Origin of the sequence: Massilia sp. IC2-278 (assembly GCF_020708045.1) — a bacterium.
Taxonomy (GTDB): Bacteria; Pseudomonadota; Gammaproteobacteria; order Burkholderiales; family Burkholderiaceae_D; genus Telluria.
Window position 1 is genome coordinate 57,672 of sequence record NZ_JAJFES010000011.1, and the last position, 110,052, is coordinate 167,723.

Genomic DNA, 110,052 nt, shown 5'->3' on the forward strand with positions numbered 1-110,052 from the left:
TGGTGCGGCGCTGGATGATGCGCAGCGGGCCGTGGAGCGACGGGCGCTAAAGGTTTGGTCCCCCCGACTGGAATCGAACCAGTATCCCACGCTTAGGAGGCATGTGCACTATCCATTGTGCTACGGGGAGGACGCGCGTGCTGCCAGGGCGGCACGAAAGCAGGACAGGCCTGCAGTTCGGCGAGCGGACCCTGCAAGGCAGGCCGGTATCGTGAACCGAGTGCAATTATAGCCGAGGAAAGCGGATTCTTTGGAAGTGTACGTGCCGCAATCGGTACAATGTCGGCTTCTTTCAATTGATTCCGCCGCGCCGCTGCTCGACCACGAGCGTCGAGCGGCCCGCACACAGATTATGGCTGTCATTTCCCTTACGTCCGCGCAATTGGCATTTGGCCACGTCGCACTGCTCGACCACGCGGATTTTTCCCTTGAAACCGGCGAGCGCGTCGGCCTGATCGGCCGCAACGGCACCGGCAAGTCCTCGCTCCTGAAAACCATCGCCGGCCGCTTCAAGCTCGACGACGGTCTGCTGGTCATGCAGCAAGGCCTGAAGATCGCGTATGTCGAGCAGGAGCCGACCTTCGATCCCGAATCGACCGTGTTCGATGCCGTGGCCGCCGGCATGGGCGAGCTGCAAGGCATGCTCGCCGAATACGAAGCGCTGACCGGCCAGTTCGGCCAGGGCGACGACGAGGCGCTGATGGAGCGCATGCATGTGATCCAGGTGAAACTCGACGCCACCGATGGCTGGAACCTGGGCAACAAGGTCGACACCACCCTCGACCGCCTGGGCCTGGCGCGCGATGCGAAAATGGGCACGCTCTCGGGCGGCATGCAAAAGCGCGTGGCGCTGGCCGTGGCCCTGGTCTCGGCGCCCGACGTGCTGCTGCTCGACGAACCGACCAACCACCTCGACTTCAAGTCCATCATGTGGCTGGAAGGCCTGCTGCGCGAATTCCGCGGCTCCGTCCTGTTCATTACCCACGACCGCAGCTTCCTCGACAACGTGGCGACCCGCATCATCGAACTCGACCGTGGCCGGCTGCTTTCGTTCCCCGGCAATTTCTCGACCTACCAGGAACGCAAGCGCGAACTGCTGGCCAACGAAGAAGTCGAGAATGCCAAGTTCGACAAGTTCCTGGCCCAGGAAGAAGTGTGGATCCGCAAGGGCGTGCAGGCGCGCCGTACCCGCGACGAAGGCCGCGTGCGCCGCCTGGAAGCCCTGCGCCTGCAGCGCGCCGCGCGGCGCGAGACGCAAGGCCAGATCAAGCTCGACGTCGGCACCGGCGAGCGTTCGGGCAAGATCGTGGCGGAACTGGAAAACGTGTCCAAGGCGTATGGCGAAAAGGTGATCGTTACCAACTTCACGGGCACCATCCTGCGCGGCGACAAGGTCGGCCTGATCGGCCCGAACGGTGCCGGCAAGACCACGCTGCTGAAGATGATCCTGGGCGAGGAAAGCGCCGACAGCGGCACCACCCGCCTCGGCACCAAGCTGAACGTGGCGTACTTCGACCAGATGCGCACCCAGCTGAACGAGGAGGCCAGCCTGGCCGACACGATTTCGCCGGGCAGCGACTGGGTCGAAGTCAATGGCCAGCGCAAGCACGTCATGACTTACCTGAACGATTTCCTGTTTGCACCGGAACGCTCGCGTTCGCCGGTGAAGTCGCTGTCCGGCGGCGAGCGCAACCGCCTGCTGCTGGCGCGTCTGTTCGCCAAGCCGGCCAACTGCCTGGTGCTGGACGAACCGACCAACGACCTCGACATCGACACCCTGGAACTGCTGGAAGAGCTGCTGGAAGAGTACACCGGCACCGTGTTCCTGGTCAGCCACGACCGCACCTTCCTCGACAATGTCGTGACCCAGGTGATCGTGGCCGAAGGGCAGGGCCAGTGGCGCGAATACGTCGGTGGCTACAGCGACTGGGAGCGGGTCAAGGCCATCGAGCCGAAGACGGCCGCCCCGGCCCCGGCTGCGCCCAAGGCCGCGCCAGCGGCCGAGGTTCCGGCGGCTTCGTCCAGCGCCAAGAAAGTGAAGCTGAGCTACAAGGAGCAGCGCGAGCTGGAAGAGCTGCCCAAGCTGATCGCCTCGCTCGAGGACGAGCAGGCCCTGATCACGGCCCAGCTGAACGCGCCGGACTTCTATAAAACCAATCCAGCCGATGCGCGCCGCATCAACGCGCGCTTCAGCGAGATCGACGAGCAGTTGATGGAAGCGCTGGAGCGCTGGGAACAGATCGAGGCGCGCGCCCGCGGCGACGCCTGACCCGGCTGCGATCCGGGGGCGCCGGCGCGCAACCCCGGTCGCGTTGATCCAGCACAGATCGCATTTCAGGGGTTTCGTCAGTATCGGCCTTGGCGTGTCGGACCGCCGCTGCTCCGGTCCGCGCCGGAACCGCTGCGCTCGTCTCCCTGCCGTCGCCGCCTGCATGCGCGGCGCTGGAAAGCGGCGCCGGTTTCCCGTCCGACGCAGCGCTTTCCGAGACGAACACCATGTCGCGATTTTGCCTGCGCCCGCCTGCGCTCCTGGCTGGGGTACTGGTTTGCGGTCCCGCACTTGCCGTGCCCGGCACCGGGCTGGACCTGTACGGCCGCATCGGCTGGGCCTACGACGACAATCTGCTGCGCATTCCCGACGACGCGCCGGCCTTCGATAACCAGCGCTCCGATTCCTGGCGCACCCTGGAAGCCGGCGCCGTCTACGACCGCACGATCAGCCGCCAGCGCCTGGTGGCCCACGTCAAGCTGTCGAAGGTCAAGTTCGACCATTTCCGCCAGCTCGACTACGACGGCCGCGACATCCAGGGCACCTGGTACTGGCAGCTCGGCAACCGTTTCGAGGGCCAGCTCGGCGTCGTGCATGCGCAGACGCTGGCGCCGTACACCGACTTTCGCAGCGACCAGCGCAACCTGCGCAAGCAGCGCCGCGGCTTTTTCGAGGGCGGCTGGAAATTGCATCCGCGCTGGGAAGCGCACGCCGCTTTTTCGCGCGACAAGTACGACTACGAACTGGCGGCCCAGGCCTTCAACGACCGTACCGAAGACGTGGCCGAGCTCGAAGGGCGCTACCTGGCCCGCAGCGGCAGCGCGGTCGGGCTGGTGCTGCGCCGCATCGAGGGCAGCTATCCGAACCGGCGCCCGTTTTCCCTCAGTCCGCTCACCGACGACTTCACCCAGGACGAACTAAAGGCGCGCGTGGACTGGAAGGCGAGCGGCGCCACCACGGTCCAGGCGCTGGCCGGCTATGCGCGGCGCAAGCAGCCCTCGTTCGGCAGCGGGCGCACGAGCGGCGCAAACGGCCGGGTGACGCTGCTGCACGACCCAAGCGGCAAGCTGCATTACCGCGCCTCGCTCTGGCGCGACTTCGCGCCGATCGAAAGCACGATCGTCAGCTATACCCTGAACAAGGGGGCGAGCGCCGGCGCCACCTGGGATGCGCGCGCCAAGCTGCGCGTGGAGGCGGACGCGGCCTACGAGAAGCGCGACTACAACGCGCGCGCGGCGCTGCCCGCCGCCGGCGGCCTGGACGATGCGCTGCGCACCGCCAGCCTGAAGGCGACCTGGGCGCCGCGGCAAGCCGTCTCGCTGTCGGCCGGCTGGTTCTACCAGGCGCGCAGCGGCTCGCGCCTGCTCGGCATCGGCAAGTTCGAGTCGCATTCGTTTGCCGTCAACGCCAGCGGACAGTTCTGAAGACCAGGCAATGACGGTCAACGACATTCCGATCATCTCGTTTTTCCAGCGCGTGCTTGATCCCCTGATCATCATGGGGTCCCTGTACGTGTCGTCGATGGCCTTCAACGAACCGTTTTCCGGCTATTTACTGGTGCTGATGATCCTGGCCTTCTTCATTTCCTCGGCCGTCTACCAGCACATCGACCCTTACCGCACCTGGCGCAGCGGGCGCATGCTGGCGTATGCGCGGGATACCCTGTTCGGCTGGTGCCTCACGGTGGGCGTGCTCTACTTCCTCGGCTCGGCCAGCGGCCTGAAATATTATTACGACGTGCGGGTCCTGCTGGCCTGGGCGATCGCCGCACCCAGCACCTTGCTGGTGTGCCATATCGCGGTGCGGCTGGCAGCCGGCCGGCCCGGCCGCAGCCGCGAAGTGCGGTCGACCGTGGTGATCGGCGCCAACGACGTCGGCCTGAAGTTCGCCGCCATCTGCGACCGCCACCCGAACCTGTTCATGCAGGTGCACGGCTTCTTCGACGACCGCGCCGGCGAGCGCCATCCCACCGGCTTGCGGCACCCGATGCTGGGCAGGATGTCGGACCTGAGCCAGTATGTGCGCGCGCACAACATCAAGCTGATCTTCATTAGCCAGCCGGTATCGGCGCAGCCGCGCATCCGCCGCCTGATCGACGAGCTCCAGGACACCACCGCCTCGGTGTATTTCCTACCCGACGTGTACGTGTTCGACCTGATGCAGGCACGCTTCGACAACGTCGGCGGCATGCCGGTGATCGCAATCCGCGAGACGCCCTTCATGGGCCTGAACGGGCTGGTGAAACGCGTCAGCGACATCGTGCTTGCCAGCGTCATCCTGGTAGGCCTGGCGCCCCTGATGCTGGCGGTGGCGGCCGCGGTGAAGTGGACCTCGCCGGGGCCGGTGATCTTCAAGCAGCGCCGCTACGGCCTGTACGGCGAGGAAATCTGGGTCTACAAGTTCCGCTCGATGACGGTCATGGACGACGGCAAGGACATCGTCCAGGCGCGCCGCAACGACGGGCGGATGACGCCGATCGGCCGCTTCCTGCGCCGCACCTCGCTCGACGAGCTGCCGCAGTTCGTCAATGTATTGCAGGGGAGGATGAGCATTGTCGGGCCGCGCCCGCATGCCGTCGCCCACAACGAGCAGTACAGGAAACTGATCAAGGGCTACATGTTGCGCCACAAGGTCAAGCCGGGCATCACCGGCTGGGCCCAGGTGAACGGCTTGCGCGGCGAAACGGCCACGCTCGACAAGATGGAAGCGCGCATCCAGCACGACCTCGACTACCTGCGCAACTGGTCGCTGTGGCTGGACCTGTGGATCATTTTAAAGACAGTCAAGGTTGTTTTGACGCGTGAGAACGCGTTTTAAAACGAAGCGCAGGCGCGTGACAGCTGAGGGAACCCGGAGTTCACTTCTCGGCCTTTGCGCGCTTCGATCCTTGTCAAAGGTTGCGCTGCGTTCGACGGGTAGGCTTGCAACGGTATTGTGCCCAACCGTACGCGTGTGCGGACGGGCTTGCTGCTTCGCATTTTTGCCGCAAACGAGACCTCGTATCCATCAGGAGGGCAGCTTGAATCATCCGGATCCCCGCATTTATGTCGCCGGTCACCGCGGCCTGGTCGGCTCGGCCATCGTACGTGCGCTGCAGGCGCGCGGCCACGCCAACCTCGTCATGCGCAGCCATGACGAACTCGAACTGACCGACCAGGCCCAGGTGCGTGCATTCTTCCGCAGCGAGCGTATCGACCAGGTCTACCTGGCGGCGGCCAGGGTGGGCGGCATCCACGCCAACAACACCTATCCCGCCGAATTCATCTACGACAACCTGCTGGTGGAGACGAACGTCGTCCACGAAGCCTGGCGTGCCGGTGTGAAGAAGCTCCTGTTCCTCGGCTCGTCCTGCATCTATCCGCGTATGGCGCAGCAGCCGATCCAGGAAGACTACCTGATGGCCGGCGAGCTGGAACCGACCAATGAACCGTACGCGATCGCCAAGATCGCCGGCATTAAATTGTGCGAGAGCTACAACCGCCAGTACGGCACCGATTACCGCAGCGTCATGCCCACCAACCTGTATGGACCGGGCGACAACTACCACCCCGAGAACAGCCACGTGATCCCGGCCATGATCCGGCGCTTCCACGAGGCCAGGATGGGCGCCGTGCCCGAGGTCGCGATCTGGGGCAGCGGCAAGCCGATGCGCGAGTTCCTGTATGTGGACGACATGGCCGCCGCCAGCGTGCACGTGATGAACCTTCCGCTTGACGTCTATCGCGGCAGCACCGATCCCATGCATTCGCACCTGAACGTGGGCACCGGCGTGGATGTCAGCATCGCCGAACTGGCCGGGCTGGTGAGCGACGTGGTCGGCTACACGGGGCGCATCGTGTTCGACACCTCGCGCCCGGACGGCACGCCGCGCAAGCTGCTCGACGTATCGAAGCTGCATACGCTGGGCTGGCGCGCCAGCACGCCCCTGCGCGAAGGCTTGCGGCGCGCCTACGCGGCATTTCTCGAAACGCAGGCCGTGGAGACACCGGCCTGAACCGGCACCAGGGCCGGCACGGGCATCGGCAGCAAATGTATCGGCAGTAATGCGGCGGCAGTAATGCAGCGGCAGCAACGCATCATTCACGAGGAGTCATCTTGAAGAACCTTCATCAGGCCCGCAAGGCATCGCTTTCGGCCGTCATCCTGCTGGCGGCGGCACTAGCCGGCTGTGGCGACCGGGAAAAGGAATCGAAACCGGGCCAGGCGCTTGCCAGCGTCAACGGCGAGGAAATCACCGTGCTGCAGCTGAACGAGGAAATCCAGCGCGCCGGCGTGCCGGCGGCGCGCCAGCAGGAAGCCAGCAAACAGTTGTTGCAGGCGCTGATCGACCGCCAGCTGCTCGAGGGTGCAGCCGAGCAGGAAAAGCTCGACCGGGACCCGAAGGTGGTGCAGGCCATCGAAAGGGCGCGTTCGCTGATCGTGGCCCAGGCCTACATGCAAAAGCGCCTGGCGAACGTCGCGCGGCCTACGCCGGCCGAAGTCGAGGATTACTTCAAGCAGCATCCCGAGTTCTTCTCGAACCGCAAGCAGTTCCAGATGGACCAGCTGGTGCTTGCCGCCAAGGACCTGACACCCGAAGCGCGCGCCGCGGCCGACGCCGCCCGTTCGCTGGAAGAAGTGGCGGTCTGGCTCGACGCACACCAGGTCAAGTACGGCCGCGCCCAGGTCACACGCAGCACTTCCGAGCTGAATCCGCAATTGTCCAAGAAGTTGCTGGGCATGTCGAAGAACCAGCTGTTCAGCGTGCGCGAGGGCGAGCACGCCATGCTGCTGGCGGTGGCCGATGTCCGCGACGCACCGGTGCCGCTGGAAGTGGCCGCGCCCCAGATCGAAAAATACCTGATGAGCAACAAGAACAAGGAACTCGCCGCGGCCGAGGTCGAGCGCCTGCGCCAGCACGCGAAGATCGAGTACCTGAACAAGGAGCTGGCCGCAGGGCCGAAGGCGGCGCCGGCCAGCATGACGGCGCCTGCGGCGCCATCCGCGGCGGCCGGCACGGCGCCTGCGCAGGACGGCATGGCAGCGGGCATCGTGGAAGGGCATTCGGAGAGCAGTGCGTCTGGCGCGGCGGCCGATGGCGTAGCCCCGGATACGCCGGCGCCCGATGCGCCGATGTCGCCCGCACCTGACCATGCCGCCGTCGACCGCGGCGTGGCCGGCCTGAAGTGAATCCGACCAGACGCATACAGGAGGAAGGACCATGAAACCACTTGCACACTGGATGGCCGCGGCCGTGCTGGCACTGGGCGCAGGGGTAGCCAGCGCCGCCGAAGTCCTGCTCGGTCCGGGCGACGTGGTGCGCCTGTCGGTCTACGGCAGCCCCGATTTGTCGATCGAGACGCGGGTCAGCGAAAGCGGGGCGATTACCTTTCCGCTGCTGGGCCAGGTCGGCATCGGCGGCCTGTCGGTGGCCGCCGCCGAACGCAAGATCGGCAACCTGCTGGAAAAGGGCGGCTACCTGAAAAAGGCCGAGGTCAACATGATCATCACCACCCTGGCCAGCCAGCAGGTGTCGGTGCTGGGCCAGGTCAACCGGCCCGGGCGCTATCCGGTCGAGGGCCGGCGCAAGGTGCTCGACCTGCTGGCCATGGCGGGCGGCGCCAGCGCCGACGGCGGCGACCTGATCAGCCTGGTGCGCACGCGCGACGGCAAGACCACGCGCGAAACCATCGACGTGGTCGACATGGTGCGCAAGGGCGAACTCGACAAGGACTACGAGGTGGCCGGCGGCGACATCATCTTCGTCGAACGGGCGCCGCGCGCCTACGTCACCGGCGAAGTGCAGCGGCCCGGCGCCTTCCGCATCGAGCGCGGCATGACGGTCCAGCAGGCGATTTCCGCAGGCGGCGGCCTGACCCCGCGCGGCAGCGACAGCCGCCTGCGCATCACGCGCCGCGACGCGGCCGGCAACCCGGTCACCATCGAAGCCCGCGCCAGCGACCCGGTGCAGGTCGACGACGTGATCACGGTGCGCGAAAGCTGGTTCTGAGCGGGAGCACGCCATGCACCTCTACCAATTCCTCCTGCTGCTGCGCGCGCGCAGGAAGCTGATCCTGGCCACGCTGTGCACCACCATCCTGCTGGCGCTGGGCTGGAGCCTGGTTCAGGGCAAGACCTATACCGCCACCACCTCGGTGCTGCTGAACTACAAGGGTGTCGACCCGCTGACCGGCCTGACCATGCCCGGCCAGCTGCTGCCCGGCTATATGGCGACCCAGATCGACATCATCAGCAGCAAGAACGTGGCGCTGCGCGTGGTCGAGCGCCTGCGCATGGCCAGCAACCCGGCCGTGATCGCCCAGTTCCAGGAGGCGACCGAGGGCCGCGGCACGGTGCGCGACTGGCTGGCCGATCTGCTGCTGCGCAAGCTCGACATCAAGCCCTCGCGCGAATCGAGCGTGGTCGAGATCAGCTTCAAGGGCGCCGACCCCGGCTTCGCGGCGGCGGTGGCGAATGCCTTTGCCGAGGAATACCAGAACGTCAGCGTGCGCCTGAAAACCGAACCGATGAAAAAGGCATCCAGCTATTTCAACGAGCAGACGAAACAATTGCGCGACAACGTGGAAACCGCGCAGGCGCGCCTGTCCAAGTACCAGCAGGACAAGGGCATCGTCAGCCTCGACAATAACCGCGTCGATATCGAACTCTCGCGCCTGAGCGATTTGTCCGCGCAACTGGTGGCGGCGCAGACGCTGGCGCTGGAAGCCACCTCGCGCGAGCGCATGGCCGGCGGCGGCAATGCCCAGTCGCCGGACGTTGCTAACAACCCGCTGATCCAGAACCTGCGCGTGTCGCTCTCGGCGGCCGAGGCCAAGCTGGCTGAAAGCGCCTCGCGCTATGGCCGCAACCATCCCGCCTACCAGGCCGCCAGCGCCGAAGTGGCCAAGATGCGTTCCGACCTGAACGCGGCGCTGGCGACCGTCTCGCGTAGCGTCGGCGGCAATGCCCAGGTGCTGCGCCAGCGCGAGGAAGACTTGCGCAACGCACTGGCCGCGCAAAAGGCGAAGGTGCTGGAACTGAACCGTACGCGCGACGAGCTCGGCGTGCTGCTGAAAGACCTCGACAGCGCCCAGCGCGCCTTCGACGCCGCCGCTGGGCGCTTCTCGCAGACCCGCATCGAGGCCCAGTCCGAGCAGTCCGACATCGCCGTGCTCAATCCGGCCGTGGCCCCGGCCGAGCCTTCCGGCCCGCGCATCCTGCTCAACACCCTGGTGGCGGTGCTGCTCGGCACCGTGCTCGGCGTCGGGCTGGCGCTGCTGCTCGAATTGCTGAACCGTCCGGTGCGTTCCAGCGGCGACGTCCAGGAACTGCTCGGCATCCCGGTGCTGGGCACGGTGGCCTGGCAGCCGGCGCGCCCGCGCAGCGGCCTGCGCGCCCTGATGGCGCCGCGCCGCCTGCTGCGCCTGAACTAGGAGACATCGATGAATTCCCCTATCCTGTCGCCGTTGCCGGTCGATCCCCTCGATTCCAGCATGGGCGCCCTGCTGGTGGACGCCGGCAAGCTCACGCTCGAGGGCGCCGAGCGCGCCCTGCGCATGCAGAAGGACCTCGGCATCCGCTTCGGCGAGGCCGCCGTGCGCCTGGGCCTGGTGAGCGAGGACGACGTCCAGGAAGCGCTGGCGCGCCAGTTCGCCTACCCATATTTGCCGAAAGGGCAGGCGAATCTGTCGCCGCGCCTGGTGGCCGCCTACGAGCCGTTTTCGCCCCAGGTCGAGTCGCTGCGCGCGATCCGCAGCCAGTTGATGCTGCGCTGGTTTGCGCGTGGGCACCGCGCGCTGGCCGTGCTCGGGGCGGATCCCGACGACGGCGCGGCGCTGTTCGCAGCCAACCTGGCCGTGGTGTTTTCCCAGCTCGGCGAGCAGACCCTGCTGGTCGACGCCAACCTGCGTGCGCCGCGCCAGCACGATGTGTTCGGATTGCGTGCACGCCAGGGCCTGTCCGACCTGCTGGCCGGACGTGCCGACCTCGATGTGGTGCTGCGCGTGGGCGGCTTCGTCGACCTCTCGGTACTGCCGGCCGGCACGTTGCCGCCGAATCCGCAGGAACTGCTCAGCCGCGACACCTTCCGCACGCTCGATGCCTCGCTCGCCAGCCGCTACGACGTGGTGCTGTACGACCTCGCACCCTTCGGCGCCGGAGCCGATGCGCTGGCGGTGGCGGCGCGCGCCGGCGGCGTGCTGCTGGCGGTACGCAAGGACCATACCCGCGTGGTCCAACTGGCGCGCATGAGCGAGCAACTGGCCGAGGCCGGGGCCGAGGTGGTCGGCGCGGTGGTGATGGAGTTTTGAATGACGACCCAGGTGCGTCCCGGACCGGCAGCGCCGCCGCTGGCACCAGCAGCGTCAGGGCCCGCCGATCCGCCACTGCAGGCACGCCTGCGCGCCGCGCTCCCCGAATGGTGGCCGGTGCTGGCCGGGCTGGCAGCGCTGTTCCTGCCGACCATGTATTCGCTGTTCACCGGCGCCTGGATCGGTGAAGAACAGGCGCATGGGCCGATGATCTTCGCGCTGGCATTGTGGCTGGGCTGGCGCAAGTGGCCCGATGCCCTGGCCAGGCCGGCCGCACCGTCCTGGCTGGCCTGGCCGCTGCTGATGCTCGGCCTGGCGCTGTACCTGCTGGGCCGCTCGCAGCAGATATTGATGTTCGAGATCGGCTCCATCATCGTGGTGCTGGCGGCGGTCATGCTGGCCAAGCTGGGCGCGCGCGCCTTGCGCGTGCTGTGGTTTCCCTTCTTCTTCATGCTGTTCATGGTGCCGCTGCCGAGCGAAGTCGTGGCCGCCGTTACCATGCCCATGAAAATGGCGGTGTCCTGGGCCACCGAGCATTTGTTGTTTGCCGCCGGCTACCCGATCGCGCGCTCCGGTGTGATCCTGCAGATCGGCCAATACCAGCTGCTGGTGGCCGACGCCTGCGCCGGCCTGCAGACCCTGCTCACGCTCGAGGCGCTCGGCCTGTTCTACCTGAACCTGATGCGCCATCCTTCGGCCTTCCGCAACATCGGCCTGGCGATCCTGATCATTCCGATCTCGTTTTCCGCGAACGTGATCCGCGTGATCACCCTGACCCTGGTCACCTATTACCTGGGTGACGCCGCCGGCCAGGGTTTCCTGCACGGCTTTGCAGGCATGGTGCTGTTCCTCACCGCGCTGGTGCTGATCCTTGCGGTCGATTCAGGCTTGCAATGGTATGTCGCACGGCGCAGGGGAGGGGCCCGATGAACCGCCGCTTCCTGGCCAGCCTGGTGCTCGGCCTGGGCATGGCCGGCACCTCGGCGCTGACCGGCGCGCTGACGCCCGGCGTCAGGCTGGCCCAGGGTCAGGCGCCGTTCCAGCTCGAGACCATGATCCCGCAGCGCTTCGGCGCCTGGCAGCTCGACCCCAGCGTAGTGCCGCTCACGCCCGATCCCGAGCAGCAGGGCATGCTCAAGAAACTCTACGACCAGACCCTGTCGCGCACCTACATCGATGCGGCGGGACGGCGCGTGATGCTGTCGATTGCCTATGGCGGCGACCAGAGCAAGGCGCTGCAACTGCACCTGCCCGAAGTCTGTTATGTGGCCCAGGGCTTCCAGCTGGTGCGCGACGGCGCCGGCAGCCTGGCCACGCAATACGGCGCGCTGCCGGTCAAGCGCCTGGTGGCGCGCCAGGGGCAGCGCAACGAGCCGATCACCTACTGGATCACGATCGGCGACAAGGCCACGCGTTCGGGCATCGAGCAAAAACTGCGGCGCCTCGCCTACGGCCTGTCGGGCGAGATTCCCGACGGGATGCTGGTGCGGGTGTCCAGCATAGGCGTGGATGACACCCGTGCCTACGCGTTGCAGGACCAGTTCGTGGCCGAGATGCTGGCCGGCCTCGATGCGCCCAGCCGTGCACGCCTGATTGGCGCCTCGGTGGCGGGGCAGGCCGGGCAGGGCGAAGGACCCGCCACGCAGCAGCCGCTGCAGCGGGCGCCTCGGCAACAGGCGCGGCAGGAAGCGCGGCAAGAAGCTCGACAACAAGCGCAACAAGAAGCTCGACAACCAGCGCGGCATGAAGCACATCAAGAGGCGCGGCAAATTGCGCAGCAAGCCGTGGCGCCGGCGGCACAACACCAGGCGCAGCAAGCCGTGGAGCAGACCATGGAGCACAAAACGCGATGAGCGAGACCCTGCTCCAGTACCTGTTCACCTCGCTCCCCTTCATTGTCGTGGTGCTGCTGGCGCTGCTCGCCGTGCTCGGCATCGGCGTCGGCCTGGTGTGGCCGCGCCTGCTCGTCTATCCCTATTTGTGCATCTTCTTCTGGATGAATTCGACCAGCTACGGCAACCTGTCCGTGTTCGCCACCCCCGGCGTCTACAGCCGCGGCTCGGGCATGCTGCTGTTCCCGGTGGTGCTCTGGTACGTGCTCGGCGCCTGGTGCTGCGCGCGCATCGCGGCAGGCTTCAGCGGGGGACTGGCGCCCGGCGCGGCGCAGGGGGGCATGCCGGGCCGGGCGCAGGCGCAGCTAGCCGGTAGCGCAGCGCCCTGCAACCTGCTGCCCTGGTTCTGGGGCTGGACCGTGCTGCTGGCCTGCCACACCGGCGCCGCTTTCATCGCCGGCGTACCGGTCAAGGACGCGCTGGCCCCGTCCGGCTTCTCGAACATCGTCTGGATGGGCCCGCTGGTCGCCCTGATGCTACTCTCGTTCCGCACCCGCGAGCAGGCCCTGGAACTGGCGCGCTTCGTGATGCTGGCGGGCCTGGGCCGCGCCCTGTTCGGCCTGGGACGCTGGGCTGCCTTCGGAGGCGACCCGAACAATGTATACGCGAACATGAACGCGATCCGCATTCGCCTGACATTCTTCGACATCAACGACAGCCTGCTGTGCATGCTGGCCTTTTCGATTGCCGCGGTGCAGTTGTTCCAGGCGGCGCAGGGGCGGCGCGCCACGCTCTGGCGCTTCCTCGAATGGCTGACCCTGGGCGCCACCGCCGCCTGCATCGTGCTGTCCTACCGGCGCAGCGCCTGGTTCGGCTTCATGCTCGGGTTTGCCATCGTGATGCTGCGCTTCCCGCCGCGGCGCCGGGTGCAGCTAGCGCTGGCGGCGCTGCCCCTGGCCGGCGCCGCGCTCGGCTATGCGGCCCTGCGCCGCCTCGGCCAGACGCGCGGCGGCAGCGGCCTGTTCTACGACATGCAGTCGCGCCGCTTCGGCCCCGAGAGCGAACGCGTGCTCGAACTCAAGCTGGTGCTGGGCGACATCCTCGCGAAACCCTTTACCGGCATCGGTTCCTGGGGCCGCTATTCCGGCTACGAACAGATTTCCTGGCAAGCCAATCCGGACGGCGGTCTGTTCCTGCACAGCGGAATCCTGCACGTGGCCCTGAAATGCGGCCTGCCCGGCATCGCGCTGCTGGCCGGGACGGTGGCGGCCTTCGTGCTGGCCGCGCGCCACGCCCTGCGCAGCCTGCCGCCCGAGCTGCTGCCGCTGGGTACGGCGGGCGTGGCGGCGCTGGCCTTTATGATTCCCGACGTGCTGGTCGGCACGCCGTTCCCGCAGGTACGCACCACGCAAATGCTGGCCATCGCGCTGGCGCTGCCCTATGTGGCGCTGGCCGCCGCGGCCCGCCCGGCGCTGCCGGCGCCGCCGTCACGTGCCGGGGCGCCGCGCCTCCGTATCCAGCCGGTGCCGGCCTGAGTGCCGCGTAGACCGCCATGCAACTGCGCCTGTTCCGCAATGCCTGGTCGAACCTGCTCGGAGCGGCGGTGCCGGCATTGGCGGCCCTGGCCACCGTGCCCCTGGTCGTGGCCGGCCTGGGCGAGGCCAACTACGGCCTGTATGCGCTGGTCACGGCCATCGTCGGCTATTTCGCCGTCCTCGACATCAACGTCACCGCCGGCTCGGTGAAATACATCGCCGCCCAGCATGCGCGTGCCGAGGACGAGCAGATCGCCCGCACGCTGAGCTTCGGCGCCGCCATCTACGCGCTGATCGGTGCGCTGGGCGGCTGCGGCCTGTTGTTCGGCGCCCGCTTCCTGGTCGCCAAGGTGTTCGCGGTTCCGCCGCACCTGGCCGCGGACGCCGTCGCCAGCCTGCAGCTGGCCGCGCTCGGCTTTTTCCTGGGCCAACTGCAAAGCTACCTGCACAGCGTGCCGCAGGCGCTGATGCGCTTCGATGTATCCGGACGGCTGGAGATGGTGTTCGGCACCCTGGTGCCGCTGCTGACGGTCGGCGTGCTGATGCTTGGATATGGCCTGTTCGAGATCATCGCGCTGCGCGTGGCGGCGAGCGCCATGCATTGCCTGCTGCTGTGGCGCGGCATCGCACGCCTGCTGCCGGGCCTGCACTGGCGCTGGCCCGGGCGCGCGCTACGGCGCGGCATCCTCGGCTTTTCCGCCTACTCCTTCCTGTCGCGCTTTGCCGCGTTGTCGTATGCCCATGCCGACAAGCTCATCATCGGTGCCTTGGTCGGGGTCACCGGGCTGGCCTATTTCACGGTTGCGGCCACGCTGGCGAACCGGGTGCTGGGCTTGAGCTTCCGCCTGTCCGGCGTGTTCTTCCCGGCGGCGAGCATGCTGGCCGCGGGCGGCGAGCTGGCGCGCCTGGACCACGCCTACCTGAAGGCGACCCGCTACGTGGTCTATCTGAACGCGGCCATGCTGGTGCTGCTGGCGGTGTTTGCGGAACCCCTGCTGCGCTACTGGATGAACCCGGACTTCGCCGCGCATGGCGCCGCCGTGCTGGCGCTGATGGCGCTGGCCCAATTCGTCGATTCCCTTACCAGCCTGCCGTCGCTGGTGAACGACGGCATGGGCCACCCGCGCGTCTCCGGCCTGTTCGCGGTGGCGCGCGCCCTGGCCGGGCTGCTCATCGTCTACCTGGGCGTGGCCGGGTGGGGCATCGCCGGAGCGGCCTGGGGCCACTTGTTTGCTTCCGTGCTGTTCACGGGCGCCTTCCTGGTCTTCGTGCACGGGCGCACGGTGCCGACCCCGCTGGCCCGCCTGTGTGCGCACGGCCTGTTGCCCGGCATGGCGGGCGCCGCCGGCGTGGCGCTGGCGGCGGCGCTGGCCGAAGCCTGGCTGCACCGCGGCGCGCTCGACTTCGTGCTGGTCCTGGCGCTGACCCTGGTGCTGCTGGCGCTGGCCGGCGTGCTGGTCGCCGAGCGCGAGGACCGGCGCTGGGCCTGGGCGCAGCTGCGGCTCCGGCTGCGAGCGCGTATGCGGGCGCGGGCGCGGGCGGGAGGCTAGGGTGCGCATCCTGCTGGTGTCCGAAGACTTGCCCGGCGAGCAGATCGGCGGCCTCGGCAAGCACGTGGTCACGCTCGGTAATGCCTTGCTGGCGCGCGGGCACGAGGTGCGCATCCTCGGCCGCAACGACCGCGGTAATCGACATGACAATCGCCAGGGCAATCACAGCGGTGGAAATACCAGGGGCGTCGGCACCAGAGACGGCAGCACGGGCGGCGCCGGCCATGGTTCCGCCGGCGCCGCGCAAGCCGCGCGCGCCGCGCACGACGCCGCCCGCCAGATCGGCTTCCACGGCACCTTCGTGCCCGGTTTCGACTATGCCCATCCGGGCTGGAAGGAAAGCCAGCTCGGCGTCTTCAATCCGCTGAAGCGCCCCTATTTTGCGCGCAAGATCGGCACCGCCATCAATCGCCACGCCGCCGATGCCGACGTCGTGCACTACCACGGCCATCTGCCGATGGTCGGCCTGCACGTGGCGCCCGGCATGAACTACGTGCAGACCCGGCACGACCAGGGCAGCGAATGCCTGACACACCTGCGTTTTCGCGACGACACACCCTGCACCACGCTGGCGCCGCGCGACTGCTCGGCCTGCATCTGCGCACATGCCGGTCCGCTGCGCAAGAGCGTCACGGCAGTGGCGGTGCGGCGCTACCGCGAACAGACCGCGCGTGCCTTTGCCATGCACAAGACCGTGTTCGTCTCGCACTTCCTGCAGCGCCAGTTCCTGCGCGCCGTGCCGCATGCCGACCTGGCGCGCTGCCGCGTGATTCCGAATTTCGTCGATTATCCGCGCCTGGCCGCCACCGTCGATGGGGCGCTGGCGCCGGTGGCCGGGCGCGTGGTGCTGGTCGGCCGGGTCGATGCCGGCAAGGGCTTCGGCGAATTCCTGGCCGCCGCTGCAGGGCGCCTGCCCGAGCTGGCGCAGGTGCTGGTGGCCGGCGACGGTCCGCAGCGCCCGCTGCTCGAAGGCCGCCATGCGGGGCCGGGCGTGCGCTTTCTCGGCTGGCAAGATTATCCGGGCGCGCTGGCCCTGGCCGCCAGCGCCCATGTGTGCGTGGTGCCCTCGGTATGCGAGGAAGCCTGCAGCACCACGGTGCTGGAAGCGCTGGCCCTGGGCCGGCCCTGCATTGCGCTGGCGCGCGGCGGCACGCCGGAACTGGCCGCCTACCAGCAGTATCCAGGCCAGTTGCAATTGGCCTGGAGCATGCCCGACCTGGTCGCGCGTGTGCGCCGCCAACTGGCCACGCCGCCGGCCCGGCGCGCCCGTGCCGCCGCGTTCGGCACCGACGCCGCCCACATCCTTCCCCGCCTGCTGGAGCTGTATGCCGAATGAATTGCTGAATGAACTCCCCAAGCCACCGCGCTTCTCGATCGTCACCTGCACCTGGAACAGCGGTGCGACCCTGGCCGACACCCTGGCCTCGGTACGCACGCAAACCTGCCAGGACCTCGAGCACATCTTCGTCGACGCCGGGTCGAGCGACGCCACCCTCGGCCTGATCGACGCCCACCCGGTCCCCAGGCGCATACTGCACGGCGTGGACGGCGGCATCAGCCGCGCCATGAATGCCGGCATCCTGGCCGCGCGCGGCGACTACATCGCCCACCTGCATTCCGACGATTACTATTTCGCTTCCGACGTGCTGGACAGGGTGGCGCGCTGCATCGACGAGACTGGCGCGGCCTGGGTGGTGGGCCAGGTGCGCGTGCTGAAGAATGGCCGGCTGGCCGAACCCTACCCGATGCGGCCTTTCAGCTACCGCGCCTATGCCTCCGGCCACGCGGCGATCGCCCATCCGGCGGTGTTCGTGCGGCGCGACCTGTTCGCGCAGGTGGGCCTGTTCGACGAGGGCCTGCGCTATGCCATGGACATTGACCTCTGGCTGCGCCTGGCCGCGCATGCGGCGCCGGTCCAGCTCGCCCAGCCGCTGACGGTGTTCCGCGAGCATGCCGGCAGCGTGTCGAGCGCCAACAAGCTGCGTGCGCGCCAGGAAGAATTCGCGGTGCGGCGCCGCTACCTGCACAAGGCGCCGCTCGCGTTCGCCATTTACTGCCTGCGCTACCTGAAACGCCTGCGCGCCTGCGCAGCCTGAACATGCTGGCGTAACAATCAATTGCCCGTACAAAAACGAAAGTTGGCAGAGCGTCTTTGCGAACACAACACAGCTATTACCACTGTGAAAATGATGCTGAAACAAGCTTAATATTCTGGCGTTGGATTTCTGCGATGCACACAAAAAAAGGATGATTTCGGGAAAAAAGTTGCCGCTGTTCAATTTCTTACTGCGGTAACATCAGTTTGTAGCGATCGACATTTGTTCAGTAAAAGTCTCGATCGTCGGCAATATCGGGCCATCCACCGTGTTTGGTCCCCTCGACAAGTCATCCCATCGTCCGGAGCATCATTCAATGAAATTCAACCGACAGGGCCTGTTGCAGGCCCTCGCCCTGGCGTCCCTGTGCGCACTGTCGCTGAACGCGCGTGCCGACTGGGCGCAGTCGACCGACCCGCTGATCGTCCAGCCCGGTCCCACCGACAATGCCGTGCAGGCCCAGAATCCGCCCGGCTTCACCTGGGCGCGCCACCCGACGGGGCCGGCCGCCTACGAAATCGAGATCACCCCGGTTGGCAGCGCGCCGGTCAAGGCTATCGTCGAACGCAACTGGTACCTGCCGGCCAAGGCGCTTCCGCTGGGCAGCTACAGCTGGCGCGTGCGTCCGAACGGCAGCAACGACTGGTCCAGCCCGCGCAGCTTCCAGCTCACCAGCCGATCCACCGTGTTCGAAGTGCCCGACAACGCCACGCTGCGCAACCGCATCGCCGCCAAGGCGCGCCCGCGCGCGCTGCCACCCTCGTTCACCCTGTATACAAGCTGGAATGCTGCCAAGAAGGCCGAGCTCGACCCTTACGTGAGCCGCATGACCAACGAGATCAAGCTCCAGATCAATGCGTTGCCGCTGCTGAACGACGCGCGCTGGCCGATCGCCATTACCACGCCGCTGACGGCTGCGATGGCCTCGCAGCAGACCGACATCCGCCAGCGCATCAACGAAGCCAGCCGCCAGCTGGAAGCGGCCGCCATCATGTGGCGCATGAAGCGCGATCCGATGTTCCTGAACGAAGCCCTGCGCAAGGGCGACCAGCTGGCCAGCCTGAATCCGACCGGCCCGACCAGCTATGCCAACCAGGACCAGGCCACGCGCCAGATCTCGGTGTCCCTGATCAAGGCCGTCGACAGCCTGGCCGGCGACCTGGACGCGCCGCGCAAGGCGCGCTGGCTGGAAACCGTGCGCGTGCGCACCGAGGAAATCTACCGCAACCTGGCGGGCGACAACGGCCGTCTCGACCAGTACCCCTTCGATTCGCACGGCAACACCAGCCTGGTGTTCCTGGTGCTGATTTCCTCGCTGTCGCTGGGCGACATCCCGGAAGCGCAGAAGTGGTTCGACTTCTCGTTCCGCGCCTATGCGAATGCGCCGTCGCCCTGGGCCGGCCCGGAAGGCGGCTTCGCCAACGGCACCGCCTATGCTGAGTACGCGGCCGGCTACCTGGTGCAATTGTGGGACCCGCTGACCCAGGCCACCGGCGTGAATTTCTATGCTAAACCCTGGGCCCTGGGTTTCCTGGACTTCGCCACTCAGTTCACGCCGCCGGGATCGAAGATCCACGCCTTTGGCGACGGCTCCGAGACCAAGCCCGACACCCGCGTGTTCCACGCCTTCGGTTCGCGCATGGTGTCGCCGCGCGCGGCCTGGTACGTGGACAAGCTGGGCGGCACCGAAGACACGCTGTCGCTGCTGCAGGCGCCGTATCCGATGCCGGTGGCCGACACCAAAACCCAGGCGCCGCCGTCGAGCAGCGCCTATTACCCGAGCATCGGCTGGGTTTCGATGCACAGCGACATCGGCTCGACCGCGCGCAGTTCGCTCTACTTCAAGTCCAGCCCGTATGGCTCCTTCAACCATAGCCATGGCGACCAGAACGGCATCCTGCTGTCGGTGGCCGGCCAGCCGCTGCTGGTGAAAGCCGGCTGGTACGACTGGTACGGCTCGCCCTACTGGACCGACTGGTACCACCAGAGCCGCTCGCAGAACGCCATCACCTTCGACGGCGGCAAGGGGCAACTGGTGAACGGCTACCGCGAGCAGCTGCAGCGCAACGGCAAGATCACGGCGTTCTCGGCCCAGCCGGGCTACGACTATGCCGAAGGCGATGCCACCGCGGCCTATGGCGGCCAGTTGACCATGGCCAAGCGCCAGGTCTGGCACCTGCGCAATGCCGGGAATGCGATCCTGGTGCGCGACCGCCTGTCCGCGAGCGTGCCGCACACCTATGAATTCAACCTGCATGCCCCGGTGGCGATGACGGTGGAAAACACGGGCGCGGTGAAGATCGCCGCCAACGGCCAGTCGGTCTGCGTGCGCAGCCTGAACGGCAACGCCAGCTTCGCCAAATGGGCCGGCCCGGCGCCGAAACCCGGCGTCACCGAGGACCACGGCGCCTTCTACCTGCCGAACGACGGCAAGTCGACCGCCGAATTCCTGGTGCTGCTCGACGTCGGCTGCAAGCGCCCGCCGGTGCAGGTGGCGGCCTCGGGTTCGGTACGCACGGTCACGGTGGCGGGGCAGGCGGTCACGCTGAACTAAGCCGAGCGGTTCTGCCCCTGTGCTTGCCGCAGCGGGTTGTATCGGTAGCAAAATCCCCACAGCCTGCATGCTGTGGGGATTTTTTTTATCCCCACAGCCCGTGGCTTTCCAGCGCCGAATAGTTCGCGCGCTTGAGCGGCCGCAAAGGCGCCGTGCGCTCGCTTGCCGCGGCCGCGTTTCGGGCAGCGCGCTGCGCTAGTATCGATCGGTCATCACCAGCCGACACCGACATGCGCTCCAGTCCGCTATCGATTGCCTACATCGTCCGCGACCCCTTGCCGCCGCGCCGGGCCGACGTGCTGACCCTGTTCGGCGACGAATTGCCGCGCCACGGCGTGCATGCCGAACTCGTCGGGCAGGCCGGCCCCGATGCCGCCGACGGCCCCGATGGCTCGGATGGCACCGGCAGCACGGGGCAGCCGGACCGGGGCGGCATGCAGGTGGTCGGCCGCCTGGGCAGCCGTTTCGCCGCCGTATGCTCTCCGTTCTGGGACGTGCTGGGCCTGCTGCGCGCCTGGCGCCGCGTGCGTCCGGGCTGCGTCCAGGTGCGCGACAAGATCGCCAGCGCCTTCATGGCCTGGCTGGCCGCGCGCCTGCTGGGCGTGCCTTTTGTCTACTGGATGTCGTTCCCGATCGTCGAAGGCTTCGAGGTGCGGCGCGACGCCATCGGCAAGCGGGGCAGGGGAGCGCTGTGGCTGGCGCACGCGCTGCGGGCGCAGGCCTCGCGCCTGCTGCTGTACCGCCTGGTGCTGCCGCGCGCCGACCACGTGTTCGTACAGAGCGAGGCGATGCGCGCCTGGCTGGCCGGGAGCGGCATTGCCCCTGGCCGCATGACGGCGGTGCCGATGGGCGTGGACAGCGCCGTGTTCGCGCGCAGCGCCATCGTCCCCAGCACCGACCCGCGCCTGGACGGGCGGCGCGTGGTCGTCTACCTCGGCAGCGTGGCGCAATCGCGCCAGTCCGGCTTCCTGCTCGACGTCGCGCTGCTGCTGCGCGCGCGCCTGCCCGAGGTCTTGCTGGTGATCGCCGGCGACGCCCCCTCGCTCGACGAAATGGCCTGGATGCGGCGCGAGATCGCCAGCCTGAAGCTCGGCGAACACGTACTGCTCACCGGCTGGCTGCCCCAGCGCGAGGCACTCGGCTATGCCGTGCGCGCCGAGGTCGGGCTGTCGCCGATTCCGCGCGGGGTGCTGTTCGACGTGTCTTCTCCCACCAAGCTGGTCGAGTACCTGGCGCTGGGCATCCCGAGTGTGGCCAACGACATTCCCGACCAGGCCCTGGTCCTGGAGGAAAGCGGGGCCGGGCTGTGCGTGCCGATGCAGGCCGGGGCCTTTGCCGAGGCCACGCTGCGACTGCTGGACGACCGTGCGCTGGCGGCCGCGCTGGCTGCGCGCGGGCCGCCCTGGGTAGACGCGCACCGCAGCTACGCGATCCTCGGCCGCAAGGTCGCGCAGGCCTACAGCGCCATCTGCCCGCCATGTGGACCTACTCGCTGAAATTCACGCTGCGCTCGCTGGTGCGCGAGCTGCTGCGCGGTTTCTGGGGCCGCTACCTCGTGTACCCGCGCCTGGCCGCCGTGGAGCGCTCGGCGGCGCTGCTGAACGCCTCGATCGCGCGCCGCGCGCGCCGCATCGGCGTGCCCGTGGAGCCGGACGGCACCCGCCTGCGCCGCCTCGGTCCCGGCGCGGCGCTGCTGGACAAGAGCGAGCTGCGGCGCCACCCGGAGCGCTTCCTGCGTGCGCGCAGCCTGGGTACGCTGCTGCGCAACACGATCCGCACCAGCGGCACCTCGGGCAGCCCGCTGGCGCTGGTGCAGACCCTGGGCGCCGTGATCCGCGAAGAAGGCTTCATCCAGCGCCAGCTGGCCTGGATCGGCTGGCGCCACGGCCAGCGGCGCGCCTGGATCCGCGGCGAGATCGTCTGCCCGCCGCAGCCGCCCGACGGGCGCTACTGGTGCCACGACCGCTTCGGCAAGATACTCATGATGTCGTCCTACCATTTGTCGAACGCCACCATCGGCGCCTATGTCGGCGCGCTCGAGCGGCACGACCCGGTGGTCATCCACGCCTACCCGTCCTCGGTCGGCACTCTCGCTGCCTGGCTGAACGCGGCCGGGCAGCGCTACCGGGGCCGGGCCCTGCGCGGCGTGCTGACGTCGTCGGAAACCCTGGAGCCGGAAGTGCGCGCGTCCGTCGAAACCGCCTTCGGCGTGCCGGTCTACGACTGGTACGGCCAGGCCGAACGGGTGGCGGCGATCGGCAGCTGCGAGCGCGGCAACTACCACGTGCTGACCGATTACGGCGCCGTCGAATTGCTGGAAGGCGAGGACGGCAGCTGCGAACTGATCGGCACCACGCTGAACAATGCGGCCATGCCCCTGGTGCGCTACCGCACCGGCGACCGCGTCGTGCCCGGGAATGGCCGGCCCTGCGCCTGCGGCCGGGTCTTTCCCACCGTGAAAGCCGTCATCGGGCGCCAGGAACGCACCGTGACCCTGCCCGACGGCCGGGTCATTGCCCGCCTCGACCGCGTGTTCCAGGGCCATGAACGCGGCCTGCTTGAGGGCCAGGTGTTGTATCGCGGCGACGCCCGCTTCGTGCTGCGCGTGGTCGCCACCGAGGCCTTCGGCGCGGCCGACGAAGCGGCCCTGCTGGACAAATTCTTCCTGCGTGTACCCGGCGTGGAGGCAGGCGTGGAGCGGGTTGCGGCGATCCCGCGCGGGCCGAACGGCAAGTACGAATTTATTGCTTTTGAAATGTGAATTCTGTGGCGAACCGTGCGCGGGAGGGGAAATTCTTGATGTATGATCGAAATATTGTACCTTTATTAAGAAACGTGAACCACTTCCCTCGCACCAGATTGTTGCCAACGCCTGCCGGAGCCTGCGCATGAAAGCGCGCGCGCCGCGCATCCTGATGGTCGGCACGGCCCTCGACGGGCGGGGTGGGGTGGCAGCGGTATTGTCGGTACTGCGTGCCGGCGGCCTGTTCGAACGCGAGGCGGTGCGCTACGTCAGCACCCACCGCGAGGGCGGCACCCTGGCCAAGCTGTGCCACGCCAGCGCCGGCCTCGGGGCCACGCTGGCGGCCTGCCTGCTGCGGCGTCCGGCCATCGTCCACGCCCATGCTTCCTCGGGAGCCAGTTTCGTGCGTAAGTCGCTGGTGCTGCTGCTGGCGCGCGCCAGCGGCTGCAAGACCATTTTCCACCTGCATGGCGGCACCTTCCGCGAATACGCACTGGAGCGCTCCGGCGCCCTGATGCGGCGCTGGATCCGCCATACCCTCGAACGCAGCTCGCTCGTCATCGCCCTGTCCGACAGCTGGGCCGCCTTTCTCGAAGGCTTCGCGCCCAAGGCGCGCGTGGCCGTGGTGCCGAACGCGGTGCCCCTGCCTCCGGCAAGCGCCACCGCCCCGGCAAGCTTGGCAGACCCGGCAGATTCGCACGCCGCCGTCCCCGGCCGTATCCTGTTCCTCGGCCGGCTCGAAGCCGCCAAGGGCACGGCCGAGCTGCTGGACGCCGTTGCGCAACTGGCGCCGCGTTTTCCGCAGCTGCGCCTGGTGATGGGCGGCAGCGGCGACCTGGAAGGATTCCGGCGCGACGCCGAACGGCGCGGTATCGCGGCGCGCATCGACCTGCCCGGCTGGCTGGACGCCGCCGCGCGCGACGCCGAACTGGCGCGCGCCAGCGTGTTCTGCCTGCCTTCGCATGCCGAGGGCTTGCCGATGGCGGTGCTGGAAGCGATGGCGGCCGGCAAGGCGGTGGTGGCCAGCAGCGTGGGCGGCATTCCGGAACTGGTGCGCGACGGCGAGAATGGCCTGCTGGTGCCGCCGCGCGACGGCGCCGCCCTGGCTTGCGCCCTCGCGCGCCTGCTCGAGGACGAGGGCCTGCGCAGCCGGCTCGGCGCCAGCGCACGCAAGACAGTGGAAGCGCAGTATTCGACACAGGCAGTCTGCGGCCGCCTGGCCGCGATCTACAACGATTTGGCGGGGACGCGATGAACGCAACAGTACGCATGGTTTGGCTGGTCAACCGTTTGCGCTGCATGTCGGTGGCCGAGATCGGCTACCGGGTGCGCCAGGCAGCGCGCACAAGGATGAGCCGGGGCGCCGCCCACCGGGCCGCGCCCGCGCCCATGCCGCGCGCCCGCACCTTCGACGTCCACGGCGCCCCGGCGCTCGATCCAGTCCAGATCGAGGCCCTGCTGGCCGAAGCCGACCGCGTCTGCGCCGGCCACGTGGTGCTGTTTGCCGACCGCAGCTTCGACGTCGGCGTGCCCACCGTCTGGAACCGCGACCCCGACAGCGGCATCACCGGCCCTGCGGTATTCTCGGGCGACATCGCCATCGACAAGCAGGAACTGGTCGGCGACATCAAGCACGTCTGGGAACTGAACCGCCACCTGCACCTGGTGCGCCTGGCCCAGGCCTGGAGCGTGTCGGGCGAGGTGCGCTGGCTGCACGCGCTCGAGCAGCAGCTGCGCAGCTGGCTCGACCAGTGCCCGCCGCTCACCGGCCCCAACTGGACCAGCCCGCTCGAAATGGGCATCCGCCTGGTCAACTGGGCCTTGCTGTGGCAACTGGTGGGCGGCGAGTCCAGCAGCCTGTTCGCCGGCGAATCCGGCGGACGCCTGCGCGCCGACTGGCTCGACAGCATCCACGCCCACTGCCGCACGATCGCGCGCAATTTGTCGCGCCATTCCTCGGCCAACAACCACCTGATCGGCGAACTCACCGGCCTGTTCGTCGGCGCCTCGGTCTGGCCTTGCTGGAAGGAATCCGGCGCCTGGATGGAGCAGGCGCGGCGCGAGCTCGAGCAGCAATCGCGCCTGCAATACTCGCTCGACGGCGTCAACAAGGAACAGGCCTTTGCCTACCACGTGTTCTCGGCCGAATTCCTGTTCGTGGCCGGCCTGGTGGGGCAGGCAACCGGCGTGCCGTTCTCGCGCAACTACTGGGGCGTGCTGCAGCGCGCGCTGCGCTTCCTGCGCTCGGTGCGCGACGTCGGCGGCCACGTGCCGATGGTGGGCGACGCCGACGACGGCATCGTGTTCCGCCTCGACGCCGCCGGCAGCGACCGCGCCGCGCAACTGCTGGCGCTGGGCGATACCGTGTTCGGCGCCGCCCCCGACAACCACCCCGGCGTGCGCTGGCTGCTGCACGCGCTGCCCGGGCGCCGTCCCGACGCCGACGCCCACGAGCCGGACACCGGCTGGGCCTTCCCCGACGGCGGCTACTTCCTGTTCGGTTCGCACTTCGGCGCGCCCGACGAAATCAAGGGCATGCTCGACTGCGGCCCGCTCGGCTACCTCGGCATCGCCGCCCACGGCCACGCCGACGCCCTGTCGATGACGCTGTCGGTGGCAGGGGAAGAGGTGCTGGTCGATCCCGGCACCTATTCTTACTGGCAAGACCAGAAGTGGCGCGACTACTTCCGTGGGACCTCGGCCCACAACACGGTGCGCATCGACGGCCGCGATCAGTCGGTCTCGGGCGGGCGCTTCCTGTGGCTGAGAAAAGCGCGCGCCAGCATCGAGCGCATGCCGACCTCGCCCCACGAATTCGATTTCCGCGGCTCGCACGACGGTTACGCGCGCCTGGCGGACCCGGTGCGCCACGTGCGCAGCGTGCGTTTCGATGCCGCCAGCTCCACGCTCACCGTGCGCGACGAAGTGGCCGGCAAGCGGCCGCATCCAATGGAGCTGTTCTGGCACTTCGCACCGGAACTGAACGTACGCCTGACCAGCACCGGCCTGCACGTGCGCGGCAAGCGCTTTGCCCTGCAGATGCAGGCCAGCGGCGCCGATTTGAAGCTGGAACTGGTGCGCGGCGCCGAAAACCCGCCGCTGGGCTGGTATTCGCGCTGCTACGAATCGAAAGAGCCGTGCGACGTGCTGCGCATCAGCACCGTATCGTCCGCCGTTCCTGTCGAGTGCAGGTTTACAATAACGTTTTTCTAATTAGTTTCAAACCTGTTAAGTTTTATACGTTTAAGTTCTCATCAATACCGTTTCTATAATTACTACAGTGCAGGATCGTCCAAACATGCTCATTTACCTGGTCGCGGGCGCACGCCCGAACTTCATGAAAATCGCGCCGATCGTGCGCGCATTGCAGGCGCAGGACAAGCTGACGTTCAAGATCATCCACACCGGCCAGCACTACGACCGCGAGATGAACGACGTCTTCTTCGAGGAACTCGGCATTCCCCAGCCGGACGTGTTCATGGCCGCCGGCGGCGGCAGCCATGCCCAGCAGACGGCGAAAATCATGGTCGGCTTCGAGGAACTCTGCGTGGCCGAGCGCCCGGCCGCCGTGCTGGTGGTGGGCGACGTGAATTCCACGCTGGCCTGTTCGATCGTCGCCAAGAAACTGAACATCCCGGTGGCCCACGTCGAGGCCGGCCTGCGCAGCGGCGACATGTCGATGCCGGAAGAAATCAACCGCCTCGTCACCGACAGCATCTCGGACTGGTTCTTCGCCACCGAGCCGGCCGCCGTCGAGCACCTGCGCCGCGAAGGCAAGCCCGACTCTGCCGTGCACTACGTCGGCCACGTGATGGTCGACAACGTGCTGTACCAGGCCGACAAGCTCACCCGCGCCGACACCTCGGGCTTCGAGACCGCCGCCTTCAAGGCAGCAAGCCAGGAAAATGGCGGCCGCTACGGCGTGGTCACCATGCACCGCCCGAGCAACGTCGACGAGCCGGACACCTTTGCCCGCATCGCCGGCGCCCTGAAGGAAATCGCGCAGGAACTGCCGCTGATCTTCCCGGTGCACCCGCGCACCCGCGCGAACATCGAGAAGTTCGGCATCGACCTCGGCCCGAACGTCACCCTGGCCGGCCCGCAAGCCTACATGGCCTTCCTGAACCTCTGGAAAGACGCGGCCGTGGTGCTCACCGACTCCGGCGGCCTGCAGGAAGAAACCACGGCCCTGGGCGTGCCCTGCGTGACCATCCGCGAAAACACGGAACGCCCGGTGACGGTGGACGAAGGCTCGAATGTGCTGGCCGGCACCGACCCGGACAAGATCCTGCTGGAAGCGCGCAAGGTCTTGCGCGGCGAAGGCAAGCAGGGCCGCCGCCCGCAACTGTGGGACGGCAAGGCCGCCGAACGCATCGTCGCCATTCTCGCCAAAGAGTTGGGATGAGGCTGGGATGACACCTTCCATCACGATGATGGGCTGCAGGATCGACAATTTGTCGATGGAGGAAACCCTCGTGCGCATCGAGGAATTCATCCGCTCCGGCCAGCCCCATCAGCACGTGGTGGTGAATGTCGACAAGCTGGTCAAGGCCAGCCGCGATCCCGGGTTGCGCCGCATCGTCAACGACTGCGCGCTGGTGAATGCCGACGGCATGCCGGTGGTCTGGGCGGCGCGCCTGCTGGGTAAGCCGCTGAAGGAGCGGGTGGCCGGCATCGATTTGTTCGAGGCCCTGATGCGGCGTGCCGGCGAAAAGGGCTGGCGCGTATTCCTGCTCGGTGCGCGCGAGGAAGTGGTGTCGGCCGTGGCCGATACCTACCGCCGCCGTTATCCCGACCTGGCGATCGCCGGCTGGCGCAACGGTTACTGGCGCGTCGACGAGGAAGACCAGGTAGCCGAACAGGTGCGCGCCAGCGGCGCCGACCTGCTGTTCGTGGCGATCAGCTCGCCCAAGAAAGAACAATTTCTCGGCCGCTGGCAGGCCGAGATGCGGATTCCGTTCGCCATGGGCGTGGGCGGGACCTTCGACGTGGCGATCGGACGGGTAAGGCGCGCGCCGCGCTGGATGCAGCGGGCCGGCCTGGAGTGGTTCTTCCGCTTCCTGCAGGAGCCGCGCCGCATGTTCCGCCGTTACTTTATCGACGACATGGCGTTCATCTGGCTGTTCATCAAGGAAGCGGCCGGACGCAAGATGTGATGCAAGGTGCGACGCAAGCTGTGGTAAGTGCGCGCAAGGGAAAGTGAACGATAGGGGAAGGCGGCCACAGAAAGCCGCTGCCGAAAGAACAAGGGGGGACGGCATGGCGCCGTCCTGGAGCGCCGAAACAGGCGCGTATTGATAGTGCATCAAAGTACACACAGAGAGTGACGACAATGAAGATTCTGGTTACGGGCGGCGTGGGCTACATCGGTTCCCACACCGTCGTCGAGTTGCAACATGCCGGGTACGACGTGGTCGTGGTCGACAATCTCTCGAATGCCCAGCGCTCGGTGCAAGAGCGTGTGCAAAAGATCACCGGCAAGCCTTTCGATCTGGTCGAAGCCGACATCCGCGACCGCGCGGCCATGGAAGCGGTGTTTGCCGCCCACAAGGTCGACGCCGTGGTCCACTTCGCCGGCCTGAAAGCCGTCGGCGAATCGGTGGCGCAGCCGCTGCGCTACTACGACAACAACGTCTCGGGCAGCGTGGTGCTGTTCGAAACCATGGCCAAGTTCGGCGTCAAGACCCTGGTGTTTTCCAGCTCGGCGACCGTTTACGGCGACCCGGCCTCGGTGCCGATCCTGGAAGACTTCCCGCTCTCGGCCACCAATCCCTACGGCCGCAGCAAGCTGATGATCGAAGACATCCTGCGCGACCTGATCAAGGCCGAGCCGGACTGGCATATCGCGCTGCTGCGCTACTTCAACCCGGTCGGCGCCCACGAAAGCGGCCTGATCGGCGAGGAGCCTTCCGGCATCCCGAACAACCTGGTGCCCTACATCGCCCAGGTGGCGACCGGCCAGCGCGAAAAGCTGTCGGTCTACGGCGGCGACTACCCGACCCCGGACGGCACCGGCATGCGCGACTACATCCACGTGGTGGATTTGTCGATCGGCCACGTGAAGACCCTGGAAAAGCTGGCCAAGGCGCCGGGCCTGCTGACCTATAACCTCGGCACCGGCCGCGGCAACAGTGTGCTGGAAATGGTGGCCGCGTTCGAGAAAGCCTGCGGCCGTCCGATTCCCTACCAGATCGTCGACCGCCGTCCGGGCGACATCGCCAAGTGCTATGCCGACCCGGCGCGCGCACGCGACGAGCTTGGCTGGGAAGCCACGCGCGACGTGGCCCAGATGTGCGCCGACACCTGGCACTACCAGACCGTCAACGGCAAGGCATGACGCCTTCCAGATAGTCTTCAACCACGTTGCAAACCACGGAAAACCCATGCGGTCGGGCGACAAACGGTAAAAGAATCCAGACAAAGTTTGACAGTCCGACCGCTCAACACCCCATACAATGAGGAAGCTTCAATGAAAGCAATGATTCTCGCGGCAGGCAAGGGCACCCGCGTACGCCCGCTCACCTACGATCTTCCGAAACCGATGATTCCGCTGCTCGGCAAGCCGGTCATGGCTTACCTGGTCGAGCACCTGAAGAAGCACGGCATCACCGAGATCATGGTCAACGTCAGCTGGCTGCACGAAAAGATCGAAGAGTATTTCGGCGAAGGCGAGCAGTTCGGCGTGCAGATCGGCTATTCCTTCGAAGGCTACATGACCGACGACGGCACGGTCGTGCCGGAGCCGATCGGCTCGGCCGGCGGCATGAAGAAGATCCAGGAATTCGGCGGCTTCTTCGACGACACCACCATCGTGCTGTGCGGCGACGCCCTGATCGACCTCGACCTGAAGGCGGCCCTGCTGGAACACCGCCGCAAGGGCGCGATGGCCTCTGTCATCACCAAGGAAGTCCCGTGGGACAAGGTCTCGTCGTACGGCGTGGTCGTCACCGACGAAGAAGGGCGCATCAAGCAGTTCCAGGAAAAGCCGAGCCAGGAAGAAGCGTTGTCGAACTACATCAGCACCGGCATCTACATCTTCGAGCCGGAAGTGATCGACCTGATCCCGGCCGGCGTGCCGTTCGACATCGGCTCCGAGCTGTTCCCGCTGCTGGCCGAACGCGGCCTGCCGTTCTATGCCCAGACGCGCCCGTTCAACTGGCTCGACATCGGCACCATGAGCGACTACTGGGAAGTGCTGCAGACCGTGCTGACCGGCGAAGTGAACCACATGGACGTGCCGGGTATCCAGATCGAGCCGGGCATCTGGACCGGCCTGAACACCAGCATCGACTGGAGCGGCGGCACGAAAATCGAAGGGCCGGTGTACATCGGCTCGGGTGTGCGCATCGAAGCCGGCGCCCATATTGTCGGTCCGACCTGGATCGGACATGGCAGCCACATCTGCGAAGGGGCGGAGATTGTGCGAAGTGTATTATTTGAATATACTCGCGTGTTGCATGATGTAACGTTGCATGAAATGATAGTCTTTAAGGAATATAGTGTCGACCGCGCCGGAGAAATGAAGCACGCGTCGGAGTACGGTTCCGAAGAATGGCTGAATGCGCGTGACCGCCGGCGCAGCAGCCGCAAGGAAATCGCAAGTCAGAAAAGTAATAATCTAGAGAAAGCGAACGCATGAAGATTTACCCAGTGATCCTCTCCGGCGGCGCCGGTACCCGTCTGTGGCCCTTGTCGCGCGCCGTGCTGCCGAAGCAGCTGCTGCCGCTGGTTGCGGACAAGACCATGCTGCAGGAAACCGCGTTGCGCGTTTCCGGCTTGCCTGGTCTGATGGCGCCGCTCGTCGTGTGTGGCAACGACCACCGCTTCATGGTGGCCGAACAGCTGCGCGCGGCAGGCATCAAGCCGCTGGGGATCCTGCTCGAGCCGGTCGGCCGCAACACCGCGCCGGCCGTCGCCGCCGCGGCGCATTTCCTGAAATCGGTCGATCCGGAAGCGGTCATGCTGGTGCTGCCGGCCGACCACGTGATCGAGAACCGCGAAGCCTTCAAGGAGGCCGTGCTGCGCGCGGCCAGCATGGTGCAGGGCGGCGGCCTGGCCACCTTCGGCATCGTGCCGAAGTCGCCTGAAACCGGCTACGGCTACATCCGCCGCGGCGCCGCGCTGGCCAACTGCGCCGATTGCTACGCGGTCGAACGCTTCGTCGAGAAGCCGGACCTGGCCACGGCCCAGGCTTTCCTGGCCGACGGCGGCTACTACTGGAACAGCGGCATGTTCATGTTCGCCGCCGAGCGCTATCTGTCCGAGCTGGCCAAGTTCGCGCCGGAAATCGCCGACGCCGCCGACAAGGCGGTGCACAACGGTTACCGCGACCTCGACTTCTGCCGTCTCGACGACGCCGCCTTCACGGCTTGCCCATCGGATTCGATCGACTACGCGGTGATGGAACACACCCATGACGCCGTCGTGGTGCCGGCCGACATCGGCTGGAGCGACGTCGGTTCCTGGTCGGCCCTGTGGGAAGTGCAGCCGCACGACGAGAACGGCAACGCCCAGCGCGGCGACGTCTACCTCGACGGCGTGAAGAACTCCCTGGTGCGCGCCGAAAGCCGCATCGTGGCCGTGGTCGGCGTCGAGGACATCGTGGTCGTCGAGACCGAAGACGCGGTGCTGGTCGCGCACAAGGACCAGGTCCAGCGCGTCAAGCAGGTGGTCGACCACCTGAAGTCGAAAGAGCGCACCGAGCACCTGCACCACACCCGCGTGTACCGCCCTTGGGGCCACTACGAGGGCATCGATGCCGGCGACCGTTTCCAGGTCAAGCGCATCACCGTCAAGCCGGGCGAGAAGCTGTCGCTGCAGATGCACCACCACCGCGCCGAGCACTGGGTGGTCGTGTCGGGCACCGCGCGCGTCACCTGCGGAGACAAGGTCAGCCTGCTGTCGGAAAACGAATCGACCTATATCCCGATCGGCATGAACCACCGCCTGGAAAACCCGGGCAAGCTGCCGCTGCACATCATCGAGGTGCAGTCGGGCAGTTATCTCGGCGAGGACGACATCGTCCGCTTCGAGGATATCTACCAGCGTTCGTAAGGGCGTTTTTTGTAGAGCAGAAACGGGCCGCGAGGCCCGTTTTTCATTTTTGGCGAAGAGCGCAACATCCTTAAGTCAACAGTGTGAGAGCCTCCCACGGTCAGGCATACAATGCCCCGGTCAGTGCATCCTCTCGGGAGTGATCATGAAGACGCTATTTGCCGCCGGCGCGCTCGCGCTGGCCTTGTCCTCGGCAGCGCCGCAGGCAGCCGCGCAAACCGGGGCGCCGCCGCTCGATCCCCTGCTCGAAGGCCAGCTCGAACGCTGGCTCGGCGCCGGCGACCAGGTCTTTGCCAACCTCTACACGCGCCAGCCGGGCGACGATTCGCTCGACTTCCACGCCGCCGCCGACGGCCGCGGCGACACCTTCACGCTGCTGCGCGTGAGCGACCCTGCCAACAACAGCTGGCTGGTCGGCGGCTACAACCCGCAGAGCTGGGAATTCGACGGCGGCTGGAACGTCACCCCGCGCGACTTCCAGCGCACCGCCTTCATCTTCAACCTCACCGAGCCGGCCGTCTACCGCCAGGTGCCGACGAGCTTCGAGCTGCCCAGCCAGGGTTCCTTCCAGACCTTCAATGCGCCCGACCAGGGGCCGACCTTCGGCGCCGGCGCCGATTTGTTCGTCAACGACCGGCTCGACACCGCCTTTTCCTGGCGCCTGAGCTACGGTGATCCGGACGGGGAAGGGCAGAGCATTGTCGACGGCAGCGTCGGCGGCCGCTTCCTGCGCATCGACGCGCTCGAGATCTACGCCGTGTCGCCGATCCCCGAACCGGCGCAGGCGGCGATGCTGGCGGCAGGCTTGGGCCTGCTCGGCCTGGGGCTGGGTGCGCGCCGAGGGCAGCCGGCGGGCCGGCGCTGCCCGATACGCCCCGCCTGACGGCCGGCCCATGGCCCGGCTCCTGCGCGCGGCGCGGCTCCTGCCTTTCCTGGCCCTGCATGGCGCCGCGTTGGCGCAGATACCTGCGCAGGCGCCTGCGCAGGTATCTGCGCATGGTTCTGTGATGGACAGCGGTGCGCTCGGACCGGCGCAGCTGGCCATCGTGGTGAATGATGCCGACCCCGCCAGCATTGCCGTGGCCGCCTACTACCGCGAGCGGCGCGGCATTCCGGCCGAGAACGTGGTGCACGTCCACATCCCAGGCAAGCCGCACAGCCTGGAGCCGGCGCGCTTCCGCTTGCTGAAGGAGGACATCGACCGCCAGCTCGGCCCCGGCATCCAGGCCGTGCTGATGGTCTGGACCGCGCCGTATGCCGTGGCCTGCAACAGCATCACCGGCGCCTACACCCTCGGCTTCGACGCCGCCCTGTGTCGCGACACCTGCGCCGCCGGCCAGCCCAGCGCCTGGTTCAATGCGCCCGGCGGGCAGCGTCCATTCACCGGCCACGGCATGCGCCTGTCCATGCTGCTTCCGACGGAATCGGTGACGGCGGCCAGGGCGCTGATCGACCGCGGCGTGACCAGCGGCTTTCGCCCGGTGCCGGCGAGCGCCTATTACCTCACCACGGGCGAGGCCGCGCGCAACAGCCGCGCCGCCTTCTTCCCGCCGGCCGGCCGCATCGGCGCGAAACAGCTCGACATCCGGCGCCTCCAGGCCGAGGCGCTGGAAAACGCGCAGGACGTGATGGTCTACCAGCTCGGCAAGGCCAGCGTCGACAAGCTCGATACCCTGCATTTCCTGCCCGGCGCCCTGGCCGACCACCTGACGTCCTACGGCGGTGATTTGCTGGGAAACAGGCAGATGAGCAGCCTGCGCTGGCTGGAGGCCGGCGCCACCGCCAGCTACGGCACCGTCAGCGAGCCCTGCAGCCACTGGCAGAAGTTCCCGAACCCGGCCGTGCTGCTGCGCCATTACCTGCACGGCGACAGCGTCATCGAGGCCTACTGGAAAAGCGTGGCCTGGCCGGCCCAGGGCCTGTTCATCGGCGAGCCGCTGGCCGCGCCCTACCGGCGGCGCTGATGCGCCGCCATTGCGCGCGCAGGCTCGGCGGCTGCGCAAAATCCGTGCATCTGTTGTCGGGATACCTCATCCGCGCACCGGGGTGGAGATTGCTTGTCATTATCTTGTCAAATTGTGGTTTTATTATCGTTTCTGATAATAAAATGATTAGAAGTAAAGACAAGAACACTTTGCTTTTCCACCACACCCCAGGATGCCCATGAAAATGCACGTTGCAAGGAATAACCCAGCCGGCCGCTTGACTGTCCTGGCCGCCTCGTTGGCCGGATTATTAAGCGGCCTGTCGGCGCCGGCCCTGGCCGCTCCGGCCGATGTGGTCATCAGCCAGTACTACGGCGGCGCCGGCAGCAACGGCGCGCTCTGGAACAAGGACTTCGTCGAACTGTTCAACCGCAGCAGCGCCCCGGTCAGCCTGAAAGGCTGGAGCGTGCAATACCAGTCGGCGACGGGCAGCACCTGGCAGGCGATTGCCTTGACCGACACCGTCCTGCAGCCGGGCCAGTACTACCTCGTCACGGCACAAGCGGCCAGCACCGGCACCGACGTCGGCCAGGGCGACGCCACGAGCGGCCTGGCGCTGTCGGCCACCACCGGCAAGGTGGCGCTGGCCAGCGTGGCCAAGGCCATGACCACCGCCGAAGGCGAAGCCGTGATCGACCTGGTCGGCTTCGGTACCGCGAATCGCTTCGAGGGCAACGTGGCCCCGGCGCCGTCGACCGCGAATTCCATCCAGCGCGGCGAACTCGGCTGCATCGACACCGACGACAACGGCAGCGACTTCAGCGCCGCGCCGGTTACGGGCCCGCGCCGTACCAGCTCGCCGCTCAATGCCTGCGCCGGTGGCGGCGGTCCGGTGGCCTACCCGATCGTGCTGAGCTGCCCGGCCGGCGTGCAGGTCGAATTCGGCCGCGGCACGAGCGCCGCGCTGTCGGCCAGCGACCGCGACAGCATCGTCAACAGCGCCGTCATCGCCTCGGGCGCCGTGCCCGGCATCAGCATCACCGGCTTCACCCCGGCCGGCGCGGCCGGCGGTACGGCGAATGCCACCCTCAGCATCGATCCATCCCTCGCCGCCGGCAACTACCCGCTGACGATCACCTTCGCCAACAACGATGGCCAGGATGCCAGCTGCAGCGTGGCCGTGAGCGTGGCCGGCCAATTGACCATCCCGCAAATCCAGGGGCCGAACCCGAAGAGCGCCTACAACAACACCGTCCAGACCACGCAAGGCGTCGTGACCCATAAAGTGGGCAGCGGCTACTTCATCCAGGACCAGAACGGCGACGGCGACCCGGCCACCTCGGACGGCATCTTCGTCTTCAGCAGCAACACCGGCGTGAACGTCGGCGACCTGGTGCGCATCACCGGCACCGTCACCGAATACACGCCGAGCGGCGCAACGCGTTCCTACACCGAATTCAAAGACCTGACCGCCACCACCAGGCTGGGCGCCGGCTACAGCATCGCCCCGACCAACATCGAACTGCCGACCGACCTGGCACGCGTGGAGGGCATGCTGGTGCGCTTCACGAATGCGCTGACGGTGAACGGCAACGCCTACCTGGGCGACCGTGGCGAACTGGTGCTGTCGAACGGCCGCCGCGAAATCCCGACCAACCGCTATCCGGCAGGTTCGCCGGAAGCGCGTGCGCTGGCCCAGTACAACGCGGCAAACGTGATCGTCCTCGACGACAACATCTTCACGACGCCAGCCACGATTCCTTATCTTGCCGCTGACGGTACCGTGCGCAGCGGCGACACCGTCACCGACCTGACGGGCGTGATCGACTTCGGCGCCCAGGGCGGCGGCGGTGCGGCCTTCAAGCTGCAGCCGACCGTGGCCCCGACCTTCTCGCGCACCAACGAGCGCACCCCGGCGCCGGTCGTCGCCGCGGGTAACGTGAAAGTGGCCAGCGCCAACGTGCTGAACTTCTTCACTACCTTTACCAATGGCGGCGATGCCTGGGGCCGCAGCGGCCAGGGCTGCACGGTCGGCGGCACCACGCGCGCCTCGAACTGCCGCGGCGCCGACAACCTGGCTGAATTCGTGCGCCAGCGCGACAAGATCGTCGAATCGCTGGGCGCCATCAATGCCGACGTCGTCGGCCTGATGGAAATCCAGAACAACGGCGACACCGCCGCCTCCTACCTGGTCGAGCAGCTGAATGCGAAACTCGGCGCCGGCACCTACGCCGTCGTGCCGAAGCCGGCCACGACCGGCACCGATGCGATCCGCGTGGCCATGATCTACAAGCCGGGCGCGGTCAGCCTGGTGGGCAATGCGCTGTCGGATGGCGACGCCGTCAACAACCGTCCGCCGATGGCGCAAACCTTCAAGGCCACGAACGGCGGCAAGTTCTCGCTGGTCGTGAACCACCTGAAGTCGAAGGGCAGCTGTGGCGGCGGCGCCGGCAACACCGACAGCGGCGACGGCCAGGGCTGCTGGAACGCCACCCGCGTCGAACAGGCCGCGCGCCTGCGCGACTACTTCCTGCCGCAGGTGGCAGGCGCCGCCAACGACGCCGACATCCTGGTAGTGGGCGACATGAACGCCTATGGCCACGAAGACCCGATCCGCCTGCTGAACGCGGCCGGCTACGTCAACGAGATCGAGCGCTTCGTGCGTCCGGTCGGCATTCCTTACTCGTACGTGTTCGGCGCCGAAAGCGGCTACCTGGACCACGCGCTGGCCAGCGCGAGTCTCTCGGGGCAAGTGGCAGGCGTGACCGAATGGCACAACAACGCCGACGAGCCGGAAGCGATCGACTACAACCTGAACGACACCGCCGAGGACCCGTACGTGAAGAACGCCTACCGCGCCTCGGACCACGACCCGGTGGTGGTCAGCCTGAACCTGGCGCCGACCTACGCCGACGTCACGGCAGCGGTGGCGATCACCAAGTCGGGCATCACCCTGGGCCGTGTCGGGGGCAAGTACAGCGGCACCGTGACGGTCAAGAACACGTCCGGCGCGGCGATCACCGGCCCGCTGCACCTGGTACTGCAGGGCTTGCCAAGCGGCGTCACGCTCGACAACAAGAGCGGCATGGTCGACGGCGCGCCTTACCTGACGCTGGCGAACACCACGCTGGCGCCGGGCGCCTCGGTCACCGTGACTACCACCTTCACCAATCCGTCGAAAGCCGGCATCGGCTACAACGCCAAGCTGCTCTCGGGCTCTTTCTAAGACTAAGGAACTGAACCATGTTTAACCTAAAAAACCTGTTCGCCCGCGCCATGCTGGCCCTGATGCTGGTCACCGGCGCCGGCGCCGCCTCGGCCGGCCCGACCTACCAGGTCACGATCGACACCGAAGGCCTGAGCGGCATCGGCCAGCTCGACTTCTTCTTCGGCGGCCTGGAAACCGCCGGGGCCGCGACCGCCTACCTGAGCAACTTCAGCGGCAACTACGGCGACTTCGTGCTCGAAGGCGACGCCAGCGGCGACCGCGAGACCGGCATCCTGCTCGGTAACTCGGTCTTCTTCAACGACTACCTGCAGACCGTGACCCTGGGCGGCATCTTCCGCTTCAACGTGATGTTCGACTTCGCCGCCGAAGGCGACGGCATGACCCTGGGCGTGGCGCTGTACGACGAGTTCTTCGACACCTACCTGGGCGCGGAAGGCAACCTGGTGCAGTTCGACCTGCTGCCGGGCAGCGGCGTGACGGTAACGGCTGCGGACGGCGTGGCGCGCGTGGCCGAAGTGCCGGAGCCGGCCTCGATGGCCATGCTGCTGGCTGGCCTGATGCTGCTGGGCTGGACGATGCGCCAGCGCCGCATGCGCTAAGTCCTGATGCTCGCTGCCGGCATGGGGCCGGCATGAAAAAGGCCCGCCCGGCTCAGCCTGGGCGGGCCTTTTTCTTGTCTCTCTCGCTTAGCCCTGGTCCTGGGCCGCGCGGCGCATGGCGTCGATGCGGAAGGCTTCGGCGTTGCCGTCGATGATGCGCAGGCCCGCGCAGCCGTCGGCTGCGCAGTCGGGGGCAGGGGTCTGGCCGACGGCGGCCGGATCGACAGAAAGGTCGGCGGCAGGGGCAGCGCTGGCGGATACCGTGACAGCGGCGGTCTGGATCGGTGCGCCGGCGTTGTCGGTCGCCGCGCCGCCGCAGGCGCTGAGGAAGACGGCAAACAGGGAAGCGGCGAAAAGGGTGCGGATGTGTTGGGTAGTCATGGTGGAAGAGGCAGGCTCGTCAGTGAATGAAACGATTGTAGCCGCTAATTTTTCCGTGAATCAATTTATTTTCGTAAAAATGAGCGAAGATAAAAGATAATGAACGCGAAAAGAGATCAAGATAGGCGCAGATGAATGGTGATTGTGGGAAATATCCTATAAGAAATAATAGATGCACCAGAGTATCTCCCATGACGCTGCGTCGCTTTCATGCCACATCCGCTGTGGGGCAGAATGAGAAGGGCAGGCACGCCGTAGTGCTTCGCGCCCGGCACACCGACAGGCTTGACCACGCATGCGACAAGCGTATGATGAGCTGATGCGAAAACTTGTTCTTCTTTTATTGCTGGCCTGCGCGGCCTGCACGACCCGGGCCGACGCGCCAGCCGTGTCTCCGGCCGCGTCTCCGGTCACGCCGCAGACTGCCCAGCCGGCCGCTTCCGCACCGGCGTCCACCAACACGCTGGCGCAGATCACCGGACTCATCGGCAAGGCCGCCTGCACCTCCGACCAACAATGCCAGGTCCTGCCCGTGGGCGCACGTCCCTGCGGCGGCCCGGCCAGCTACCTGGCCTGGTCGAGCGCCGCCACCTCCGGCGCGGACCTGCAGGCCCTGGCCGACCGCTACCGCAGCGAGCAGCAGGCGGGCAATTCGCGTTCAGGCATGGTGTCCGACTGCCGCGCCATCGCGCCGCCGGCGGCGGCCTGCCGCGCAGGCGCCTGCCAGCTGATCGACGCCGTGTCCGCGCAGTAAGCGCTTGGCCGCCTTCCCCATGCCCGGACCTGCCGTGGCGCCGTGCCAGGCCGCATGCTGACTCTCATCCGCAAGCTGTTCGGGGCGAGCGCCGGCCCCGCTGCGGCACGGGAACAGGCGCCGGCCGTGCACGCCGTGGCCGCGCCCTCCGAGGTGGCGAGCGGCGCCGCACCCGCGTTTCGCATCGCCGCGCACTGGCGGCTGCAGCAGGGCTACCCCATCATGGATTGGGCGGCGGCCGGCCGCTGGGCCGATGCGCTCGCGCAGGAGGAACAGGCCCCGGCCTGGCGTGCGCTCGAGCGCGCCTGGCTGCTGCATCTGCGCGACGCGCTCGGCGCCGGCTTCCGGCTGCTGGAGTCCGACAACTGCCTGTTGCTGGCCGCCGTGGAAGAGCATGTAGCCCATGCCACACTGGCCTTCATGGAACGCACGCGCAAGCGCGTCGTCCGCACGCTCGACGGCATCGCCCGGGTGACGCCCGAGGGCAAGGACATCCTGGTCGTGTTCGACGACGAGGACAGTTATTACCGCTATGTCTCGCACGCCTATCCGGACGGCGGCGAATTCGCAAGCAGCGGCGGCATGTACATCGATGGCGGTTGCGGCCACTTCGTCACGGTGCGGCGCGACCTGGGTGCGATCGAGCCCGTCATCGCCCACGAAATGACGCACGGCTGCCTTGCCCACCTGCCGATTCCGCTCTGGCTGAACGAGGGCCTGGCCGTGAACACCGAGCAGCGCCTGACCGGGGTGCAGCCAGCGCTCTTCAGTGCCCGTGACATGCACGACAAGCATTGCGCATTCTGGGGCGCGGCCGAGATCCAGGAATTCTGGTCGGGGTGGTCGTTCCAGCGCATCGACGACGGCAACCTGCTCTCGTACGACCTGGCGCGCATCCTGGTCGCTTACCTGGGCAAGGACTGGGCATCTTTCCGCCGTTTCGTGCTGGCGGCGAACGCGGCCGACGGTGGCGCCGCGGCAGCGTCCGAACACCTGGGCGCGGACCTGGGCGAACTGGTATGCGCGCTGCTCGGGCAGGCGCATTCGCCCGGCTGGAGTCCGGCAGCGGCCGCCTGAGTTTTTCTCTCCGGCTTGCCTGCCTGAGGCAAGTGTCAGGCGTGTGACAGGAACGCAAAAAAAGTCGCACGCGTGGCGCCTGCCGGGTGCGCTTTTTAATTGCTTGGCAGATAGCGCCATGGTAGTCTGGACAGGTACGGCCGCCGGGCCAAATCAGGAGTGTTCTGGATGTCGGAAGCAAGCTTCGCTGGAACCCGCCGCAAGCGCGTAGCGGGCTTTACCCTGCTCGAATTGCTGGTGGTGATCGTGATCATCGGCCTGCTCGCGGCCTACGTCGGCCCGAAATACTTTTCCCAGCTCGGCAAGTCGGAAGTGACCATCGCCAAGGCCCAGATCGACGCCTTCGAAAAGTCGCTCGACACCTACCGCCTCGACGTCGGCCGCTACCCGAGCGGCGAGGAAGGCCTGGCCGCGCTGATGACCGCCCCGGCCAGCGCCGGCGCCAAATGGAACGGTCCCTACCTGAAGAAGGGCGTGCCGCAAGACCCGTGGGGCCATCCATATCAATACCGTTCGCCCGGCGCCAAGGGAGAATACGAGATTGTCTCGTTCGGCAAGGACGGCCAGCCAGGCGGCAGCGGCGACAACGCCGACATCTCCTCGCTCTGAGCGTTCGCCGCCCCGCGTTTTCCTACCTCACTCACCCGGGCAGGTCTTCATGCAGTTTGCAGTACGCACCCTCGCGCCCGACCTGTCGATCGCCAGCGTCGTCGTCGACGCGCTCGACGAAGCCGACGCGCGCCGCCAGGTTGAAATGCGCGGCCTGCACGTCAGCGCGGTCGAGCCGGCTGGCGGCGGCGGCCTGCGGCGCGCGCGTGGCGGCAAGCTGTCCATCGTCCTGTTCAGCCAGGAGCTGCTGGCGCTGCTGAATGCAGGCCTGGGCATTGTCGAAGGCCTGGAAGCGCTGCTGGAAAAGGAAGCCAATCCGGCCGCGCGCGTGGTGCTCGAACGCCTGCTCGCCGGCCTGCGCGAAGGCAAGCGCTTTTCCAGCGTGCTCGCCGCCCAGCCGGCGCTGTTCCCGCCGCTGTACGTCGGCATCGTGCGCGCCGCCGAAGGCACCAGCGACTTGCCGCGCGCGCTGGCGCGCTACATCGACTACCAGCAGCGCATCGACACCGTGCGCGCGAAGATCGTCAGCGCCTCGATCTACCCGGTGATCCTGCTGTGCGTGGGCGGCGGCGTCAGCGCCTTTTTGATCGGCTACGTGGTGCCGCGCTTCGCCGAGGTGTACCAGGGCGCCGGGCGCAACCTGCCATGGATGTCGCAGCTGCTGCTCGAATGGGGCCAGTTCGCATCCAGCCACGGCGTGCCGATCCTGCTGTGCGCGCTGGCGCTGCTGGCGCTGGCCATCGCGGGTGCGCGCCGCCTGCTCAGGAGCGGCGGCATTACGCGCCTGCTGGCGCGCCTGCCCGGCATCGGCGAGCGCGCCCGCATCTACGAACTCTCGCGCCTGTATCTCACGCTCGGCATGCTGAGCGAGGGCGGCATCACCATCGTCAACGCCATCGAGACCGTGCAGTCGATGGTCTCGCCGACGCTGCGCCAGCAGCTGGCGCAGGCGCGCGCGGCCATCGAATCGGGCCGCCCGCTGTCGGACGCCTTCGAGGCCCATGGTCTGACCACGCCGATCTCGCTGCGCATGCTGCGCGTGGGCGAACGCACCGGCGACATGGGTCCGATGCTCACCCAATCCGCGGCTTTCTACGACGGCGAGATCAGCCGCTGGATCGACCGTTTTACCCGCACCTTCGAGCCGCTCCTGATGGCCGCCATCGGCCTGGTGGTGGGCGCCATCGTGGTGCTGCTCTACATGCCGATCTTCGATCTCGCAGGGGATATGTCGTGAGTGCGTCCGGTACGGCGGTCTCCCTCGATGCAGCCATGCTGGCGCGTGCGCGCTCGCAAAGCCGCCTATCCCACCGTACGCCCGTGGCCGAGCTCGAAGTCATCAGCGGCCTCGAACCGCGCCAGCTGGTGGTGGCGCTGGCCGAACCCTTCGGCTTGACGGTGATGGAAACGGCCGAGATGCTGATCCAGGAGCCGGCCTTCGATTTGCTGCCGCTGGCCCAGGCCATGGCGCGCCACTGCGTGCTGCTGCGCGGCGCGGGCGGCCAGGTCACCGGCGTGATCGCCGATCCCTTCGACCTCGACCAGCAGACCTGGCTGTCAAGCATGGCCGGCGCCACGCCGCGCGCCCCGCTGCACCTGCGCCTGGCGCTGCAGTCCGACATCCAGGCCTATTTGTCGCGCCAGGAGGCCTCGGCGCGCGCGGTCGATACCCTCGTGCCCAGCGGCGGCGATGCCCGGCGCGACGGCAAGACCGCCGCCGTGCTGTCGTTCGCCTCGGTATCGGAAGCCGGCAGCCCGGCCGTCAAGCTGGTCAATTCCACGCTCTACGACGCCCTGAAGGCCGGCGCCTCCGACATTCACCTGGAAAGCACGGCCAGCGGCATCGCGGTGAAGTACCGCGTGGACGGCGTGCTCGATCATGCGGCCTCGGTCGGCGGCATCGAGCTGGCCGAGCACATCATCTCGCGTTTGAAAGTGCTGGCCGAACTCGACATCGCCGAGCGCCGCATCCCGCAGGACGGGAGCTTTCGCGTCGAATCCGGCGGGCGCGAGATCGATTTGCGCGTCTCGATCATGCCCAGCATCCACGGCGAAGACGCGGTCATCCGTATCCTGGACAAGCGCGCCATGATCGAGGCCTATGGCGCGCTGACGCTGGAAGCCCTGGGCTTCGACGCGCCCTCGCTGGCCACGCTGCGCATGCTGGCCCAGGAAGCCTACGGCATGCTGCTGGTGACCGGGCCCACCGGCTCGGGCAAGACCACGACCCTGTACGCGGCGCTCACCGAAATCCACAATGGCCGCGAAAAGATCATCACCATCGAAGACCCGGTCGAGTACCAGCTGCCCGGCATCCTGCAGATTCCGGTGAACGAGAAGAAGGGGCTCACGTTCGCGAAGGGCCTGCGCTCGATCCTGCGCCACGACCCCGACAAGATCATGGTCGGCGAGATCCGCGACCGCGAGACCGCCGAGATCGCAGTGCAGTCGGCGCTCACCGGCCACCTGGTGCTGACGACGGTCCACGCCAACAACGTGTTCGACGTGTTCGGGCGCTTCACCCACATGGGCATCGACCCCTACGCTTTTGTCTCGGCCCTGAACGGCATCTGGGCCCAGCGCCTGGTGCGCATGAATTGCCCCCACTGCGCGGTGCGCTACACGCCCACCGACCACGAGCTGGTAGCGGCGCGCCTGGAGCGCGAGGCCGCCGAAGACTACCTGTTCATGCGCGGCAAGGGCTGCGGCGACTGCCGCGGCACCGGCTACAAGGGCCGCCGCTCGATCGCCGAGATCCTGACCCTGAACGACGAGATCCGCGAGCTGATCGTCGACAAGCAGCCGATCCGGCGCATCAAGGCCGCCGCCCACGCCAACGGCACGCGCAGCCTGCGCATGGCCGCGCTCGACCTGGTGCGGCGCGGCGCCACCACGCTCGACGAAATCAAGCGGGTGACCCAGCATGCCTAGACTGCCCGGACAATCGCTGCGCCTGGGGCTGGGCCACGACAGCCTGGCCCTGGTCCGCGTCGGCCGCGTGTTCGGGCGCGGCGCGACGGTGCTGGCCGAGGCGCGCCTGGCCGATGCGCACGATTCGGCATCGCTGCGGCAAGGGCTGCGCGCGCTGCTGGCCGGGGCGCAGGTCGCCGGCTGGCCGCTGAGCGTGGTGCTGGCCGACGAGTTGGTACGCATGTGGCAGGTCGCGCCGCCGCCGAACGCGGCCCGGCCGGCCGACCTGGAGGCGGCTGCAAGCATGCGCTACCAGGCCCTGTTCGGCGCGCCGCCGGGCGGCTGGAAGATCGCCGCCGACTGGCAGGCCACGCGGCCCTTCCTGGCCGCCGCGCTGCCGCTGGCGCTGGTCGAGGGGCTCGAGGAAGCGGCGCGCGAGGCGCGCTGCCACCTGGTCGAGATCGTGCCGCAGTTCGTCGCCGCCATGAACGCCTGGCGCCGCCAGCACCGCCCCGGCGCCTGGTTCGGCCTGGTGCATGGGCAGGTCCTGACCCTGGCCGCCTACGACGGCCGCGCCCTGGCCGCGCTGCGCACGGCCGTGGTGCCGCCCGGCGCCGACCGCGAGTGGCTGGAAAGCCATGTGGCGCGCGAGGCGCTGCGGGTGGGCGTGGGGCGGCCCGAGCGGGTACAGGTGTGCGGGCCGGCACCGCGCAGCTGGGCTAGCCACGAGGGCCGCCTCAAGTTCGGCTGTACCCTGCTCGACGACGAGGGCAGCAGCGGCCAGCCGGCCGCCGTGCGCCTGGCCCGTACCGGGAGCCCGGCATGAAGCGCGTGCGTCTCGATTTCGCCCGGCCGGGCCTGCGCCGCGCCTTGTTCCTGGCGCCGCCCGGCGTGTGGGGGCCGCTGCTGGCCGCACTGGTCGTGTGCGGCGTGGCGCTGGTGCATGTGCTCGATTACCGCGAGGCGCGCGAGGAAGTCGACGCGCTGCAGGCGGCCCTGCGCGCACGTGCCGGCGCGCCGCCGGTGCAGCCGGTGGTCCAGCGCACCGGGAAAACGAATACGCCCGTCAGCGAGCAGCAGGCCACGGCCGTGAATGCCGCCGTGATGCAGTTGAACCTGCCCTGGCGCGCGCTGCACGACGCCGTGCGCGAGGCCACGCCGGCCACGGTGGCGCTGCTGGCGCTGGAACCCGATGCGCGCAAGCGCGTGCTGCGCATCACGGCCGAAGCGCGCGGCAGCGACGACATGATCGCTTACGTGGAAAAACTGCAAACGCAGAAATGGTTCGGCGCCGTCACCCTGGTGCGCCACGAGATCGGCGAGCAGGACCCGAACCGGCCGATCCGCTTCCAGATCGATGCCCAGTGGGGTACGCCATGAAGCGGCTGGAGGTATCTTCGCTGGCGCTGCGCCTGCGCCTGGCCCTGCGCGCCACCAGCCCGGTGCTGCTGGCGGCGCTGCTGCTGGGTGCGAGCGGCATCGCGGCGCTGGCCTGGCTGGTGCCGGCGCGCGAAGCGCTCGAAGCGGAACGCGAACTGGCGCGCCGCGCCGCCGCCGCCCCGCCGCCCGCGCCGCGCGCCGAGCCGGTCGCCAGTGCCGACGCCAACCTGGCCCTGTTCTACGCCTCGCTGGGCGAGAAACGCGTCGCCGAGCGGCAGGTCAGGACCCTGTTCGACATCGCCGCCAAAACCGGCCTGACCCTGCGCCAGGGCGAGTACAAGAGCGGCTACGACCGCAACGGCAAGCTGCACACCTACCAGATCAACCTGCCGGTGCAGGGCAGCTATGGCCAGGTGTGGCGCTTCGCGCTGCTGGCCTTGCGCGCGATTCCGTTTGCCTCGCTGGACGACATCAGCTTCAAGCGCGACAGCATCGGCCAGGCCCAGGTGGATGCGCGCCTGCGCCTGACGCTCTACATGGCGGATGCGCCGGAGGTGCAGCGATGAAGCCGCGTCACATCCTGATGGGCGTGGCGCTGGCGATTGCCGCGGGCCTGGCCGCGTTTGGCGACACGACGCCGCAGGAAGACGTGGCCGAGGCGGTCGAGCGCCCGGCGCAGCCGGCACGCGCCCCAGCCGCGCAGCGCACATCGGCGGCATTGGCCGCATCGGCCACCATCCTGCGCCTGCAGCCGCGCGCGGACCTGATCGGCGATTTGTCCGCCAGCGGCGACGACCTGTTCGGCAGCCAGGACTGGACGCCGCCGCCGCCGCCGCCGCCCCCGGCACAAGCCGGTCCGCCACCGCCGCCGATGGCGCCGCCGCTGCCCTTCACCTTCATCGGCAAGTCGCTGGAAGAGGGCCGGTGGGAGGTCTACCTGGCGAGCGGCGAGCGCACCCACATCGCATTCGAAGGCGGCACGCTCGATGGCGCCTGGCGCGTCGAGCGTATCGCGCCGCCGCTGATGACCCTGACTTACCTGCCGCTGAACCAGGTTCAGCAGCTCAATATTGGAGCATTCGACTAATGGTTCGTTCCCGCATCCGTTCCGTCGCCGCCGTGGGCCTGGCGTGCACGCTGCTCGCGGGCTGCGCGGCCCAGCGCGCCTACCAGGAGGGCAATGCGCTGGTCGCCCGGGAAGAGGTGGGCGCCGGCTTGGCGAAATACCGCGAGGCGGTGGCCGCCGACCCCGGCAACCCGCTGTACCGCGCCGCTTACCTGCGCGCGCGCGACGGCGCCACCGTGCGCCTGATCGACGGCGCCGAGCGCGATTTGGCCGCCGGCCGCGCCGAGGAAGCGCGCAGCGCCTTTGCACGCGTGCTCGAGATCGACCCGGCCAACGAGCGTGGCCGCGCCGGCATGCGCCAGCTGGAAGCCGATGCGCGCCACAGCGCGCTGATCGAGGCCGCCACGCTTGACGTGGAGAAGAAGGACTATGAGGCCGCGCGCCAGAAGCTGTCGGCCATTCTCACCGAACGCCCGCTGCACGAGCGCGCGCGCGTGATGCTCAACGACGTGAACGAGGCAGCGGCGGTGCCGACCTCCGAGGCCACGCTATCCGCCGCCTTCAGGAAGCCCATCAGCCTGGAGTTCCGCGACGCGCCGCTGCGCCAGGTCTTCGAGATCATCGCGCGCCACTCGGGCCTGAACTTCGTGTTCGACAAGGACGTGCGTTCCGACCAGCGCACCTCGATCTTCCTGAAGAACAGCACGGTGGAGGCGGCCGTGCACTTCCTGCTGGTGACCAACCAGCTCGAGCGTCAGGTCATGGACGGCAATACCATCCTGGTCTACCCGAACGTGGCCGTGAAGCTCAAGGAATACCAGGAGATGACGGTGAAAACCTTCTACCTGGCGAACGCCGAAGCCAAGACCATCGCCAACACCTTCAAGACCATCCTGAAGTCGCGCGACGTGGTGATCGACGAAAAGCTGAACCTGGTGATCCTGCGCGACAGCCCGGAAGCGATCAAGCTGGCCACCCAGCTGGTGGCCCTGCAGGATGTGCCCGAGCCGGAAGTCATGCTCGACGTCGAGGTCCTGGAAATCAAGCGCAGCCGCCTGATGGACCTGGGCCTGGCCTGGCCGCAGAGCCTGGGCTTCACGCCGCTGATCGCGGCGCAAGGCGCACCGATCACGATCAACGAATTGCGTGGCCTGAACAGCGACAGCATCGGCGTTACCGGCATCGGCGCCACCCTGAACGCCAACAAGACCGACACCGATTCGAACACCCTGGCCAACCCGCGCATCCGCGTACGCAACAAGGAAAAGGCCAAGGTCGTGATCGGCGACCGGGTGCCGAACATCACCACCACGGTCTCGACCGGCGTGGGCGGCTTCGCTTCCCAGTCGATCACCTATGTCGACGTCGGCCTGACCCTGAACGTCGAGCCGACCATCTACCTGAACAACGAAGTCGGCATCCGCATCTCGCTCGAAGTGAGCAACCTGATCGACTCGATGACGACCAACGACGGCTCGGTGGCCTACCGCATCGGCACCCGTTCGGCCCAGACCATGCTGCAGTTGAAGGATGGCGAGAACCAAGTGCTGGCGGGGCTGATCAGCAGCGAAGACCGCACCAGCGGCAGCAAGGTGCCGGGCGTCGGCAGTTTGCCGGTGCTGGGGCGCCTGTTCGGCAGCACGCGCGACTCGAACGACAAGACCGAGATCGTGCTATCGATCACGCCGCACCTGGTGCGCACCATCCAGCGCCCGCCGGCCGGGGCGTCCGAATTCGGCGCCGGCACCGAGGCCAGCTTCCGCCGCCGTCCGGATACGGCGCTGCGCCTGCCGGCCGTGGCGCCTGTTCCCGGCACGCGCGCGCTGCCGCCGCCCGCGCAGCCGGCGAACAGCCAGCCGACCGCGCCGCCGCTCGGCCAGCCCGCCACCGCGCCAGGCGTGCCGCCGCCGGTCACCGGCATCCCGCTGTCGCAACCGATCGGCACCACGCCGCCTGCCGCGACGCCGCAGGTAACGCCGATCCCCGCGCCGGTCGCGACCCCGATCCCGAACCAATGATGCAGACCCGTAGGGTGGACGGCTTTTGTAATCCAGTCCCCCGGACTGGATTACTCCACGCGTCCAACCCACGCCCATATCGATGCGACCGACGCGTCATGCGCGGCTTCACCCTGATCGAACTCCTGGTCACCCTCACCATCCTGGCCCTGCTCGCCACGCTGGTGATCCCGGTCGGCCAGACCGTCATCCAGCGCCGTAACGAAGCCCAGCTGCGCCAGTCCCTGCGCGAGGTCCGCTCCGCCATCGACGCGTATAAACGCGCCAGCGACGAAGGCCGCGTCAAGAAGAACGCCGGCGCCACGGGTTACCCGGCGAAACTGGAGCTGCTGGTCGAAGGCGTGACCGATCTGCGCAGCCCGAAGCAGGCCAAGATCTACTTCCTGCGCCGCCTGCCGCGCGACCCTTTCAACCCCGACCCGGAACTGGCCGATGCCGACACCTGGGGCAAGCGCAGCTACGCCAGCGAAGCCGAGGAGCCGAAGGAGGGCGACGACGTCTACGACGTGTATTCGACTTCGGGCAAGACCGGCCTGAACGGCATTCCCTACAGGCGCTGGTGAGACCATGAGCATCCCGAATCGCAAGCGCGGCTTCACCCTGATCGAACTGCTGGTCGTGCTCGGCATCATTGCCTTGCTGCTGACGCTGGCCGTGCCGCGCTTCTTCCCGAGCGTCGACAAGACGAAAGAAACCATCCTGCTCGACAACCTGCGCAACACGCGCGCCGTGATCGACCAGTATCACGCCGACACCGGCCGCTATCCGGATTCGCTGGAACAACTGGTCGAGAAAAAATACCTGGCGCGGGTGCCGGTCGATCCGGTCACCGAGAGCGAGAGTACCTGGGTGATCGTGGCGCCCGAGGCCGACGGCGAGCAGGGCGCCGTGTATGACATCCGCAGCGGCGCGCCCGGCAATGGCCGCGACGGCCGCCCCTACGCCGAATGGTAGCGCGGCCCTCATCGAACGAGGCCGGCTTTACCTACGTCGGCATGGTGTTTTTTGTCGCCATGCTGGGCCTGGTCGGCGCCGCGACCCTGAAGGTCGATACGCTGCTGCGCCGCGCCGCCGCCGAACAGGATTTGCTCGAGATCGGCGCCGAATTTAGCGAGGCCCTGCGCAGCTACGCCGCCGCCACGCCGCGCGGTTACCCGACCGCGCCGCCGACCCTGCAGGATTTACTGAAGGACCCGCGCTTTCCCGGCACGCGGCGGCACTTGCGGAAAATCTTCGTCGACCCGGTCACGGGCAAGGACGAGTGGGGCATCGTGTACCAGGGCGACAAGGTGGGCGTGCTGGCGGTGTACAGCCTGTCGCAGGCGCAGCCGCTGAAGCTGGCGAATTTCGACGCGCGCTTCCTGAACTTCGAAAACAAGGAACACCTGTCGGAATGGAAGTTCACGGCGACCGGGCAGGGCGTGAGCGTGACGGCGCCGAACAACATCGCGCCACCGGGCACGCCAAGCACGCCCGGTGCGCCGGCGTCACTGTTCCCGGCCCCGGGCGCCCAGCCTGCGCCGCCTGCGCCATCCGCCCCGCCATCCGGGCCGCCGGCCCAGCCACAGCCCGAGCCCGAGGCTGAGCCGCCGGCGCCTGAAGAACCGGAGGCGCCGCCGGAAGCATCCGAAACGTCGCCGGAGCCGGCTGAAACGCCGGAGCCGCCGCCGCCCGAGCCGCCGCCGAGCGACGGCCGCCAGACAGGCTAGCTGTGCTTACTTGGCGCGGCGCTTGAAGTCGCGCGGACGAAAGCCCAGCACACCCAGCACGCCGAAGTAGGTGATCCCACACAGGGCGATGATGCCGAGCAGGGCGCCTGCGCGCAGCAGCGGATGGGCGCGCAGCGCGATCCAGTCGAACTGGACCTGGCTGAACCAGGCCACGGCCCCCATCACCGACACCGCCACCACCAGTTTGACGAAGAAAGCACCCCAGCCCGGCAGCGGCACGTAGATACCGCGCTTGCGCAGGCCGCGGAAGAGCAGGGCGGCGTTCAGGCAGGCGGCGACGCCGATCGACAGCGCCAGTCCGGCCACGCCCAGCAGCGGCACGAAGACCAGGTTCATCAGCTGGGTCGCGACCAGTGTGCCGACCGCGATGTACACCGGCGTGCGCACTTCCTGGCGCGCGAAAAAGGCCGGCGCCAGGGTCTTGACCAGGATGAAGCCGAGCAGGCCGGCGCTGTAAGCCATCAGCGGCAACGAGGAGGCATCCACGTCGGCGGCGTCAAACGCGCCGTAGTGGAACAGGGTCGAGATCATCGGCGTGGCCATGGTGGCGAGACCGACAGCTGCCGGGATCGACAGCAGGAAGGTCAGGCGCAGGCCCCAGTCGAGCAGCGAGGAGTATTCCTGGGTGTCGCCTTCGGTATTCGCCTTGGCCAGGCCCGGCAGCAAGATGGTGCCCAGGGCCACGCCGAGCAGGGCGGTCGGGAGTTCCATCAGGCGGTCGGCGTACTGCAGCGCGGTGACGGCGCCGGCGGCCAGGCTGGCGGCAATCGTGGTGTTGATCAGCAGGCTGATCTGGGCCGCGGCCACGGCGAACACGGCCGGCCCCATCTTGCCGAGCATGCGGCGCACGCCGGCGTCGCGCAGGCCGGTTAGGGGATTGATCGACAGGCGCGGCAGCATGCCGAGCTTGATCAGCGGCGGCAGCTGGAGCGCCACCTGCAGCACGCCGCCGATGCACACGCCGACCGCCATCGCATAGATCGGCTGCTCGAAATAATCGGACAGCACGACGGCGGCAAAGATGAAGGAGAGGTTCAGCAGCACCGGCGTAAAGGCCGGAATCTTGAACTGGCGCCAGGTGTTCAGCACGCCGCTGGCCATGGCAACGAAGGCCATGCAGGCGATGTAGGGGAACATCATGCGCGTCATGACCACCGCCGCGTCGAAGGCAGCCGGCTCGCGCTGCAGCCCGCCGCCGATCCAGAGGATCAGGACCGGGGCGGCGATGATGCCGACGATACTGGTCAGCACGGTCGCCCAGATCAGCACGGTGGCGACGTGGTCGACCAGGGTCTTGGTCGCTTCCTGGCCGTGTTTCGTCTTGTATTCGGTGAGGATGGGCACGAAGGCCTGGGAGAACGCGCCCTCGGCGAACAGGCGCCGCAGCAGGTTCGGCAGGCGGAACGCGATGTTGAAGGCGTCGGTGAAATTCGAGGCACCGAAGGCGGCGGCGAACAGGCTTTCGCGCAACAGTCCGGTGATGCGCGACACCATGGTCATGCTGGAGATGGCGGCGAGGGTCTTGAGCAGATTCATGGGCCGAGATTATAACTGTGCAACACCCGGCGCGGCCCTGCTTCAGTGGCTTTTGTGAATAATGAATTGCTAGGAGGGGATTCCTTCGCTATAATCGTGGGCTGTACTGAATTCTGTTAGCAGACACTTATGTTTGGCAGGCACTGGAATGGGCCAGTTTGACTCGCTAATGTTTGCAAACGCAACTTGACCCCGATTTAGGAAATTCCATGGCAAATACCGCACAAGCACGCAAGCGCGCTCGTCAAGCAGTTAAGCAAAACGCACACAACAGCGCCCAGCGCTCGACCCTGCGTACCGCAATCAAGGCCGTCCGCAAAGCCATCCAGGCTGGCGACAAGGCCGCTGCAACCAGCATCTTCCAGTCGTCCGTGTCGACCATCGACAGCATCGCCGACAAGAAGATCATCCACAAGAACAAGGCCGCTCGCCACAAGAGCCGCCTGGCTGCTGCCCTGAAAGCCCTGTCGGCCTAATAGACCGGTTGGCGCGCGGCACACGCCGCGCTGGCAGTACAGTGGAAGAAAGACCCGCCCGATGCATGTCCGGCGGGTTTTTCCGCTTTGTGCTGTCGGGTTTGATGTTGGGTTGTCGTAGGGTGGACACCTGTGTCCACGCTGTCTGACCGGTCGATTCGAGGCAAAGTATCGCGTAGCTCTGCGAAACTGTGTGGTGTGCATGAGTGCGACCACGTGGGCACGTCATTGATGCCCCCGGCATCAATGACCCCACCCTACAACGTCAACACCCCAGCCAACATCGGTTAATTTCGTGCCGAGGTCCACGCCAAACACCCGGCCACCCACGCCGAATTGCTCACCACCCAGGCCCCATGCCGGTAGAGCTGGCCGGTCCTGCTCTTGTCCCGCACATCGAGCGCCCACACGTCCCCCGACGGCGCCGACCACAAGATCCGCCCGTCCACCGCGTCGATCCCCGCGAACACCTGCGCCGGCGTCGTGCCCGGCTTGAAGAACACCATCACCGTATTCACGTTCGGCGGCGGCAGCGCCGCCATCGGCCCGCCGACCAGCACCGCCGCCACCAGCATCGCCGCGCCGGCCTTACCGCCGAGCGCGCCGCCATTCCGGTCGCGCCCCAGCCACCAGCCCAGCGCCGCGACTGCCACCCCGAACACGAAGAACCACAGCAAGTCCCAGAACAGCACGTTTTCGCTGTCGAGCCGAATCCGGTGGATGCCCAGCACCCAGTGCGACAGCACTCCATCGAGCATATGCCAGGCCCCAAACCCGATCAGGGCCTTGGCAAGCAGCAGCCGGTCGCCGCCAGGCGCGGACAGGCTGTGCCGTCCTTTCCACAATTTCCACAGTCCGGCAAACGCAATCACGTACATCAGCAAGTGGAAGAAGCCATCCGCCATGATCTGCAGCCGGATGTCCTGGAAGGGCGGGCGCGTGACCAGCGACAGCAAATGGTGCCACTGCAAAATTTGGTGCAGCAGGATGCCGTCGAAGAAGCCGCCCAGACCAAAGCCCAGCAGGAAGCCGGCCCAGCCGAGCGAGCGCAGCGCGGGAATGGCGAAGGCATCGGACTGGCGTACGCTCATGGCAACTCCTGGCAAATGGTGGGGAGGGAAAACCTGGGCACATGCTAACGCGTTCGCGCACTGCCGAGCGCCCGGCAGGCGGTGCGGGGAGGAGGGCTGTTGGGATGCTAAAGCTATAGCGTCTAGTAAAATACTGGTGCATAATGTGAAACGCGCGTCTTATGTCTTATAGAAGAGTTGACGCAGTGCTCCAGGAGAGCCGAGCAGCGGGGCAGGCCCGGACGTATCGTCCATCGCGCGCTGTCCATCGTGCGCCAAGCGGAGTAGTATCGGCGCGTGGATGGCGTGCCGCCCGACAGCGGGCGCAGACAGGCCTTATTTATTAGTTAGACATTCGCGATACCGTCGCGAGAACCGAGGAAATAGTGCATGAGCAGTGATCCGACCATCATCTACACCCTGACCGACGAGGCGCCGCTGCTGGCGACCCACGCCTTCCTGCCTGTCGTCAGCACCTTCACCAAGGCTGCGGGTATCCGCGTCGAGCAGGCCGATATCTCGGTCGCCGCCCGTATCCTGGCCCAATTCCCGGAAGCCCTGACCCCTGAGCAACGCGTCCCTGACGTGCTGGCCGAGCTGGGCAAGAAGACCCTGGAACCGGACGCGAACATCATCAAGCTGCCGAACATCTCCGCATCGGTGGGCCAGCTGACGGCCGCGATCAAGGAACTGCAGGGCAAGGGCTACAACATCCCCGACTACCCGGCCGATCCGAAGACCGACGAAGAGAAAGCCATCAAGGCCAAGTACGGCAAGTGCGTCGGCTCCGCTGTGAACCCGGTCCTGCGCGAAGGTAACTCGGACCGCCGCGCCCCGCGCGCCGTGAAAGAATACGCACGCAAGAACCCGCACTCGATGCAGCCATGGTCGCAAGCTTCGCGCACCCACGTCTCGCACATGACCCACGGCGACTTCTACCACGGCGAAAAGTCGATGACGGTGAATGGCGCGCGTGAAGTCAAGATGGAACTGATCACCAAGAGCGGCCAGACCGTGGTGCTCAAACCAAAAGTCGCGCTGCAGGATGGCGAGATCATCGACTCGATGTTCATGAGCCGCAAGGCCCTGCTCGAATTCTACGAACAGCAGATCGAAGACGCGAAGGAAACCGGCGTCCTGTTCTCGCTGCACGTGAAAGCCACGATGATGAAGGTCTCGCACCCGATCGTCTTCGGCCACGCCGTGCGCATGTTCTACAAGGACGCGTTCGCCAAGCACGGCGCGCTGTTCGACAGCCTGGGCATCAACGTCAACAACGGCATGGCCGATCTGTACAACAAGATCGCCGACCTGCCGGCCTCGCAGCGCGAAGAAATCGAACGCGACCTGCACGCCTGCCAGGAACACCGTCCGGCGCTGGCCATGGTTGACTCGGCCAAGGGCATCACCAACTTCCACTCGCCGAACGACGTGATCGTCGACGCCTCGATGCCTGCGATGATCCGCGCCGGCGGCAAGATGTACGACGCCAACGGCCGCCTGAAGGAAGTCAAGGCCGTCATCCCTGAATCGACCTTCGCCCGTATCTACCAGGAGATCATCAACTTCTGCAAATGGCACGGCGCCTTCGATCCGAAGACCATGGGCACCGTCCCGAACGTCGGCCTGATGGCCCAGCAAGCCGAGGAATACGGCTCGCACGACAAGACCTTCGAGATCGCCGAAGACGGCGTGGCCAACATCACCGACCTCGCCACCGGCGAAGTGCTGATGAGCCAGAACGTCGAGCAGGGCGACATCTGGCGCATGTGCCAGGTGAAGGACGCGCCGATCCGCGACTGGGTCAAGCTGGCGGTTACCCGCGCACGCAACTCGGGCATGCCAGCCGTGTTCTGGCTCGACCCGTACCGTCCGCACGAGAATGAACTGATCAAGAAGGTCAAGACCTACCTGAAGGATCACGACACCACCGGCCTGGACATCCAGATCATGTCGCAAGTGCGCGCCATGCGTTACACCCTGGAGCGCGTCAAGCGCGGCCTGGACACCATCTCGGTGACCGGCAACATCCTGCGCGACTACCTGACCGACCTGTTCCCGATCATGGAACTGGGCACCTCGGCCAAAATGCTGTCGATCGTCCCGCTGATGGCCGGCGGCGGCATGTACGAAACCGGCGCCGGCGGTTCGGCTCCGAAGCACGTGCAGCAGCTGACCGAAGAAAACCACCTGCGCTGGGATTCGCTGGGCGAGTTCCTGGCCCTGGCGGTGTCGCTGGAAGACCTGGGCATCAAGACCGGCAACGCGAAAGCCAAGGTGCTGGCCAAGACCCTCGATTCGGCCACCGGCAAGCTGCTCGACAACCGCAAGTCGCCTTCGCCGAAGACCGGCGAGCTCGACAACCGCGGCAGCCAGTTCTACCTGTCGCTGTACTGGGCCCAGGAACTGGCCGCGCAGACCGAAGATGCCGAGCTGGCAGCCCAGTTCGCGCCGCTGGCCAAGAGCCTGGCCGAGAACGAGTCGAAGATCGTTGCCGAGCTGCTGGAAGTGCAGGGCAAGCCGGCCGATATCGGCGGCTACTACAAGCTCGACGAAGCCAAGGTGACGGCCGTGATGCGTCCGAGCGCGACCTTCAATGCGGCGCTGGAAACGGTTGCTTGATTGAAGTCGTGGCGCGGCCCTGCCGCGCAATGAAGTGAAATAAAAACCCGCCAGATCAGCTTGATCTGGCGGGTTTTGTTTTTTGTAGGGTGGGCACTCCGTGCCCACGCGGACGTATGCGCCATGTTAGCCTAAAGGCGCGGAAATAACGTGCGCGGTCGTTGCCAGCGTTCGCGGAGCATCCCGGATGCCGCCGGCGGCCTGCGGCTTGTCGGGTTCTCATCCGGCTAACGCTGCATCGCCTTCCGCGTGGGCACGGAGTGCCCACCCTACGTGTTCAATATTTCGATATAAACAGCGTCGTCGGCATGCCAACGACGCGTTCAACGTCCCGGCTTTAAAGCGGCGACCGGCACCTCGATATATTCGCCCGGCATCAGCGGATGCGTCGCCAGCGAAAACGGCCCGATACTGCTGCGCACCAATCTCAAGGTCGGCAAGCCCACCGCCGCCGTCATCCTCCGCACCTGCCGGTTCTTGCCTTCCTCCAGCGTGATCGCAATCCACCCCGTCGGCTTGTCCGCGCGCGACCGGATCGGCGGGTTGCGCGGCCACAGCCATTCCGGCTCTGCAATGCGCACCGCGCGGCAGGGTTTCGTGACGAAGTCGCCCAGGTCGAGCGGCGCTTGCAGCCGTGCCAGCGCATCGGCATCGGGCACGCCATCCACCTGCACCAGGTAGGTCTTGGCTTCCTTGTGGTCGGGGTGGGCGATCTTGTGCTGCAGCTTGCCGTCGTCGGTGAGCAGCATCAGGCCTTCGCTGTCGGCGTCCAGGCGGCCGGCCGGGTAGATGTTGGGAATGTCGAGGTAATCGGCCAGCGATTGCCTGCCTTCCTGCGGGCTGAACTGGCACAGGACCTGGAAGGGTTTATTGAAGAGAATCAGGGGCATGGAGAAGCTGAAAAGGGTTCGGACTGCCGAGCGTGGCGCGCCGCACAAGACTGGTGCATAATGCAAGACGCCATCTCTTATAGAGGACCAAGCCGGCATTGTAATGTAATCCCAGACCATGCCTGCAGCGCCAGAAGCAGCGAGCTGTTACCCTGCCACGCGACCATTTCGGAGAACACGATGTACCAACATATCCACGTACCCGCCGACGGCCAGAAAATCACCGTCAACGCCGATTTTTCGCTGACTGTACCAGACAACCCGGTCATCCCCTACATCGAGGGCGACGGCACCGGCGCCGACATCACCCCGGTGATGCGCAAGGTGGTCGATGCGGCGGTGGCCAAGGCCTATGGCGGTGCGCGCCAGATCAGCTGGATGGAAATCTTTGCCGGCGAAAAGGCGACGAGCGTGTACGGTCCGGACGTCTGGCTGCCCGAGGAAACATTGGCGGTGCTGAAGGAGTACGTGGTCTCGATCAAGGGTCCGCTGACCACGCCGGTCGGCGGCGGCATCCGTTCGCTGAACGTGGCCCTGCGCCAGGAACTCGATTTGTACGTCTGCCTGCGCCCGGTGCGGTATTTCGCCGGCGTGCCATCGCCGCTGAAGCAGCCGGAAAAGACCGACATGGTGATCTTCCGCGAAAACTCCGAAGACATCTACGCCGGCATCGAATGGGCGGCAGGGTCGGAAGGCGTGCAGAAACTGATCGCCTTCCTGACGAACGAGATGGGCGTGAAAAAGATCCGCTTCCCGGAAACCTCGGGCCTGGGCATCAAGCCGGTCTCGCGCGAAGGCACCGAGCGCCTGGTGCGCAAGGCGATCCAGTACGCGATCGACAACGACAAGCCCTCGGTGACGATCGTCCACAAGGGCAACATCATGAAGTACACCGAAGGTGGCTTCCGCGATTGGGCCTATGCGCTGGCGCAAAAGGAATTCGGCGCCGAGTTGATCGATGGCGGCCCATGGTGCAAGTTCAAAAATCCAAAGACCGGACGCGACATCATGGTCAAGGATTCGATCGCCGACGCCTTCCTGCAGCAGATCCTGCTGCGCCCGGCCGAATACAGCGTGATCGCCACCCTGAATTTGAACGGTGACTATATCTCGGATGCGCTGGCGGCCCAGGTCGGCGGCATCGGCATTGCGCCGGGCGCGAATATGTCGGATTCAGTGGCGATGTTCGAAGCCACCCACGGCACCGCGCCGAAATACGCGGGCAAGGATTATGTGAATCCCGGTTCCCTGATCCTGTCGGCCGAAATGATGCTGCGCCATATGGGCTGGGTCGAGGCGGCCGGCCTGATCATCGCGGCTATGGAAAAGGCCATTCAGTCGAAACGCGTGACCTACGATTTCGCGCGCCTGATGGAAAACGCGACCCAGGTATCGTGTTCCGGATTCGGCGACGTCATGATCGAGCAGATGCAATCGGCATGATGCGCTCGCCGCCTGTATTCGCCGCGGGTATTAATTCCTGGCGATAGAAAGGAATGCAGTGGACGGCGAGAAGGAATACGAACAAATCGGGCGCATGATATATGGCTTGCATCGCGCCGGCCTGGATGAAGAACGACTGAAGGAACTGGCGCTTGACGCCACGCATCCCGAACAGGCGGCCCGGGCAGGGCGCATGCTGCAGCTATTCGAGGAGATCGTCGGCCGGGGTGGCCGGCGTCTCGAAGGCGACCAGTTAACGGCTGCCCTCGAGGAAGCCTGGCGCCTGTTCCAGGCGCTGCACGGCGAGTAAGAAAAGCAGGCGAAAAAAAACCCCGCCGGAGCGGGGTTCTTCGCAGTGGCTTTCCGCCAGGGCCGATTACATGCCCTGGATGTTGGAAGCTTGCTTGCCTTTAGGGCCTTGCGTGACTTCGAATTGGACTTTCTGACCTTCTTTGAGGGTCTTAAAACCGTTCATATTGATCGCGGAGAAGTGTGCAAACAGATCCTCGCCGCCGTCATCTGGAGTGATGAAGCCAAAGCCTTTGGAATCATTGAACCACTTAACAGTACCAGTTGCCATAAAAGAACTTTCAAATAAAAACAAATCACACGAGCCATAAAAGCAAGAAGCTTCTTGCCCCCTCCTCAGCCTGCTCACTTCTTATCAACAAGTACATAAGTACATGTCAATGTTTGCATTGTTGATGCACTAAAGTTGTAAGTCAAGCCCTTTAAAGCAACTGTTGCTAAATTCTTCACACGACCTGCATCGCCCCCTCTTGATTTCTGCAATCGGAACGCCATCTGCGCTTTCAACGGAAAACAAGTAAGATGAAGGCAAGTCGAAGTGATCTGATCGCTGCGTCTGATCTTTACGCTTGGCATCATCCTTGAAAGCATTAGAATACGCCCATGGCAACGAAGCACGATACCGAACAGCTGCTGGAGCGGCAGACGATTAAACCACCGCCCCTGTATCAGGTGGCGTTGCTGAATGACGACTACACGCCGATGGAATTCGTGGTGGCCATCATTCAGGAGTACTTCAACAAGGATCGCGAGACGGCGACGCAGATCATGCTTTCCGTGCACCGCCATGGTAAAGGCGTGTGTGGCGTGTTTTCCAAAGATATAGCGTGTACCAAAGTGGAGTTTGTCTTAACGCATGCGCGCAAGGCGGGTCACCCCCTGCAGTGCGTGATGGAGGAAGTATGATTGCGCAGGAACTTGAAGTATCCCTACACATGGCCTTTGTCGAAGCTCGACAGGCACGGCACGAGTTCATTACCGTGGAGCACCTGCTGCTTGCGCTCCTCGACAATCCCTCGGCCGCTGAAGTCCTGCGTGCATGCGCGGTCAACATCGATGACCTGCGCAAGACCCTGACCAATTTCATCGGTGACAACACCCCGACCGTGCCCGGCACGGGCGAGGTCGACACCCAGCCGACGCTCGGCTTCCAGCGTGTGATCCAGCGCGCGATCATGCACGTGCAGTCGGCGTCGAACGGCAAGAAGGAAGTCACTGGCGCGAACGTGCTGGTGGCGATCTTCGGCGAGAAAGACTCGCATGCTGTTTACTACCTGCACCAGCAGGGCGTCACCCGTCTCGACGTGGTGAACTTCATTTCGCACGGCGTGCGCAAGGACCAGCAGATCGACAGCCAGAAGGCGTCGGAAGGCGTGGAAGAGGCGCAGGTCGAAGGCGCAACGAAGGAAAGCCCGCTCGACCAGTTCACCCAGAACCTGAACAAGTCGGCTGCCGACGGCAAGATCGATCCGCTGATCGGGCGCGAGGAAGAAGTCGACCGCGTCATTCAAATCCTGTGCCGCCGCCGCAAGAACAATCCGCTGCTGGTCGGCGAAGCCGGTGTCGGCAAGACCGCGATCGCGGAAGGCCTGGCATGGCGCATCGTCCAGGAAGACGTGCCTGAAATCCTGCAGAACGCCGTCGTGTTCTCGCTCGACATGGGCGCGCTGCTGGCCGGCACCAAGTACCGCGGCGATTTCGAACAGCGCCTGAAGGCCGTCCTGAAGCAACTGAAGGACACCCCGAACGGCATCCTGTTCATCGACGAGATCCACACGATCATCGGCGCCGGCTCGGCCTCGGGCGGCACGCTCGACGCATCGAACCTGCTGAAACCGGCCCTGGCCAATGGCCAGCTGAAATGCATCGGCGCGACCACGTTCACGGAATTCCGCGGCGTGTTCGAGAAGGATCATGCACTCTCCCGCCGCTTCCAGAAGGTGGATGTGAACGAGCCGTCGGTCGAGCAGACCGTGCAGATCCTGCGTGGCCTGAAGTCGCGCTTCGAAGAGCACCACGGCGTGAAGTATTCGTCGTCGGCGTTGTCGACCGCGGCGGAACTGGCGGCGCGCTTCATCAACGACCGTCACCTGCCGGACAAGGCGATCGACGTCATCGATGAAGCGGGCGCGGCCCAGCGCATCCTGCCGAAGTCGAAGCAGAAGAAGACCATCGGCAAGACCGAGATCGAGGAAATCATCGCGAAGATCGCGCGGATTCCCCCGCAGACCGTCAACCAGGACGACCGCAGCAAGCTGCAAACGATCGACCGCGATTTGCGCAACGTCGTCTTCGGCCAGGACCCGGCCATCGAAGCCCTGTCGGCGGCCATCAAGATGGCGCGTGCGGGCCTGGGCAAGCAGGACAAGCCGATCGGTTCCTTCCTGTTCTCCGGTCCGACCGGCGTCGGCAAGACCGAGGTGGCCAAGCAGTTGGCCTTTATCCTCGGCATTGAGCTGATCCGCTTCGACATGTCGGAGTACATGGAGCGCCACGCGGTGTCGCGCCTGATCGGTGCGCCGCCGGGCTACGTCGGCTTCGACCAGGGTGGTTTGCTGACCGAAGCCATCACCAAGAAGCCGCACGCGGTGCTGCTGCTGGACGAGATTGAAAAAGCCCATCCGGACATTTTCAACATCCTGCTGCAGGTGATGGACCACGGCACGCTGACCGACAACAACGGACGCAAGGCCGACTTCCGCAACGTGATCATCATCATGACCACGAACGCGGGCGCCGAGAGCCTGACCAAGCGTTCGGTCGGCTTCGTGGATGCGCGTGCGACCGGCGACGAGATGGCCGACATCAAGCGCATGTTCACGCCGGAGTTCCGTAATCGCCTGGATTCGATCATCAGCTTCCGCGCGCTCGACGAAGACATCATCCTGCGCGTCGTGGACAAGTTCCTGATGCAGCTGGAAGAGCAGCTGCACGAGAAGAAGGTGGAAGCCATCTTCACCGAGAAACTGCGCAAGTTCCTCGGCGCCAAGGGCTTCGATCCGCAGATGGGTGCGCGTCCGATGTCGCGCCTGATCCAGGACATGATCCGCAAGGCGCTGGCCGACGAGCTGCTGTTCGGCCGCCTGGTCAACGGCGGTCGCGTGACGGTGGACCTGAACGAGAAGGACGATGTGGTCCTCGAGTTCCCGGAAGGCGACGCACTGCCGCCACCGGCACCGGCCGAGACGGTCGAGATCGAATGATTGGGATGAACTGAGCTCGATCGCTTCACAAAGAACCGCGCCTTGTGCGCGGTTTTTTTATGCCTGAGTAATCGAGAACTTCACATATCTGGCTACGTTCCCCGTAGGGTGGGCACCCCGTGCCCACGCGGAACGATGCGCATGGTTGACGCATCGGGGCGACGCAAATGATGCATTCCGACTAAGCATCCAAAAGCGTCTCGTTAGCGCCAACAATCATGGCCGACGCCGCGGAGCGAATCTGCAGCCAACAATGCCAGACGCGCACGTAACCGCGTGGGCACGGAGTGCCCACCCTACGATTGCGTCCGCGACTTCGCATGACCGCAACTCGACACACACGGTCAGGTTTTTTTGCATGTATGCACGCCACCTCATGCATTCCATATGGCAAACTCATTTTCTTTTGCCAACTTGCCACCACTCGCATGAACCTGTCCCGCACCATCCTTGCGCTGTCCCTGGCGCTCGTCGGCAGCCAGGCCGCCGCCGCCGATCCGTATTTCCGTTTCCCTGCCGTACGCGGCGACACGGTGGTCTTCACCGCCGAAGGCGACCTCTGGCGCACCACCACGAATGGCGGCAAGGCGACGCGCCTGACCACCCATCCATCCGCAGAAACCCACGCCGCCATCTCGCACGATGGCAAGTTCGTCGCCTTTGCGGCATCGTATGAAGGCGCGCAGGAAGCCTACGTGATGCCGATCGAGGGCGGGCTGCCCAAGCGCATTACCTTCGAAAACGGCGGCGTCACCGTCCTTGGCTGGACCAGGCAAGGCGAGGTCCTGGTCAGCACCGAGAACTCGGTCGGCCCGTCGAAGCACCGCGTGGTCGCCGCACTCGACCCGGTAAAACTCGCGCGGCGCGTGCTGCCGCTGGCCGACGCCAACGATGCCACCCTGAGCGATGACGGCAAGACCGTCTGGTTCACGCGCATGGGCCTGGCCATGACCAACGATAACGTCAAGTCTTACCGCGGCGGCGCCACGGCCCAATTGTGGCGCTACGAGTTGGGTTCAAAAGGCGAAGCCCAGCAGCTGTTCAAGGGCGACCCGGCCAACAACCGCCGCGCCATGCTCTGGCAGGGCCGCTTGTACTTCATCAGCGATGCCGGCGGCGCCGACAACCTGTGGTCCGCGAACCCGGACGGCTCCGACCGGCGCCAGCTCACGCATCACAAGGAATGGGACGTGCGCAGCGCCTCGCTCGGCGACGGCCGCATCGCCTACCAGCTGGGCGCCGATTTGCACGTGTTCGACATCGCCAGCGGCCAGGACACCCGCCTGAACGCCAGCCTGCTGTCGGACTTCGACCAGCAGCGCATGCGCCGCGTGAAGTCGCCACTGGAAGCGCTGACCAGCATCGAACCGGCCAGCAAGGCCGAGCGCATCGTGATCACCGCGCGCGGCCGCGTGACGATTGCCGGCACCGGCAAGCACCGCCGCGTCGAGATCGCGGTGCCGGACGGCGCCCGTGCCCGCAGTGCGGTCTTCAGCCATGACGACAAGTGGGTCTACGCCTTTGCCGACACCAGCGGCGAAAACGAGATCTGGCGCTTCGCTGCCGACGGTTCCGGCAGCGGCGAGCGCCTGACCCGCGACGGCGCCTCGCACCGCGCCGCCCTGTATCCTTCGCCGGACGGCAAATGGCTGGCCCACACCGACAAGAAGGGCCGCACCTGGCTGCTGGATCTCGACAAGAAAACCAACGTCATCATCGACGACGCCGGCCAGGCCGGCATCGACCGCCCGGACCAGGTGGTATGGTCGCCCGACAGCCGCAACCTGGCGTTTGTCCGCGCAGGCAGCAGCGAGCAGCGCAACCAGATCGGCATGTTCAACCTGGCCACGAAGCAGATCGCCTTCGTGACGACCGACCGCTACGAATCGAATTCGCCGGTGTTCTCGCCGGACGGCAAATGGCTGTACTTCCTCTCGGCCCGTAACTTCAACCTCGGCAACGCCTCGCCCTGGGGCGACCGCAACATGGGGCCGGTGTTCGACAAGCGCGTCGGCGTGTATGCGCTGGCCTTGCAGCCGGGCAGCCGCTTCCCGTTCAAGCCGGAAGACGAGCTGACCAAGCCGGAAGAAAAATCGCCGGAAGCCGCCGCGCGCGAAGCGATCAAGTCGCCGGACGACCGCGACGCCGACAAGAGCGCAGCAGTGGCAGCAGCGGTGGCCGCAACGGCCAAGACGGCAGCGGCCGATAAACCGAAGGCGCCGACCCCGGCCATCGTGTATGCCGGCCTGCGCGAGCGCCTGTACGAGGTGCCTGTCGAATCGGGCAACTACAGCGCACTCGCCGTCGACGACAAGCGCCTGTACCTGCTCGACGCCGAAGAAGGCGGCAAGGGCACGCTGAAGACCGTGGAAATTTCGCGCAGCACGCCGAAGCTGGAAACCTTTGTCGCCAACGTGCGCGAGTTCGGTTTGACCACGGACCGCAAGCACGTCTTCTACCGCACCTTCGCCAAGGGCACGCCGGGCGACATGCTGATCGTCGACACCGGCGCCAAGGCCCCGGCCGACCTCACCAAGGCCAAGATCAAGGTCGACGACTGGGCGGTGAGCTCGAACCCGCGCATGGAGTGGGTGCAGATGTTCAACGATGCCTGGCGCATGCACCGCGACTTCCTGTACGACGCCAACATGCGCGGCATCGACTGGAACGCCGTGCGCAAGCGCTATGCGCCGCTGGTCGAGCGCGTGACCGACCGCGCAGAACTCGACGACGTGCTCGGCATGATGGTCGGCGAAGTCGGTGCGCTTCACTCGCAGATCCGTCCGGGCGACGTGCGCCGCGCCGCCGCCGAGGGCACGCCGTCCAGCCTGGGCGCGGTGCTGACCCGCACCAATGAGGGCTACCGCGTCGACCGCGTCTACCGCAGCGAGCCGGAACTGCCGTCCGAAGCCGGGCCGCTCTCGATGCCGGACGTCGACGTCAAGGAAGGCGACATCATCCTGGCCGTGAACGGCAAGTCCCTGGCGGACGCGCGCGACATCGCCGATTTGCTGCTGGACCAGGCCGACAAGCAGGTGCTGCTGCAGGTGAAGAGCCCGGGCGGCAAGCCGCGCCAGACCATCGTCACGCCGGTATCGATGACGAAGCACGCCAGCCTGCGCTACGCCGACTGGGAGCAGGGCAGGGCCAAACAGGCCGATACCGCCTCGAAAGGCAAGATCGGCTACCTGCACCTGCGCGCAATGGTGGCGCGCGACATCAACGCCTTTGCGCGCGACTTCTACGCCAACATCAACAAGGAAGGCCTGATCATCGACGTCCGCCGCAACAACGGCGGCAACATCGACAGCTGGATCATCGAGAAGCTGCTGCGCCGCTCCTGGGCCTTCTGGGCTTCGAACGGCAAGCAGCCGCAGTCGAACATGCAGAACACCTTCCGCGGGCACCTGGTGGTGTTGGTCGATGAGCTGACGTATTCGGATGGCGAGACCTTTGCCGCCGGCGTCAAGGCGCTGAAGCTCGGGCCGCTGGTCGGCAAGCGCACCGCCGGCGCCGGCGTGTGGCTGAGCGACGGCAACGGCCTGTCGGACAACGGCATGGCGCGCGTGGCCGAGTTCGGGCAGTTCTCGACAGATGGCGAATGGCTGATCGAAGGCGTGGGCGTGGCGCCGGACGTCGAGGTCGACAATTTGCCGCACGAGACTTTCGAAGGGCGCGACCGTCAGCTGGAAGTGGCGATCGAGCTGCTGCAGAAGAAGATGCAGGAGCAGCCGGTCAAGCCGTGGAAGCCGGCGGCGATTCCGGCGTTGAAGCGGCAGTGACGTGATCAGCGGCGTCCCGGTGGCGCCGCAGGTTTGCATAGCGTGAGACGGCGTGGACACAGGTGTCCACCCTACGACCCCGATCTTGTAGGGTGGACACCCGTGTCCACGCTGTCTCATCGCCCGATCATCGGCAAAATCCCCCCTGACGTTCACATCCTTGTCACATTAAGTTTCTACACTGCAAGTATTCCTTCACTTCACCCCACCGTGATGCGACTTGCACGACTCCACACCGGCACCAAGCTCCTCGCTTCCTTCGCCATCGTTTCCCTGCTCATCGTCGTGATTGCCCTGGTGGCGCTGTGGCGCATGCAGGCCGCCGACGCCCTCACCGCCGACCTGGTCGACGACAAGCTCGCCAAGCAGCAGCTGGTCTCCGACCTGCTCGGCCTGGAACGCCTGAACGGCTCGCGCACGGTGGCGATCGCGCGCAGCGACAGCCTGGAACTGGCCGACTACTTCCAGGCCCAACTGGCCGAGGGCCGCAAGCTGCGCGCCGCCGTCACGGCCAAGCTGGGCAAGCTGCCCGCCAGCGACCGCGAGCGCGCCCTGAAAGCCGCCGCCGCCCAACACGACAAGACGCTGGCCAGCGCCCAGGCCGACCTGTTCCGCGCCAAGGACCTGGGCCAGACCAACGTGGTCGAAGAGATCATCGGGTCGCGCTGGGAGCCGGCCTTCAAGGCCCAGACCGCCGCCCTCGACGCCCTGCTGGCCCACGAGGCGAACGAAGCGCACCGCCTGGCCGACGCATCGGCCGCCAGCACCGCCTTCAGCAAAGCCCTGCTGCTGGCGCTCGGCGCCGCGGCGCTGGCCATCGGCGCGCTGCTGGCCTGGGTCCTGACGCGCAACATCGTCGGCCCGCTGCAGCAGGCGGTCAGCCTGGCCGAACAGGTGGCGCGCGGCGATCTGCGCCCGACTATCGACCACACCCGCAGCGACGAGATCGGCCGCCTGTTCGACGCCCTGAACGGCATGACCGGCGGCGTCTCGCAGACCGTGGCCCAGGTGCTGCGCGGCGCCCACGCCATCGATTGCGCATCCAACGAGATCGCCGACGGCAACCTCGACCTGTCGCAGCGCACGGAACGCCAGGCCGCCTCCCTGCGCCGGACCGTCGGCGCGATGGATGCGCTGACTGGCGCCATCGCCGACAACAACGCCAGCGCCCAGCAAGCGAATGCCCTGGCCCAGACTGCGTCGAACGTGGCCGGCGAAGGCGCGCAGGCCGTCGAGCAGCTGGTGGCGCGCATGGAGGCGATCAAGACCTCGGCCGCGCGCATCGTCGACATCACGGGAATGATCGACAGCATCGCCTTCCAGACGAATATCCTGGCCCTGAACGCGGCGGTCGAAGCGGCGCGCGCCGGCGAGCAGGGGCGCGGCTTTGCGGTGGTCGCATCCGAAGTGCGCCACCTGGCCCAGCGCTCGGCCCAGGCGGCGAAAGAGATCAAGACCCTGATCGGCGCATCGAACGCCGAGATCGCATCCGGCACCGGCATCGCCAGCGCGGCCGGCGCCACCATGCGCGCCGTGCTCGCCCACGTGCGCGAGGTGGCGGCGATCCTGGCCGCCATCGACAGCGCCAGCGCCAGCCAGGCCGGCGGCGTGGCCCAGGTCGGACGCGCGATCGCGGAGATGGATGTCTCGACCCGGCAGAATGCGGCAATGGTCGAGGAAGCGGCGGCCGCCGCGGAATCGATGCGCGAGCAGGCGGCGGAACTGGCCCGCCTGGTCGGCACCTTCAAACTGCGCGGCGCCGAAATGGAAGAAGCCGCTGCAGTGCTGGAAGCACCGCAGCGGCTGGCATTGGCTGCCTGAGGGGGTAGCGGACTGCAGCCCGCCGTGCGCTTAAACCGCGTCGAGCGCGCGCTGCAGATCCGCGCGCTGGTCTTCCAGGTGCTCGATGCCCACCGACAGGCGGATCAGGCTGTCGCCGATCCCCAGTTCCGCGCGCTGCGCCGGCGGGATGGTCGCATGCGTCATCAGCGCCGGATGCTCGATCAGGCTCTCGACGCCGCCCAGGCTCTCGGCCAGCGTGAACACCTTGCAGGTTTCGAGGAAGCGGCGCGAACCGGCCAGGTCGGTATCGAGTTCGATCGAGATGATGCCGCCGAAAGCATCCATCTGGCGCCGCGCCAGCGCATGCTGGGGGTGCGATTCCAGCCCCGGGTAATGCACCTTGCGCACCTTCGATTCGCGCTCCAGCCACTGCGCCAGGTTCAGGGCGTTGGCGCTGCTGCGCTCCACGCGCAGGGCCAGGGTCTTGATCCCGCGTAGCACCAGGAAGCTGTCGAACGGCCCCTGGATCGCGCCCACCGCATTCTGGATGAAGCCCAACCCTTCGCGCAGCTCGGCATGGTGCCCGGCCTGGCCGACCACCGCCACGCCGCCGATCACGTCCGAGTGCCCGTTCATGTACTTGGTGGTCGAGTGCACCACGATGTCGATGCCCAGTTCCAGTGGGCGCTGGTTGATCGGGCTGGCGAAGGTGTTGTCGCACACGCTGACGATGCCGCGCTCGCGGCACAGGGTGGCGATCGCCCGCAGATCGGCCAGCTTCAGCATCGGGTTGGTCGGCGTTTCGACCCAGACCATTTTCGTCTCGGGCGTGAGCGCGGCGGCCAGCGCCTGCGGGTCGGCCAGGTTCACGTAGCTGAAGGTATGGCCCGCGCTTTTACGGCGCACGCGCTCGAACAGGCGGTAGGTGCCGCCGTACATGTCGTCGCCGGCCACGATGTGCGAGCCGGCCGGCAGCAGTTCCAGCACAGCGGAAATCGCCGCCAGGCCCGAGGCGAAGGCAAAGGCGGCGCTGCCGCTTTCGATGTCGGCCACGCAGCGCTCCAGCGCCCAGCGCGTGGGATTATGCGAGCGGCCGTAGTCCAGGCCCTTGTGCACGCCCGGGCTCTCCTGCACGAACGTCGAGGTGGCGAAGATCGGCGGCATGACGGCGCCGGTGCCCGGCTCGGGCGCCTGGCCGCCGTGGATGACGCGGGTGGCGAGGTGCTGTTTGTTGTCGGTGTCGGTGGTGTCGGTCACAGTCAAGCTCACGATAAGGTCCTGCGCAGGTGGTTGAGAAGGTCGAAGCGGGTGATCAGGCCATAGAACTGGTCGCCGTCCGCGATCACCGCGGTCAGGCCGCGGTCGAGGATGCTGCGCAACTGGGCCATGCTGCTCGACGGTTTCAGGGTTTGCAGATGCGCCGTCATGGTCTGCGCGACCGGCGACTTGAAGTGCCCCGGCTCGTCGATCACGTGCAGCAGCAAATCGGATTCGTCGATGATGCCGGCCAGGCGGCCGTTCTCGATCACCGGCAGCTGGGCCAAATCGCTGCTGCGCATGCGGTTGAAGGCGGTGAGCAGGGTGTCGGTCGGCGCCACGGTGACGACTTCGCCGGCGTCGAAGCGGCGCCCGATCAAATCGCGCAGGTCGCCCAGCTTGGGCCGCTGCAGCAGGCCCTGGTCGACCATCCAGCCGTCGCTGTAGACCTTGGTCAGGTAGCGGGTGCCGGTGTCGCACACGAAGGTGACGACGCGTTTCGGCGTGGTCTGCTCGCGGCAGTAGCGCAGGGCGGCGGCGAGCAGGGTGCCGGTCGACGACCCGGCCAGGATGCCTTCGCGCTGCAGCAGGGTGCGTGCGGTATTGAAGCTTTCCTCGTCGCTGATCGAGTAGGCGCTCTTCACCCGCGACAGGTCGGCGATGCCGGGAATGAAATCTTCGCCGATGCCTTCGACCGCCCAGGAGCCGGCGTCCTTCGACAAGTGGCCGGTCTGCACGTATTCGGTGAGGATCGAGCCTTGCGGGTCGGCCAGCACGAATTCCAGGTTCGGCTGGGCGGTTTTGAAGAAGTTGGACAGGCCGGTGAGTGTGCCGGACGATCCGACGCCAACCACGATGGCGTCGAGATGGTGGTCGGTCTGCTGCCAGATTTCCGGGCCGGTGGTGGTTTCGTGGGCGCGTGGGTTGGCGAGGTTGTTGAACTGGTCGGCGAACCAGGCGCCGGGAATGGATTGCGCCAGGCGCGCCGCCACGTCCTGGTAGTACTCGGGGTGGCCCTTGCCGACGTCCGAGCGGGTCAGGTGGATTTCGGCACCCAGGGCTTTAAGGTGCAGCACCTTTTCGGCGGCCATCTTGTCGGGCACCACCAGCACCACGCGGTAGCCCTTGATGCGTGCCACCAGGGCCAGGCCCAGGCCGGTATTCCCGGCGGTGGCCTCGACCACGGTGCCGCCGGGCTGCAGGCGGCCGTCGAGCTCGGCCGCTTCGATCATGGCCACGCCGATGCGGTCCTTGATCGAGCCGCCGGGGTTTTGCGATTCCAGTTTCAGGAACAGCTGGCAGGGGCCAGTGTCCATGCGTGTGACTTGCACCAGCGGGGTGTTGCCGATCAGCGAGAAAATCGCTGCTTGCGTGGGATGTTCCAGATCGCGTTGCATGTTGCCTCCGAAGGAGCGCCTTGTGGACGCCGTGAACGCAGGAAAGAGGGCGCAGATGGGCGCCGGTCGTGAAGAACAAGACATCTTACGGCGATCCGTGCGCGCGGGTTTGAACTGGCGCGAACGGTGTACGAATGGCGCCGCGAGACATCGAAGGGCGTCACCTTAACATGTATAGTCATGTTTGTTTAATAAGATAATCGCATATCGGTATGCGATTCATGCGCTCAGCTTTTGGAGCACGGTTGCGGCCGGACGCCATGTGAACGCTCAATCGCGCTACCCGATCGGCATATGATTTTGTCAATTACTGTTGCCGCCGGGTGCTATACTGCTCCATCTTTCTCGCCTGGATAATCGGACACCATGAGCTTCAAGCGCCTCCTTTCCCTGACCGCAGCCGCCGCGCTGCTCGTGCTGTCCGCCTGCGGTGGCCACGGCGTCGAGCTGGGCGATTTCACCGTGCCGAACAAAGTGGAAGGCGATCCGCCTTTCGACCTGACGCCCCCCAGCTCGAAGAGCCCCGGGGCATTCACTTTCACCAGCAGCAATCCGCAAGTGGCCAGCATTGCCGGCAGGACCGTGACCGTGCACCTTGCCGGCACCACCACCATCACCGCGTCGCAGCCCGAGGTCGGCAGCTACAACCCGACCTCCACCAGCACCGTGCTCACCGTGACGGAACGCGTCTGCGAAGCGCCGTCGGTGCGCCAGAACGGGCAGTGCGTGGCGCCGGCCACCACCGCCGGCTTCGTCACGCGCGGCGAGATCGTCTGGATGCCGGCCTCCTTCGTGCTGGACTGGGCCAAGGCCGACGCCTTTTGCAAGAACACGACAATCCAGGGCAAGACCGGCTGGAAGCTGCCGACGCAAGCCGACCTGGCCGCGCTGATCGAATCCGGGCAATTGACGGGGCAGGGCTGGACAACGGGCGACGCCTGGACGGCGGATGCCGGCGCCGGCGCCGGCACGCACGTGACGCTGAACCTGGGGAGCAGCGCACCCACGGCCGGCGGCAGCGACGTCAAGGCCTACGTGACGTGCATGCGCTGAATTCCCTGCGCTAAATTGCATGCACTCAGTTGCGTGCACTGACTTGCACGCACTGAGTTGCACGTACTGACCGCCGCGCCTTGAACGGCTAATCCGGCGGAAAATCGAAATAACGCGCCGGCGTCGTACCGAACGCCTGGCGAAACGCGGCGACAAAGCTCGACGCCGACTCGTAGCCCACGGCGAAGGCCACGTCGCCGACGCTGTCGCCGTAGGCCAGGCGCTCCAGCGCCGCCAGCATGCGGTGGCGGATGCGCCAGCTGCCGAAGGACATCCCGGTTTCGGTGGCAAACAGGCGCTCGACCGTGCGCGCGCTGGCACCCGCCGCGCTCGCAAGCTCGGCAACGGTGCGGCGGTCGGCCAGGTCTTGCCGCACCATGGCCGCCACGCGCAGCGCGCGCGGGTCGAGCGGCTCGGGCAGGGCCAGCGGCGCCTGGGGCAGGGTGGCCAGCCGGTCCAGCAGCACCTGCGCCAGCCGGCCTGCCGGCGAATCCGGCTGTGCGTCACAACTTTGCGCCGCGCAGGCGCAAATCAGTTCCCGCACCAGCGGCGACACGTTCAGCACGGCGCAGCCCTCCCAGTCCGGAATGCCCGGCGCCTGGGGCGCCACGTACAAGATAACGACCTCGACCGGCCGCGCGGCCTGGAAGGCATGCGCCGTACCGCTGCGAATCCACAGCGCCCGTGTCGGCGGCAGGATCCAGCTGCCCTGGGCGGTGGTAACGTGGATCACGCCCTTCCTGGCAAAGATGATCTGGTGCCGCGCGTGGGAATGGGGCTCGAGCACCGCGGTCGACGCCCATTGCTCGCTCAGGCCGACGATCCAGGCCGGCGAGCGGTCGATGCGTTCATCGGTTTGGTGGGATTCCGACATGGCATCGGGCCTCAGCCGGCACGCGCCGCCTTGACCACCTGCGCGCTCAGGCAGGCAACGGCCAGCATCAGCACCGCCAGCAGGCCGAACGAGAGCGGCAGGGTCAGGAGCGCGGCGATGTGTCCGACCAGCGCCGGCCCGACGAAGACGCCGAGGTAGCCGAGCAGGCTCACCGCCGAGATCGCATACCCGACCGGCATGGCTTGCTGTGTGCCGGCGAGCGTGAACAGCACCGGCACGATGTTCGCCGCGCCGAAGCCGGTGAGCGCGAAGCCGGCGATCGACACCCAGCTGTCGTCGGCCCAGGCCGCCAGGGCGATGCCGGCGGCGGTGAGCAGCGCACCCCCGGCCAGCGCCTTCAGGTTGCCGAGCCTGGCCACGATGCCGTCGCCGACGAAGCGGGTGATGGTCATGGCAAGCGCAAACGCCGCATAGCCGGCGCCGGCGCGGTCGATCGCCATGCCCTTCGATTCCGACAGCAGAATGGCGCCCCAGTCGAGCACCGCGCTTTCGGACAGGAAGGTGAGTCCGGCCATGGCCCCGATCAGCACCACGATCCCGTGCGGCATCATGAAGGGCGAATGCGCTTGCGCGGCCTTCGGCGTGGGCAGGAAGCCGGCCAGCGAGGCCAGCAGGCAGAGCAGCACGATGGCGCTGGCGGCCCCGGCCGTCCACGCCAGGTCGAGGCCGAGCGACAGGGCCAGCGTGACGGCGCCCACGCCCACCAGGCCGCCGATGCTGTACAAGCCATGGAAGCCCGACATCAGCGGCTGGCGCGCCCGCACCTGCACCTCGGTGCCATGCATGTTAGCGGCAACATCGATGCCGCCCAGCGCGGCGCCGAACACGAACAGGCTGGCGCCCAGCACCAGGCCATTCGGGGCGAGGGCGAGCAGGGGCAGGCACAGGATGACGCCGATCGCGCCGGCCGTCACCACGGCGCGGTTGCCGAGCCGGCCCGCCAGGTGGCCCGCCGCCGGCATGCCGACCACGCTGCCGATCCCGAGGAAGAGCAGGATGCTGCCGAGTTCGGCTTCGCCCAGGCCCAGCCTCGCCTTGGCATACGGAACCAGCGGCGCCCAGCAGGCCAGCCCGAAACCGGCGATGAAGAAGGCCAGGCGGGTGGACAGCTTGGCCGGCCCCAGGTGCTCATGGTGGCGCTTGCCGATGGCCGCAGTGCTGGTTGAAACGTTTTCCATCTGTACTTTCCTGATGACGTAGATCGACAGTCGCCATGTTCGCAGGAAAGCACGCATGTGTGTTATCGAAATAAAGACAGGAAATATCGCAGGGCTGCCATGGGTGCCCGCGCTGGCATGCCGGACTCTCCTGTCCGCGACTGCGCAAGCGCTTCTGGCAGAATTCGAGACAGGCCAACTGCCGGGAGAGGGAAGAAGCATGCGTCTGTCGCAAGGTATCCGCACCGTGGCCGCCATCGAGGCTGCAAAAGGGCTGGTCGTGCTGTTGACGGGTTTCGGCCTATTCGCGCTGGTGCACCGCAATGTCCAGCAGCTTGCCGAGGCCCTGGTCACGCATGCGCACCTGAACCCCGCCGCCCACACCCCGCGCGTCTTCCTTGAATTCGCAGGCAAGCTCGACGATGCACACCTGATGCAGCTCGCCGCAGCCGCGCTCGCCTATTCCGCCGTGCGCATGGTCGAGGCCTATGGCCTCTGGTTCGAACGCGCCTGGGGCGAAGCCTTTGCCGCGGCAAGCGGCGCCGTCTACCTGCCTTTCGAATGCCGGGAACTGGTTCACCAGCCCAGCCTGCTCAGCGCCGCGCTGCTCGCCGTCAACCTGGGCGTGGTCGGCTTCATGATCTATAGTTTGCGGCAACGGCGGGCGGCCCGGGGCGCATAGCGACGCAGCGTCAGGGCGTCACATGAACGCCGCACGGCTGCCTCAGGATACAGCCGCCTTTCCTTCGATCGGCCATGCCAGGCGCACCGCCGTGCCGCCGCCGGCACGGCGCGCTACCATCAGCCGGCCGCCCACGCGCGCCGCGCGTTCCTGCATCCCGGGCAGGCCCCAATGTCCCTTGCGGCCGCCAGCCTTCAGTACGGCGTCGTCGATGCCCTTGCCGTCGTCGTTCACCTCCAGCAGCAACTGTGCGTGTTCGCACGACAGCCGCACCTCGATCCGCCGCGCGCCGGCATGCAGGAAAGCGTTGCGCAGGGCTTCGCGCGCGATCTCGACGATGTCTTCGCCGATGGCCGAGCCGGCCTTGACCGCCGCGTCGTCGAGCCCGATGGAGACGGCCGTGCCGGGACTGGTCTCCTGCAGCGAACGCACGGTGGCGGCGAGCGCATCCTCGAAGGCGGCGGCGTCGCCGCGCAGTCCCTGCAACTGGTCGCGGCCCTCGGCGATGGCATGGCGCGCCTCGCCCAGCACCTGTTCGAGCTTGCGGCGGATGTCGCCTCCGGCCGGCAGGGCGCCGACCACGGTGTCGAGCCGCAGCACCAGTCCCTGCACGGTCTGCAGGAAGGTGTCGTGGAGGGTGCGCGCAATGCGCTCGCGCTCGGCATTGCGCACCTCGATGCGCTCGGCCACGCGCCGCGTCAGGTAACGGACCCGGTAGCGGTGCAGCAAATAGGCCAGCGCCGCCAGGATCAACAGGCACAGTGCCTGGAACGGGCGGCTCTCCAGCAGGGTCGGCGCCACCCGCACATCGACGGTGGCGGCCTGCGCGCTCGGGATGCCGTCCTCGTTCGTCGCGCGCACGTGGAAGCGGTAATCGCCCGGGCCGATGTTGGTATAGAAGGCGGCGCGCCGGTTGCCCGCGTTCTGCCAGTCGCGGTCGACGCCGTCGAGCCGGTACTGGAAGCGCATCGCTTCCGGGCGGCCGATGCCGGGCGCGGTGAAGCCGATGCTGAATTCGCCGGCGCCCGGCGCCAGGTCGACCGGTCCCGCCCCGGCCAGCGCCAGTCCGCCCGACTGCACGCCGAGCACCGCGACGCTCGGCGCATGCGGGTTGCGGCGCCAGGACCGGGTGTCGATGCTGACCACGCCGCCCGACGCGGCCAGCCAGATACGGCCGGCGCCATCGGCAACGGCGGTCGGCAAGCGGGTTTCGGTAACGGCCTGGCCGGGATAGCCCTCGAGCGCGCCGATGAGTTCATAACGCAGCGCTTGACTCGGATCGGCCACGCTGCGCTGCCAGTCGGCGCGCCGCACGTAGAGCACGCCGCGCGCGCCGTTCAGCCAGCGGTCGCCCGTGGCGGTAACGTGCATGCCGGTGAGATTGCGCAGCACGTCGGGTTCGGCCGCGCGCAGGAGATGGATGCGGCCCTCCTTCAGCACGCCCAGGCCGCGCTCGCCGCTGATGGCGACGCCGTCCTGCGTGAAGATCGCCGAGGCCAGGCCGATGGCCGAGGCGTCGAAGACCTGCTGGCGCCCATTGTCGTACAACACCAGCTCGCCGTCGCCCAGGCCGAGCCAGAGCTGGCCCGGCCCGCCGGTGGCCGACACGAAAATCTTCGGCGGCAGCTTGAAGTGGCTGCGCGGCTGCCACTTGCCGTCGACCAGGCCCATCAGGCCCGTCTCGGCCGCGGCGATCCACAGCACCTTGCCGTCGTCGCGCATGCCCAGCAAACGCAGATCGACAGGCTTGCCGTCGCGCCCCGGCGGCAGCGCGATGTGCTCGACCGAGCCGCAAGCGCGTACTTCGATCGAGCGGCTCCCGCCCAGCAGCAGCGCGCCGCGATGGTCGTTGCCGACCACGGTCACATCCTGCCCGGGTTCGATGCGCGGCGCGGCGTCCGGCGCCAGGCGCCACAAGGCGCCGCTGCGGGCGTCGGCGGCCCAGACCACGCCCTCGCAATCGCGGGCCAGGCTGTAATGCAAGCCGGCGCCGGGCAGGGGAGAGCGCAGCACGCGTTGCGCGCGGAAGCGGTCCAGGCCCTGCTGGGTGGCGACCCAGACGTTGCCCTCGCGGTCTTCGAGCAGGGTGTGCGGATCGTCGCCCGACAGGGACGTTGCCGCGATGTGGTCGTCGGCATCCCGGGCCATATCGAGCCCGCCCGGCAGCGCCGTGGCGCCGTAGCGCAGTTGCACGCCGCCTGTGCCGTCCAGCGTCCACAAGGTGCCGTCGGCGTCGAACTGGCCGCCGACGCGCGATTCGGACTGGTTGAACCAGGCCGGGCGCGGGCGCACGGCGCCATCCCTGCCTGATGGCAGGAGCCGCAACTGGCCGCGCCGCAGCAGCCACAGGCGCCCGTCCGGCGACATGGTCAGCTTGCCGCCCGGAGCGGTGGCCTGCTCGAAGCGGCCGCTGCTCCGGTCCAGGCGCCAGGCGTGCGCATCGTCGGCGGCCCACAACTGGCCGTACTGGTCTAGTGCCAGGCTGCCCAGGCCGTCGGCAGCGAACTTGCCGTCGATGGCGGCCGTATGCCAGGCCTTGCCGTCGAAGCGGTGCATGCCGCTCGGCGTCGCCGCCCAGACGCTGCCGTCGCGGTCGACGGCAACGGCATTGATGCCGCCGAGCGGTACCGGCGCATCCGGTATGTCGTCGAGCCGCCCGTCCGGATGCAACACCGACAGCCGGCCGGCCACGTAGAGGATCCAGAGCTTGCCATTCGGCTCGGCGTGGAGCCCGGCAATGCGCTGGCGGTTCAGCAGGCCGCGCGCCGGCAGCGCAAAGCGCGCGAAGCGGTCGCCATCGAAGCGGTACAGGCCGTCGGAGGTGCCGAGCCAGAGCCAGCCATCGGGCGTCTGGGCCATGGCGGTGACCGGCGGCGGCCCGCCTTCGAGTGCGGTCCAGCGCGTGTGCGAGGTGTTGGCGATGCCGACGTCGGCGGGCAGGGCGGTGGCCGGCCCGGCCCAGGCCAGCAGGCACAGGAAACCGACGACTCCGGAGCGGCAAAGCAGGGCAAGCGATCTCGACACGGTGGGAAACTCGGCAGGGTAGGCGAAACGCTAGTGTAGCGCCGCGCCGGGTACGTCAACCGGATTTCATGGGGCCGCGGCGCTGCCGGCAACGCCGGGCCGGCGCGCGCCGGCATCCAGGTATGCCATCGACAGCGCGCGCAACACGCGCTGCCTGCGGCGGACGATCCGGTACACGTGCACACCGGCCACGCCGCACAGCGCCAGCAACACGGCAAGCGCGGCGCCCGGGCCGATGAACAGGAGCGCACCGCCCAGCAGAAAGGGCGCCAGCCAGGGGATGGCGCTCATGTCGGACAGCACGGCAAGCCAGGTGTTGTCCTTGAGCCGGCGCGTGCCGGTTTGCAGGTCGAGCCAGCCGAGGACCGTGGACCAGTCGCCGGCTTGCGCAAAGGCGACCAGGTAAGACGATCCGGCCTGCGGTATCAGGCCGCGCCAGAGATTGACGGCGTAGTGTGTTTGTCCTCGGCTCCTGAAACTGAAGTCGCCTGGTCCCGGCTGGACGTCGAAGACGTCGTCGAAGTCGATGCGTTCGATATGCATGTGCGTTCTTCGTGCGGCCTTACTGTCCGGCGTCGGGCGAGAGCCTGGGGCGTTCGGCAAACAACCGGTCCGCGAGCGCCAGGATATCGTCGCGCATCGCCAGCTTCTCGATCCACGCGCGGGGAATGTCTCCCACGCCGTAGTAGGCGCCCGCCAGTTGCCCGCAGATGGCGGCCGTCGTATCGGCATCGTCGCCCAGGTTGGCCGCCCGCAGTACGGCATCCTTGAACGAGGCCGTATGCCAGAAGCACCAGAGCGCGGCCTCGAGCGACTGCACGCAATAGCCGCTGCCCTTGATCTGCCCGACCGGCTTATCGAGAAAATCGCGGCTGGCGATCGCCGCCACCCTGGCGCTCAAGGGTTCGGGATAGCCGACGGAGAGGATGGCTTCCTTCGAGCCGCCTTTCAAGGCCGCGCGCAGTTGCAGGCCGAAGAGGCGCGAGCATTCGATCGCCTCCTGCGCGCCGTGCGTCGTGCGCGTGCTTTCGCCGGCATGGCGGAATACCGCCATGTCATCCTCGGCGTAATACATCGGCACCGGCGCCAGGCGCATCAAGGCGCCGTTGCCGGCGGAAGCCGCATCCGTCGATCCGGCAAACGGGTTGCGGTCGTCGAGATAGCGGCGCAGCGCCTGCGCCGTCGTGTTACCGATATCGAAGCACTCGCCGGTACTGCTCATGTAGCCCAAGTTGTACCAGTTGCAGTAGCGGTTCATCTGGTCGACCGGGTCGAATCCCCGCACATGCAGAAGACTATGCGCAAGGCACAGGGCCATCGAGGTGTCGTCGGTCCATTCGCCCGGCTGCAGGTCGAACGGACCGCCGCCGACCATGTCGGTCAATGGCGGGAAGCTGCCGCGCGGCTGGAATTCGACCGTGGTGCCGATGGCGTCGCCACAGGCGAGTCCGAGAAGGGCGCCACGGTAGCGGTCTTGAATGGTCGTCACTGCTGCTCCCGGTCGATACGGATGGTGGATGGGTTCGTGCATGCATCCTGCTCGATATCGCGGCTCAGGACAAGCCCAGGATATCGGCCAGGGTGTGCGCGACCACCGCGGGCCAGAGCCGGCGGGTGCGCCAGTACGCGGCTCCCAGCACGATCCCGAAAACGACGACGGACACCGCGCCCGCCGGTCCCTGGTACAGGTGGTACAGTAGGCGCACCAGCACGCTGAGTCCTACCGCAAACGAGGCCCCGGACGAGGCGAAGCCACGGACCAGGTAGCCGAGCAAGAAGGTTTCTTCGTACAGGCCGTTTAGTACGGAGACGGCGAGCACGACGATCAAGGTCGGCCTGGCGTTTGCCAGCATCTGGGCAACCGGTTCGACGGCGCCGGACCGTGACGGGAGCAGGGCGTCGACCACGGTACAGGCTGCGATTCCCGCGCCACACAGGAGCGCGCCTTCCAGGCAGCCGCGCCAGTCCGGCCTTGGCAGCAGTTCCCGCAACGCATAGCCGCGATAGCGCAGGTAGCCCAGGGCCAGCGCGCCGAGCACCAGCTCGGTCACGATCAGGCCGATCAGCGAGGTATCCGAAAACGGCGCGGCCGATACGGGAAATCCATCGACTACGGCCAGCACCGAAGCGAGCATGAACCAGCCGAAGCTGATCGCGATCAGCATGGCCACTTCGCCATACGCGGGATGTTTGTCGGAAGCAAAAGCCACGTCGGCACGCGAAAAGAAAAGGGTGGGAAGGCGATGCCGCCGGCAACTGCCAGGCACGACGGCGCGATGACTGCTCAGTCTACGAGAATGCTTGCTCAAAAGGCAAGCAACTTGTCGCGCGCCTCAGGTTCCGTTTTTGAGTCTCCGCCACAAGGTGGTGCGGCTGATGCCGAGGTGGCGCGCGGCCGCATCGCGCGAGCCGCCGAAACGGGCCACGATGTCCGCCGTACTGTGCGCAGGCGCGGCCGGCATGGCGGCAGGCACCTCGGGGGTGGCGGCGCCCGGCCCCAGTCCCGACACCAGCTCCGGCGCCACCGACAGCAAAAAGCCCGGCGTCAGCGCCTGCAAGGGCTCCGCCGCGAGGAACAGCGCCAGGCGTTCCATCAGGTTGCGCAGTTCGCGCACATTCCCAGGCCAGCCGTAGCGTTCCAGCAGCGGCGCGCAGGCTGTCAGTTCCGCATGCAGGTTCGGATGCGGCCGCGCACCCAGTGCCGCCAGCGACTGCTTCAGCGACCACTCGGCCAGTGGCGCGATGTCCGGCACCCGCGCCCGCAGCGGTGGCAGCGCCAGGCGCAGCACGGCCAGGCGATAGAACAAATCGGCCCGGAAGCGTCCCTCGCGCACGCGCGCTTCCAGGTCGCAGTGGGTGGCGCTGATCACGCGTACCTCGATCGGCACCGGCCGCGTGCCGCCCACACGCATCACTTCGCGCTCTTCCAGCACGCGCAGCAGGCGCGTTTGCAGGGCCAGCGGCATCTCGCCGATCTCGTCGAGGAACAGCGTGCCGCGATTGGCCGCTTCGAACAGCCCCGCATGCCCGCCACGGCGCGCGCCGGTGAACGCGCCTTCCTCGTGCCCGAACAGTTCCGACTCCAGCAGCGACTCGGCAATCGCGCCGCAATTCACCGCCACGAAGGGCCGGTTCGCGCCCAGGTTGCGCGGCCCTTCGCGGTGGATGGCCTGGGCCACGAGTTCCTTGCCGCTGCCGGTCTCGCCCTGGATCAGGACGGTGGCCGGCGAGCGCGCATACAGCACCACCGACTGGCGCAGCCTTTCCATCGCCTCGGACTCGCCGCGCAGGTCGTTCAAGCCACGCCGTGCGCGCCGCGGTTCGTTGGCCGGCCCACGGCGGATGCGGTTCGCTTCCAGCTGGGTAAGGCGGGCCAGTTCCAGCGCATCGTCGAAGGCCTGGCGGATCGAGGCCGCCGAATACAGGAAGACGCCGGTCAGGCCCGCTTCCTCGGCCAGGTCGGTGATCAATCCGGCGCCGACCACGACCTCGATCCCGGCCGTCTTCATTTCCTTGATCGCGGCGCGCGCATCCTCGCGCGTCACATACGTGCGCTGGGCGATGGTGAGGCCGAAGGTGACGCTGAAGTCGGCCAGTTCCGGCAGCGGCTGCTGATAGCTGATCACGCCGATGCGGTTGGAGACCTTGCGCGCGCGGGCCAGCGCCTGCATCACGTCGAAGCCGCTGGCCTTGGCGACGACCACCGGCGCCGAGACGCGGCCCTTCAGGTAGGCGCCGTTCGAGCCGGCGGCAATCACCACGTCGCAGCGCTCGCTCGCCATGCGTTCGCGGATATGACGCGCGGCTTCATCGAAACCGAGGTTGATCGGCTCGATGGTGGCAAGGTGGTCGTACTCGAGCGTGATGTCGCGCAGCAGGTCGGACAGGCGCGAGACCGAGACGGTCCAGATGACCGGCTTGTCGACTTCCTGGGGCAGGGGAGAGAGAGGGCGCATGTTGCAATTCTACTGCAACGATGTTGCGCGGATGTTTCAAGGTGAAACATCGTTGAAACACGGTGGATATTGATGCAGGAGGCTACTCCACGCTAAACCCCTGAACTATCAGGCTTTTCGACAGCCCAAACCGTGTCAGCCGCGCTGGCACGTTCTTTGCAATTGCCAAGGCATACATTCATCGAACCACCAGGAGACCCCATGATCCAATCGCCAGGCGCACTGTTCCGTCGCGTCGTCCAGGAAGAATCGCCGCTGCAGGTTGTCGGCGCCATCAACGCCAACCACGCCCTGCTGGCCAAGCGCGCCGGCTTCAAGGCCATCTACCTGTCGGGTGGCGGCGTCGCAGCCGGTTCGCTCGGCCTGCCTGACCTGGGCATCTCGAACCTGGACGATGTGCTCACCGACGTGCGCCGCATCACCGACGTCTGCGACCTGCCGCTGCTGGTCGACGTCGATACCGGCTTCGGTTCCTCGGCCTTTAACGTGGCGCGCACCGTGAAATCGATGATCAAGTTCGGCGCCGCCGCCATGCACATCGAAGACCAGGTCGGCGCCAAGCGCTGCGGTCACCGTCCGGGCAAGGAGATCGTGTCCAAGCAGGAGATGGTCGACCGCATCAAGGCGGCAGTCGATGCCCGTACCGACGAGAACTTCGTGATCATGGCGCGCACCGATGCGCTGGCCGTGGAAGGCATCGACGCCGCCATCGACCGCGCCGTGGCCTGTGTCGAAGCCGGCGCCGACATGATCTTCCCGGAAGCGATGACCGACCTGGCCATGTACTCGCGTTTTGCGAAAGCCGTCGGCGTGCCGATCCTGGCCAACATCACCGAATTCGGCTCGACCCCGCTGTTCACCGTCGACGAGCTGAAGACCGCCGACGTCGGCATCGTCCTGTATCCGCTGTCCGCTTTCCGCGCCATGAACAAGGCCGCCGAAAACGTCTACACTGCGATTCGCCGCGACGGCAGCCAGCAGGCTGTGGTCGACACCATGCAGACCCGCGCCGAACTCTACGAGCGCATCAACTATCACGACTTCGAACAGAAGCTCGACGCCCTGTTCGCAGCACAGAAAAAATAATCGAAACCCGAATTGGAGACCACCATGAGCGAACAACAAACCCCAAGCTTCAAGCCGAAGAAATCCGTGGCCCTGTCGGGCGTCGCTGCCGGTAACACCGCCCTGTGCTCGGTCGGCAAATCGGGCAACGATTTGCACTACCGCGGCTACGACATCCTGGACGTGGCCAACTCCTGCGAATTCGAAGAAATCGCCTACCTGCTGGTGCATGGCAAGCTGCCGACCGGCGCCGAACTGCGCGGCTACAAGGCCAAGCTGAAAATGCTGCGCGGCCTGCCGCAAGCGGTGAAGCTGGCGCTGGAAGCCCTGCCGGCCGGCAGCCACCCGATGGACGTGATGCGCACCGGCGTCTCGGCGCTGGGCTGCGCGCTGCCGGAAAAGGACGACCACAACGTCGCCGGCGCGCGCGACATCGCCGACCGCCTGATGGCCTCGTTCGGCTCGATGCTGCTGTACTGGTACCACTACAGCCATAACGGCAAGCGCATCGAAACCGAAACCGACGACGACTCGATCGGCGGCCACTTCCTGCACCTGCTGCACGGTCATAAGCCGTCGGACGAATGGGTGCGCGCAATGCACACCTCGCTCATCCTGTACGCCGAACACGAGTTCAACGCTTCGACCTTTACCGCACGCGTGATCGCCGGGACCGGTTCCGACATGCACTCGGCGATTACCGGCGCCATCGGCGCGCTGCGCGGACCGAAGCACGGCGGCGCCAACGAAGTCGCGCTCGACATCCAGAAGCGCTACGAAAACGCCGACGAAGCCGAGGCCGACATCCGCAACCGCGTGGCCAATAAAGAGGTCGTGATCGGCTTCGGCCACCCGGTGTACACCATCAGCGACCCGCGCAACGTGGTCATCAAGGAAGTCGCGCGCACGCTGTCGCAGTCCGCCGGCTCGATGAAGATGTTCGACATCGCCGAGCGCCTGGAATCGGTGATGTGGGAAGTGAAGAAGATGTTCCCGAACCTCGACTGGTTCTCGGCCGTGTCGTACCACATGATGGGCGTGCCGACCGCGATGTTCACGCCGCTGTTCGTCATCTCGCGCACCTCGGGCTGGGCTGCCCACATCATCGAGCAGCGCATCGACAACAAGATCATCCGCCCGAGCGCGAACTATGTCGGTCCGGAAGACCTCCAATTCGTACCGATCGCCGACCGTAAATAACGCATTGCCTGGATACCGAGCTTCACCATGAACAACGCATACCGCAAACCCCTGCACGGCACCAATCTGCATTACTTCGATGCGCGCGCAGCCGTCGACGAGATCGAAGCCGGCGCCTGGGACAAGCTGCCCTACACCTCGCGTGTGCTGGCCGAAAACCTGGTGCGCCGCTGCGAGCCCGTGTCGCTGGTGCCATCGCTGAAACAACTCATCGAGCGCAAACGCGACCTCGACTTCCCCTGGTTCCCGGCGCGCGTGGTCTGCCACGACATCCTGGGCCAGACCGCCCTGGTCGACCTGGCCGGCCTGCGCGACGCCATCGCGCTCGAAGGCGGCAACCCGGCCCTGGTGAACCCGGTGGTGCCGACCCAGCTGGTGGTCGACCACTCGCTGGCGGTGGAGTGCGGCGGCTTCGACCCCGACGCATTCGCCAAGAACCGCGCCATCGAGGATCGCCGCAACGAAGACCGTTTCCACTTCATCGACTGGACCAAGAAGGCCTTCCAGAACGTGGACGTGATCCCGCCGGGGAACGGCATCCTGCACCAGATTAATTTGGAGCGCATGTCGCCGGTCATCCAGACCAAGGATGGCGTGGCCTTCCCGGATACGCTGGTCGGCACCGACTCGCACACCCCGATGGTCGACGCGCTCGGCGTGATCGCTATCGGCGTGGGCGGCCTGGAAGCCGAGAGCGTGATGCTGGGCCGCGCGTCCTACATGCGCCTGCCGGACATCGTCGGCGTCGAGCTGACGGGCAAGCCGCAGCCGGGCATCACCGCTACCGACGTGGTGCTGGCGCTGACCGAGTTCCTGCGCGCCTTGAAAGTGGTGTCCACCTACCTCGAGTTCTACGGCGAAGGCGCGGCCAAGCTGACCCTGGGCGACCGCGCGACGATCTCGAACATGGCGCCGGAATTCGGGGCGACTGCCGCGATGTTCTACATCGACGAGCAGACCATCAAGTACCTGAAGCTCACCGGCCGCGAAGACGAGACCGTCAAGCTGGTCGAGCTGTACGCGAAGGAAACCGGCCTGTGGGCCGACGCGCTGGTCACCGCCGAATACGAGCGCGTGCTGCGTTTCGATCTGTCGATGGTCGTGCGCAACATTGCCGGCCCGTCGAACCCGCACAAGCGCGTGCCGACCTCGGAACTGGCGGCGCGCGGCATCGCCGGCGTGGTCGAGAATGAACCAGGCCGTATGCCGGATGGCGCCGTCATCATCGCGGCCATCACCAGCTGCACCAACACGAACAATCCGCGTAACATGATTGCGGCTGGTCTCTTGGCCCGTAACGCGAATGCGCGCGGCCTGCTGCGCAAGCCTTGGGTCAAGTCCTCGCTGGCGCCGGGCTCGAAAGCGGTCTCGTTGTATCTCGAAGAAGCGGGCCTGATGCCCGAACTGGAAAAGCTGGGCTTCGGCGTGGTGGCCTTTGCCTGCACCACCTGTAACGGCATGAGCGGCGCGCTTGATCCGGTCATCCAGCAGGAGATCGTCGAGCGCGACCTGTACGCCACCGCCGTGTTGTCGGGCAACCGCAATTTCGACGGCCGTATCCACCCGTACGCGAAGCAGGCCTTCCTGGCCTCACCTCCGCTGGTGATCGCCTACGCGATTGCCGGCACGATCCGCTTCGATATCGAGAAGGACGTGCTGGGCATCGACAGCAATGGCCAGCCGGTGAAACTGGCCGACATCTGGCCGAGCGACGCCGAAATCGACGCCGCGATCGAACAGAGCGTGAAGCCCGAGCAGTTCCGCAAGGTCTACACGCCGATGTTCGCACGCGTGGCCGACGATGGCGAAGCCGTGTCGCCGCTGTACGACTGGCGCGAGATGAGCACCTACATCCGCCGTCCGCCGTACTGGGAAGGCGCGCTGGCCGGTGTTCGTTCGCTCACCGGCATGCGTCCGCTGGCGCTCCTGGGCGACAACATCACCACCGACCACCTGTCGCCGTCGAACGCGATCATGGGCGACAGCGCGGCCGGCGAATACCTGTTCAAGATGGGCTTGCCGGAAGAGGACTTCAACTCCTACGCCACCCACCGCGGCGACCACCTCACGGCCCAGCGCGCGACGTTTGCGAACCCGACCTTGAAGAACGAGATGGTGCGCAATGCGGACGGTTCTGTCCGTGCCGGTTCCCTGGCGCGCATCGAGCCGGAAGGGCAGGTCACGCGCATGTGGGAAGCCATCGAGACCTACATGGAGCGCAAGCAGCCGCTGATCGTGGTGGCCGGCGCCGACTACGGCCAGGGCTCGTCGCGCGACTGGGCGGCCAAGGGCGTGCGCCTGGCGGGCGTGGAAGCGATCGTGGCCGAGGGCTTCGAGCGTATCCACCGCACCAACCTGGTAGGCATGGGCGTGCTGCCGCTGGAGTTCCTGCCGGGCGTGAACCGCTTGACGCTGGGGCTGGACGGGACCGAGACCTATGACGTGGTCGGCGAGCGGACGCCGCGTGCGCAGTTGACGCTGGTGGTCAATCGCCGCAACGGCGAGCGCGTCGAGGTGCCGGTCACCTGTCGTCTCGATACGGCGGAAGAGGTGTCGATCTACGAGGCGGGTGGGGTGCTGCAGCGGTTTGCGCAGGACTTCCTGGCGTCGTCGAAGGTCGCGGCATAGGTTGACGTTATCGGGCGATGCGTCACCGTTGCGGGTGCAAGGTAACGCACGTAACCGCGTGGGCACGGAGTGCCCACCGTACGGGATGCGTCTCGACTGCGATTGAAAACTTGGTTTGCTTCGACCGTAAGGTGGGCACTTTGTAGTGCTGGCATTTAGCCAGCCCTACTGCCCACGCAGTACGCACTCCACACCCGGACACGTACGGCGAAACATCGCCCGCACACTACACTGGATCAACGAACACATGGCACACCAACCCCAAATCAAAATCCCCGCCACCTACATGCGCGGCGGCACCAGCAAGGGCGTCTTCTTCCGCCTCGACGACCTGCCGGAAGCGGCGCGCGTTCCCGGCCCGGCCCGCGACAAACTCCTGCTGCGCGTGATCGGCAGCCCCGACCCCTACGGCAAGCAGATCGACGGCATGGGCGGCGCCACCTCCAGCACCAGCAAATCCGTCATCGTCGCCAAGAGCACGCGCGAAGACCACGACGTTGACTACCTCTTCGGTCAGGTATCGATCGACAAGGCCTTCGTCGACTGGTCCGGCAACTGCGGCAACCTGTCCTCGGCCGTCGGCTCGTTCGCCATTAGCGCCGGCCTGGTCGACAAAGAACGCGTGCCCGAGAACGGCATGGCCACGGTCCGCATCTGGCAAGCCAACATCGGCAAGACCATCATCGCCCACGTGCCAATCACGAACGGCGAAGTCCAGGAGACCGGCGACTTCGAACTCGATGGCGTGACCTTCCCGGCCGCCGAAGTCCAGCTCGAATTCATGGACCCGGCCGCCGACGAGGAAGGCGCCGGCGGCTCGATGTTCCCGACCGGCCAGCTGGTCGACGACCTGGAAGTCCCGGGTGTCGGCACCCTGAAGGTCACGATGATCAACGCCGGCATCCCGACCATCTTCCTGAACGCGGCCGACATCGGCTACACGGGCGCCGAACTGCAGGACGCGATCAACGGCGACCCGAAGGCGCTGGTGCTGTTCGAAACCATCCGTGCCTGCGGCGCCGTGCGCATGGGCCTGATCAAGCATGCCGACGAAGCCGTGGGCCGCCAGCACACGCCGAAGGTCGCCTTTGTCGCGCCGCCGCTCAACTACACCGCCTCCAGCGGCAAGGAAGTAAAGGCCGGCGACATCGACCTGGTCGTGCGCGCGCTCTCGATGGGCAAACTCCACCACGCGATGATGGGCACGGCGGCAGTGGCCATTGGCACCGCGGCGGCGGTCCCGGGCACGCTGGTCAACCTGGCCGCCGGCGGCGGCAAGCCGAGCGCGGTGCGCTTCGGCCACCCGTCGGGCACGCTGCGCGTGGGCGCCGAGGCGGTGGAGGCGAATGGTGAATGGAGCGTGACCAAGGCGGTGATGAGCCGTAGCGCGCGCGTGCTGATGGAAGGCTGGGTGCGGGTGCCGGGCGACACCTTCTGAACAGGCAAGGCATCGGCAAGCGGGCGGGTGGCGTCAATACGACGCCACCCGCCCGTTTTTGCTTCTAATATTTCCTTTGTGCTAGTAGTTTTTCTCGAACGTGGTTTATCATCTGGCAACGAAAAGCGGCCCGGATTCAGAGGCTGCAGTCTGGGATGCACCTGAAGATGGACAGAATGCCGAGCCAACCCGCCCTCGTCGCCGATGCCTTGCGGCTGCTGGGCGCACCTGCCTGTGCCTGCGACGGCGCGGGCGTCATCATTGCCGCCAACGATGCGCTGGCGGCGCTATTCGGCGATTCGCCGCTGGGCCGGACGCTGCCCGGGCTGTTCTACGATGCCGCCGCCCAGACGGCCGCGGGCCAGCTGGCGCAGGCGCTGCACCTGCCGTGCCACTGGCACGGCGTGCTGGCCACGCCCCGCGGCGAAGTGCCGGTGCAGGTGCAGGCCCAGCCGCTGCGCGAGAGCGGCGGCGCCAGCTTCGTCTTTGCCGATGTCAGCGCCTACGAGCAGGGCCGCGAGACACTGCGTACCACGGTGCTCGAGCAGCGCGTGCTGATCGAGAACGCGCCGATCGGCATCCTGTTCACCCAGGGCGGCCGCATGCGCAGCTGTAATCCGCGCCTGGCCGCGATGGCCGGCTACAGCCCCGAGGAGCTGGCGCGCGTGGCCCCGGTCGACATGTTCCAGTCGCCGGAAGCCTTTGTCCACTTCATGGACGGCGCCTTCGGCACCATCGCCCAGGGAGAGGTCTTTGAAAAGACCGGGCAGCAGTTCCGCCGCCGCGACGGCTCGCTGTTCTGGTGCCGCGTGCGCGCCCACCTGGTCGAACCGGGCCGGCGCGAGGCCGGCACCATCTGGATCGTCGAGGACGTCACCGAGGCGCGCCGCGCCCAGCTCGAAGTCGAGGCGCTGCTCACGAACTCCGCGCTGGCGATCATCTTCACCCGCGAGCGCGCCATCAGCCGCTGCAACGGCGGCTTTTGCGAGATGTTCGGCTACCCGGCCGGGAGCGCGCTGCCGGCCAACGTGCGCGGCCTGTATGCCGACGACGCGGCCTGCGACGCCATCGGCGTCGCGGCCTTTGAACAGTTCGCGCTGGGACGCTCCTACACCACCGAGACCGCGATGGTGCGCGCCGACGGCACGCCGCTGTGGGTGCAGCTGATCGGCTTCATGGTCAATCCCGACGAGCCGTCGCACGGCAATGCCTGGATCGTCGAAGACCGCACCCGCCACAAGCACAGCGAAGAATCGCTGCGCGACGCGCTGCTGGAAAACCAGGCCATCCTCGACAGCGCGGTGCTGGGCATCGCCGTGGTCGAGAGCGGCCACACCCTGCATTGCAACCGCAAGATGGAAGAGCTGTTTGGCTGCGGCGCCGGCGGCATCAGCGGGGTGTCGGTGCGCTCGCTCTACCCCGATAGCGACGGCTGGCAGGCGGCGCGCGCCGAGACCGCGCGCGACTTCGCGGCCGGGCGCGTGCACGTGTCCGAGCACCGCCTGATGCGGCGCGACGGCGAAGTGTTCTGGGCACGGCTGTCCGGCCGGCCCTTCGACCTGGAAAACCCCGGCGGACGCAGCGTCTGGATGGTGGACGACGTGACGGCGCGGCGCGAAGCCGCCGAGGAAGTGCGGCGCGCGCGCGACGAGCTCGAAGTGCGGGTGGCCGAGCGCACCGCCGAACTGGCCGGCGCGAATGCCCTGCTGCAGGACGAGATCCTCGAGCGGCGCCAGGCCGAGGCGCGCGTGCACCACATGGCCTACCACGACAGCCTGACCGGCCTGCCGAACCGCGCGCTGCTCGCCGACCGCATGGAACAGGCGATCCTGGCGGCGGGGCGCTCGCATACCAAGCTGGCCGTGATGTTCATCGACCTCGACCGCTTCAAGAACATCAACGATTCGCTCGGCCACCTGACCGGCGACTACCTGTTGAAGGAAGTCGCGAACCGCCTGTGCCGCGCGGTGCGCGCGAGCGACACCGTGGCGCGCCTGGGCGGCGACGAATTCGTGGTGCTGGTGCCGGGCGTGCATGCGGCGCGCGAGTGCGACGCGGTCGGCGACAAGATCATCGAGGCCCTGGCCGCCCCGGTGCCGGTGGATGGCCACAGCCTGCACATCTCGCCCTCGATCGGCATCTGCCTGTACCCGGACGACGGCAAGGATGTCGAGACCCTGATGCGCCACGCCGACGCCGCGATGTACCACGCCAAGGCGGCCGGCCGCAACAACTACCAGTTCTTCGAGCAGCACATCAACCAGGCCGCGGCGCGCCACTTCGAGCTTGAATCGAGCCTGCGCACGGCGCTGGCCAACGGCGAGTTCGAACCCTACTACCAGCCGATCATGGACATGGCCACGCGCCGCGTGCACGCGCTGGAAGTGCTGCTGCGCTGGCGTCGCCCGGGCATCGGCCTGGCGCTGCCGGACGACTTCATTCCTATCCTGGAAGAGAACGGCATGATCGTGCCGGTAGGGGAATGGGTGATCCGCCGCGCCTGCGAGCAGAGCATGGCCTGGCAGCGCCAGGGCTTGCCGGCGGTGCCGCTGGCAATCAACCTGTCGGCGCGCCAGTTCATGCACCGTGCGCTGGTGGCCTCGATCCGCCGCATCGTCGAGGAAACCGGGATCGACCCGACCCTGGTGGAATTCGAGATCACCGAGTCGGCGCTGATGCAGCACAGCGAGCAGACCCTGGAAATCCTGGGCCAGATCAACCGCATGGGCATGCGCCTGTCGATCGACGACTTCGGCACCGGCTATTCGAGCCTGGCCTACTTGAAGCGCTTCCCGGTCCGCAAGATCAAGATCGACCGCGCCTTCATCCGCGAGCTGGAAGCGAGCAGCGAGGACCGCGCGATCGTGGCGGCCGTGATGGCGCTGGCGAACAGCCTGCAGCTGCAGGTAGTAGCCGAGGGCGTGGAGACGGAAGAGCAACTGGCGCTGCTGCGCGGGTATGGCTGCCAGTACGTGCAGGGCTGGCTGTTTGCCAAGGCGCTCGATAGCGAGGCGACGCGCGCTTTGCTGGCCGACGACGCACGCTAGGGTGGCCCGGTCCACCCCACGATGTCAATCCAGCGTCGCAATCACCGGCGTATGGTCCGACGGCTGCTCCCACTTGCGCGGTTCGCGGTCGATGATGCAGGCCGTGCAGCGCCTGGCCAGCTCGGTCGACAGCAGGATGTGATCGATGCGCAGCCCGCGGTTGCGGCGGAAGGCCATCATGCGGTAGTCCCACCAGCTGTACTGCTTTTCCGGCTGCTCGAACATGCGGAAGGCATCCACCATGCCGAGGTCGACCAGGGCCGTCATCGCGGCCTTTTCCTTGTCCGAGAAATGGATCTTGCCTTCCCATTCGGCCGGGTCGTGCACGTCGCGGTCTTCCGGGGCGATGTTGTAGTCGCCCAGCAGGGCCAGTTGCGGATGCTGGCGCATTTCTTCGCCCAGCCACTCGTGCAGGGCCTTCAGCCAGGCCAGCTTGTAGACATATTTGTCCGAATCGACCGCCTGGCCATTCGGGATGTAGGCGCACACGAAACGCACGCCCTCGATAGTGGCGGCGATGATGCGCTGCTGCGGGTCCTCGAAGCGCGGGTTGTTCTTGACCACGTCGGTAATCGGGAATTTCGAGAGGATGGCGACGCCGTTGTAGGTTTTCTGGCCGGTGTAGGCAACCTGATAACCGGCAGAATTAATTTCCGCAAGCGGGAACTTATCGTCGGTCAGCTTGGTCTCTTGAAGGCAGAGTACGTCAACCGGACTGGTCTCGAGCCACTTCAGCAAGTGGGGTAGGCGGACCTTCAGCGAGTTGACGTTCCAGGTGGCTATTTTCATGTATGCGCGTGGTAGGTAATGCGCCAGGCGGACCCTCCGGCCTGGCAGGTGCGCAGTATCGGTGCTGGCCACGAATCCTGCAAGTTCCCATGGAATGCCGCCTAACGGATACCCGTCATGCGGTTTGCTTAAAATGCAATCCCGATGCTCAAGAGCCAGATTTGTGGTTTAAAACATATGAGTGCGACATCCGGGGCTCAGGATGGGGCGGAATGTAACATTTCAATCGTGGAAACCCACAGTCGGGAATCGTTACTATTCTGGAACTTGTAGTTGTTTTCGCATAACTTGCGATGTAGTATGCCATTTGGCGTGCTGAACCATTCGGCCGCCGCCCCCGGCAAGGCCCGCACGATTGCATGCATTCGTGACAATAGTTTTGCAACAAAATGGTACTATGGGAAATATTGCTGTTTCGATAGCGAGTTTCCGTACCCATATGAAAAGGACAGAGATGCGCAGTGCATTTGAAGCGTGGGCCCAACGCGATGGCCACATTGTTCGACGCCGTGAAGACAAGCCCGAGGAATACCTCGTCTATGAAACCCAGCGCCGCTGGGTGATCTGGCAGGCGGCCCTGGCGCACGGCGCCAAGGCGGCAGGCGAGACGCCGTCGAAGTTCCCCGAGCAGGGCGCCGCCCCGGCCATGCAGCAGGACGAAGCCGCGGTCCGCAACCGCGTGCTCAACGAGGTGCTCGACGCGTTCAGCGACCTCGACGAGACTGCCGGCATGGAAGGCGTGCTGAAGGTCATCCAGGGCCTGAAGAAGCGTCAAAAAGCAACGGCCGAACAGGCCTAATGCAATACCGGCACTACAAGGGTGGCCTCTACGAGCTGGTCTGCGAAGCCACGCTCGAGGCCGACCTCACGCCCATGATCATCTACCGCGCCGCGGATGGGTCGATCTGGGCGCGTCCGAAAAGCGTGTTCTTCGAGCTGGTGGATGTCGATGGGGTGATGACGCCGAGGTTTGCGCCGGTGTCGTGATTCGCGCTGCCTGAACTGACCACCGATTCGCCGTTGTAGGGTGGACACCTGTGTCCACGCTGTCTCACCGTTCGCGTTCACGCGGCGGCTGCCAACATCCCATGTGCATACGTATCGGCGTTGATTGACGCTGGTATGACGCATCAGTGCTATACCGCGTGGGTACAGGTGCCCACCCTACAACCCCCCGCGCCGTTTTCATCGTTACCGCCAATAAAAAACGGGCCGCATTGCTGCGGCCCGTTTTCATTCCATCTCAACCGTCAATCACACACGGTTCATCAGGAAGGTCGTCAGCAGCGGCACCGGACGGCCGGTCGCACCTTTCGATGCGCCGCTCTTCCACGCCGTACCCGCGATGTCCAGGTGGGCCCAGGTGTAGTTGCGGGTGAAGTTCTCCAGGAAGCAGGCCGCGGTGATCGAGGCGCCGCCTGGCGTACCGATATTCGCCAGGTCGGCGAAGTTCGACTTCAGCTGGTCGTTGTAGATCTCGCCGATCGGCAGGCGCCATGCGCCGTCGCCGGTTTCCTTACCTGCCTGCAGCAGCTCGTCGGCCAGGGCGTCGTGGGCGGCGTCGTGGCGGGTGAACAGGCCGCTGTTGTGGTGGCCCAGCGAAACGATGCAGGCGCCGGTCAGGGTGGCGATGTCGACCACGGCCGCAGGCTTGAAGCGCTCGGCGTAGGTGAGGGCGTCGCACAGGATCAGGCGGCCTTCGGCGTCGGTGTTCAGGATCTCGATGGTCAGGCCGTTCATGGCGGTGACGATGTCGCCCGGCTTCGAGGCGCGGCCCGACGGCATGTTCTCGCAGGCCGCCACGATGCCGATCACGTTCAGTTTCAGGCCCATCTCGCCGATGGCGCGGAAGGTGCCCAGCACCGAACCGGCGCCGCACATGTCGTACTTCATCTCGTCCATGCCAGGACCAGGCTTCAGCGAAATGCCGCCGGTATCAAAAGTGATGCCCTTGCCGACCAGGACCACCGGCGCATCCTTCTTGCCGCCGCCCATGTGCTTCAGGACGATGAACTTCGGCGCTTCGTCGCTGCCCTTGGTCACCGACAGGAAGCTGCCCATTTTCAGGGCTTCGAGCTGCTTGCGCTCCAGGACTTCGATGTCGAAGCCGTGGTCGTCGGCCAGCTTGCGGGCGACGGTGGCGAGGTAGGTCGGGGTGCAGACGTTCGGCGACAGGTTGCCCAGTTCCTTGGTCAGGGCCATGCCGTTGGCAATCGCGATCGACTGCGCCAGCGAGGCCTTGGCCTGCGGGCTGGCCAGCGGCACGGCGACGGTGATCTTGCGCACGCCGGTCAGCGCCGGGTCCTTCTTGCTCTTTTGCGTATCGGTGCGGAATTCGCTCTCGTTGGCGGCCACCACGATGCTGCGCAATGCCCATTCAGGCTCGCGCTCTTTCACTTCGGTGGTTGGAAATGCGATAATGGCATCCGCAGTGCCGAGCGAAGCAAAGGCCTTCAGGGTCGCGTTCACGGCGGTGCTGAAATTCTTTTCGCTGACCACTTCGTCCGCGCCCATGCCCACCAGCAGCACGCGCGCCGCAGTCACGCCGGCCACGCCGCGCAGCAGCAGGGTCGAGCCGGCCTTGCCGCTGATGTCGCCCGATTTCAATGCCGCCGTGATTTCACCGGTTTGATCGAGGGCCTTCGCAGCCTGCGACAGTTTTTTGTTTTCGAACACCGCCACTGCCACACAGCCGGTCTTGGCCGCGGCCAGGGTGTTTTTTGTGTCGAATGCTTTTATGCTAAAGTCCATTTGATTCTCCCGTTTCGTTTTATGCGCAGCATGCGGATACAAGTGCGGCTGCTGCTCAACCTGCAATTATAACTATCGAATGATTTTTTCACGCGCCTTGTACCGTGAACTGGCCAGCGCGGCCGGAGCAACCTTCACGGTGCTGTTCTCGGTATGTATTACCTGGACCCTGATCGCCATTCTTGGCCGGGCCGCTGGCGGGCGTGTCGCATCGGGCGACGTGGTCGCCCTGATCGCGTTCCAATCCCTGAATTATCTGCCAACTGTCCTGACTCTCACCAGCTTTATTTCGGTGCTGGTCGTGCTCACGCGGACCTACCGCGATTCCGAAATGGTGGTCTGGTTCGCCTCCGGCCAGTCGCTGCTGCGCTGGATCCGTCCGGTGCTGGTGTTCGGCATTCCGATGGTGCTGCTGGTGGCCGTGCTGTCGCTGTTCGTCACGCCCTGGGCCAAGATGAAGAGCACCGAGTTCGTGCAGCGCTTCGAGAAGCGTGAAGACCTGAAGCGCGTGGCGCCCGGCCAGTTCCGCGAGTCCTCGTCGGCCGACCGTGTGTTCTTCGTGGAGGGCAGCGCCAACGGGTCGACCGTGGTCCAGAACGTGTTCGTCAATTCCCTGCAGGGCGCCAGCAACTCGGTCGTCGTGGCCAAGGAAGGCGTGATCGAACCCGACGGCAAGGGCGGCCAGTTCCTGGTGCTGAAGAACGGCCGCCGCTACCAGGGCGTGCCGGGCCAGGCCGACTACCAGTCGATGGAGTTCGAACGCTACAGCATGCGCGTGGCCACCAAGGTGCCGGTACTCGGTACCGACGTGCCGCTCGACGCCCAGTCCACCGCCATGCTGCTGGCCGTGAAAAACCAGTACACGCGCTCGGAGCTGCTGTCGCGCATTTCCTCACCCATCGTCTGCCTGGTGCTGGTGCTGCTGGCGATCCCGCTCGGCTTCGTCAATCCGCGCGCCGGCAGTTCGGCCAACCTGATCCTGGCGCTCCTGATCTTCTTCACCTATAACAACCTGGTCAAGATGGTCGAGGCCACCGTCAAGAAGGACAAGCTCGACTTCGCGCTGGCCTGGTGGCCGCTGCACCTGGTCGTGGCGCTGATCGTGGTGATGCTGTTCGCCTGGCGCCTGAACGTGAACCACCGCTACCACCCGCTGGTGTGGCTCAATGCCTGGAAGCGCCGCCGGATGCTGCGCAAGTCGCCCGAGCTGGCGGGAGCAACGGGAGGAACTGCGCGATGAAGGTTTTGCAACGCTATTTTGCGGTGAACATCGCGCAGGCCGTGGTCTTCGTGCTGTTCGCCTTCCTCGGCCTGATCGCCTTCATGGACCTGACCGGCGAACTGCCGTCCGTCGGCAGGGGCAACTACCAGTTCCAGCACGCGCTGATCTACGTGGCGCTGATGCTGCCCGGGCACGTGTACGAGGTGATGCCGGTGGCGGCGCTGATCGGCACCATCTATGCGATGGCGCAGTTCGCGCAAAGCTCGGAATTCACCATCATGCGCGCGTCCTCGATGTCGACCCGCATGGCCGGCTGGATGCTGTTCAAGATCGGCATCGTCTTTGTCGTGATCACCTTCATCTTCGGTGAACTGATCACGCCGCGCACCGCGCCGCTGGCGGAAAAGGTGCGCCTGTCGGCCAAGGGCGCGACGCTGGCCTCGGAGTTCCGCTCGGGGATGTGGACCAAGGATAACGTGCACACGCCAGGCCCGAACGGCGCGCGCGGCCCAATCACCGGTTCGCGCTTCTTCAACGCGCGCCAGATCGCCGCCGACGGCCAGCTGCTCGACGTGCGCGTGTACGAATTCGACCCGTCGATGCGCATGCGCGTCATCTATACCGCGGCCAGCGCCAGCTTCCGCGGCAACGGCACCTGGCGCCTGCAGAACGTCAGCGAAACCGTGTTCTCCAACAGCCGCACGCTGCCCGAGCCGGGCGCGCCGGTGCCGGCCGGGCAGACCATCCAGAGCACCTTCGGCCAGGAGACCAGCGCGGTCGCCACGCGCCGCGTCGAGAGCCTCGACCTGGCCTCCGAAATCACGCCGAAGATCCTGCAGGTCTCGCGCCGCGACCCCGAGCGCATGTCGGCCAGCGAACTGGCCGTGTACTCGCGCCACCTGGTCGAGAACCGCCAGGAGAGCGAACGTTTCCAGATCGCGTTCTGGAAAAAGCTGATCGACCCGCTGGCGATCTTCGTGCTGATGGCGCTGGCGCTGCCGTTCGCCTACCTGCACACGCGCAGCGGCGGCGTCAGCCTGAAGATCTTCATCGGCATCATGATCGGGGTGAGCTTCATCCTGATCAATACCCTGTTCTCGCACCTGGGCGTGCTCTCGACCTGGCCGGCGTTCGTCACGGCGGCGGCGCCGAGCCTGCTGTTCCTGTTGCTGGCGATCGGCGCGCTGCGCTGGGTGGAGCGGCACTGATGAACGCACCAATCGACAAGCGCGCACTGGTCCTGTTCGCCCACGGCGCGCGCGCCGCGTCCTGGGCCGCGCCCTTCGAGCGCCTGCGCGCGCTGATCGAGGCGCAGACCGCGGTGCAGCAGCCCGGCACCGAGGTGGCGCTCGCCTTTCTCGAACTGATGGAGCCGCGCCTGCCCGAGGTGGTTTCCGGCCTGGTGGCGCGCGGCGTGCTGGACGTGACGGTGGTGCCGGTGTTCCTGGGGCAGGGCGGGCATCTGCTGCGCGACCTGCCGCAGCTGGCCGGTGCACTGCGCGCGGCGCATCCCGGCTTGCGCCTGCAGGTGGCCGGCGCAGTCGGCGAAGACGCCAACGTGCTGGCGGCGATGCGCGACTACTGCCTCAGCGTGCTGGGCCCGGCGCCGGGCTGATTGCCTCCACGGCGAGACTGGCCGTCTCGCTTTCTTCTTCTGCCTCCCGGTTTGCATGGCGCGCGAGCTGCTCGCGCATCCAGGCATGGCTGCGCGCCAGCGCCAGTTGCGCCATGCGTGTCGGGAAGTGGACGAAGCCGTGCGGCGCGTCCGGCAGCACATTCAGTTCCACGTCCGCCACCTCGCGCCAGCGCTGCGCCAGTTCCAGGGTATCGTCGCGCAGCGGGTCGATGTCGCCGACGGCCATCCAGGCCGGCGGCATGCCGCTCAAGTCGCCGTACAGCGGCGACAGCGGCGCGCGGCGCCGTTCGGCGTCGCTCATGCCGGGCGTGAGCAGGCGCAGCGCCGGCAGCATGCCGGGACCGTCCAGCACCAGGGTATCCGGCCCGGCGGCCTGCACGCTCGGGCTGCCGGCCAGGTCGTAGACGCCGTAGAACAGCACCGCGCCGGCGATGCGCCGCAGCAGGCCCGGGCGGGCCTGCAGGCGCTGCAGCACACCCGCCGCCAGGTGGCCGCCGGCCGATTCGCCGACCACGAACACGGGCAGCGCGCGGTATTCCGGCAAGCCGCCGTCCAGCACCCAGTGCGCGGCCGCCAGGCAGTCGTCCATGATGCCCCGCAGCGGCGTGCGCGTGGCCAGGCGGTAGTCGACCGAGACCACCACCGCGTCCAGCGCCTGCACGCGCGCGGCGTTGAAGCGGTCGTCCATGCGCGCATTCCCGATCACCCAGCCGCCGCCGTGGATGTCGATGACCAGCGCCTTGGGCACCGAGGGGCCAGGTGCCGGCCGCAGGATCCGCACCGGCACGCGCAGGCCATCGGCTTCGGCGATGCGCTGTTCGACGCGGATGCCGCTTCGTTCCAGCCTGGCGTCGGCGCCGACTTGCGACACGCGCAGCAGGGCCTGGCCCAGCATCGGCATGAAGCGGTTGCGCACACCGAAGCGCGGCGCCCAGGCGAGCTTGCGGTTGAAGCGGCCGGCTTCGGCCAGGGTGGCGGCGTCCAGCGGTATCGTGTTCATCGTGGTGTGTTAGCAGGTAGCGATGGGTTCATGCTAACCGCCGCGTTGCGCGCGCACTGTGCGCTGGCGTCCGCCCGGGCGCAGGAGGCTGCCGTTCCGGCAAGGTTTCCGATGCGGTCTTGACAAGGAATGCGGCGAACACGCCACGGATTGTTCCGAATCATGGCATCGCACCGCGCGCCGGTTTGACACTTGTTCGGAAACCACCCACACTGCTCGGGCATTTCCGGCTCATCCATACGGGCCGGCCTTCCAACCAACCGGCCCGCACCATGCTTCCACCGTTCCTGAAGCACCTTGTTGCCACGCTGCTGGGGCCTGTCCAGGCCTTCCTGCGCCGTGCTGCCCGCCTGCCGGCGGCGCTGGTGGTCGAGATCCGCTGCGCGCGCCGCATCGATGCCGCCGCACGCCGCGTCGGCGCCATGCGCACCAAGATCGGCATCATGTCGGGCCACCTGAACGCCGGTAGCATCGAGGGCCGCGTCGACGCCGACCGCAACCTGCGGCGCATGCTGAGCGAACTGAAGGACGACCTGAGCGAGATGCGGCGCGACCTGGCGACCTGGCACGTGAAGGAATGCCGCGGCCGCACCGGCGCCCGGCTGGAAGCGGCGATCGCGCAGCTGAACCGGATCGCGGCCGATACCTGGGCGGCGGCCGACAAGCTGGTGCTGCAGATCGACGAATACGATGGGGCGCGGGCGCATTGCCCGGGGTAGGTCGCTAGGACGTCTACCCTACGAAACCTGGTGCTCGCGTAGCCGCAGCGCTTCGCCGATCATCACCAGCACCGGCCCCTGCGCCGCATCGAGTCCGCGCGCCAGGTCGGCCAGCGTCAGGCGCGCAATGCGTTCATCGGCGCGGCTGCAGTTTTCCACCACCACCACCGGCGTGTCCACGCTGCGCCCTTGCGCCAGCAGGCGTTCTGCCGTGGCCGCGGCTTCGCGTCCGCCCATGTACTGGACCATGGTGTCGGTATGGGGCAGGGCGGGGTGTTCCGGCTCGTCCGGCGCGGTGCTGGAGGTGAAGAAGGCGACGCTGCGCGCCACGCCGCGCTTGGTGAGCGGCTGGCGGGTCGCGGCGGCGGCGGCCACCGCGGTGGTAATCCCGGGCACGACTTCGACCTCGACACCCTCGGCCTCGAGCGCGCGCAATTCCTCGTCGGCGCGCCCGAACAGCATCGGGTCGCCGCCCTTCAGGCGCACCACCATCCTGTACCTGAAGGCGCAATCGACCAGCAGCTTGTTGATCGCATCCTGCGCCGTGGAACGCTGGCCGGAGCGCTTGCCGACCGAGATCAGCTCGGCCTGCGCGCACAGTGCCAGCATCTCGGGTGTCACCAGTGCGTCGTAGAGCACGACCTCGGCCTGTGCCAGTAAACGCGCCCCGCGCACCGTGATCAGGTCGGCCGCACCAGGGCCGGCGCCGATCAGGTAGACCTTCCCCACCATCCACTACTCCTCTTGTCGTTGCTGCCGTTTAGTCCAGCCGAATCATACCCGCTGCGACGGTCTGGTGGGTGACTTCGTCGATCAGGATGAAGGCGCCGGTGGCGCGGATGTCGGCGTAGGCGTCGGCGGCAAGAGGCTGCTGCACGGTCAGGTTGATGCGCGCGATGTCGTTCAACTTGAGGCCCTGGGCCGCGCCGTCCACGGGCTTGCGCTCCTGGGTGTTCACGTCGAGCAGGGTGTCCACCTTCGTCACCTTGGCCGCGGTCTGGCGCGTGCCGTGCTTGATCCAGTACTTGCGGCGCACATCGAGCGGCTCGTCCGACATCCAGCAGACGTCGGCCACGACCTGCTTGAGCAGGGTCGCCGGGGCCGCGGCGCCGGACAGGGTGTCGCCGCGCGAAATGTCCAGGTACTCGTTCAGCAGCAGGGTCACCGACTGGCCGGCGCTCGCCGTTTGCAGCGAACCGTCGAAGGTGACGATGTCCTTCACGGTGGCGGTCTGGCCGGAGGGCTGCACCGTCAGCGTGTCGCCAACCGCCACGCGGCCCGATTCGATGCGGCCCATGTAGCCGCGGAAGTCGTTGGCTTCGTGGCCGTTGTGGCGCGCGACCAGCTGCACCGGGAAGCGGAACGGGGCATCGTGCGCTTCGTCGTAGACCGACAGCGACTCCAGTAGCTCGATCAGGGTCGGGCCGGTGTACCAGTCCATGTTGTCGCCGCGCTCGACGACGTTGTCGCCGGAGAGGGCCGACAGCGGGATCGCGGTCACGTCCTTCAGGCCCAGCGATCGCGCAAACTCGCCGTAGCTTGCCACGATGCGGTCGTAGACTTGCTGGTCGTAGTTCACCAGGTCCATCTTGTTGACGGCGACGATCACGTGCTCGATCTGCAGCAGCTTGGCGATGGTCGAGTGGCGCTTGGTTTGAATGAGCAGATCCACGCCACCGTCTTCACGGAGTTTGACCTTCGACACGTCGACCAGGATGATCACGGCGTCCGCGGTCGAAGCGCCGGTGACCATGTTGCGCGTGTACTGCTCGTGGCCAGGCGTATCGGCGATGATGAACTTGCGCTTCGGCGTGGCGAAGTAACGGTAGGCGACGTCGATGGTAATGCCCTGCTCGCGCTCGGCTTCCAGGCCGTCGGTCAGCAGCGAGAGGTCGATGGTATCGCCCACGGTGCGCTTGTGCTTCGAGCGCGATACCGCAGCCAACTGGTCGGCGAAGATGCCCTTGCTGTCGTACAGCAGGCGGCCGATCAGGGTGCTCTTGCCGTCGTCGACGGAACCGGCGGTGATGAAGCGCAGCAGGCTGTGCTGGGTCAGGTTGTCAGCGGGTGTGTCAATGCGTGCGTTCATCAGAAATATCCTTGCTTCTTGCGTTTTTCCATCGAGGCTTCCGAGGTCTGGTCATCCACGCGCGTGGCGCCGCGCTCGGTCACCTGGGTGACGGCGGTTTCGGCGATGATCGCTTCGACGGTGGCCGCATCGGACGAAACCGGGCAGGTGCAGGAGATGTCGCCCACGGTACGGAAACGTACGGTCTGCGTTTCCACGGTCTCGCCTTCCTTCGCCGGGGTCAGCGGGGTCAGCGGCACCAGCAGTCCGTTACGCGGAATCACCTGGCGCTCGTGCGCAAAATAGATCGGTGGCAGGGCCAGCTTTTCGCGGGCGATGTATTGCCACACGTCGAGCTCGGTCCAGTTCGAGATCGGGAACACGCGCATGTTTTCGCCCGGGTGCACGCGGGTGTTGTACAGGTCCCAGAGTTCCGGACGCTGGGCCTTCGGGTCCCACTGCCCGAATTCGTCGCGGAAGGAGAAGATGCGCTCTTTCGCACGCGCCTTTTCCTCGTCGCGGCGGGCGCCGCCGATGCAGGCGTCGAAGCCGTGTTCGGCGATGGTTTCCAGCAGCGTCACGGCCTGGGCCGCATTGCGCGAATCGGTTGCCGGGTTACGCAGGCGCACCGTGCCCTTCTTGATCGAATCCTCGACCGAGCCGACGATCAGGCGCTCGCCGAGTTCGGCCACGCGCGCATCGCGGAAGGCGATGACTTCGTCGAAGTTGTGCCCGGTGTCGATGTGCACCAGCGGGAAGGGGAATTTACCTGGGCGGAAAGCCTTTTCGGCCAGGCGCAGCAGCACGACCGAGTCCTTGCCGCCCGAGAACAGCAGGGCGGGATTCGAGCACTCGGCCGCCACTTCGCGCAGGATGTGGATCGCTTCGGATTCGAGGGCGTCGAGATGGCGTGCGTTGACGTCGGCGAGGACGGCGTTGCTGTCAGAAAGATTCGTCATGAATTCTGCCTTGTATTCTTGAGTAGCGGAACTGAATCAGGCCGCCACGGATTTGATACGAATGAGTTTGCCGTCGACCACGTGCAGGCCGCATTCCTTCGATTCCGGGTTTTCCCACCACCAGCGGCCGGCGCGTACATCCTCGCCCGGCTGGATCGCGCGGGTGCAGGGTTCGCAGCCGATCGACGGGTAGCCGCGGTCGTGCAGGGCGTTGTACGGCACCTTGTTGGCGCGGATGTATTCCCAGACGTGTTCCTCGGTCCAGTCGGCCAGCGGATTGAACTTGGTCATGCCGTGCGCCGGATCGTCTTCCTGGGTCGACAATTCGGAACGGGTGGCGGACTGGGCGCGGCGCTGGCCGGTAATCCATGCCTTGTTGCCGGCCAGGGCGCGGCCGAGCGGCTCGACCTTGCGGATGCGGCAGCACTCGCGGCGCATCTCGACGCTGTCGTAGAAAGCGTTCAGGCCGTTCTGCGCCACATAGGCGTCGACCGCTTCGGTTTGCGGGCGGAACAGGGTGATGTCGTGGCCGTAATGGGCCTTCACCGCATCCAGCACCGCCAGGGTTTCGCTGTGCAGGCGCCCGGTTTCCAGCGAGAAGATGCCGATCGGCAGATTGTTCTTCAGGATCAGGTCGGTCAGCACCATGTCCTCGGCCGCCAGGCTGGACGCGAACACGGCCGGGGTGTACTCGGCGGCGATGCGTGCCAGGATGGCTTGCGTGTCGGCGACGCGGTTGGCGAGATCGCTCATCGTCCTGTCCTTAGATGCCCGCACCAATGTCGGTGTGCTCGGGCTTGGCGTCGCGCTCGGCGCGGCGGAACAGCGGCAGCGGCTGGTCGACCGAGGCCTGGTAAGTCTCCGAGAACACGGTCAAGCCTTTCAGCGCGTCGTGGATCGAACGGTCCTGGCGCGTGGCATAGGCATTGAAGCCGACGCGCGACATCGAGAACAATTGATCGCGCAGCACGTCGCCGATGGCGCGCAGTTCGCCGGTATAGCCCAGGCGCTTGCGCACGTTGTAGGCGATCGAGTAACCGCGGCCATCGGAGAATTTCGGGAAGTCCACCGCGATCACGGCAAAGCGGTCTGCCTCGCCCTTCAGCGCTTCGAAGCGCTCGTCGGCGGCGATCCACACGCCGAGCTCGGCGCGCGACGACAGCGTTTCCTTCTGTGCCAGCCAGACCGTCAGCGGGACGATGACCTTGCTTTCCGGGACGACGACGGCCTCAGCAGCTTCGCCTTCTTCGAGGCGCAGCACGCGCCAGTCGTCGGCCACGACTTCACGGCCGCGGATGATGTGTTCGTGAACTACTTCAAGCATGGTCTTCCCCAACCAGTTCGCCCGCCGGGATCGGCGTGGCATACACGTGTTCCTTGAATGGCGCCAGCCCCAGGCGCTGCGCGGTGTCGACGAAGCGCTCGTCTTCGAAGCGGTTCTGCACGTACACGTTCAGCAGGCGGCCAATGACTTCCGGCATCTGGCCGGCCGAGAACGATGGGCCGATGATCTTGCCGATGGCCGCGTTGTTGCCCTGCGCGCCGCCGATCGACACCTGGTACCACTCGCTGCCGTCCTTGTCGACGCCGAGCACGCCGATCGAACCGACGTGGTGGTGGCCGCAGGCATTGATGCAGCCCGAGATGTTCAGTTCGATGTCGCCGATGTCGTGCTGGAAGTCGAGGTTGTCGAAGCGCTCGGCAATGGCCGCCGCAATCGGGATCGACTTGGCATTTGCCAGCGAGCAGAAGTCGCCGCCCGGGCAGGAAATGATGTCGGTCAGCAGGCCGATGTTCGGCGTCGCCAGGCCTTTCGACTTGGCCAGCTGCCAGACCTCGAACAAATCGGATTGCTTCACATCCGCCAGCACCAGGTTTTGCTCGTGGGTCACGCGCAGTTCGCCGAAGCTGTACTTGTCGGCCAGGTCGGCCACGAAGTCCATCTGCTCGGCGGTGGCGTCGCCCGGCGGCACGCCGGTTTTCTTCAGCGACAGCACGACCGCGGCATAGCCCGGCACTTTATGGGGCTTGACGTTGCGGCCCAGCCAGTTGGCAAAGGCCTTGTTGTCGGCATGCACGGCCAGGGGATCGATGCTTCCCAGGGTGGCATACGGCGGCGCCACGAAGTAGGCGGCCACGCGGTCGTATTCTTCCTGGCTCAGGGTTTCCGGGCCATCCTTCAGGTCTTGCCATTCTTCTTCGACCAGGCGCGAGAATTCTTCCACGCCCAGGGCCTTCAGCAGGATCTTGATGCGGGCCTTGTACTTGTTGTCGCGGCGGCCGTACGAGTTGTACACGCGCATCACGGCTTCGGTATAGGTGAGCAGGTGCTGCCACGGCAGGAAGTCGCGGATCACGCTGCCGATGATCGGCGTGCGGCCCATGCCGCCGCCGGCCATGAACTTGAAGCCGACTTCGCCCGCTTCGTTGCGGGTGAGCGTGAGGCCGATGTCGTGGATCGCAATCGCGGCGCGGTCTTCCACCGAGCCATTGATCGCCACCTTGAACTTGCGCGGCAGGGCGATGAATTCGGGGTGGAAGGTGCTCCACTGGCGCAGGATCTCGGCAAAGGCGCGCGGGTCCATGATCTCATCGGCAGCCACGCCGGCGAACTCATCAGTGGTAATGTTGCGGATGCAATTGCCTGACGTTTGAATCGCGTGCATCTCGACCGAGGCCAGATCGGTCAGGATGTCCGGCGTCTGCTCCAGCTCGATCCAGTTGTACTGGATGTTCTGGCGCGTGGTGAAGTGGCCGTAACCGCGGTCGTACTTGCGCGCGATGTGGGCGAACATGCGCATCTGCGCTGTCGACAGCAGGCCGTAGGGCACGGCGACGCGCAGCATGTAGGCATGGCGCTGCATGTACAGGCCGTTTTGCAGGCGCAGCGGCACGAATTCTTCTTCGGTCAGCTCGTCGTTCAGGCGGCGCGCCACCTGGTCGCGGTACTGCGCAATGCGCTCGCGCACGATGAGATGGTCGTATTTGTCGTAGCGGTACATAAAGATTTCCTGATGAGGAAGGGCCAGGCGGCCCTTTAGGCTAGATGGAATGGTAAGGGCGGCAGGCTTTATTCCAAACTACTGACAATTTATTTGCTTATATACGGTAGGGGTATAAGCATTCGCATAAAATAGCGGCTGGCGTTTTCACACATCAGACAACAACAGGAATGAACCTTCATCAATTGCGCTTCGTACGCGAAGCCGTGCGCCAGAACTACAACCTGACCGATGCGGCAAAGGCCTTGTTCACCTCGCAACCGGGGGTGTCGAAGGCCATCATCGAGCTCGAGGAAGAGCTCGGCGTCGACATCTTCACGCGCCACGGCAAGCGCATCCGCGGCCTGACCGAACCGGGCCGCCTGGTGCTGGCCTCGGTCGAGCTGATCATGCAGGAAATCGAAAGCCTGAAACGGATCGGCAAGGAATACGCGGCCCACGACAGCGGCAGCTTCACCATCGCCACCACCCACACGCAGGCGCGCTACATGTTGCCGAAGGTGGTGCAGGCCTTCATGGCCAAGTTCCCGAAGGTGCGCCTGTCGCTGTTGCAGGGTAACCCGAAGCAGATCGCCGACATGGTGAAAAATGGCCAGGCCGACCTGGCGATCGCCACCGAATCGATCGCCGCCATCGACGGCCTGATCACGCTGCCTTGCTACCAGTGGGAACACGTGCTGGTGCTGCCGCCCGAGCACGAGCTGCTGCGTTCGAAGGCGGTGTCGCTGGAAGAAATCGCCACGTATCCTTTGATCACTTACGACGGCGCCTTTGCCGGCCGCAGCAAGATCGACCACGCCTTCAACCTGCGCGAGCTGAAGCCGGACGTGCTGCTCGAAGCCATCGACGCCGACGTTATCAAGACCTATGTCGAGCTGGGCATGGGCGTAGGCATCATCGCCGGCATGGCGTTTGACGCCGAGCGCGACCGCAACCTGCGCGCGATTCCTGTCGGGCACTTGTTCGGCATGAACGTGTCGCGCGTGGCGGTGAAGCAGGGCGCCTACCTGCGCAGCTATATCTATACCTTCATCGAGCTGCTGGCCCCGAGCCTGAACCGCAAGATGGTCGAAGCCGCCATGCGCGGCGGCGAAAACTACGAACTGTAAAAAAACATGAGCACTACACTAGCCAAATACTATGCCCAGCTGGGCGAAGCCGTCGAAGACATCTACCTCGAACCCGACATGGACGAGGACATCGACGACATGAGCATCCACCTCGGCAACCTGCTGGCCGGCCACACGGTGCTGGAACTGGGCTGCGGCACCGGCTACTGGACCGAAGTCGTGGCGGAGTCGGCCACGTCGGTGCTGGCGCTGGACATCAACGCCAACCTGGTCGACATCGCCCGTGAACGCGGCATGCCGGCCGACAAGGTCGCTTTTCGCGTGGCCGATGCGCTTGATTTGCCGGAAGACATCGGCAAGTTCTCGGCGGTGCTGGTCAGCTTCCTGTGGTCGCACCTGACCAAGGGCGAGCAGGAAAAACTGCTGGCGACGCTGAAAAAACGCCTGGGCAAGGATGTGCTGCTGGTGATCCTGGACGAATCCTTCGTCGAAGGCTTCAGCGAAACCACGGCGCGCACCGATGCCGAGGGCACGACCTGGGAAATCCAGACGCTCGACGGCGAGCGCTTCGAGCTGCCGAAGAGCTACCCGTCGGACAGCGCCCTGCGCAAGCGCATCGGCAACGTCGGCAAGGAAATCAAGATCGAGCGCGTCGAGTTCTTCTGGATACTGACCTGCCGCCTGAAGTAATACCGGCTATGTACGTTCGCTTGGGAGTAGGGTGGACACCTGTGTCCACGCTGTGCCGCGGTTGAATGTCGAAACGAGGCAAAAAAAGGCCGATGATCATCGCATCTCTGCGAGATCATCGGCCTTTTCATTTCAAGTGCCGTACAGCGTGGACACAGGTGTCCACCCTACGCCCATGCCTGGGAACGTGGCCGGAAACAGGGCGCACTGGGCGCCCGTCATCGGCTTAGAACGTGTGACGAATACCCAGCGTGAAGGCGCTCGGATCGGTGCCCAGCGCAGTCGCGGCCGGGGTGATGCTCGGGGTCGATGCGGTCAGGCCGAACACGCCGCGGGCGTTGTTGCGCATGGTGCCGTAGGTCGTGTAGACGTTGGTGCGCTTCGACAGTGCGTAGCTGTAGGCAACGGCCCAGGCATTGCCCTTGGCGCCATTATCGATTTCATTGCGCTGCACGTTGGCGTAGAACTTGTTCGCGCCCGCGGTGTACACGCCGCCGACGTTGATCTGCTCGAACTTGTTGTTGTTGCCGGTCTGGTCGGCCACCAGGTAGTTACCCTTCAGGTCGAAGTCGCCGAACTTGAAGCCGGCGCCGAAGGCGTATTCCTTGTCGTCGCCGGTCGCCAGGCGCTCGTAGTTGTGGTAACCGGCGCCCAGGTACAGGCCACCGTTCGCGTATTCCACGGCCACGCCCCACAGGTCGGCCGACGGATCGGTGGTGCGCTCGCCGGCCGAGTAGGCGGCCAGGACGCTGAAGCCGCCCATCGGGTTGCTCTTGTAGTTGACCGAGTTGCTCAGGCGGCGGGTCATGCGGTTGGTGCCGAATGCCGACAGGTTGCTGCCGTAGAAGCCCTGGCCGAAGGCGTCGGTGGCGGCGGCGACCGAGGCGATCGGGCTGTATTCGCGGCCCACGGTCACCTGGCCGAAGGCGCCTTGCAGGCCGACCACGGCGCGGCGGCCGAACAGGTCGGTATCGGCGGCGCCGGTATCGAGGCGGACGCCGGATTCGATGTTGAAGATGGCTTTCAGGCCATTGCCCAGATCTTCGGTGCCGCGGAAGCCGAGGCGGCTGCTCGACTGGTTGCCCGAATTGACGACGGTACGGCGCGATTCGCCCGGCGCGTCGGTGTCTTCGACAGCGATGGCCGCATCCATGACGCCGTAGATGGTGACGTTGCTCTGCGCATGCGCGAACAGCGGGAGGGACGTGATCAGCGCTGCGGCCAGGGCTTTGTATTGCATGAAGATCTCCAATAAGGTTCGACGAAGGATTGAGTTGGCTTGCGGCAAACTCAAGGTCGAGCGAATCTTATCGGAACAATATGTCGATTTGATGACAGACCGGCATGCCAGTGTTGTAAAAATAACGCATTGACAAAAACCGGCTAAACCGTATGCCCGCGGATCGGCAGCGCGATGTCGATGCGGGTGCCGCCGCCACCATTGTCGGGCCCGATGCTGATCTGGCCCTGCAGGCCCCAGACCCGTTCGCGCATCCCCACCAGGCCCAGGGACTCGGCCTTTTCCATGTCGGCATCGACGATGCCGCGGCCATCGTCGCGGATGGTCACCAGCAAATCGCCGTTGCTGCGGTAGAGCGTGAGAATGACACGGCTGGCATGTGCATGGCGCGCCACGTTGGTCAGCGCTTCCTGGACGATGCGGAAGATGGCGGTACTGGCCGCATCGTCGAGGCGCAGTTCGGCTTCGTCGGCCAGCAGCTCGCAGGCAATGCCGTGGCGCTCGACGAAATCGTCGCGCAGTCCTTGCAGCGCGAAATACAGGCCGCCTTCGTCGAGCGCGCGCGGCCGCAGGTTGGTGGCGATGCGGCGCAGCGACGCGATCGCGGTCAGCAGGTTGGCATCCATGCCGGTGATCAGGCGCGCCGCGTCCTCGGCGCTGCCGCAGGCTTCGCGCAGCAGGGTCAGGTCCATGCGCAGCGAGGCCAGCAACTGGCCGAGGTCGTCGTGCAGTTCGCGTGCGATATGGGTGCGCTCTTCCTCGCGGATGGTCTGCAGGGCCGCCGACAGCTGGCGCAACTGGTCGTGCGAGCGCGCCAGCTTCTGCTGCACGCGCTGGCGCTCGGACACGTCGCGCAGGATGATGGTGTACCGGGTGACGCCGTCCTGGAAGGCGTCGGTGATCGAGCCTTCGATGGGGAAGGTGCCGTTTGGGCGGATGCCGACCCCGGCGTAGTCGGTGGAGCGGCGCCCGGCGCGCCCGCCCTGGAAGTGATCGAGCGGGCTATGGCCGGCATCGGCCGGGGCGCGGATGAAGCGCGCCAGCGGCTGGCCCAGCATCTGCGCCACGCTCACGCCGAACATGGCCGCCGCCGCAGGGTTGGCCAGCACCACGCGGCTGAATTCGTCGGCCGAGATGATGGCTTCGCCGGCGTTGTCGACGATGCGGCGGCTGTGCTGGGACGGCGCATCGCCGTGGCCGTCGGTGTTCAAGCGGGCAACCATGTGCCCGCCGAGCAGGCCGAGCGCGAAGAGTGCCGCGCCGCGCCCGCGCCGGCGCGGGTTGCGCTGTAGAGTCATGGAAAGTCCTGCGTCCGAGATGAAGCGAAGCGGTCCGCGGCGCGGACCAATCGCTACGATACGGCGCGAACCGATGGGCAGGTTTGAGGGGCGACAAGCACGCGGGGAGGGCGTGGGGGGTGTGGCGGAACATGGTGGGTACGAGCCGCACGCGGACCGACCCACCCTACGAAAGCCGACGGTCGGACATGGTGGGTACAAGTACCCACCCTACGAAGCCGACGGTAGGGTGGGTTCTCGAACCCACCATGCCAAGCTACGAAAGCCGACAGTAGGGTGGGTTCTCGAACCCACCGGATATTACATTTGCTTGAACAGATGCAGGAAACTGCGGCTCACTTCCAGCTTCTCCGGCCGCCCCTTGATCAGCACCAGGTGCCGCCCGCGGATATCGCGCGTCACGCCTTCGATCGCATTCACGTTCACCAGCGTGGCGCGGTGGATTTGCCAGAACAGCGAGGGGTCGAGCTCGTCGGCCAGGTCGCGCACGGGTTTGCGGATCAAGGCCTCGAACTTCTCGGTCTGAACGCAGGTATATTTTTCGTCGGAACGGAAGAACAGGATCTCCTCGACCGGGATCATGCGCAGGTCCGAGCCGATGCTGGCCTGGATCCATTGCAAATGCTTGGGCTTGGGCGCCGCGATCTTTTCCGCCAGCTGCGACAGCATGGCCGTCACACTGTCGTTGACCACCGCGCCCGGCTTGTCGAGGCGCGCCTTCAGGCGTTCGACGGTCACCTTCAGGCGCTCGGGTTCGGACGGTTTCAGCACGTAGTCCACCGCGCCGCGCTCGAAGGCCTCGACCGCATACTGGTCGTAGGCGGTCACGAACACGATCTGGCTGCGGTCGCCGATCTCGGCCGCCGCTTCCATGCCGGTCTTGCCAGGCATGCGGATGTCGAGGAAAGTCAGGTCGGGCTTGAACTGGCCGACCAGCTCCACGGCTTCCTCGCCGTTCTTGGCCTCGCCCACGATGTCCAGTTCCGGCCACACCTGTTCCAGGCGCATGCGCAATTGGTCGCGCATCAGTCTTTCGTCGTCGGCAATGATTGCGGTAGGCATGGCGTGTTCCGGTCGGTGAAGGAAAGAGAGTGACAATTATTCAAGAAAACAGCGCGGCAGGCAAGGTATCCGGCCTGCTTATCTGGATACCTGGTAAGGCACCTCGACCATGGCGATCACGCCGGTCGGGCTGTTCGAGGCGATGTGCAATTGCCCGGCGTCACCGTGCAGCAGGCGCAGGCGCTCGCGGATGGTCGGCAGGCCCAGGCCGGTGCCATTGCTCGGCACCACGCCAAAGCCGACGCCATCGTCGGTGACGGTCAGGCGCAATTTGCCGTCGGCCACATCGGCCACGATCTTCAGGGTGCCGCCTTCGGGCTTGCATTCCAGGCCGTGCTTGATCGCATTCTCGACCATGGATTGCAGCATCATCGGCGGGAAGGCGGCGTTGCGCAGGCCCTCGGGAATCTGCATGTCCACCGTCAGCCGTTCCTCCATGCGCATCTTGAGCAGGTTCAGGTAGGCGGTGACCATGTCGACCTCGCGCCCGAGGTTGGTGACCAGGATGTTGTCGCGCATCTGCGGCAGCACGGCGCGCAGGTATTGGATCAGGCTGCGCTGCATGGCCGAGGCGCGCGGCGGGTTGGTTTCGATCAGGTGCTCGACCGAGGCCAGGGTATTGAACAGGAAGTGCGGTTCCACTTGCGCCTGCATCATCTGCATTTTGGTTTCCGACAGCTGGCGCTGCATCGATTCGCGTTCGGCAGCGGCATTCGCGGTGCGGGTCTGCAGTTCCGCGCGCTTCTTGCCGCCGACCAGGGCCTTGGTGCCGAACAGGGCCAGCACCAGCAGCCAGACGAAACTGGTGAACCAGGTCGAGGCCTGCTTGTGATAACGCGACACTTTGGCCTCGGCCGCATCGTCGACCGCGCCTTCGATCGCCACCGACAATTCCTCGGCGATCTGCGGCGGCAGTTCGATGTGGACCGAGTCGCCGCTCGGGTGCACGCCTTTCGGCAGGCTGAGTTCGGGAGCGGACGGGGTGGCGGGTGTGCCGGGGGCAGCCGGCGCCGCCGGAGCGCCAGGCGCAGCGGG

At 66.4% G+C, this 110,052-nt stretch carries 92 protein-coding genes and 1 tRNA gene (1 of these 93 cut by a window edge); 65 read left to right on the forward strand and 28 right to left on the reverse strand.

Annotated elements, in window-relative coordinates:
* Positions 1 to 50, forward strand: the final stretch of a protein-coding gene (locus LK540_RS18430; protein WP_229438769.1) for a sugar-transfer associated ATP-grasp domain-containing protein. It extends 1,000 nt beyond the left edge of the window; only the last 50 of its 1,050 coding nucleotides appear in the window; its start codon lies off the left edge, out of view; it ends in the stop codon at positions 48 to 50.
* Between the two features lie 5 nt (positions 51 to 55).
* On the opposite strand, the gene LK540_RS18435 is transcribed toward LK540_RS18430, so the two are convergent.
* Positions 56 to 130: transfer RNA gene (locus tag LK540_RS18435), tRNA-Arg, on the reverse strand.
* Positions 131 to 352: 222 nt separating this feature from the next.
* Between LK540_RS18435 and LK540_RS18440 the strand changes: the two genes are divergently transcribed.
* The 28 genes from LK540_RS18440 to LK540_RS18575 all read left to right on the forward strand — a co-directional run bounded on the left by LK540_RS18440 (position 353) and on the right by LK540_RS18575 (position 37,674).
* A complete protein-coding gene (locus LK540_RS18440) occupies positions 353 to 2,269 on the forward strand; it encodes an ATP-binding cassette domain-containing protein (RefSeq protein ID WP_229438770.1) in 1,917 nt (638 codons plus the stop codon).
* 227 nt (positions 2,270 to 2,496) lie between these two features.
* Positions 2,497 to 3,693: an XrtB/PEP-CTERM-associated polysaccharide biosynthesis outer membrane protein EpsL gene (gene epsL, locus LK540_RS18445; RefSeq protein WP_229438771.1), complete on the forward strand. Its 1,197-nt coding sequence runs from the start codon at positions 2,497 to 2,499 to the stop codon at positions 3,691 to 3,693.
* Positions 3,694 to 3,703: 10 nt separating this feature from the next.
* On the forward strand, positions 3,704 to 5,086 hold the full coding sequence (locus LK540_RS18450; RefSeq protein ID WP_229438772.1) for an undecaprenyl-phosphate glucose phosphotransferase: 1,383 nt from the start codon (positions 3,704 to 3,706) through the stop codon (positions 5,084 to 5,086).
* 202 nt (positions 5,087 to 5,288) lie between these two features.
* On the forward strand, positions 5,289 to 6,263 hold the full coding sequence (locus tag LK540_RS18455; RefSeq protein ID WP_229438773.1) for a GDP-L-fucose synthase: 975 nt from the start codon (positions 5,289 to 5,291) through the stop codon (positions 6,261 to 6,263).
* A gap of 101 nt (positions 6,264 to 6,364) precedes the next feature.
* Positions 6,365 to 7,438 carry an EpsD family peptidyl-prolyl cis-trans isomerase gene (locus tag LK540_RS18460; RefSeq protein ID WP_229438774.1) on the forward strand — a complete coding sequence of 358 codons (1,074 nt, stop codon included), beginning with the start codon at positions 6,365 to 6,367 and terminating at the stop codon, positions 7,436 to 7,438.
* Positions 7,439 to 7,469: 31 nt separating this feature from the next.
* Complete coding sequence (gene epsE, locus LK540_RS18465; protein ID WP_229438775.1) at positions 7,470 to 8,258, forward strand: polysaccharide export protein EpsE; 789 nt, start codon at positions 7,470 to 7,472, stop codon at positions 8,256 to 8,258.
* Positions 8,259 to 8,271: 13 nt separating this feature from the next.
* The gene (gene epsF / locus LK540_RS18470) at positions 8,272 to 9,681 is read left to right on the forward strand and encodes a chain length determinant protein EpsF (protein WP_229438776.1); all 1,410 of its coding nucleotides are present in this window, start codon (positions 8,272 to 8,274) and stop codon (positions 9,679 to 9,681) included.
* 9 nt (positions 9,682 to 9,690) lie between these two features.
* Entirely contained in the window at positions 9,691 to 10,557 is an 867-nt protein-coding gene (gene epsG, locus LK540_RS18475; protein WP_229438777.1) for a chain length determinant protein tyrosine kinase EpsG, read from the forward strand.
* Entirely contained in the window at positions 10,558 to 11,487 is a 930-nt protein-coding gene (xrtB, locus tag LK540_RS18480) for an exosortase B (protein ID WP_229438778.1), read from the forward strand.
* A complete protein-coding gene (gene epsI, locus LK540_RS18485; RefSeq protein ID WP_229438779.1) occupies positions 11,484 to 12,410 on the forward strand; it encodes an exosortase-associated protein EpsI, B-type in 927 nt (308 codons plus the stop codon). The genes xrtB and epsI overlap by 4 nt, the downstream gene beginning before the upstream one ends.
* Positions 12,407 to 13,924: an O-antigen ligase gene (locus tag LK540_RS18490; RefSeq protein ID WP_229438780.1), complete on the forward strand. Its 1,518-nt coding sequence runs from the start codon at positions 12,407 to 12,409 to the stop codon at positions 13,922 to 13,924. The genes epsI and LK540_RS18490 overlap by 4 nt, the downstream gene beginning before the upstream one ends.
* 17 nt (positions 13,925 to 13,941) lie before the next feature.
* A complete protein-coding gene (locus tag LK540_RS18495) occupies positions 13,942 to 15,474 on the forward strand; it encodes a lipopolysaccharide biosynthesis protein (protein ID WP_229438781.1) in 1,533 nt (510 codons plus the stop codon).
* A gap of 1 nt (position 15,475) precedes the next feature.
* Positions 15,476 to 16,810, forward strand: a complete 1,335-nt coding sequence (locus LK540_RS18500; protein ID WP_229438782.1) for a glycosyltransferase family 4 protein — start codon at positions 15,476 to 15,478, stop codon at positions 16,808 to 16,810.
* Positions 16,800 to 17,570 (forward strand): glycosyltransferase family 2 protein, encoded by a 771-nt coding sequence (locus LK540_RS18505; RefSeq protein WP_229438783.1) that lies wholly within the window; start codon positions 16,800 to 16,802, stop codon positions 17,568 to 17,570. The genes LK540_RS18500 and LK540_RS18505 overlap by 11 nt, the downstream gene beginning before the upstream one ends.
* 316 nt (positions 17,571 to 17,886) lie before the next feature.
* On the forward strand, positions 17,887 to 20,124 hold the full coding sequence (locus LK540_RS18510) for a heparinase II/III family protein (RefSeq protein ID WP_229438784.1): 2,238 nt from the start codon (positions 17,887 to 17,889) through the stop codon (positions 20,122 to 20,124).
* 230 nt (positions 20,125 to 20,354) lie between these two features.
* Positions 20,355 to 21,620: a glycosyltransferase gene (locus tag LK540_RS18515; protein ID WP_229438785.1), complete on the forward strand. Its 1,266-nt coding sequence runs from the start codon at positions 20,355 to 20,357 to the stop codon at positions 21,618 to 21,620.
* A complete protein-coding gene (locus LK540_RS18520) occupies positions 21,602 to 22,885 on the forward strand; it encodes a phenylacetate--CoA ligase family protein (RefSeq protein WP_229438786.1) in 1,284 nt (427 codons plus the stop codon). The genes LK540_RS18515 and LK540_RS18520 overlap by 19 nt, the downstream gene beginning before the upstream one ends.
* A 127-nt stretch (positions 22,886 to 23,012) precedes the next feature.
* The gene (locus tag LK540_RS18525) at positions 23,013 to 24,122 is read left to right on the forward strand and encodes a glycosyltransferase family 4 protein (protein WP_229438787.1); all 1,110 of its coding nucleotides are present in this window, start codon (positions 23,013 to 23,015) and stop codon (positions 24,120 to 24,122) included.
* Positions 24,119 to 26,080, forward strand: coding sequence for an alginate lyase family protein (locus LK540_RS18530; RefSeq protein ID WP_229438788.1), 1,962 nt, complete (start codon positions 24,119 to 24,121; stop codon positions 26,078 to 26,080). The genes LK540_RS18525 and LK540_RS18530 overlap by 4 nt, the downstream gene beginning before the upstream one ends.
* An 85-nt stretch (positions 26,081 to 26,165) precedes the next feature.
* Positions 26,166 to 27,272 carry a non-hydrolyzing UDP-N-acetylglucosamine 2-epimerase gene (gene wecB, locus LK540_RS18535; protein WP_229438789.1) on the forward strand — a complete coding sequence of 369 codons (1,107 nt, stop codon included), beginning with the start codon at positions 26,166 to 26,168 and terminating at the stop codon, positions 27,270 to 27,272.
* 7 nt (positions 27,273 to 27,279) lie between these two features.
* Positions 27,280 to 28,023 carry a WecB/TagA/CpsF family glycosyltransferase gene (locus LK540_RS18540; protein WP_229438790.1) on the forward strand — a complete coding sequence of 248 codons (744 nt, stop codon included), beginning with the start codon at positions 27,280 to 27,282 and terminating at the stop codon, positions 28,021 to 28,023.
* 176 nt (positions 28,024 to 28,199) lie between these two features.
* Entirely contained in the window at positions 28,200 to 29,204 is a 1,005-nt protein-coding gene (gene galE, locus LK540_RS18545; protein WP_229438791.1) for a UDP-glucose 4-epimerase GalE, read from the forward strand.
* A 132-nt stretch (positions 29,205 to 29,336) separates the two neighbouring features.
* A complete protein-coding gene (locus LK540_RS18550; protein WP_229438792.1) occupies positions 29,337 to 30,506 on the forward strand; it encodes a sugar phosphate nucleotidyltransferase in 1,170 nt (389 codons plus the stop codon).
* Positions 30,503 to 31,921: a mannose-1-phosphate guanylyltransferase/mannose-6-phosphate isomerase gene (locus LK540_RS18555; RefSeq protein WP_229438793.1), complete on the forward strand. Its 1,419-nt coding sequence runs from the start codon at positions 30,503 to 30,505 to the stop codon at positions 31,919 to 31,921. Before LK540_RS18550 ends, LK540_RS18555 begins: the two co-directional genes overlap by 4 nt.
* A gap of 145 nt (positions 31,922 to 32,066) precedes the next feature.
* The gene (locus LK540_RS18560; RefSeq protein WP_229438794.1) at positions 32,067 to 32,804 is read left to right on the forward strand and encodes a PEP_CTERM-anchored TLD domain-containing protein; all 738 of its coding nucleotides are present in this window, start codon (positions 32,067 to 32,069) and stop codon (positions 32,802 to 32,804) included.
* Positions 32,805 to 32,814: 10 nt separating this feature from the next.
* Positions 32,815 to 33,885, forward strand: coding sequence for a TIGR03790 family protein (locus tag LK540_RS18565; RefSeq protein ID WP_229438795.1), 1,071 nt, complete (start codon positions 32,815 to 32,817; stop codon positions 33,883 to 33,885).
* Positions 33,886 to 34,084: 199 nt separating this feature from the next.
* The gene (locus LK540_RS18570; protein ID WP_229438796.1) at positions 34,085 to 37,072 is read left to right on the forward strand and encodes an ExeM/NucH family extracellular endonuclease; all 2,988 of its coding nucleotides are present in this window, start codon (positions 34,085 to 34,087) and stop codon (positions 37,070 to 37,072) included.
* Positions 37,073 to 37,089: 17 nt separating this feature from the next.
* Positions 37,090 to 37,674, forward strand: a complete 585-nt coding sequence (locus tag LK540_RS18575) for an NF038129 family PEP-CTERM protein (RefSeq protein ID WP_229438797.1) — start codon at positions 37,090 to 37,092, stop codon at positions 37,672 to 37,674.
* 87 nt (positions 37,675 to 37,761) lie between these two features.
* Here the strand turns inward: LK540_RS18575 and LK540_RS18580 are convergent, their stop codons facing one another.
* Positions 37,762 to 38,055, reverse strand: a complete 294-nt coding sequence (locus LK540_RS18580; protein WP_229438798.1) for a hypothetical protein — start codon at positions 38,053 to 38,055, stop codon at positions 37,762 to 37,764.
* Positions 38,056 to 38,374: 319 nt separating this feature from the next.
* Between LK540_RS18580 and LK540_RS18585 the strand changes: the two genes are divergently transcribed.
* The 13 genes from LK540_RS18585 to LK540_RS18645 all read left to right on the forward strand — a co-directional run bounded on the left by LK540_RS18585 (position 38,375) and on the right by LK540_RS18645 (position 49,578).
* Positions 38,375 to 38,809: a hypothetical protein gene (locus LK540_RS18585; RefSeq protein ID WP_229438799.1), complete on the forward strand. Its 435-nt coding sequence runs from the start codon at positions 38,375 to 38,377 to the stop codon at positions 38,807 to 38,809.
* Between the two features lie 54 nt (positions 38,810 to 38,863).
* Positions 38,864 to 39,886: a hypothetical protein gene (locus LK540_RS18590; protein ID WP_229438800.1), complete on the forward strand. Its 1,023-nt coding sequence runs from the start codon at positions 38,864 to 38,866 to the stop codon at positions 39,884 to 39,886.
* A 168-nt stretch (positions 39,887 to 40,054) separates the two neighbouring features.
* On the forward strand, positions 40,055 to 40,495 hold the full coding sequence (gspG, locus tag LK540_RS18595; protein WP_229438801.1) for a type II secretion system major pseudopilin GspG: 441 nt from the start codon (positions 40,055 to 40,057) through the stop codon (positions 40,493 to 40,495).
* A gap of 49 nt (positions 40,496 to 40,544) precedes the next feature.
* Positions 40,545 to 41,732, forward strand: coding sequence for a type II secretion system F family protein (locus tag LK540_RS18600; RefSeq protein ID WP_229438802.1), 1,188 nt, complete (start codon positions 40,545 to 40,547; stop codon positions 41,730 to 41,732).
* Between the two features lie 35 nt (positions 41,733 to 41,767).
* Positions 41,768 to 43,426 (forward strand): GspE/PulE family protein, encoded by a 1,659-nt coding sequence (locus LK540_RS18605; protein WP_229438860.1) that lies wholly within the window; start codon positions 41,768 to 41,770, stop codon positions 43,424 to 43,426.
* A complete protein-coding gene (locus tag LK540_RS18610) occupies positions 43,419 to 44,231 on the forward strand; it encodes a hypothetical protein (RefSeq protein ID WP_229438803.1) in 813 nt (270 codons plus the stop codon). The genes LK540_RS18605 and LK540_RS18610 overlap by 8 nt, the downstream gene beginning before the upstream one ends.
* Positions 44,228 to 44,785 carry a PilN domain-containing protein gene (locus LK540_RS18615; protein WP_229438804.1) on the forward strand — a complete coding sequence of 186 codons (558 nt, stop codon included), beginning with the start codon at positions 44,228 to 44,230 and terminating at the stop codon, positions 44,783 to 44,785. Before LK540_RS18610 ends, LK540_RS18615 begins: the two co-directional genes overlap by 4 nt.
* Positions 44,782 to 45,351 (forward strand): hypothetical protein, encoded by a 570-nt coding sequence (locus LK540_RS18620; protein ID WP_229438805.1) that lies wholly within the window; start codon positions 44,782 to 44,784, stop codon positions 45,349 to 45,351. Before LK540_RS18615 ends, LK540_RS18620 begins: the two co-directional genes overlap by 4 nt.
* Positions 45,348 to 45,872, forward strand: a complete 525-nt coding sequence (locus tag LK540_RS18625) for a hypothetical protein (RefSeq protein WP_229438806.1) — start codon at positions 45,348 to 45,350, stop codon at positions 45,870 to 45,872. Before LK540_RS18620 ends, LK540_RS18625 begins: the two co-directional genes overlap by 4 nt.
* Positions 45,872 to 47,869, forward strand: coding sequence for a secretin N-terminal domain-containing protein (locus LK540_RS18630; RefSeq protein WP_229438807.1), 1,998 nt, complete (start codon positions 45,872 to 45,874; stop codon positions 47,867 to 47,869). Before LK540_RS18625 ends, LK540_RS18630 begins: the two co-directional genes overlap by 1 nt.
* A gap of 98 nt (positions 47,870 to 47,967) precedes the next feature.
* Entirely contained in the window at positions 47,968 to 48,432 is a 465-nt protein-coding gene (locus LK540_RS18635) for a type II secretion system protein (RefSeq protein WP_229438808.1), read from the forward strand.
* 4 nt (positions 48,433 to 48,436) lie between these two features.
* Positions 48,437 to 48,823 (forward strand): prepilin-type N-terminal cleavage/methylation domain-containing protein, encoded by a 387-nt coding sequence (locus tag LK540_RS18640; RefSeq protein WP_229438809.1) that lies wholly within the window; start codon positions 48,437 to 48,439, stop codon positions 48,821 to 48,823.
* Positions 48,817 to 49,578, forward strand: a complete 762-nt coding sequence (locus LK540_RS18645) for a type II secretion system protein (protein ID WP_229438810.1) — start codon at positions 48,817 to 48,819, stop codon at positions 49,576 to 49,578. The genes LK540_RS18640 and LK540_RS18645 overlap by 7 nt, the downstream gene beginning before the upstream one ends.
* A gap of 6 nt (positions 49,579 to 49,584) precedes the next feature.
* Here the strand turns inward: LK540_RS18645 and murJ are convergent, their stop codons facing one another.
* Positions 49,585 to 51,135: a murein biosynthesis integral membrane protein MurJ gene (gene murJ / locus LK540_RS18650; protein ID WP_229438811.1), complete on the reverse strand. Its 1,551-nt coding sequence runs from the start codon at positions 51,133 to 51,135 to the stop codon at positions 49,585 to 49,587.
* Positions 51,136 to 51,344: 209 nt separating this feature from the next.
* Between murJ and rpsT the strand changes: the two genes are divergently transcribed.
* The gene (gene rpsT, locus LK540_RS18655; protein ID WP_056339242.1) at positions 51,345 to 51,611 is read left to right on the forward strand and encodes a 30S ribosomal protein S20; all 267 of its coding nucleotides are present in this window, start codon (positions 51,345 to 51,347) and stop codon (positions 51,609 to 51,611) included.
* 287 nt (positions 51,612 to 51,898) lie between these two features.
* Here the strand turns inward: rpsT and LK540_RS18660 are convergent, their stop codons facing one another.
* Positions 51,899 to 52,702 carry a DUF2243 domain-containing protein gene (locus LK540_RS18660; protein ID WP_229438812.1) on the reverse strand — a complete coding sequence of 268 codons (804 nt, stop codon included), beginning with the start codon at positions 52,700 to 52,702 and terminating at the stop codon, positions 51,899 to 51,901.
* 369 nt (positions 52,703 to 53,071) lie between these two features.
* On the opposite strand from LK540_RS18660, the gene LK540_RS18665 reads away from it, so the two are divergent.
* Entirely contained in the window at positions 53,072 to 55,303 is a 2,232-nt protein-coding gene (locus tag LK540_RS18665) for an NADP-dependent isocitrate dehydrogenase (RefSeq protein ID WP_229438813.1), read from the forward strand.
* Between the two features lie 323 nt (positions 55,304 to 55,626).
* Here LK540_RS18665 and LK540_RS18670 read toward each other — a convergent pair whose 3' ends face one another.
* Positions 55,627 to 56,193, reverse strand: a complete 567-nt coding sequence (locus tag LK540_RS18670; protein WP_229438814.1) for a pseudouridine synthase — start codon at positions 56,191 to 56,193, stop codon at positions 55,627 to 55,629.
* A 180-nt stretch (positions 56,194 to 56,373) separates the two neighbouring features.
* On the opposite strand from LK540_RS18670, the gene icd reads away from it, so the two are divergent.
* Entirely contained in the window at positions 56,374 to 57,636 is a 1,263-nt protein-coding gene (gene icd / locus LK540_RS18675) for an NADP-dependent isocitrate dehydrogenase (RefSeq protein WP_229438815.1), read from the forward strand.
* Positions 57,637 to 57,694: 58 nt separating this feature from the next.
* Positions 57,695 to 57,946: a hypothetical protein gene (locus tag LK540_RS18680; RefSeq protein WP_229438816.1), complete on the forward strand. Its 252-nt coding sequence runs from the start codon at positions 57,695 to 57,697 to the stop codon at positions 57,944 to 57,946.
* A gap of 66 nt (positions 57,947 to 58,012) precedes the next feature.
* On the opposite strand, the gene LK540_RS18685 is transcribed toward LK540_RS18680, so the two are convergent.
* A complete protein-coding gene (locus tag LK540_RS18685; protein WP_020653506.1) occupies positions 58,013 to 58,216 on the reverse strand; it encodes a cold-shock protein in 204 nt (67 codons plus the stop codon).
* A 332-nt stretch (positions 58,217 to 58,548) separates the two neighbouring features.
* Here LK540_RS18685 and clpS point away from each other — a divergent pair, with 332 nt between their 5' ends.
* From clpS to LK540_RS18705, 4 genes are all read left to right on the forward strand, one after another.
* Positions 58,549 to 58,851 carry an ATP-dependent Clp protease adapter ClpS gene (gene clpS / locus LK540_RS18690; protein WP_229438817.1) on the forward strand — a complete coding sequence of 101 codons (303 nt, stop codon included), beginning with the start codon at positions 58,549 to 58,551 and terminating at the stop codon, positions 58,849 to 58,851.
* Complete coding sequence (gene clpA, locus LK540_RS18695) at positions 58,848 to 61,148, forward strand: ATP-dependent Clp protease ATP-binding subunit ClpA (RefSeq protein ID WP_229438818.1); 2,301 nt, start codon at positions 58,848 to 58,850, stop codon at positions 61,146 to 61,148. The genes clpS and clpA overlap by 4 nt, the downstream gene beginning before the upstream one ends.
* 428 nt (positions 61,149 to 61,576) lie before the next feature.
* The gene (locus LK540_RS18700; protein ID WP_229438819.1) at positions 61,577 to 64,930 is read left to right on the forward strand and encodes a S41 family peptidase; all 3,354 of its coding nucleotides are present in this window, start codon (positions 61,577 to 61,579) and stop codon (positions 64,928 to 64,930) included.
* A 213-nt stretch (positions 64,931 to 65,143) separates the two neighbouring features.
* Positions 65,144 to 66,751, forward strand: a complete 1,608-nt coding sequence (locus LK540_RS18705) for a methyl-accepting chemotaxis protein (RefSeq protein ID WP_229438820.1) — start codon at positions 65,144 to 65,146, stop codon at positions 66,749 to 66,751.
* Positions 66,752 to 66,781: 30 nt separating this feature from the next.
* Here LK540_RS18705 and LK540_RS18710 read toward each other — a convergent pair whose 3' ends face one another.
* Together LK540_RS18710 and LK540_RS18715 are read right to left on the reverse strand one after the other, a co-directional pair.
* Positions 66,782 to 67,975: a PLP-dependent aspartate aminotransferase family protein gene (locus LK540_RS18710; protein WP_229438861.1), complete on the reverse strand. Its 1,194-nt coding sequence runs from the start codon at positions 67,973 to 67,975 to the stop codon at positions 66,782 to 66,784.
* A 2-nt stretch (positions 67,976 to 67,977) separates the two neighbouring features.
* Positions 67,978 to 69,366 (reverse strand): cystathionine beta-synthase, encoded by a 1,389-nt coding sequence (locus LK540_RS18715; RefSeq protein WP_229438821.1) that lies wholly within the window; start codon positions 69,364 to 69,366, stop codon positions 67,978 to 67,980.
* A gap of 366 nt (positions 69,367 to 69,732) precedes the next feature.
* On the opposite strand from LK540_RS18715, the gene LK540_RS18720 reads away from it, so the two are divergent.
* Entirely contained in the window at positions 69,733 to 70,419 is a 687-nt protein-coding gene (locus LK540_RS18720; protein WP_229438822.1) for a hypothetical protein, read from the forward strand.
* Between the two features lie 88 nt (positions 70,420 to 70,507).
* On the opposite strand, the gene LK540_RS18725 is transcribed toward LK540_RS18720, so the two are convergent.
* Positions 70,508 to 71,293, reverse strand: coding sequence for a helix-turn-helix domain-containing protein (locus tag LK540_RS18725; protein ID WP_229438823.1), 786 nt, complete (start codon positions 71,291 to 71,293; stop codon positions 70,508 to 70,510).
* Between the two features lie 11 nt (positions 71,294 to 71,304).
* Positions 71,305 to 72,492, reverse strand: a complete 1,188-nt coding sequence (locus LK540_RS18730; protein ID WP_229438824.1) for an MFS transporter — start codon at positions 72,490 to 72,492, stop codon at positions 71,305 to 71,307.
* Between the two features lie 199 nt (positions 72,493 to 72,691).
* Here LK540_RS18730 and LK540_RS18735 point away from each other — a divergent pair, with 199 nt between their 5' ends.
* Complete coding sequence (locus LK540_RS18735; protein WP_229438825.1) at positions 72,692 to 73,153, forward strand: DUF2127 domain-containing protein; 462 nt, start codon at positions 72,692 to 72,694, stop codon at positions 73,151 to 73,153.
* 42 nt (positions 73,154 to 73,195) lie between these two features.
* Here LK540_RS18735 and LK540_RS18740 read toward each other — a convergent pair whose 3' ends face one another.
* The 5 genes from LK540_RS18740 to prpR all read right to left on the reverse strand — a co-directional run bounded on the left by LK540_RS18740 (position 73,196) and on the right by prpR (position 80,133).
* Positions 73,196 to 76,177, reverse strand: coding sequence for a sensor histidine kinase (locus LK540_RS18740; protein ID WP_229438826.1), 2,982 nt, complete (start codon positions 76,175 to 76,177; stop codon positions 73,196 to 73,198).
* Between the two features lie 66 nt (positions 76,178 to 76,243).
* Positions 76,244 to 76,720, reverse strand: a complete 477-nt coding sequence (locus LK540_RS18745) for a hypothetical protein (protein ID WP_229438827.1) — start codon at positions 76,718 to 76,720, stop codon at positions 76,244 to 76,246.
* A gap of 19 nt (positions 76,721 to 76,739) precedes the next feature.
* Positions 76,740 to 77,708: an ADP-ribosylglycohydrolase family protein gene (locus LK540_RS18750; protein WP_229438828.1), complete on the reverse strand. Its 969-nt coding sequence runs from the start codon at positions 77,706 to 77,708 to the stop codon at positions 76,740 to 76,742.
* Between the two features lie 22 nt (positions 77,709 to 77,730).
* Positions 77,731 to 78,342 carry a CPBP family intramembrane glutamic endopeptidase gene (locus LK540_RS18755; protein WP_229438829.1) on the reverse strand — a complete coding sequence of 204 codons (612 nt, stop codon included), beginning with the start codon at positions 78,340 to 78,342 and terminating at the stop codon, positions 77,731 to 77,733.
* 168 nt (positions 78,343 to 78,510) lie between these two features.
* Positions 78,511 to 80,133 (reverse strand): propionate catabolism operon regulatory protein PrpR, encoded by a 1,623-nt coding sequence (gene prpR, locus LK540_RS18760; protein WP_229438830.1) that lies wholly within the window; start codon positions 80,131 to 80,133, stop codon positions 78,511 to 78,513.
* A 201-nt stretch (positions 80,134 to 80,334) separates the two neighbouring features.
* Between prpR and prpB the strand changes: the two genes are divergently transcribed.
* The 5 genes from prpB (at position 80,335) to LK540_RS18785 (ending at position 89,511) form a co-directional block, all read left to right on the forward strand.
* Entirely contained in the window at positions 80,335 to 81,219 is an 885-nt protein-coding gene (gene prpB, locus LK540_RS18765; RefSeq protein ID WP_229438831.1) for a methylisocitrate lyase, read from the forward strand.
* 24 nt (positions 81,220 to 81,243) lie between these two features.
* Positions 81,244 to 82,398, forward strand: a complete 1,155-nt coding sequence (prpC, locus tag LK540_RS18770) for a 2-methylcitrate synthase (protein WP_229438832.1) — start codon at positions 81,244 to 81,246, stop codon at positions 82,396 to 82,398.
* A 27-nt stretch (positions 82,399 to 82,425) separates the two neighbouring features.
* Complete coding sequence (gene acnD / locus LK540_RS18775; protein ID WP_229438833.1) at positions 82,426 to 85,026, forward strand: Fe/S-dependent 2-methylisocitrate dehydratase AcnD; 2,601 nt, start codon at positions 82,426 to 82,428, stop codon at positions 85,024 to 85,026.
* Between the two features lie 247 nt (positions 85,027 to 85,273).
* Complete coding sequence (gene prpF / locus LK540_RS18780) at positions 85,274 to 86,464, forward strand: 2-methylaconitate cis-trans isomerase PrpF (protein WP_229438834.1); 1,191 nt, start codon at positions 85,274 to 85,276, stop codon at positions 86,462 to 86,464.
* Between the two features lie 176 nt (positions 86,465 to 86,640).
* Positions 86,641 to 89,511, forward strand: a complete 2,871-nt coding sequence (locus LK540_RS18785; protein ID WP_229438835.1) for an EAL domain-containing protein — start codon at positions 86,641 to 86,643, stop codon at positions 89,509 to 89,511.
* Positions 89,512 to 89,535: 24 nt separating this feature from the next.
* On the opposite strand, the gene xth is transcribed toward LK540_RS18785, so the two are convergent.
* On the reverse strand, positions 89,536 to 90,300 hold the full coding sequence (xth, locus tag LK540_RS18790; RefSeq protein ID WP_229438836.1) for an exodeoxyribonuclease III: 765 nt from the start codon (positions 90,298 to 90,300) through the stop codon (positions 89,536 to 89,538).
* Between the two features lie 454 nt (positions 90,301 to 90,754).
* Here xth and LK540_RS18795 point away from each other — a divergent pair, with 454 nt between their 5' ends.
* A complete protein-coding gene (locus LK540_RS18795; RefSeq protein WP_229438837.1) occupies positions 90,755 to 91,099 on the forward strand; it encodes a hypothetical protein in 345 nt (114 codons plus the stop codon).
* Complete coding sequence (locus tag LK540_RS18800; RefSeq protein ID WP_229438838.1) at positions 91,099 to 91,287, forward strand: DUF1653 domain-containing protein; 189 nt, start codon at positions 91,099 to 91,101, stop codon at positions 91,285 to 91,287. The genes LK540_RS18795 and LK540_RS18800 overlap by 1 nt, the downstream gene beginning before the upstream one ends.
* 267 nt (positions 91,288 to 91,554) lie before the next feature.
* Here the strand turns inward: LK540_RS18800 and LK540_RS18805 are convergent, their stop codons facing one another.
* Positions 91,555 to 93,051 carry a leucyl aminopeptidase gene (locus LK540_RS18805; protein WP_229438839.1) on the reverse strand — a complete coding sequence of 499 codons (1,497 nt, stop codon included), beginning with the start codon at positions 93,049 to 93,051 and terminating at the stop codon, positions 91,555 to 91,557.
* 79 nt (positions 93,052 to 93,130) lie between these two features.
* Between LK540_RS18805 and lptF the strand changes: the two genes are divergently transcribed.
* From lptF to LK540_RS18820, 3 genes are read left to right on the forward strand one after another with little or no spacing between them, the layout of a single operon-like run.
* The gene (lptF, locus tag LK540_RS18810; RefSeq protein ID WP_229438840.1) at positions 93,131 to 94,291 is read left to right on the forward strand and encodes an LPS export ABC transporter permease LptF; all 1,161 of its coding nucleotides are present in this window, start codon (positions 93,131 to 93,133) and stop codon (positions 94,289 to 94,291) included.
* Positions 94,288 to 95,481: an LPS export ABC transporter permease LptG gene (lptG, locus tag LK540_RS18815; RefSeq protein WP_229438841.1), complete on the forward strand. Its 1,194-nt coding sequence runs from the start codon at positions 94,288 to 94,290 to the stop codon at positions 95,479 to 95,481. Before lptF ends, lptG begins: the two co-directional genes overlap by 4 nt.
* Entirely contained in the window at positions 95,481 to 95,888 is a 408-nt protein-coding gene (locus LK540_RS18820; protein WP_229438842.1) for a sirohydrochlorin chelatase, read from the forward strand. The genes lptG and LK540_RS18820 overlap by 1 nt, the downstream gene beginning before the upstream one ends.
* Here LK540_RS18820 and LK540_RS18825 read toward each other — a convergent pair.
* A complete protein-coding gene (locus LK540_RS18825) occupies positions 95,860 to 96,909 on the reverse strand; it encodes an alpha/beta hydrolase (protein WP_229438843.1) in 1,050 nt (349 codons plus the stop codon). The two genes, LK540_RS18820 and LK540_RS18825, sit on opposite strands and share 29 nt — an antisense overlap.
* 272 nt (positions 96,910 to 97,181) lie before the next feature.
* Between LK540_RS18825 and LK540_RS18830 the strand changes: the two genes are divergently transcribed.
* Positions 97,182 to 97,628, forward strand: coding sequence for a hypothetical protein (locus LK540_RS18830; RefSeq protein WP_229438844.1), 447 nt, complete (start codon positions 97,182 to 97,184; stop codon positions 97,626 to 97,628).
* A gap of 18 nt (positions 97,629 to 97,646) precedes the next feature.
* On the opposite strand, the gene cobA is transcribed toward LK540_RS18830, so the two are convergent.
* The 6 genes from cobA to LK540_RS18860 are packed head-to-tail and all read right to left on the reverse strand — an operon-like array spanning position 97,647 to position 103,657.
* Positions 97,647 to 98,360: a uroporphyrinogen-III C-methyltransferase gene (gene cobA / locus LK540_RS18835; protein ID WP_229438845.1), complete on the reverse strand. Its 714-nt coding sequence runs from the start codon at positions 98,358 to 98,360 to the stop codon at positions 97,647 to 97,649.
* A 28-nt stretch (positions 98,361 to 98,388) separates the two neighbouring features.
* Positions 98,389 to 99,717, reverse strand: coding sequence for a sulfate adenylyltransferase subunit 1 (locus LK540_RS18840; protein WP_229438846.1), 1,329 nt, complete (start codon positions 99,715 to 99,717; stop codon positions 98,389 to 98,391).
* Positions 99,717 to 100,655 carry a sulfate adenylyltransferase subunit CysD gene (gene cysD, locus LK540_RS18845; protein WP_229438847.1) on the reverse strand — a complete coding sequence of 313 codons (939 nt, stop codon included), beginning with the start codon at positions 100,653 to 100,655 and terminating at the stop codon, positions 99,717 to 99,719. The genes LK540_RS18840 and cysD overlap by 1 nt, the downstream gene beginning before the upstream one ends.
* A 36-nt stretch (positions 100,656 to 100,691) precedes the next feature.
* Positions 100,692 to 101,408: a phosphoadenylyl-sulfate reductase gene (locus tag LK540_RS18850; RefSeq protein ID WP_229438848.1), complete on the reverse strand. Its 717-nt coding sequence runs from the start codon at positions 101,406 to 101,408 to the stop codon at positions 100,692 to 100,694.
* A 10-nt stretch (positions 101,409 to 101,418) separates the two neighbouring features.
* Complete coding sequence (locus LK540_RS18855) at positions 101,419 to 101,979, reverse strand: DUF934 domain-containing protein (RefSeq protein ID WP_229438849.1); 561 nt, start codon at positions 101,977 to 101,979, stop codon at positions 101,419 to 101,421.
* The gene (locus tag LK540_RS18860) at positions 101,972 to 103,657 is read right to left on the reverse strand and encodes a nitrite/sulfite reductase (RefSeq protein ID WP_229438850.1); all 1,686 of its coding nucleotides are present in this window, start codon (positions 103,655 to 103,657) and stop codon (positions 101,972 to 101,974) included. The genes LK540_RS18855 and LK540_RS18860 overlap by 8 nt, the downstream gene beginning before the upstream one ends.
* A gap of 170 nt (positions 103,658 to 103,827) precedes the next feature.
* Here LK540_RS18860 and LK540_RS18865 point away from each other — a divergent pair, with 170 nt between their 5' ends.
* Complete coding sequence (locus LK540_RS18865) at positions 103,828 to 104,766, forward strand: CysB family HTH-type transcriptional regulator (RefSeq protein ID WP_229438851.1); 939 nt, start codon at positions 103,828 to 103,830, stop codon at positions 104,764 to 104,766.
* A gap of 6 nt (positions 104,767 to 104,772) precedes the next feature.
* Positions 104,773 to 105,417: a class I SAM-dependent methyltransferase gene (locus LK540_RS18870; protein ID WP_229438852.1), complete on the forward strand. Its 645-nt coding sequence runs from the start codon at positions 104,773 to 104,775 to the stop codon at positions 105,415 to 105,417.
* Between the two features lie 226 nt (positions 105,418 to 105,643).
* Here the strand turns inward: LK540_RS18870 and LK540_RS18875 are convergent, their stop codons facing one another.
* From LK540_RS18875 to LK540_RS18890, 4 genes are all read right to left on the reverse strand, one after another.
* Entirely contained in the window at positions 105,644 to 106,657 is a 1,014-nt protein-coding gene (locus tag LK540_RS18875; RefSeq protein WP_229438853.1) for a porin, read from the reverse strand.
* Positions 106,658 to 106,800: 143 nt separating this feature from the next.
* A complete protein-coding gene (locus LK540_RS18880; RefSeq protein WP_229438854.1) occupies positions 106,801 to 107,955 on the reverse strand; it encodes a PAS domain-containing sensor histidine kinase in 1,155 nt (384 codons plus the stop codon).
* 300 nt (positions 107,956 to 108,255) lie between these two features.
* A complete protein-coding gene (locus tag LK540_RS18885; RefSeq protein ID WP_229438855.1) occupies positions 108,256 to 109,017 on the reverse strand; it encodes a LytTR family DNA-binding domain-containing protein in 762 nt (253 codons plus the stop codon).
* A gap of 78 nt (positions 109,018 to 109,095) precedes the next feature.
* A partial coding sequence (locus LK540_RS18890; protein WP_229438856.1) for a sensor histidine kinase occupies positions 109,096 to 110,052 on the reverse strand: 957 nt, incomplete at its 5' end.

Bases quoted from the DNA above. Each gene is read 5' to 3' on its own strand.
- LK540_RS18440 (WP_229438770.1), top strand. From the start codon at position 353: ATGGCTGTCATTTCCCTTACGTCCGCGCAATTGGCATTTGGCCACGTC.
- epsL (WP_229438771.1), top strand. From the start codon at position 2,497: ATGTCGCGATTTTGCCTGCGCCCGCCTGCGCTCCTGGCTGGGGTACTG.
- LK540_RS18450 (WP_229438772.1), top strand. From the start codon at position 3,704: ATGACGGTCAACGACATTCCGATCATCTCGTTTTTCCAGCGCGTGCTT.
- epsE (WP_229438775.1), top strand. From the start codon at position 7,470: ATGAAACCACTTGCACACTGGATGGCCGCGGCCGTGCTGGCACTGGGC.
- epsF (WP_229438776.1), top strand. From the start codon at position 8,272: ATGCACCTCTACCAATTCCTCCTGCTGCTGCGCGCGCGCAGGAAGCTG.
- epsG (WP_229438777.1), top strand. From the start codon at position 9,691: ATGAATTCCCCTATCCTGTCGCCGTTGCCGGTCGATCCCCTCGATTCC.
- xrtB (WP_229438778.1), top strand. From the start codon at position 10,558: ATGACGACCCAGGTGCGTCCCGGACCGGCAGCGCCGCCGCTGGCACCA.
- epsI (WP_229438779.1), top strand. From the start codon at position 11,484: ATGAACCGCCGCTTCCTGGCCAGCCTGGTGCTCGGCCTGGGCATGGCC.
- LK540_RS18490 (WP_229438780.1), top strand. From the start codon at position 12,407: ATGAGCGAGACCCTGCTCCAGTACCTGTTCACCTCGCTCCCCTTCATT.
- LK540_RS18495 (WP_229438781.1), top strand. From the start codon at position 13,942: ATGCAACTGCGCCTGTTCCGCAATGCCTGGTCGAACCTGCTCGGAGCG.
- LK540_RS18505 (WP_229438783.1), top strand. From the start codon at position 16,800: ATGCCGAATGAATTGCTGAATGAACTCCCCAAGCCACCGCGCTTCTCG.
- LK540_RS18510 (WP_229438784.1), top strand. From the start codon at position 17,887: ATGAAATTCAACCGACAGGGCCTGTTGCAGGCCCTCGCCCTGGCGTCC.
- LK540_RS18515 (WP_229438785.1), top strand. From the start codon at position 20,355: ATGCGCTCCAGTCCGCTATCGATTGCCTACATCGTCCGCGACCCCTTG.
- LK540_RS18520 (WP_229438786.1), top strand. From the start codon at position 21,602: ATGTGGACCTACTCGCTGAAATTCACGCTGCGCTCGCTGGTGCGCGAG.
- LK540_RS18525 (WP_229438787.1), top strand. From the start codon at position 23,013: ATGAAAGCGCGCGCGCCGCGCATCCTGATGGTCGGCACGGCCCTCGAC.
- LK540_RS18530 (WP_229438788.1), top strand. From the start codon at position 24,119: ATGAACGCAACAGTACGCATGGTTTGGCTGGTCAACCGTTTGCGCTGC.
- wecB (WP_229438789.1), top strand. From the start codon at position 26,166: ATGCTCATTTACCTGGTCGCGGGCGCACGCCCGAACTTCATGAAAATC.
- LK540_RS18540 (WP_229438790.1), top strand. From the start codon at position 27,280: ATGACACCTTCCATCACGATGATGGGCTGCAGGATCGACAATTTGTCG.
- galE (WP_229438791.1), top strand. From the start codon at position 28,200: ATGAAGATTCTGGTTACGGGCGGCGTGGGCTACATCGGTTCCCACACC.
- LK540_RS18550 (WP_229438792.1), top strand. From the start codon at position 29,337: ATGAAAGCAATGATTCTCGCGGCAGGCAAGGGCACCCGCGTACGCCCG.
- LK540_RS18555 (WP_229438793.1), top strand. From the start codon at position 30,503: ATGAAGATTTACCCAGTGATCCTCTCCGGCGGCGCCGGTACCCGTCTG.
- LK540_RS18560 (WP_229438794.1), top strand. From the start codon at position 32,067: ATGAAGACGCTATTTGCCGCCGGCGCGCTCGCGCTGGCCTTGTCCTCG.
- LK540_RS18565 (WP_229438795.1), top strand. From the start codon at position 32,815: ATGGCCCGGCTCCTGCGCGCGGCGCGGCTCCTGCCTTTCCTGGCCCTG.
- LK540_RS18570 (WP_229438796.1), top strand. From the start codon at position 34,085: ATGAAAATGCACGTTGCAAGGAATAACCCAGCCGGCCGCTTGACTGTC.
- LK540_RS18575 (WP_229438797.1), top strand. From the start codon at position 37,090: ATGTTTAACCTAAAAAACCTGTTCGCCCGCGCCATGCTGGCCCTGATG.
- LK540_RS18580 (WP_229438798.1), bottom strand. From the start codon at position 38,055: ATGACTACCCAACACATCCGCACCCTTTTCGCCGCTTCCCTGTTTGCC.
- LK540_RS18585 (WP_229438799.1), top strand. From the start codon at position 38,375: ATGCGAAAACTTGTTCTTCTTTTATTGCTGGCCTGCGCGGCCTGCACG.
- LK540_RS18590 (WP_229438800.1), top strand. From the start codon at position 38,864: ATGCTGACTCTCATCCGCAAGCTGTTCGGGGCGAGCGCCGGCCCCGCT.
- gspG (WP_229438801.1), top strand. From the start codon at position 40,055: ATGTCGGAAGCAAGCTTCGCTGGAACCCGCCGCAAGCGCGTAGCGGGC.
- LK540_RS18600 (WP_229438802.1), top strand. From the start codon at position 40,545: ATGCAGTTTGCAGTACGCACCCTCGCGCCCGACCTGTCGATCGCCAGC.
- LK540_RS18605 (WP_229438860.1), top strand. From the start codon at position 41,768: ATGCTGGCGCGTGCGCGCTCGCAAAGCCGCCTATCCCACCGTACGCCC.
- LK540_RS18610 (WP_229438803.1), top strand. From the start codon at position 43,419: ATGCCTAGACTGCCCGGACAATCGCTGCGCCTGGGGCTGGGCCACGAC.
- LK540_RS18615 (WP_229438804.1), top strand. From the start codon at position 44,228: ATGAAGCGCGTGCGTCTCGATTTCGCCCGGCCGGGCCTGCGCCGCGCC.
- LK540_RS18620 (WP_229438805.1), top strand. From the start codon at position 44,782: ATGAAGCGGCTGGAGGTATCTTCGCTGGCGCTGCGCCTGCGCCTGGCC.
- LK540_RS18625 (WP_229438806.1), top strand. From the start codon at position 45,348: ATGAAGCCGCGTCACATCCTGATGGGCGTGGCGCTGGCGATTGCCGCG.
- LK540_RS18630 (WP_229438807.1), top strand. From the start codon at position 45,872: ATGGTTCGTTCCCGCATCCGTTCCGTCGCCGCCGTGGGCCTGGCGTGC.
- LK540_RS18635 (WP_229438808.1), top strand. From the start codon at position 47,968: ATGCGCGGCTTCACCCTGATCGAACTCCTGGTCACCCTCACCATCCTG.
- LK540_RS18640 (WP_229438809.1), top strand. From the start codon at position 48,437: ATGAGCATCCCGAATCGCAAGCGCGGCTTCACCCTGATCGAACTGCTG.
- LK540_RS18645 (WP_229438810.1), top strand. From the start codon at position 48,817: ATGGTAGCGCGGCCCTCATCGAACGAGGCCGGCTTTACCTACGTCGGC.
- murJ (WP_229438811.1), bottom strand. From the start codon at position 51,135: ATGAATCTGCTCAAGACCCTCGCCGCCATCTCCAGCATGACCATGGTG.
- rpsT (WP_056339242.1), top strand. From the start codon at position 51,345: ATGGCAAATACCGCACAAGCACGCAAGCGCGCTCGTCAAGCAGTTAAG.
- LK540_RS18660 (WP_229438812.1), bottom strand. From the start codon at position 52,702: ATGAGCGTACGCCAGTCCGATGCCTTCGCCATTCCCGCGCTGCGCTCG.
- LK540_RS18665 (WP_229438813.1), top strand. From the start codon at position 53,072: ATGAGCAGTGATCCGACCATCATCTACACCCTGACCGACGAGGCGCCG.
- LK540_RS18670 (WP_229438814.1), bottom strand. From the start codon at position 56,193: ATGCCCCTGATTCTCTTCAATAAACCCTTCCAGGTCCTGTGCCAGTTC.
- icd (WP_229438815.1), top strand. From the start codon at position 56,374: ATGTACCAACATATCCACGTACCCGCCGACGGCCAGAAAATCACCGTC.
- LK540_RS18685 (WP_020653506.1), bottom strand. From the start codon at position 58,216: ATGGCAACTGGTACTGTTAAGTGGTTCAATGATTCCAAAGGCTTTGGC.
- clpS (WP_229438817.1), top strand. From the start codon at position 58,549: ATGGCAACGAAGCACGATACCGAACAGCTGCTGGAGCGGCAGACGATT.
- clpA (WP_229438818.1), top strand. From the start codon at position 58,848: ATGATTGCGCAGGAACTTGAAGTATCCCTACACATGGCCTTTGTCGAA.
- LK540_RS18700 (WP_229438819.1), top strand. From the start codon at position 61,577: ATGAACCTGTCCCGCACCATCCTTGCGCTGTCCCTGGCGCTCGTCGGC.
- LK540_RS18705 (WP_229438820.1), top strand. From the start codon at position 65,144: ATGCGACTTGCACGACTCCACACCGGCACCAAGCTCCTCGCTTCCTTC.
- LK540_RS18715 (WP_229438821.1), bottom strand. From the start codon at position 69,366: ATGCAACGCGATCTGGAACATCCCACGCAAGCAGCGATTTTCTCGCTG.
- LK540_RS18720 (WP_229438822.1), top strand. From the start codon at position 69,733: ATGAGCTTCAAGCGCCTCCTTTCCCTGACCGCAGCCGCCGCGCTGCTC.
- LK540_RS18725 (WP_229438823.1), bottom strand. From the start codon at position 71,293: ATGTCGGAATCCCACCAAACCGATGAACGCATCGACCGCTCGCCGGCC.
- LK540_RS18730 (WP_229438824.1), bottom strand. From the start codon at position 72,492: ATGGAAAACGTTTCAACCAGCACTGCGGCCATCGGCAAGCGCCACCAT.
- LK540_RS18735 (WP_229438825.1), top strand. From the start codon at position 72,692: ATGCGTCTGTCGCAAGGTATCCGCACCGTGGCCGCCATCGAGGCTGCA.
- LK540_RS18745 (WP_229438827.1), bottom strand. From the start codon at position 76,720: ATGCATATCGAACGCATCGACTTCGACGACGTCTTCGACGTCCAGCCG.
- LK540_RS18750 (WP_229438828.1), bottom strand. From the start codon at position 77,708: ATGCACGAACCCATCCACCATCCGTATCGACCGGGAGCAGCAGTGACG.
- LK540_RS18755 (WP_229438829.1), bottom strand. From the start codon at position 78,342: ATGCTGATCGCGATCAGCTTCGGCTGGTTCATGCTCGCTTCGGTGCTG.
- prpR (WP_229438830.1), bottom strand. From the start codon at position 80,133: ATGCGCCCTCTCTCTCCCCTGCCCCAGGAAGTCGACAAGCCGGTCATC.
- prpB (WP_229438831.1), top strand. From the start codon at position 80,335: ATGATCCAATCGCCAGGCGCACTGTTCCGTCGCGTCGTCCAGGAAGAA.
- prpC (WP_229438832.1), top strand. From the start codon at position 81,244: ATGAGCGAACAACAAACCCCAAGCTTCAAGCCGAAGAAATCCGTGGCC.
- acnD (WP_229438833.1), top strand. From the start codon at position 82,426: ATGAACAACGCATACCGCAAACCCCTGCACGGCACCAATCTGCATTAC.
- prpF (WP_229438834.1), top strand. From the start codon at position 85,274: ATGGCACACCAACCCCAAATCAAAATCCCCGCCACCTACATGCGCGGC.
- LK540_RS18785 (WP_229438835.1), top strand. From the start codon at position 86,641: ATGCCGAGCCAACCCGCCCTCGTCGCCGATGCCTTGCGGCTGCTGGGC.
- xth (WP_229438836.1), bottom strand. From the start codon at position 90,300: ATGAAAATAGCCACCTGGAACGTCAACTCGCTGAAGGTCCGCCTACCC.
- LK540_RS18795 (WP_229438837.1), top strand. From the start codon at position 90,755: ATGCGCAGTGCATTTGAAGCGTGGGCCCAACGCGATGGCCACATTGTT.
- LK540_RS18800 (WP_229438838.1), top strand. From the start codon at position 91,099: ATGCAATACCGGCACTACAAGGGTGGCCTCTACGAGCTGGTCTGCGAA.
- LK540_RS18805 (WP_229438839.1), bottom strand. From the start codon at position 93,051: ATGGACTTTAGCATAAAAGCATTCGACACAAAAAACACCCTGGCCGCG.
- lptF (WP_229438840.1), top strand. From the start codon at position 93,131: ATGATTTTTTCACGCGCCTTGTACCGTGAACTGGCCAGCGCGGCCGGA.
- lptG (WP_229438841.1), top strand. From the start codon at position 94,288: ATGAAGGTTTTGCAACGCTATTTTGCGGTGAACATCGCGCAGGCCGTG.
- LK540_RS18820 (WP_229438842.1), top strand. From the start codon at position 95,481: ATGAACGCACCAATCGACAAGCGCGCACTGGTCCTGTTCGCCCACGGC.
- LK540_RS18825 (WP_229438843.1), bottom strand. From the start codon at position 96,909: ATGAACACGATACCGCTGGACGCCGCCACCCTGGCCGAAGCCGGCCGC.
- LK540_RS18830 (WP_229438844.1), top strand. From the start codon at position 97,182: ATGCTTCCACCGTTCCTGAAGCACCTTGTTGCCACGCTGCTGGGGCCT.
- cobA (WP_229438845.1), bottom strand. From the start codon at position 98,360: ATGGTGGGGAAGGTCTACCTGATCGGCGCCGGCCCTGGTGCGGCCGAC.
- LK540_RS18840 (WP_229438846.1), bottom strand. From the start codon at position 99,717: ATGAACGCACGCATTGACACACCCGCTGACAACCTGACCCAGCACAGC.
- cysD (WP_229438847.1), bottom strand. From the start codon at position 100,655: ATGACGAATCTTTCTGACAGCAACGCCGTCCTCGCCGACGTCAACGCA.
- LK540_RS18850 (WP_229438848.1), bottom strand. From the start codon at position 101,408: ATGAGCGATCTCGCCAACCGCGTCGCCGACACGCAAGCCATCCTGGCA.
- LK540_RS18855 (WP_229438849.1), bottom strand. From the start codon at position 101,979: ATGCTTGAAGTAGTTCACGAACACATCATCCGCGGCCGTGAAGTCGTG.
- LK540_RS18860 (WP_229438850.1), bottom strand. From the start codon at position 103,657: ATGTACCGCTACGACAAATACGACCATCTCATCGTGCGCGAGCGCATT.
- LK540_RS18865 (WP_229438851.1), top strand. From the start codon at position 103,828: ATGAACCTTCATCAATTGCGCTTCGTACGCGAAGCCGTGCGCCAGAAC.
- LK540_RS18870 (WP_229438852.1), top strand. From the start codon at position 104,773: ATGAGCACTACACTAGCCAAATACTATGCCCAGCTGGGCGAAGCCGTC.
- LK540_RS18875 (WP_229438853.1), bottom strand. From the start codon at position 106,657: ATGCAATACAAAGCCCTGGCCGCAGCGCTGATCACGTCCCTCCCGCTG.
- LK540_RS18880 (WP_229438854.1), bottom strand. From the start codon at position 107,955: ATGACTCTACAGCGCAACCCGCGCCGGCGCGGGCGCGGCGCGGCACTC.
- LK540_RS18885 (WP_229438855.1), bottom strand. From the start codon at position 109,017: ATGCCTACCGCAATCATTGCCGACGACGAAAGACTGATGCGCGACCAA.